The organism is Acidobacteriota bacterium (genome assembly GCA_016716715.1).
In the GTDB taxonomy this organism is placed as follows: Bacteria; Acidobacteriota; Thermoanaerobaculia; order UBA5066; family UBA5066; genus Fen-183.
This window is the reverse complement of record JADJVE010000006.1, coordinates 1-115,343: the sequence shown is the minus strand read 5'-3', so window position 1 is coordinate 115,343 and position 115,343 is coordinate 1. Positions and strand designations below refer to the sequence as shown.

The 115,343-nt window shown below is 69.6% G+C and carries 88 protein-coding genes, 3 tRNA genes, 2 pseudogenes and 1 riboswitch (1 of these 94 running past the window's edge); of the genes and pseudogenes, 53 read left to right on the top strand and 40 right to left on the bottom strand.

Features of this window, described 5'->3' with window-relative positions; translation table 11 throughout:
* Nucleotides 1–417: the 3' portion of a hypothetical protein gene (locus tag IPL89_11110; protein ID MBK9063726.1), read on the top strand. It extends 39 nt beyond the left edge of the window; 417 of the gene's 456 nt are visible here — the last part of the coding sequence; the start codon falls outside the window, past its left edge; it ends in the stop codon at nucleotides 415–417.
* A 41-nt stretch (nucleotides 418–458) separates the two neighbouring features.
* Nucleotides 459–2,339 (top strand): hypothetical protein, encoded by a 1,881-nt coding sequence (locus tag IPL89_11105; protein MBK9063725.1) that lies wholly within the window; start codon nucleotides 459–461, stop codon nucleotides 2,337–2,339.
* A 1-nt stretch (nucleotide 2,340) separates the two neighbouring features.
* Here IPL89_11105 and IPL89_11100 read toward each other — a convergent pair whose 3' ends face one another.
* From IPL89_11100 to IPL89_11080, 5 genes are read right to left on the bottom strand one after another with little or no spacing between them, the layout of a single operon-like run.
* Nucleotides 2,341–4,038: a hypothetical protein gene (locus tag IPL89_11100; protein ID MBK9063724.1), complete on the bottom strand. Its 1,698-nt coding sequence runs from the start codon at nucleotides 4,036–4,038 to the stop codon at nucleotides 2,341–2,343.
* Entirely contained in the window at nucleotides 4,035–5,636 is a 1,602-nt protein-coding gene (locus IPL89_11095; GenBank protein MBK9063723.1) for a glycosyltransferase family 39 protein, read from the bottom strand. Before IPL89_11095 ends, IPL89_11100 begins: the two co-directional genes overlap by 4 nt.
* Nucleotides 5,633–6,586: a glycosyltransferase family 2 protein gene (locus tag IPL89_11090; protein ID MBK9063722.1), complete on the bottom strand. Its 954-nt coding sequence runs from the start codon at nucleotides 6,584–6,586 to the stop codon at nucleotides 5,633–5,635. The genes IPL89_11095 and IPL89_11090 overlap by 4 nt, the downstream gene beginning before the upstream one ends.
* Nucleotides 6,583–7,320, bottom strand: a complete 738-nt coding sequence (locus IPL89_11085) for an N-acetyltransferase (protein ID MBK9063721.1) — start codon at nucleotides 7,318–7,320, stop codon at nucleotides 6,583–6,585. The genes IPL89_11090 and IPL89_11085 overlap by 4 nt, the downstream gene beginning before the upstream one ends.
* Before the next feature lie 11 nt (nucleotides 7,321–7,331).
* Nucleotides 7,332–8,324, bottom strand: a complete 993-nt coding sequence (locus tag IPL89_11080; GenBank protein ID MBK9063720.1) for an NAD-dependent epimerase/dehydratase family protein — start codon at nucleotides 8,322–8,324, stop codon at nucleotides 7,332–7,334.
* Nucleotides 8,325–8,390: 66 nt separating this feature from the next.
* Here IPL89_11080 and IPL89_11075 point away from each other — a divergent pair, with 66 nt between their 5' ends.
* On the top strand, nucleotides 8,391–9,392 hold the full coding sequence (locus tag IPL89_11075) for a methyltransferase domain-containing protein (GenBank protein ID MBK9063719.1): 1,002 nt from the start codon (nucleotides 8,391–8,393) through the stop codon (nucleotides 9,390–9,392).
* A 10-nt stretch (nucleotides 9,393–9,402) separates the two neighbouring features.
* Here the strand turns inward: IPL89_11075 and IPL89_11070 are convergent, their stop codons facing one another.
* The 5 genes from IPL89_11070 to IPL89_11050 are packed head-to-tail and all read right to left on the bottom strand — an operon-like array spanning nucleotide 9,403 to nucleotide 13,279.
* On the bottom strand, nucleotides 9,403–11,253 hold the full coding sequence (locus tag IPL89_11070) for a glycosyltransferase (protein MBK9063718.1): 1,851 nt from the start codon (nucleotides 11,251–11,253) through the stop codon (nucleotides 9,403–9,405).
* Nucleotides 11,250–11,519, bottom strand: a complete 270-nt coding sequence (locus IPL89_11065; protein MBK9063717.1) for a hypothetical protein — start codon at nucleotides 11,517–11,519, stop codon at nucleotides 11,250–11,252. Before IPL89_11065 ends, IPL89_11070 begins: the two co-directional genes overlap by 4 nt.
* Nucleotides 11,513–11,776 carry a hypothetical protein gene (locus IPL89_11060; GenBank protein MBK9063716.1) on the bottom strand — a complete coding sequence of 88 codons (264 nt, stop codon included), beginning with the start codon at nucleotides 11,774–11,776 and terminating at the stop codon, nucleotides 11,513–11,515. Before IPL89_11060 ends, IPL89_11065 begins: the two co-directional genes overlap by 7 nt.
* A gap of 34 nt (nucleotides 11,777–11,810) precedes the next feature.
* Nucleotides 11,811–12,896 (bottom strand): glycosyltransferase, encoded by a 1,086-nt coding sequence (locus IPL89_11055; GenBank protein ID MBK9063715.1) that lies wholly within the window; start codon nucleotides 12,894–12,896, stop codon nucleotides 11,811–11,813.
* Complete coding sequence (locus tag IPL89_11050; protein MBK9063714.1) at nucleotides 12,893–13,279, bottom strand: hypothetical protein; 387 nt, start codon at nucleotides 13,277–13,279, stop codon at nucleotides 12,893–12,895. The genes IPL89_11055 and IPL89_11050 overlap by 4 nt, the downstream gene beginning before the upstream one ends.
* Before the next feature lie 68 nt (nucleotides 13,280–13,347).
* Here IPL89_11050 and IPL89_11045 point away from each other — a divergent pair, with 68 nt between their 5' ends.
* From IPL89_11045 to IPL89_11035, 3 genes are read left to right on the top strand one after another with little or no spacing between them, the layout of a single operon-like run.
* Entirely contained in the window at nucleotides 13,348–14,181 is an 834-nt protein-coding gene (locus IPL89_11045) for an ABC transporter permease (GenBank protein ID MBK9063713.1), read from the top strand.
* On the top strand, nucleotides 14,171–14,920 hold the full coding sequence (locus tag IPL89_11040; protein ID MBK9063712.1) for an ABC transporter ATP-binding protein: 750 nt from the start codon (nucleotides 14,171–14,173) through the stop codon (nucleotides 14,918–14,920). Before IPL89_11045 ends, IPL89_11040 begins: the two co-directional genes overlap by 11 nt.
* 13 nt (nucleotides 14,921–14,933) lie before the next feature.
* Complete coding sequence (locus IPL89_11035) at nucleotides 14,934–15,989, top strand: methyltransferase domain-containing protein (protein MBK9063711.1); 1,056 nt, start codon at nucleotides 14,934–14,936, stop codon at nucleotides 15,987–15,989.
* A gap of 31 nt (nucleotides 15,990–16,020) precedes the next feature.
* Here the strand turns inward: IPL89_11035 and IPL89_11030 are convergent, their stop codons facing one another.
* Nucleotides 16,021–16,251 (bottom strand): hypothetical protein, encoded by a 231-nt coding sequence (locus IPL89_11030; protein MBK9063710.1) that lies wholly within the window; start codon nucleotides 16,249–16,251, stop codon nucleotides 16,021–16,023.
* A gap of 63 nt (nucleotides 16,252–16,314) precedes the next feature.
* Complete coding sequence (locus IPL89_11025) at nucleotides 16,315–17,415, bottom strand: ABC transporter permease (GenBank protein ID MBK9063709.1); 1,101 nt, start codon at nucleotides 17,413–17,415, stop codon at nucleotides 16,315–16,317.
* A gap of 31 nt (nucleotides 17,416–17,446) precedes the next feature.
* Between IPL89_11025 and IPL89_11020 the strand changes: the two genes are divergently transcribed.
* Nucleotides 17,447–18,118, top strand: a complete 672-nt coding sequence (locus IPL89_11020) for an ABC transporter ATP-binding protein (protein MBK9063708.1) — start codon at nucleotides 17,447–17,449, stop codon at nucleotides 18,116–18,118.
* Here the strand turns inward: IPL89_11020 and IPL89_11015 are convergent.
* Nucleotides 18,115–19,185, bottom strand: a complete 1,071-nt coding sequence (locus tag IPL89_11015; protein MBK9063707.1) for a hypothetical protein — start codon at nucleotides 19,183–19,185, stop codon at nucleotides 18,115–18,117. The genes IPL89_11020 and IPL89_11015 overlap by 4 nt on opposite strands.
* 177 nt (nucleotides 19,186–19,362) lie before the next feature.
* Between IPL89_11015 and IPL89_11010 the strand changes: the two genes are divergently transcribed.
* Entirely contained in the window at nucleotides 19,363–20,184 is an 822-nt protein-coding gene (locus IPL89_11010; GenBank protein ID MBK9063706.1) for a hypothetical protein, read from the top strand.
* On the opposite strand, the gene IPL89_11005 is transcribed toward IPL89_11010, so the two are convergent.
* Nucleotides 20,165–21,814, bottom strand: coding sequence for a PQQ-dependent sugar dehydrogenase (locus IPL89_11005; GenBank protein MBK9063705.1), 1,650 nt, complete (start codon nucleotides 21,812–21,814; stop codon nucleotides 20,165–20,167). The two genes, IPL89_11010 and IPL89_11005, sit on opposite strands and share 20 nt — an antisense overlap.
* A 149-nt stretch (nucleotides 21,815–21,963) precedes the next feature.
* On the opposite strand from IPL89_11005, the gene IPL89_11000 reads away from it, so the two are divergent.
* A complete protein-coding gene (locus IPL89_11000) occupies nucleotides 21,964–24,885 on the top strand; it encodes an SBBP repeat-containing protein (GenBank protein MBK9063704.1) in 2,922 nt (973 codons plus the stop codon).
* Nucleotides 24,886–24,953: 68 nt separating this feature from the next.
* Nucleotides 24,954–25,844 (top strand): class I SAM-dependent methyltransferase, encoded by an 891-nt coding sequence (locus tag IPL89_10995; protein ID MBK9063703.1) that lies wholly within the window; start codon nucleotides 24,954–24,956, stop codon nucleotides 25,842–25,844.
* Here the strand turns inward: IPL89_10995 and IPL89_10990 are convergent.
* Nucleotides 25,841–26,956, bottom strand: coding sequence for a hypothetical protein (locus IPL89_10990; protein MBK9063702.1), 1,116 nt, complete (start codon nucleotides 26,954–26,956; stop codon nucleotides 25,841–25,843). The two genes, IPL89_10995 and IPL89_10990, sit on opposite strands and share 4 nt — an antisense overlap.
* Nucleotides 26,957–27,110: 154 nt before the next feature.
* Here IPL89_10990 and IPL89_10985 point away from each other — a divergent pair, with 154 nt between their 5' ends.
* From IPL89_10985 to IPL89_10975, 3 genes are read left to right on the top strand one after another with little or no spacing between them, the layout of a single operon-like run.
* Nucleotides 27,111–29,258, top strand: a complete 2,148-nt coding sequence (locus tag IPL89_10985) for a glycosyltransferase (GenBank protein ID MBK9063701.1) — start codon at nucleotides 27,111–27,113, stop codon at nucleotides 29,256–29,258.
* Nucleotides 29,255–30,724, top strand: coding sequence for a hypothetical protein (locus IPL89_10980; GenBank protein MBK9063700.1), 1,470 nt, complete (start codon nucleotides 29,255–29,257; stop codon nucleotides 30,722–30,724). Before IPL89_10985 ends, IPL89_10980 begins: the two co-directional genes overlap by 4 nt.
* On the top strand, nucleotides 30,705–31,508 hold the full coding sequence (locus IPL89_10975) for a class I SAM-dependent methyltransferase (GenBank protein ID MBK9063699.1): 804 nt from the start codon (nucleotides 30,705–30,707) through the stop codon (nucleotides 31,506–31,508). Before IPL89_10980 ends, IPL89_10975 begins: the two co-directional genes overlap by 20 nt.
* Here IPL89_10975 and IPL89_10970 read toward each other — a convergent pair.
* The 5 genes from IPL89_10970 to IPL89_10950 all read right to left on the bottom strand — a co-directional run bounded on the left by IPL89_10970 (nucleotide 31,505) and on the right by IPL89_10950 (nucleotide 37,924).
* The gene (locus IPL89_10970; protein ID MBK9063698.1) at nucleotides 31,505–32,413 is read right to left on the bottom strand and encodes an FkbM family methyltransferase; all 909 of its coding nucleotides are present in this window, start codon (nucleotides 32,411–32,413) and stop codon (nucleotides 31,505–31,507) included. The two genes, IPL89_10975 and IPL89_10970, sit on opposite strands and share 4 nt — an antisense overlap.
* Nucleotides 32,410–33,108 (bottom strand): class I SAM-dependent methyltransferase, encoded by a 699-nt coding sequence (locus IPL89_10965; protein ID MBK9063697.1) that lies wholly within the window; start codon nucleotides 33,106–33,108, stop codon nucleotides 32,410–32,412. The genes IPL89_10970 and IPL89_10965 overlap by 4 nt, the downstream gene beginning before the upstream one ends.
* 67 nt (nucleotides 33,109–33,175) lie before the next feature.
* Nucleotides 33,176–34,711, bottom strand: coding sequence for a proprotein convertase P-domain-containing protein (locus tag IPL89_10960; protein ID MBK9063696.1), 1,536 nt, complete (start codon nucleotides 34,709–34,711; stop codon nucleotides 33,176–33,178).
* 28 nt (nucleotides 34,712–34,739) lie between these two features.
* Complete coding sequence (locus IPL89_10955) at nucleotides 34,740–36,290, bottom strand: VCBS repeat-containing protein (GenBank protein ID MBK9063695.1); 1,551 nt, start codon at nucleotides 36,288–36,290, stop codon at nucleotides 34,740–34,742.
* Between the two features lie 134 nt (nucleotides 36,291–36,424).
* Entirely contained in the window at nucleotides 36,425–37,924 is a 1,500-nt protein-coding gene (locus tag IPL89_10950) for a hypothetical protein (protein ID MBK9063694.1), read from the bottom strand.
* Between the two features lie 43 nt (nucleotides 37,925–37,967).
* Here IPL89_10950 and IPL89_10945 point away from each other — a divergent pair, with 43 nt between their 5' ends.
* Genes IPL89_10945 through asnB form a run of 8 tightly spaced genes read left to right on the top strand, consistent with a single transcriptional unit; the run spans nucleotide 37,968 to nucleotide 47,486 of the window.
* Nucleotides 37,968–39,158: a glycosyltransferase family 4 protein gene (locus tag IPL89_10945; GenBank protein ID MBK9063693.1), complete on the top strand. Its 1,191-nt coding sequence runs from the start codon at nucleotides 37,968–37,970 to the stop codon at nucleotides 39,156–39,158.
* Nucleotides 39,158–40,321: a glycosyltransferase gene (locus IPL89_10940; GenBank protein ID MBK9063692.1), complete on the top strand. Its 1,164-nt coding sequence runs from the start codon at nucleotides 39,158–39,160 to the stop codon at nucleotides 40,319–40,321. Before IPL89_10945 ends, IPL89_10940 begins: the two co-directional genes overlap by 1 nt.
* An 11-nt stretch (nucleotides 40,322–40,332) precedes the next feature.
* Nucleotides 40,333–41,247, top strand: a complete 915-nt coding sequence (locus tag IPL89_10935) for an SDR family oxidoreductase (protein MBK9063691.1) — start codon at nucleotides 40,333–40,335, stop codon at nucleotides 41,245–41,247.
* A complete protein-coding gene (locus IPL89_10930) occupies nucleotides 41,244–42,308 on the top strand; it encodes a polysaccharide biosynthesis protein (GenBank protein MBK9063690.1) in 1,065 nt (354 codons plus the stop codon). Before IPL89_10935 ends, IPL89_10930 begins: the two co-directional genes overlap by 4 nt.
* Entirely contained in the window at nucleotides 42,305–43,402 is a 1,098-nt protein-coding gene (gene wecB / locus IPL89_10925) for a UDP-N-acetylglucosamine 2-epimerase (non-hydrolyzing) (GenBank protein ID MBK9063689.1), read from the top strand. The genes IPL89_10930 and wecB overlap by 4 nt, the downstream gene beginning before the upstream one ends.
* Nucleotides 43,399–44,655: a glycosyltransferase family 4 protein gene (locus IPL89_10920; GenBank protein ID MBK9063688.1), complete on the top strand. Its 1,257-nt coding sequence runs from the start codon at nucleotides 43,399–43,401 to the stop codon at nucleotides 44,653–44,655. Before wecB ends, IPL89_10920 begins: the two co-directional genes overlap by 4 nt.
* A gap of 9 nt (nucleotides 44,656–44,664) precedes the next feature.
* Nucleotides 44,665–45,576 (top strand): lipopolysaccharide biosynthesis protein, encoded by a 912-nt coding sequence (locus IPL89_10915; GenBank protein MBK9063687.1) that lies wholly within the window; start codon nucleotides 44,665–44,667, stop codon nucleotides 45,574–45,576.
* A gap of 35 nt (nucleotides 45,577–45,611) precedes the next feature.
* Nucleotides 45,612–47,486 carry an asparagine synthase (glutamine-hydrolyzing) gene (gene asnB / locus IPL89_10910; GenBank protein ID MBK9063686.1) on the top strand — a complete coding sequence of 625 codons (1,875 nt, stop codon included), beginning with the start codon at nucleotides 45,612–45,614 and terminating at the stop codon, nucleotides 47,484–47,486.
* On the opposite strand, the gene IPL89_10905 is transcribed toward asnB, so the two are convergent.
* Entirely contained in the window at nucleotides 47,483–48,511 is a 1,029-nt protein-coding gene (locus tag IPL89_10905; GenBank protein MBK9063685.1) for a glycosyl transferase, read from the bottom strand. The genes asnB and IPL89_10905 overlap by 4 nt on opposite strands.
* A gap of 126 nt (nucleotides 48,512–48,637) precedes the next feature.
* On the opposite strand from IPL89_10905, the gene IPL89_10900 reads away from it, so the two are divergent.
* A complete protein-coding gene (locus tag IPL89_10900; GenBank protein MBK9063684.1) occupies nucleotides 48,638–50,569 on the top strand; it encodes a polysaccharide biosynthesis protein in 1,932 nt (643 codons plus the stop codon).
* Here the strand turns inward: IPL89_10900 and IPL89_10895 are convergent, their stop codons facing one another.
* Nucleotides 50,570–52,912 (bottom strand): hypothetical protein, encoded by a 2,343-nt coding sequence (locus IPL89_10895; GenBank protein ID MBK9063683.1) that lies wholly within the window; start codon nucleotides 52,910–52,912, stop codon nucleotides 50,570–50,572.
* Nucleotides 52,913–52,940: 28 nt separating this feature from the next.
* Nucleotides 52,941–54,137, bottom strand: a complete 1,197-nt coding sequence (locus IPL89_10890) for a glycosyltransferase family 4 protein (protein MBK9063682.1) — start codon at nucleotides 54,135–54,137, stop codon at nucleotides 52,941–52,943.
* Between the two features lie 28 nt (nucleotides 54,138–54,165).
* On the opposite strand from IPL89_10890, the gene IPL89_10885 reads away from it, so the two are divergent.
* The 3 genes from IPL89_10885 to IPL89_10875 are packed head-to-tail and all read left to right on the top strand — an operon-like array spanning nucleotide 54,166 to nucleotide 56,938.
* Nucleotides 54,166–55,164, top strand: coding sequence for a GDP-mannose 4,6-dehydratase (locus IPL89_10885; protein ID MBK9063681.1), 999 nt, complete (start codon nucleotides 54,166–54,168; stop codon nucleotides 55,162–55,164).
* Between the two features lie 35 nt (nucleotides 55,165–55,199).
* A complete protein-coding gene (locus tag IPL89_10880; GenBank protein MBK9063680.1) occupies nucleotides 55,200–56,054 on the top strand; it encodes a glycosyltransferase family 2 protein in 855 nt (284 codons plus the stop codon).
* The gene (locus tag IPL89_10875; protein ID MBK9063679.1) at nucleotides 56,051–56,938 is read left to right on the top strand and encodes a glycosyltransferase; all 888 of its coding nucleotides are present in this window, start codon (nucleotides 56,051–56,053) and stop codon (nucleotides 56,936–56,938) included. The genes IPL89_10880 and IPL89_10875 overlap by 4 nt, the downstream gene beginning before the upstream one ends.
* Here IPL89_10875 and IPL89_10870 read toward each other — a convergent pair.
* From IPL89_10870 to IPL89_10855, 4 genes are read right to left on the bottom strand one after another with little or no spacing between them, the layout of a single operon-like run.
* Nucleotides 56,931–58,331 carry a sulfatase-like hydrolase/transferase gene (locus tag IPL89_10870; GenBank protein ID MBK9063678.1) on the bottom strand — a complete coding sequence of 467 codons (1,401 nt, stop codon included), beginning with the start codon at nucleotides 58,329–58,331 and terminating at the stop codon, nucleotides 56,931–56,933. The two genes, IPL89_10875 and IPL89_10870, sit on opposite strands and share 8 nt — an antisense overlap.
* 8 nt (nucleotides 58,332–58,339) lie before the next feature.
* The gene (locus IPL89_10865; GenBank protein ID MBK9063677.1) at nucleotides 58,340–60,199 is read right to left on the bottom strand and encodes a sulfatase; all 1,860 of its coding nucleotides are present in this window, start codon (nucleotides 60,197–60,199) and stop codon (nucleotides 58,340–58,342) included.
* Nucleotides 60,200–60,253: 54 nt separating this feature from the next.
* The gene (locus tag IPL89_10860; protein MBK9063676.1) at nucleotides 60,254–61,840 is read right to left on the bottom strand and encodes a glycosyltransferase family 39 protein; all 1,587 of its coding nucleotides are present in this window, start codon (nucleotides 61,838–61,840) and stop codon (nucleotides 60,254–60,256) included.
* A 24-nt stretch (nucleotides 61,841–61,864) separates the two neighbouring features.
* Nucleotides 61,865–62,890, bottom strand: coding sequence for a hypothetical protein (locus IPL89_10855; GenBank protein ID MBK9063675.1), 1,026 nt, complete (start codon nucleotides 62,888–62,890; stop codon nucleotides 61,865–61,867).
* Nucleotides 62,891–63,000: 110 nt separating this feature from the next.
* On the opposite strand from IPL89_10855, the gene uvrA reads away from it, so the two are divergent.
* The 7 genes from uvrA to clpP all read left to right on the top strand — a co-directional run bounded on the left by uvrA (nucleotide 63,001) and on the right by clpP (nucleotide 71,278).
* Nucleotides 63,001–65,841: an excinuclease ABC subunit UvrA gene (uvrA, locus tag IPL89_10850; GenBank protein MBK9063674.1), complete on the top strand. Its 2,841-nt coding sequence runs from the start codon at nucleotides 63,001–63,003 to the stop codon at nucleotides 65,839–65,841.
* A gap of 29 nt (nucleotides 65,842–65,870) precedes the next feature.
* The gene (locus tag IPL89_10845) at nucleotides 65,871–66,839 is read left to right on the top strand and encodes a hypothetical protein (protein MBK9063673.1); all 969 of its coding nucleotides are present in this window, start codon (nucleotides 65,871–65,873) and stop codon (nucleotides 66,837–66,839) included.
* Between the two features lie 81 nt (nucleotides 66,840–66,920).
* Nucleotides 66,921–66,996 (top strand) — tRNA-Lys (locus tag IPL89_10840).
* An 84-nt stretch (nucleotides 66,997–67,080) separates the two neighbouring features.
* Nucleotides 67,081–69,207, top strand: a complete 2,127-nt coding sequence (locus tag IPL89_10835) for a S9 family peptidase (GenBank protein MBK9063672.1) — start codon at nucleotides 67,081–67,083, stop codon at nucleotides 69,205–69,207.
* A 24-nt stretch (nucleotides 69,208–69,231) separates the two neighbouring features.
* Nucleotides 69,232–69,316 (top strand) — tRNA-Leu (locus IPL89_10830).
* Nucleotides 69,317–69,347: 31 nt separating this feature from the next.
* Nucleotides 69,348–70,649, top strand: a complete 1,302-nt coding sequence (gene tig / locus IPL89_10825) for a trigger factor (protein ID MBK9063671.1) — start codon at nucleotides 69,348–69,350, stop codon at nucleotides 70,647–70,649.
* Between the two features lie 29 nt (nucleotides 70,650–70,678).
* Nucleotides 70,679–71,278 (top strand): ATP-dependent Clp endopeptidase proteolytic subunit ClpP, encoded by a 600-nt coding sequence (gene clpP / locus IPL89_10820; protein ID MBK9063670.1) that lies wholly within the window; start codon nucleotides 70,679–70,681, stop codon nucleotides 71,276–71,278.
* 4 nt (nucleotides 71,279–71,282) lie between these two features.
* Here clpP and IPL89_10815 read toward each other — a convergent pair whose 3' ends face one another.
* Nucleotides 71,283–72,749 (bottom strand): DUF3943 domain-containing protein, encoded by a 1,467-nt coding sequence (locus IPL89_10815; protein MBK9063669.1) that lies wholly within the window; start codon nucleotides 72,747–72,749, stop codon nucleotides 71,283–71,285.
* A gap of 118 nt (nucleotides 72,750–72,867) precedes the next feature.
* Between IPL89_10815 and clpX the strand changes: the two genes are divergently transcribed.
* The 6 genes from clpX (at nucleotide 72,868) to IPL89_10785 (ending at nucleotide 82,394) form a co-directional block, all read left to right on the top strand.
* Nucleotides 72,868–74,112, top strand: coding sequence for an ATP-dependent Clp protease ATP-binding subunit ClpX (clpX, locus tag IPL89_10810; protein ID MBK9063668.1), 1,245 nt, complete (start codon nucleotides 72,868–72,870; stop codon nucleotides 74,110–74,112).
* Nucleotides 74,113–74,131: 19 nt separating this feature from the next.
* Nucleotides 74,132–76,549, top strand: coding sequence for an endopeptidase La (gene lon / locus IPL89_10805; GenBank protein MBK9063667.1), 2,418 nt, complete (start codon nucleotides 74,132–74,134; stop codon nucleotides 76,547–76,549).
* A gap of 107 nt (nucleotides 76,550–76,656) precedes the next feature.
* On the top strand, nucleotides 76,657–77,343 hold the full coding sequence (gene ysxC / locus IPL89_10800; protein ID MBK9063666.1) for a ribosome biogenesis GTP-binding protein YsxC: 687 nt from the start codon (nucleotides 76,657–76,659) through the stop codon (nucleotides 77,341–77,343).
* A gap of 4 nt (nucleotides 77,344–77,347) precedes the next feature.
* The gene (gene rho / locus IPL89_10795; GenBank protein ID MBK9063665.1) at nucleotides 77,348–78,706 is read left to right on the top strand and encodes a transcription termination factor Rho; all 1,359 of its coding nucleotides are present in this window, start codon (nucleotides 77,348–77,350) and stop codon (nucleotides 78,704–78,706) included.
* 65 nt (nucleotides 78,707–78,771) lie between these two features.
* A complete protein-coding gene (locus IPL89_10790; protein ID MBK9063664.1) occupies nucleotides 78,772–80,658 on the top strand; it encodes a DUF3604 domain-containing protein in 1,887 nt (628 codons plus the stop codon).
* A 47-nt stretch (nucleotides 80,659–80,705) separates the two neighbouring features.
* Nucleotides 80,706–82,394 carry an amidohydrolase gene (locus tag IPL89_10785; GenBank protein MBK9063663.1) on the top strand — a complete coding sequence of 563 codons (1,689 nt, stop codon included), beginning with the start codon at nucleotides 80,706–80,708 and terminating at the stop codon, nucleotides 82,392–82,394.
* A gap of 12 nt (nucleotides 82,395–82,406) precedes the next feature.
* Here the strand turns inward: IPL89_10785 and IPL89_10780 are convergent, their stop codons facing one another.
* Nucleotides 82,407–83,396, bottom strand: coding sequence for a 50S ribosome-binding GTPase (locus IPL89_10780; protein MBK9063662.1), 990 nt, complete (start codon nucleotides 83,394–83,396; stop codon nucleotides 82,407–82,409).
* A gap of 97 nt (nucleotides 83,397–83,493) precedes the next feature.
* Here IPL89_10780 and aqpZ point away from each other — a divergent pair, with 97 nt between their 5' ends.
* From aqpZ to IPL89_10765, 3 genes are read left to right on the top strand one after another with little or no spacing between them, the layout of a single operon-like run.
* Nucleotides 83,494–84,180: an aquaporin Z gene (gene aqpZ, locus IPL89_10775; protein ID MBK9063661.1), complete on the top strand. Its 687-nt coding sequence runs from the start codon at nucleotides 83,494–83,496 to the stop codon at nucleotides 84,178–84,180.
* Between the two features lie 33 nt (nucleotides 84,181–84,213).
* Entirely contained in the window at nucleotides 84,214–87,654 is a 3,441-nt protein-coding gene (locus tag IPL89_10770) for a DUF748 domain-containing protein (GenBank protein MBK9063660.1), read from the top strand.
* Nucleotides 87,542–87,856 (top strand): hypothetical protein, encoded by a 315-nt coding sequence (locus IPL89_10765; GenBank protein MBK9063659.1) that lies wholly within the window; start codon nucleotides 87,542–87,544, stop codon nucleotides 87,854–87,856. The genes IPL89_10770 and IPL89_10765 overlap by 113 nt, the downstream gene beginning before the upstream one ends.
* Before the next feature lie 9 nt (nucleotides 87,857–87,865).
* On the opposite strand, the pseudogene ppk2 reads toward IPL89_10765, so the two are convergent.
* From ppk2 to IPL89_10745, 4 genes and pseudogenes are all read right to left on the bottom strand, one after another.
* Nucleotides 87,866–88,691, bottom strand: a pseudogene (ppk2, locus tag IPL89_10760) (polyphosphate kinase 2).
* 9 nt (nucleotides 88,692–88,700) lie between these two features.
* Nucleotides 88,701–90,113 (bottom strand): efflux transporter outer membrane subunit, encoded by a 1,413-nt coding sequence (locus IPL89_10755; protein MBK9063658.1) that lies wholly within the window; start codon nucleotides 90,111–90,113, stop codon nucleotides 88,701–88,703.
* Nucleotide 90,114: 1 nt separating this feature from the next.
* Nucleotides 90,115–93,291, bottom strand: coding sequence for a multidrug efflux RND transporter permease subunit (locus IPL89_10750; protein ID MBK9063657.1), 3,177 nt, complete (start codon nucleotides 93,289–93,291; stop codon nucleotides 90,115–90,117).
* Between the two features lie 3 nt (nucleotides 93,292–93,294).
* Nucleotides 93,295–94,338 carry an efflux RND transporter periplasmic adaptor subunit gene (locus tag IPL89_10745; GenBank protein MBK9063656.1) on the bottom strand — a complete coding sequence of 348 codons (1,044 nt, stop codon included), beginning with the start codon at nucleotides 94,336–94,338 and terminating at the stop codon, nucleotides 93,295–93,297.
* A 290-nt stretch (nucleotides 94,339–94,628) separates the two neighbouring features.
* Between IPL89_10745 and IPL89_10740 the strand changes: the two genes are divergently transcribed.
* From IPL89_10740 to IPL89_10720, 5 genes are all read left to right on the top strand, one after another.
* Nucleotides 94,629–95,510: a polyphosphate kinase 2 family protein gene (locus IPL89_10740; protein ID MBK9063655.1), complete on the top strand. Its 882-nt coding sequence runs from the start codon at nucleotides 94,629–94,631 to the stop codon at nucleotides 95,508–95,510.
* Between the two features lie 12 nt (nucleotides 95,511–95,522).
* On the top strand, nucleotides 95,523–97,562 hold the full coding sequence (locus IPL89_10735; GenBank protein MBK9063654.1) for a cation:proton antiporter: 2,040 nt from the start codon (nucleotides 95,523–95,525) through the stop codon (nucleotides 97,560–97,562).
* Nucleotides 97,530–97,623: riboswitch (TPP riboswitch) on the top strand. (Overlaps the previous gene by 33 nt.)
* Nucleotides 97,618–99,732: a TonB-dependent receptor gene (locus IPL89_10730; protein MBK9063653.1), complete on the top strand. Its 2,115-nt coding sequence runs from the start codon at nucleotides 97,618–97,620 to the stop codon at nucleotides 99,730–99,732. (Overlaps the previous riboswitch by 6 nt.)
* A 4-nt stretch (nucleotides 99,733–99,736) precedes the next feature.
* Complete coding sequence (locus tag IPL89_10725) at nucleotides 99,737–100,264, top strand: ATP-binding protein (GenBank protein ID MBK9063652.1); 528 nt, start codon at nucleotides 99,737–99,739, stop codon at nucleotides 100,262–100,264.
* 36 nt (nucleotides 100,265–100,300) lie between these two features.
* On the top strand, nucleotides 100,301–100,867 hold the full coding sequence (locus tag IPL89_10720; protein ID MBK9063651.1) for a tyrosine-protein phosphatase: 567 nt from the start codon (nucleotides 100,301–100,303) through the stop codon (nucleotides 100,865–100,867).
* Nucleotides 100,868–101,415: 548 nt separating this feature from the next.
* Here IPL89_10720 and IPL89_10715 read toward each other — a convergent pair.
* Nucleotides 101,416–102,579 (bottom strand): glycosyltransferase family 2 protein, encoded by a 1,164-nt coding sequence (locus tag IPL89_10715; protein MBK9063650.1) that lies wholly within the window; start codon nucleotides 102,577–102,579, stop codon nucleotides 101,416–101,418.
* 112 nt (nucleotides 102,580–102,691) lie between these two features.
* Between IPL89_10715 and IPL89_10710 the strand changes: the two genes are divergently transcribed.
* The 5 genes and pseudogenes from IPL89_10710 (at nucleotide 102,692) to IPL89_10690 (ending at nucleotide 109,088) form a co-directional block, all read left to right on the top strand.
* On the top strand, nucleotides 102,692–103,450 hold the full coding sequence (locus tag IPL89_10710) for a menaquinone biosynthesis protein (protein MBK9063649.1): 759 nt from the start codon (nucleotides 102,692–102,694) through the stop codon (nucleotides 103,448–103,450).
* Between the two features lie 112 nt (nucleotides 103,451–103,562).
* A complete protein-coding gene (mqnC, locus tag IPL89_10705; protein MBK9063648.1) occupies nucleotides 103,563–104,642 on the top strand; it encodes a dehypoxanthine futalosine cyclase in 1,080 nt (359 codons plus the stop codon).
* Between the two features lie 18 nt (nucleotides 104,643–104,660).
* Nucleotides 104,661–106,913, top strand: coding sequence for a protein kinase (locus IPL89_10700; protein ID MBK9063647.1), 2,253 nt, complete (start codon nucleotides 104,661–104,663; stop codon nucleotides 106,911–106,913).
* Nucleotides 106,910–107,533, top strand: a pseudogene (locus IPL89_10695) (serine/threonine protein kinase). The gene IPL89_10700 and the pseudogene IPL89_10695 overlap by 4 nt, the downstream one beginning before the upstream one ends.
* A gap of 214 nt (nucleotides 107,534–107,747) precedes the next feature.
* On the top strand, nucleotides 107,748–109,088 hold the full coding sequence (locus tag IPL89_10690; GenBank protein MBK9063646.1) for a tetratricopeptide repeat protein: 1,341 nt from the start codon (nucleotides 107,748–107,750) through the stop codon (nucleotides 109,086–109,088).
* A gap of 297 nt (nucleotides 109,089–109,385) precedes the next feature.
* On the opposite strand, the gene IPL89_10685 is transcribed toward IPL89_10690, so the two are convergent.
* Both IPL89_10685 and IPL89_10680 read right to left on the bottom strand, forming a co-directional pair.
* On the bottom strand, nucleotides 109,386–109,643 hold the full coding sequence (locus IPL89_10685; protein MBK9063645.1) for a hypothetical protein: 258 nt from the start codon (nucleotides 109,641–109,643) through the stop codon (nucleotides 109,386–109,388).
* Nucleotides 109,644–109,699: 56 nt separating this feature from the next.
* Nucleotides 109,700–111,250 (bottom strand): L-glutamate gamma-semialdehyde dehydrogenase, encoded by a 1,551-nt coding sequence (locus IPL89_10680; GenBank protein MBK9063644.1) that lies wholly within the window; start codon nucleotides 111,248–111,250, stop codon nucleotides 109,700–109,702.
* Nucleotides 111,251–111,294: 44 nt separating this feature from the next.
* Here IPL89_10680 and IPL89_10675 point away from each other — a divergent pair, with 44 nt between their 5' ends.
* Complete coding sequence (locus tag IPL89_10675; GenBank protein MBK9063643.1) at nucleotides 111,295–111,603, top strand: rhodanese-like domain-containing protein; 309 nt, start codon at nucleotides 111,295–111,297, stop codon at nucleotides 111,601–111,603.
* An 81-nt stretch (nucleotides 111,604–111,684) separates the two neighbouring features.
* On the top strand, nucleotides 111,685–112,155 hold the full coding sequence (locus tag IPL89_10670) for a hypothetical protein (protein MBK9063642.1): 471 nt from the start codon (nucleotides 111,685–111,687) through the stop codon (nucleotides 112,153–112,155).
* A gap of 16 nt (nucleotides 112,156–112,171) precedes the next feature.
* Here the strand turns inward: IPL89_10670 and IPL89_10665 are convergent.
* From IPL89_10665 to IPL89_10650, 4 genes are all read right to left on the bottom strand, one after another.
* Nucleotides 112,172–112,245 (bottom strand) — tRNA-Gln (locus IPL89_10665).
* Between the two features lie 57 nt (nucleotides 112,246–112,302).
* Nucleotides 112,303–112,695 (bottom strand): VanZ family protein, encoded by a 393-nt coding sequence (gene vanZ, locus IPL89_10660; GenBank protein ID MBK9063641.1) that lies wholly within the window; start codon nucleotides 112,693–112,695, stop codon nucleotides 112,303–112,305.
* Nucleotides 112,692–114,401: a glutamine--tRNA ligase/YqeY domain fusion protein gene (locus IPL89_10655; GenBank protein MBK9063640.1), complete on the bottom strand. Its 1,710-nt coding sequence runs from the start codon at nucleotides 114,399–114,401 to the stop codon at nucleotides 112,692–112,694. The genes vanZ and IPL89_10655 overlap by 4 nt, the downstream gene beginning before the upstream one ends.
* An 8-nt stretch (nucleotides 114,402–114,409) precedes the next feature.
* Nucleotides 114,410–115,343 (bottom strand): glutamate--tRNA ligase (locus IPL89_10650; protein ID MBK9063639.1); only part of this gene is annotated, 934 nt, incomplete at its 5' end.

Sequence of the window (115,343 nt, the reverse complement as noted above, 5' to 3'; positions counted from 1 at the left end):
TCCGCCGTTGCCGCAGGCCTCTCGGCCACGCAGGCGCAGGCCCAGGCCGGCCTGCAGTACTACGCGCTCACGCCCTGCCGCGCCTACGACTCGCGCCCCTCGAACGCCCTCCCGGCCGCCACGCAACGCAACGTGACGATCAAGGGCGTCTGCGGTGTGCCGTCGACGGCGAAGGCCGTGTCGCTCAACGCGACGATCGCCACGCCCACGGTTGACGGGTTCTTCAGCATGTGGCCCGCGGGCGGCACGTTCCCCGTCGTCTCCACGCTGAACTTCCTCGCGAACGAGCCCGCCATCGCGAATGGCGCGATCGTGCCGCTGGGGGTGGCCGCGACCCAGGATCTCGCGCTGGCGTACGGCACGGTTGGCGGGGGCACGACCCACGCCATCCTCGACGTCACCGGCTACTTCCAGTAAGCAGTCCCCGGAGGCACCTGCCTCCGGGTTAAATTCCAAAGGTGTCACGAGAGCGGCTTCGGGCGTTCCTGCCGTTCGCCGCTCTTTTCGTTCTCTCGGGCGCCCTCGCGGCCTGGTGGATCGCCTCGGCGCGCATCCCGGCCAGCGCCGATCAGGCCGTCGTCGCGCTCATGGCGCGGCACATCCTCGAGGGCCGCGGGCATCCCGTCTTCTACTGGGGCGCGACTTACGGCGGGACTCTGGAGCCACATCTCCTCGCGCCGCTCTTCGGGCTCCTCGGCGCGACCCCGGAGGCCTTTCGCGGGTTCTACGTCGCCCTGTGGGCGGTCTTCTGGGCGGGCACAGCCGCGTACGCCGCCCGGTTCTTCGGCCGCCGCGCCGGGCTCCTCGCCGCGGCTTACCTCGCGATCCCTCCGTTCTTCCTGCCGTACAAGGTCCTGACGTCGGACGGCGCCTACGCCTCTGTCGCGCTGCTCGGGCTCGCCGTGCTGTGGCTCGCGACCGAGGCCGACGCCCGGCTCGAGGCGGGGCGGCCCGCGGGCGCGCTGCTCGCGCTGCTCGGCCTCGCCGCGGGAGTCGGAGTCTGGGTGACCCCGGTGACGCTCCCGGTCGTCGCCGTGGCGGGCCTCTGGCTCCTGGCACGGCCCGGCCGCCGCCCGGATTTCGCCGCGCTCGCCGCGTGCGGGGCCGGGGCGATCCTGGGCGCCGCGCCCTCGCTCGTCTGGAACCTCAGACACGCCGGCCAGAGCGCCCGCGCTCGCGAGATGTCGCTGGCGTCGGGCGCGGGACTCCTCTCGAACCTGTCCCGGTTCTTCGGCGAGTCGCTGCCCGTTCTCCTCGGCGCCGCGCGGCCAAACTTTTCAAGTGTGACGGAGCCTTCATTTCCCGGAGCGTTCGTCGTGGTTTCCGTCGTCGCGGGCCTCCTCCTCGTGCCCGCCCTCTTAGCCGCGCGGCGCGACCGCCGGCTCCGTCTGCTTCTCGCGGTCCTCGCCGCACTCGCCGCGGCGACGATCCTCGTGGCGCGGCTCGCGCCGCGCGAGCCGCGCTACATGGTCGCGGCCTACGCGGCGTTCGTCCCCCTCCTCGCCGCGAGCGTGGCCGGCGCCGCGCGCGGCTTGCCGCGGGCCGCAGCGGCGGCGGGCTTCGCGCTCCTCCTCGCGAGCAACCTGTCCGGCACGGCGAAGGCCCGCCGGCACACGGAAGACGTGGACGACGCACAGGTCACGGGGCCCCTCGAACCGCTGCTCGGTGCGCTCAGGAACGCGGGCGCGACGCGCGTGTACGCCAACTACTGGACCGCCTATCGCGTGACGTTCGAAAGCGGCGGCTCGATCCTCGCGACCCCGATCGCCCGGGAGGACGGCACGCGCAACCTCGAGTGGGACGCGGCGGTGCGCGCCGCGGAGAGCCCGGCGGTCGTCCTCCTTCCGCCGCGCGACGCCTGTTTCCGCGACGCGTTGCTCGAGTCGGGTGCGCTGTTTCGCGAGACGCGCGCGGGAGCGTTCGCCGTGTTTCACGCACTGGCGCCCGCGGTGCGGGACGGGATCGGCGCCGCCGGCGCGCTCCCGATGCCGTCGGCGGCCTACCGGGTCGCGTGGGGCTCGGCATCTCTTCCGGAGCGCCTCGCTCCGGGAGGGGAATTCCGCGCGACGATCCAGGCGGAGAACGAGGGGCCCTGCACGTGGATGAACAACGTGCGCCTCGTCGCCACGTGGAGCGGCCCTTCGGCCGGCGAGCAGGCGTTCGCGACGCCCGGCCGGCGCGTGCCGCCCGGAGGCCGGGCCGACCTCGCATTCGCGCTGCGCGCGCCAGAAGCGCCGGGCGAGTACGTGCTGAGCCTCGACCTCGAGCAGGAGGGGATCACGCGGTTCTCGTCTAAGGGCGGCGCACCGTACGCCGCGAACGTCGTCGTCGCCCGCTGACTCAGGGCAGGAAGCGCGCGAGGCCGACGTCTCCGTGCAGATAGCGCCGGGTGCCCGGATCCGGCGGCCCCGGGAGGATCAGGTCGCGGGGCCGATAGCGGCCGAGCGGCGGCGGCTGGTCGCCGAGAAGCGCCGCGGGAAACTCCTCTTCGAGCCGGAACCGTCCCTCGACGGGGCGCCACGTGAGGAGGACGACTTCGTTCCAGAGCAGCCTCTCGCCCGGGCAAGCGCCGGAGTCGAAGCAGGACTGGTCCTCCGGCATCCGGCAGCGCAAGCCCTCGGCGTCGGCCACGCATGCGGTCCTCGCGTCTTCGGACCACAGAAACGTCCGCGGGCGCGTCGCCGTGTTCTCCCAGAGGAGCTGGCTCCAGCGCTTCGCGAGATACGGCGCCTCGGTCGCCTGGAACGCGGGATCGTGCGGCACGAAGAGGAGGAGGATCGCAACGGGCTTCGCGCGCGGCACTTCCTCGACGAGCGACGCAAGCTCGACCCTGTGCCGACGCCACGTCGCGAGATACATGTCCTGGCGCTCCATTCCCCCGGCGATCCCGAAACCCGTAAAGAGAACGACGACGGCGAGGGCGGCGGCACGCGCGGCGCGGCCGCCCGCAAGGAGCCGGCTCGCGGCGAGCCCGAGGACGATCGAGACGAGGACGCGCGAGAGGACCTGCGTGCGGTAGTAGTACTCGGAGAAGTGGACGCCGGCGTAAGCGGCGTGACCCGCCACAGCGGCGACGGCGCACCACCCGGCGAGGAGGCGCTCGCGCGCCGGGTCCCGCGACGTCTGGTCGCCGGGAAGACGTTGGAGCATTCGCATCACGAAGAACAGACCGCAAAGCGCCGCGGCGACCCAGATCCAGACCGGAATCGCGCGCGGCGGCGCGTCTCCGAACGGAACGCGCCCGAGCGGCCACGTCCATGGGAAGAGGTCGTTCGCCGTGAGAGACGCGGTGTGGCGGAAGCGGGCGGCGAGCGTCAGAGGAACGGTCGCCTGGCTCACGTACGAACCGGGCGCGCGGAAGGCCGCCGCGAGGAGGAGACCGTAAGGGGCGAGCAAGGCGGCCCAGACGGACGTCGCCGCGACGGGGCGTGTCCCGAAGCCGCGGGCGGCCACGAACAGGAGGGGCGCCAGCGCGAGCGCGACGGTCGCGCCGTCGCCGGTGAATACGCTCGCCGCAGCGCTCGCGCCGCCCGCAGCGAGCCACGGCCACGGCCCGCCGTTCACGAACCTCATGGCGAACGCGAGACCGAGGAGGCCGAGGAGCGTGCAGGTCTGGTAGCTCAGCGCCACGGGGCTCGCCGTCAGGAAGTCGCCCGTCGCGCAGACGGTGAGCGTGCCCGCGAGCCAGGCGGCGCGCGGTGCACCGGGAAAGAGCTCGCGCGCGAGGCGCCACGTCGCCCAGCCGATGGCCAGCCATGCGAGGCCATACAGAAGTTGCAGCGCGAAGACGGGCTCGGGCGTCAGCCACGCGAGAAACGTCGGCAGGCCGAGCAGGCGGCGCGTCGGGGCTCCCATCGGCGCGAACAGCCCGGAGACGCCCGCGGACTTCCACGCCTCCTGGACGACCGCCAGCACGGAGACGTCGTCCTGGTACAGCCCGCGGTCGGGAGCGAACAGGCCCCACACGAGGAGCGTCAGGAACGCCCACAGCCCCCACGGCGGCCGGGAACCTTCCGCGAGGCGCGCCGGAGATCTCACGGGACGCCTGCGAAGGCCGCCCGGTACCTCGACAGGAAGGCCGCGGCCGGCTGCACGTTGACCTCCGGGATGAAGACCCAGCGCTCGAACGCGACCTCGACGAGCAACCCGGAGTCGCCGGTCACCGAGATGAGGCGTTCGATCTGGGCGCGGGTGCTCCCGACGACGGCCCAGCGGAGCGACCGCCCGCCGAGAGAGTCCTCGACCCCGTAGAAGTCCCCCGCCGGCTGGAACGGAACGCCGGCGATCCTCCGGGTGGAAAGAAAATTCACCGGGTACGCGGCCCAGTAGTCGCCGCTGACCGCCTCGATCCCGCGCTCGCCGAGGAACGCGATCAGATCCGAGTCGGCGTCGAGCCGCTTCTCCCAGAGACGGCGCGGGGCCGATCCCGGGAGGAAGTAGACCGAGAGGTTGAAGACGACGACGGTGCAGACGGCCGCGGCTGCAAGCGCTCCCGCGAGCCGTCCCGTTCGCGCCGCCGCGGTGGCGGCGAGCCCGAGCGCCGCCGGCAGGACGAAGAACGCGGGGAGCACGTACCGGACCGTGAGTCCGCGCATTCCGCCGGCGCCCGAGAGCACGGCGAGCGCGCAGATCGTCAGCGCGACGAGGGGGAGCGCCAGTTCCCGGAGAACGTCGCCATTCCGGTCGCGGCGGTACTTCGCCAGGGCGGTCCACGCGCGCCAGGCCGCGAAGAGCGCGGCCGCGGCCCAGACGAGCAGGACAGGGCCGCGAAGGATCCGCGCAAGAGCGGAAGTCGGGTTCAGTCCGTTCTCGGGGTCGACGGATGCGACGAGCTCCGGGAGCGCGTAGGACAAGAGGTAGCGCGCGTTCTCGCCGAGGGCGCGGAGGCCCGACGCCGGCTGGACGGAGAAGTTGCCCTGGAACGACCCCAGGGGCACGGCGACGTTCCACGCGATCCAGGGAAGGGCGCCGACGAGAAAGGCCGCCGCCGTGACTCCGGCCGCTCGCCGGCGGGCGAGCTCCCGCGGCCGCGCCGCGAGAAGCCCGAGACACGCGGGAATGGTCGCGGCGAGAGTCTGGATCGAGTTCCAGAAGCCGAGGCCCGCGACGAGCCCGAGAACTGCGAGGCGCCGGAGATCCGAGGGCGCCTGCCGGACCCGCTCGGCCGCGAGAAGAACCGCGAGGCAGAGCAGCATCGTCTCCGGGTAGCCGTTCGGCATGTACGTCCAGAAGAGGTAGGCCGGCGGCGGGAGGGCAAAGAGGAGGACGGCGAGCGGGCCCGCGACGGGGCCGAGCAGAGGAAGGACGAGCGCGGCGTAAAGCGCGAGCGCGAGCGAGCTCGAGACGAGCGGCGTGATCGCGAGCGCCTCGCGCGTCGGCCCGAACGCGCGAAAAGCGGCCGCGTGCCCGTAGCACTCGAGCGCGCCGGCCCGCCGAGGCGTGAGCCAGACCGCCGGGTGGCCCTCGTTGATCCGGAGCCCGACGAATCCGCAGTTCAGGCAGTCCGCGTCGGCGGCGTACTTGTGGACGGGATACGCGGTGGCGACCCGGAGGGCGATCCCGAGCGCCACGAACGCGAGCGCGGCGGCGCGGCCACGGCGCTGGAGGGCGTCCGGGGCGGCGCGCGCCTTCTTCACGAGGGGCGAGGCCGGCCTTCCGGCTCGAGGACCGCCTCCACGATGAAGCGTGGACGGCGGCGCGTCTCGTCGAGGTTCCGCCACAGGTATTCGCCGATGACGCCCATGACGAGGAGCTGCGCGCCGGACACGATGAGGAGCACGACCATGAGCGAGGCCCAGCCCTGCACCTTGAGGTCGAAGAAGAAGTGCGCGACGACGATGAAGAGAGCGTACGCGAGGCCCGCAACAGAGACGAGGAGCCCGAGGAGCGAGGCGGCGCGGATGGGCACGTACGAGAAGGCGACGAACGAGTCGATGAAGTACTTCAGCTTGCGCCCGAAGCCCCACATCGAGCTCCCGTACCTCTTCTCGCGCGCCTGGCGCCGGAAGGGCACGCACGCCGGGTCGAAGCCCAGCCAGAGGACGAGCCCCATGAGATACGCGTTGCTCTCCTGAATCTGCAGGAGGAGGTCGCGCACGCTGCGGTCCACGACGAAGAAGTCGAAGCCCTGCTCGGGCATCGTCTTGATCGCGTAGCGGCGGAAGAGCCGGTAGAAGACGTTCGCGAGGAAGGCCGTCGCGAACGGGTCGTCGCGCCCCTCGCGCACGGCGAGGACGACCTTCTTCCCCTCGCGCCAGCGCGCGAGCATCGCGTCGAGCGTCTCGGGAGGGTCCTGCAGGTCGGCGGAGATCGTCGCGACCGCGTCCCCGTTTGCGTGCGCGAGCCCCGCGAGGAGCGCCGCGTTCGAGCCGAAGTTGCGCGAGAGCTTCACGACGCGGAGACGCGGCTCGGCGGTCTGCAGCCGCACGAGCACCGCGAGCGAGTCGTCCTTCGAGCCGTCGTCCACGCACACGAACTCGAAGTCGTCGGACGGGTGGCGCGAAGCGAGCGCCGCGAGCCGCGCGAGGAGGTCGGGCAGGCTGGGCGCGTTGTGGAAGACGGGAACAACGACGGAGACGCGACTCATGCGAACCGCCGGAGGATGGCCTCGCGGTCGGCGTCCGCGACGGGGCCTGCGGGGCGCGCCGGCACGCCGGCGACGACGGTCCAGTCGGGAACGTCGTGCGTCACGACGGCGCCGGGCGCGACGATCGCCCCGGTGCCGACGGTGATGCCCGCGATGAGGTTTGCGCCCGTTCCGATCAGCGCGAAGCGTCTGACGCGCGGTCCCGCGACCGCCCACGGCGCGAGGCCGAATCGGCGGAGGTAGACCTCGTTGTCGTTCACGGTGAGGACGCCGGGGCCGATGAAGACGTCCTCCTCGATCACCATGTTTCCGGTCAGGATCGCGCCGTCGATCACGCGCGTCCGCGCCCCGACGACCGTGTCGTACATGACGAGGACGCCGCGCCCGAGGACGACGTCGTCCGCGACGCGGCACCCTTCGCGCACCGAGGCGAGGTCGCCCACCATGACCCGCGCGCCGAGCGTCGATCCCGCATAGAGAACCGCGTTCGCGCCGATCACGCAGGCCGGGCCGAGGACGAGCGGCCCCGGGTCCGCGGGCACGGGGCGCGTCGTGTTCCCGCTCGTCCGCGGGCGGCGTCCGAGGACCGCACCGTCCTCGATGAAGACACCGTCGCCGACCGTGACGTTCGCGTGGACGGTCACGTTGTGGCCGGCCGTCACCCCGGAGCCGAGGCGGGCGCCGGGCTCGATCACGGCGTTTTGGCCGAGCACGGGGGCGGCCTGATGCGTCATCTCCCCCAACCCTACCAGTAGTGCGCCCGGTGGAGGCGGTAGAACGCGAGCGTTCGTTCGAGGCCTTCGCGCAACGGCGTTCGCGGACTCCAGCCGAGGAGGCGGCGGATCTTCGAGACGTCCGAGTAGAAGTCGCCAGGCTCCTGCGCCTTGCGCTCGGCCGAGAACGGCGCGTACTCCCAGTGCGCGCCCGTCTGCGCCCCGAGCTCCACGGCGAGGTCCTGGAACGTCGTCGGGACGTCGACGCCAACGTTCAGGACCTCGGCGCGCGGCGCGTCCGGCGCGGCCGCGAGGAGGATGGCCTCCACGCAGTCGTCCACGTAAAGGAAGTCGCGCTGGATCGTGCCGTCCCCGAACACGCGCATCGTCTCGCCGTCCAGCGCGAGGCGCACGAACCAGTTCACGACGCCGTAGCGCGAGTGCTTCATTTGCGCGCGCGGCCCGTACACGTTCGTGAGGCGCAGCAGCGACGACGGAATCCCGTGCACGCGGTCGTAGACCTCGATGATCTTCTCGGCCGTGAGGTTCGAGATCTCGTAGATCCCGCGCGGGTTCGTAGGGGCGTCTTCGGAAACGGGGAGCGACACGGCGGGGCCGTACTGCCCGCGCGTTCCCGTGAAGACGACGCGGGCCCGGGGGTTGACCTTCTTGAGAGCCTCCATCACGACCGCCGTGCCCTTCACGTTCATGTCGATGTCGGGGAACGGGTCCGTGAGGCTGAGGATGTGGTCGACCTGGCCCGCGAGGTGGAAGACGACGTCCTGGCCGTCGACGAGCCTTCTCATCGCATCCGGGTCCCGGATGTCGGCCTCGTGGAAGGCGATCCTCTCTCGCACGCTCTCGAGGTTGAAGAGGTTTCCACCGTAGCCCGGGATCATCGCGTCGGCGACGGTCACGTCCGCGCCGCGCCCCACGAGGGCGATCACGAGATTCGAGCCGATGAATCCGGCGCCGCCCGTGACGAGGACGTGCGCGCCGGAGAAGCCGGGGGCGGCGGCGTTCATGGGGCGAGCATAGCGTCAGGGCCGGGCCGTGTATCGTTTCCGGCAGGAAGCCGAACCGGAGACCGATTGAAAGAGTCGTTTGCGGAGAACCTGAGGTGTCGCGGGTGCCGGCAGTCCGCGTGGCAGCTCTCGATCCGCCAGAGCGACGAGCGAGAGGTGCGGGAGGGCGAACTGGAGTGCCGCGGCTGCGGCCGCCGCTTTCGAATCGAGCGCGGAATCGTCGACATGCTGGATCCCCAGGACGAGGCGCTCGCGCGGGAGATCGGCGGCTGGCACGAAATGGCCGGTCCGCTCGAGGAATCGCTCGTGCCGACGATGACCGCGCTGCCCTGGTATCCCCATGAGCCGTGGACACACGTCGCCCCGGACTTCTTCCAGCTCTTCGAGCACGTCAGTTTCGCGGGGCTCCGCGTCGTGGACCTGGGTGCGGGCCGCACGTGGTCGTCCCGGTTCCTGATGGCGGTCGGTCGGGCCGCCGAGCTCGTCGCGGTGGATGTTCTCAAGAAGCGGTTTCTGGGTCTCGAGACCGCGGACGTCTTCTTTGGTCAGGACGGGATCTTTTTCGAGAGGGTGTGCGGCGACCTCCACGAAGTGCCTCTGCGAGACGGATGGGCGGACGCGGTCTTCAGTTGCGCGTCGATCCACCATTCTCCCGACCCCGCGAGGGTGTTCCGGGAAGCCTGGCGAGTCCTGAAGCCCGGCGGGCGATTCGTCTTCATCTCGGAGCCCGTGAAGAAGAGGTCGATCCTGGCCCGCCGGCCGGACAACGAGGAAACGCGGCACGGGATCAACGAGCACATCTACACCTTTGACGAATACCGTGATGCGTGGCGGGCAGCGGGTTTTCGGGGGAGACAGCTCTCGCCTCGGACCGTTCGCTACCGGGCGCTCTATCCCGACGCGGACTTCCAGGAGGGCTTGCCGTCCTCCGTGGTCCGTCTCACACGCTCGCATTCCGGGAGACGGCTCCTGTGTCGGCTCCTCGGCGGGCGCTTCACGGGTCCTCTCGTGTACCGCTACGCGAGCCTCCCGCTGACGTGCGTCCTGACCAAGCCGGCCGCAGGATAGGAACGCGCCTCTATCCGATGGCGTCGAGCCGCGCCGCAATTCGGCGCGCCGCGTGGGCCCACGTCCACGAGGCCGCCATCTCGGAAGCTGCGCGGCGGCCCTTCGCGGCGGCTTCGTCGCGATGCTCGAACACGTGGCGGAACAGGTGCGCGAGGTGCTCGGGGTCGGGGTCGGCCCAGCGGAAGCCCTTGTAGTAAGGGGCGCGCGCGTCTGCCGGAACGAGGCCGCGGCTCTTCAGCGGGTACGCGATCCCGTCGTGGACGAACTCGGTGTGTGCGCCCCAGTCCGTGGCGATCGACGGCAGGCCGCACGCCATCGCCTCCATGAGCGGCATGTCCCAGCCCTCGCCCCGCCCGGCCGATACGTAGCAGTCCGCCGAGCGGTAGAGCGCGCCCAGCTGGTGGTACGGGAACTCCCGGTTGTGGAGAAACGCGATGCGCCCGCCGGTCGCCGTGAGGCCGAGGGCCTCGATCTGCGCGCGCACGCTCGTCGCCGCGTTGACGTTGATGACCTTGCAGACGAGGACGACGGGCTCCGAGCGCCGGAACGTCTGGTTGAAGACCTTGAGGATCATGTCGGCGCGCTTCCTCTCGCCCCACTCGAAGTTCGCGAGGAAGACGAAGTCGCCCGCGAGGTTTCGGACGCCGCGGATTCCCGGATGGAAGTGGTCGACGTCGACGCCGAGCGGCATCACGTGGACCGGCTTCTTCAGGCCCGAGGCGAGGAATCCGTCGCGGTTGAAACGGGAGGGCACCCAGACCTCGTCCATCGTGTTCGCCTGCTTCACCCATTCCGCGGGGAAGCCGTCGACCTCGAGCATCGTGTAGCCGATCCGGGTGCGGCCCTTGTTGCGGCGGAACACGTCGCCCTGGCCGTAGACGACGGAGACCCGCGGCCGCCACCCGCTATTCCGGGCGGAGATCACGTTCAGGACGTAGTCGCGGGCGTTCTCGTCCTCGCGCGCCGGAAAGGGCGTCCCCGGCCCGTAGACGTACTCGTAGGCGGCGCGGATCCCCTCCGCCTCGCAGGCCCGGAGGATCTCCCGGCAGCTCATCGCGTAGCCGGTGGGGAAGTTCAGGATCGACTGCCACGAGAGGTCGTGCCGGTAACGCGCCTCGAGCTTCTTTCCCCAGAGGCCGCGAAACGTCTTCCGGCTCTCCTGGAACACGGCCTCGAACGTCTTCGGCTGGTCGGCGGTCGAGCCGTGCTCGTGGTGGACGAGCGTGACGGCGCCGCAGACCACCGTGCGGAACCCCGCGTCCCGGGCGCGCAGGCAGAAGTCCGTGTCTTCGAAATACGAGCGGAAGCTCTCGGAAAGGCCGCCGAGTTTCGCGAGCACCTCGCGCTTCACGTACGCGCACGCGAAGACGATCCCCTCGACGTCGCGCGTTGCGGCGTACTGGTTCACGTCCGTCTCGAGCGCTCCGATCTGCTGGCCCCAGAACGTGTCGGGCAGGATGAACGTCCCCGCGTGGAGGAGCCGCCCGTCCGGCAGGACGAGCCGGCAGCCCACGATCCCGACGTCCGTCGACGCGTGGGCCGTTTCGCGCAGCGCGTCCAGCCAGCCGTCCTGGTGGATCTCCACGTCGTTGTTCAGGAGGACGACGTCGGCGTCCGGCGGCGCCGCGGCGATACCCGCGTTGTTCCCGCGCACGTACCCGAGATTCGACGTGTTCGTCACGACGCGCACCCACGGCAGCCCGGCGAGGCGCGCGGGCGTCTCGTCCGTCGAGCCGTTGTCCACGGCGATCACGTCGGCGTGCGCGAGGTCGGTGTGCGCCTTCAGCGTCTCGAGGCAGCGGCGCGTCAGGTCCCAGCGGTTCCAGCAGAGGACGACGATCGCCGCCCGGCGGGGCGTCACGCGCCCTCCCGGGCCGGGAGGCGCCTCCACAGGAGCGCCATCTCGGGCGCGACGTCGGCCCGTGTCATCTCGATCGTCTCGTTCCAGAGCTCGAGCGTGAACGGCGCGTCGGCTCCCGCATCGCCGCCTCTCGCGAGCGCGAGCGCGGAGGACAGGGGCAGGGTCGCCACCGCCGCGGCCTGCCGGGCCGACAGCTCACGCACGAGGGCCCGCAGCTCGGCCGCTTCCTTCCTCAGGCGCTCCAGCTCGTCGGCGTCGCTCACCATTTCCGGCCCACGAGGCCGCGCAGCCACTGGATCGCGCGCCACGGCGCCGACGTCTTGACGGCCGCGACGTACGCTTCGGCCTCTTCCGTCCGGTTCTTCAGCGCCACGCGGTCGGACTCCAGCTCCGCGACCCGGTACGACAACCGCTGGACCTCGTCCTCGAGACGCTTCGCGGCCGCAAGGGCCATCTCGCGCTCGTGCCGGGCCTTCTCGACGCGCGCCGAGATCCACTCGTCGTCGGGAACGTGAAGGGTCACGGCGGAAGTATAGGAGGCGGGCCGCTCCCCGGCGTCAGGCGCCGATCTCCCGCAGCCGCTCCTCGACGCGGGCCGCCGTGAGCGCCCACGTCCACTTCGCGGCCGCTTCCTGCGCCGCCCGGGCTCCCTTCGCGCGGGCCTCCTCGCGGTGCGTGAACACGTACCGGAACCTTGCCACGAGGTCGTCGAGATCGGGCTCGGCCCAGCGGAATCCTTCGTAGTACGGGCATTTCGCGTCCGCGGGCACGAGGCCCTTCACGGCGATGGGGTAGCCGACGTCCTCGTGCAGGAACTCCGAAGGCCCGCTCCACGGGGTCGCGATCACCGGCAGGCCGCAGGCCATCGCCTCGAGAATCGGCATTCCCCAGCCTTCGCCGCGCGACGGCAGCACGAACGCGTCCGCGCTCCGGTACAGCATGGCGAGCTGGTTCGCGCGGATGTGCGTGTTGTAGAGGAACGCGACCGGCGGGCCGTTCCGGGGGAGGCCGAGCTCCTCGATCTGCCGGGGCACGTCGACGTGCCCGTCGTGGTTGTTCGCGCGGACGACGAGGAGGACGTCGTCGGCTCCCGAGAACGCCGCCGCGTACGCGCGCAGCAGGATCTCCGGAGCCTTCCGTTCTCCCCACTCGAAGACCGAGAGGAACGTGTACCGCGGGCTCGCCCGGCGGGCTCCGGGCTCCGGCCGGAAGCGTCCGGCGTCGTAGCCGAGCGGCACGACGCGGATCGGCTTCGTGACGCCGCTCTCCCGAAAACGCTCTGCCCCCCAATGGGAGGGCGTCCACACCTCGTCCATCGCGTTGCAAGCGTCCGCCCACGCGCGTGGGATGCCGTCTACCTCGAGCATCGTGAACCCGACGCGTGTGCCGCGGTGGGCCGTGTAGAACAGGTCGGCCTGCTCGTAGCTCACCTGCGGTGCGTCCTCGTAGGGAGGGCGCCGGGAGATGGCTTCGAGAACGGGGTCCGCGATGTGGGCGCTCCGCGGCCAGGGTGTAGGTCGGAACGCGAGGTCGACGTCGCGCGCGAGGAGCGCCCGGGCGAGCTCCTCGGACGTGCTCGCGTAGCCAATCGGCAGCCCCCAGCGGGACTGCCACGTCACGCGGAGGCGCGGCCCGTCCGTCAAGGCGTCCCGCCCGTGCGCGCCTCGATCTCCGCCAGCTTCCGCTCCAGATCCGCGACGCGCGTCCTGAGGCGCCGCTGGTCGGCGAGGATGATGTCGATCACGCTCGAGATGGCGTGCTGGTACTCCGACACCTGCCCCCACTGCGGGAGGCCGTACCACCAGAACACCTTCGTGAGGCCGCGGCGGAAGGCGTTGATCGCGGGCGCGAAGAACGCCCGTTCGGTCTCGAGGACGGCGTCGTTGAAGATCTCCGAGTGGAAGCGCAGCACGCCGAGCGCGCCCGAGAGCGCCGGACTGCCGTGGTCGCCCTCGGAAACCTGGCGCGACACGGCCTCGAGCGCGTTTCCGGCGTCGTCGTCCGAGAGAATCCAGTAGACGTTCACGTTCGTCCTCGCGGGCAGGATCGAGCCCTCCGGGCGGGCGTGTCAAGCGATCCGGCTAGACTCGCCCCGTGACGTCCGCGACCCCGGCTCCGATCGTCTACGACAGCGCCCGGCAGGGCCTTCTTTTCGTCGAGGAGGCGAAAGACCTTTGGCGGTATCGCCACCTCGTTGGCGAGATCGTCGCGCGCGACATCAAGGTCCGTTACAAGCGCTCCGTCCTCGGCGTCGCGTGGACCATGCTCAGTCCGCTCCTGAACATGCTCGCGATGACGTGGGTCTTCTCCCTCGTCATGCGGATGGACGTGAAGAACTTCCCCGTCTACTTCCTGACGGGCTCCATCTTCTGGGCCTTCTTTGCGGGCGCGACGAGCCACGCGGCCTCGCTCACGATCGACGCGGCGGAGATCACGAAGCGGGTCTACATCCCGCGCTCGGTCTTCGTCGTCTCGGCGGTCGGCGTCGCCCTCGTGAACCTCTGTCTCTCGCTCGTCCCTCTCTTCCTGATCATCCTCTTCACGGGGTTCCCGATCCACGCGTCGTGGCTTTTCGTCCCGGTTTCGATCCTGATCGGCGCGCTCTTCACGACGGGCGTCGGCCTCGTGGTCTTCACGCTGGCTTCGCGCTTCGTCGACATCAAGGAGACTTACCTCGTCCTCGTCGGCGCGTGGTTCTTCGTGACGCCGATCGTCTACACGCAGGCCATGGTCCCCGAACGGTTCCGCTTCATCGTCCGTTACAACCCGATGACGTACCTCGTCGAGGTCTTCCGGGCGCCGCTCTACGACGGCTGGCTGCCGGGGCCGAAGACGCTCGCGTTCGCGGCCCTCGCGGCGGTTTCGTCACTCGCGATCGGCTGGCTCTTCTACGCGGCGCGCATCGAGGAGTACGGCCGTGGCAGCTGACGCCGCCGTCGAGCTGGCGGGCGTCTCCCTGAGCTACCGGATCCCCAAGGAGGCGGTCCAGACGTTCAAGGAGTACGCGATCCGCAAGCTCCAGGGCCGCATCGAGCACGGCGAGCTCGTCGCCCTCCGCGACGCCACCCTCGTCATCGCGCCCGGCGAGCGCGTGGGCGTCGTCGGCCCGAACGGCGCGGGCAAGAGCACGCTCTTCCGCGTCATCGCCCGCGTGCGCCGGCCTACGCGGGGCCGCGTCGTCGTCCGCGGGAGCGTCGCGCCGCTCCTCGAACTCGGCCTCGGATTCCACGGCGAGCTCACGGGCCGCGAGAACGTGGTCCTCCACGGCGCCGTCATGGGCCACTCGCGCCGGGACATGGAGCGGCGCATGGACGGGATCGCCGAGTTTGCCGAGCTCGAGGCCTTTCTCGACGCGCCCCTCCGCACATACTCCACGGGCATGGCGGCCCGCCTCGCGTTCGCGGTCGCGACGGACGTCGACCCCGACATCCTCCTCGTCGACGAAGCCCTCTCGGTAGGTGACGAGCGCTTCCAGGCCAAGTGTCACGCCCGCATGGCCGGGTTTCACGACCGCGGCAAGACCTTCCTCCTCGTGTCGCACTCGCTGGCCGAGGTCGTTGCGAACTGCACCCGGGCGCTCTGGATCTCGGGCGGCCGCATCGTTCAGGACGGTCCCGCCGCGGACGTCTGCGACGCGTACCACGCGTGGGCGCAGGGGGGAACGTGAGAGAGTCGTCCTCATGAGGGTCGAGGTCTTTTCGAAAGTGCGCTGCCCCGTTTGCCGCTCGGGAGGTCTCGTGTGGCGCGAGTTCCTGCGCGCGGGCGACGAGCTTCTGGATGGCGTGGCCTGGTGCGAGGAATGCCGCGCGTGGTTCCCGGTCGAGGACGGCTTCCTGGACCTCCTGACCGGCCCGCTCGCGTACGTGGAGGAACGGGACGCCTTCTGGAACCATCGCAAGGCGGAGCTGACGGCGCTCGGCCTCTCCCACGCACCGGCAGGCGCAGGGAAGAGCGCTCCGCCAGACGGAGCGTCCGCCCAGGCGCTGCAGCAGCAGAAGCACTTCGACTGGTACGCCGCCAACGAAACGCAGCGCTACTCGGACTACGAGGTCACGCCCTTCTGGCGGGCGGCCGACCGGATCGCCTTCGAGCCGTGGAAGGCGGAGCTTCGCGCGTCGGCGCGGCCCGACCAGTGGCTTCTCGACGTCGGCTGCGCGCAGGGGCGCAGCACGTTCCACATGATGGATCTCGACCTGAACGTCGTCGGATTCGACGTCTCGCGCAAGTGCATTCGCGAGGCCGCCCGTCGATACCGGGAAGGGACGTTCAAGGCGCGGGCGAGCTTCCTCGTGGCGGACGGTTCGGCATTTCCGTTGCGGGATGCGGCGGTCGATTTCGTCCTCGTCTATGGCGTCCTCCACCATCTCGCGGATCCCGGCGCCACGTGCCGGGAGATCGGACGCGTCCTGAAACCGGCGGGCGTCTACTTTGGGCAGGAGAACAACGAGAGCGGCTTCCGCGCCCTCTTCGACCTCGCGCAGAAGCTCTGGCCCATCTGGCACGAGGAGGCGGGGCCCGAGGCCATCATCTCTGCCGACCGGCTCAAGAGCTGGCTCGAGCCGTCCGGATTCCGGTTCTCGGCGCGCACGAGCGTTTTTCTCCCGCCGCACGTCGTGAACTGGACGACGGAGGAACGGGGCTTCCGGATCCTCGACTCTCTGGACCGCGCGATGGCGCACGTCCCCTGGCTCCGCGCGAACGGCGGCCTCGTCATCTTCGAGGCGCGGCGGCCGTAGAGGACGCCCGCCGGTGTTGCACCGGCCGGCGTTACTGCCAGTAGCCGGTGACGTCGACGACGAGGTGCACGGTCCCCGACGGGATGTTCGAGACGACGGCGAGGCTGCCCGAGGGCGTCCCGAAGAGGCCGAGCACCGAGTTGTTCGCACGCGTTTGACCCGCTCGGAACGCGACGGTGTCGAGCGACGGCGTCGTGCCGGCAGGCCCGATGCGCACGCCTCCCGGCGCGACCGAGCCCGTGACGGTCACGTTCGCGGCCACGGAGGGGAGTGTCGGGAGGCAACGGGAGAGCGGGATAGGCGCGTGCCCCCTTCGTCCCCGCGTCTACAGCTCCCGCAGCGCCCGCGCGGGCAGGATTCTGAGCGCGTGGATGAGCGGCGGAAGCGACGCAAGGAGTCCGGCGGCGAGGACGGCCGCGATGCCCTCCGCAGCCGACGCGGCGGGGAGACGCGCGGGGATCACGCCGAGGAAGCCCGCTCGCGTCAGGAACCGGAGGATCGCCGCGGCGGCCGGGAGGCCGAGCGCGGCGCCGCAGGCCGACAGGAGGAGCCCCTCCGCGATCACGAGCCGGGCGATCCGCGCCCGCCGCCATCCGATCGCGCGGAGGAGACCGATCTCGCCGGTCCGCTCGGCCACGTTCATCGAGAGGGTGTTCGAGATGCCGAGCGCCGCGATGGCAAGCGCCAGGAGCGCGAGGGTCCGCGCGAAGCGGGCGAAGCTCTTCAGCCAGTCCTGCTGCCGGGCGAAGAGGTCGGCGGGAATGGCCTCCAGCTCGGGTGCCGCGGCCGTCACCGCCGCGACGACGTCCTCCGTGATGGCACCCGGCGCAACGCCGACGAGCGCAAGGTTGACGAGATCGCCGAGCCGAAACGCCTCCTGGGCGTCGGGCCTGTCGAGGAGGACACCGCCGTCGAGAAGCTGCCGGCCCGTGCGGTAGATGCCGACAACCGTGAGCTCGCGGCGGCCGATGATGGCCACGCGGTCACCCGGCTTGAGGTCCAGCTCCCGCGCGGCGTCCGCTCCGGCAAGGATCTCGCTCTTGCCCGGCACGAAGACGCGCCCGTTCACGAGTGTGAGGCCGAGAGCGCCGAGCGCGTCCGGCGCGGCGCCGAAGACGAAGAAGCGGGGCCGTGTCTCGAGCCGCGTGACCCCGACGACGACGGGCGTCAGCTCCGCGACGCCCGGGGCGCGCCGAATGGCCGCGACCTCGTCCGGCCGGATCCGCGACTGCCACGGAATCGGCATCCCGGTCCTCTGCACGATCAAGTCGATCCGGAGGCTCCGGACGATCGACTCCGTCTCCTCGACGACTCCCGCCGACGCGGACACGAGGACGAGGTACGTCGTGACGCCGAGCGCGATGCCCAGCAGCGTCAGGGTGCTGCGTATGGGGCGGCGGAGGAGGTTGCGAAGCGCGAATGGCATGGCGGCAAGGCGTCCCCTATAGTCGCTCACGATGCCGCCCGGTGTCTCGGTCCGCCTCGAAGGCGTCGTGAAGTCGTTCGACGGCGGCCTCGTGAAAGCGCTGAGGGGCGTCTCGCTCGAGGTGGCGGCGGGCGATTCGGTCGCCATCATGGGGCCCACCGGCTGCGGAAAGTCGACGCTTCTCTCGATCGTCGGCCTCCTCGACACGCCTGACTCGGGCGCCGTCTTCCTCGACGGCCACCCGGCCGCCGACTTCGAACCCGCCGAGGACTTCCGGGCCACGCGCGTCGGCTTCGTCTTCCAGTTTCACCACCTTTTGCCGCATCTCTCCGTCGTCGAAAACGTCGAGTTGCCCCTCGCCGGGCGGGCCGGCCGCGCCGCGGCGCGCGCCCGGGCCACGGAAGCGCTCGCGCTCGTCGGACTCGAGCATCGGGCGCGGACGCTCGCGGCCCGCGTCTCCGGGGGCGAGCGTCAGCTCGCGGCGCTGGCCCGCGCGCTCGTCGTGAAGCCGGCTCTCATCCTGGCCGACGAGCCGACGGGAAGCGTGGACTCTGAGACGGGCGCGCGCATCCTCGCGCTCCTCGAAGGCTGGAGCGCCACGACGTCGGGGACGCTCCTTCTCGTCTCGCACGACACCACCGTCGCGTCGCGCTGCCGCCGCCTCGTGAAAATGCGCGATGGCGCCGTCGCCAACGCGGCTTAGTGGCTACCCACCTTCTGGAACTTCGGCGGCGGGTTGGGTTCGATGAAGCCCCGCGCCTTGAACCAGTCCGTCAGCAAATTACTCTGGTAGGCCTTGATGCTGGGGCAGTGCTGATCCGTGTAGTCGCCGACCCACTTGTTGTAGCCCTGCCAGTCGACGACTGGCGAGAGAAGGACGCCGTCGCCCGTGCCGTTGTCGGTCGTCGAGCCGTAGACGAAGAAGGTCGGCTGGCTTTTCATCGCGTACTTTGTTGGGCACTTCTGTGGGTCGCACGGGTTCGAGCAGAAGGTGTCGGCCACCGAGGCGCAGGGATCGGCGACGAGCGCGCCGGCGAGGCGGACCTCGATCCGACCGGCGCCAGCGCCGAGGTTCGGCACACCGAGGTCCGCCAAAGTCCACTGTCTGAAGGAAAGGGCCTCGACGGTCTCCGCGCGCTCCATGACGAGGAAGCCGCTCGCGGTATAGATTCGGATCTCGATCACAATGCGGGTTGTCGAGAAGTTGGCGGCCGACAGGTTGGTCCGGAAGCCGGGGGCGGTCGTTCCCGTGTGGCGAACCCCCGGAATGACCGACGGGAAGGTCGTCCAGTTCATCCCGAGGAGGTTCGGGTCGGCGGCCGTGCTGTACGTCCCTTTCGGGTCGCCCGTGTTGTAGGTCCGCGAGTTGACGGCGAGAAGGCCGGGAAAGGCCGTGGGCGGGCTCGAGACGTTGCAGTTGACCGGCGTCACATCGGCGAGGATGAGGAAACCCTTCCCCTGACCCGCCGAGGGGAACCAGCTTCCGAGCACGTCCTGCACCAGGAGAGTCTGTCCCGCGCCGATGGAGACGTTCTTCGGGAAGGTCCCGTTGAACGTGTTGGCGATATCGGAGGGGAAATACTTGGCCCCGACGGTGACGGTGGAGGCGCCGAGGTTGGAGATCGAGAGGTCGCTCTGCCAGAAGGTGCCGTTGAGCCCGCCGGCCTTGGCGACGACCGGAACGAAGTGAAACGAGTTGACGAGCTGTGCCGCGGCCGCCGAGGAGAGAAGGCAGGTGACGGTGGCGAGAACCAGGAGCGCCTTGCGCATGGAACCTCCCCTTCGAGGAGCCGGACCACTCCCGTAGCGTGGGTGACACGCCTACCCGATCGAGTTGCTCCTCAGAGGTGAATCTAGGCCGAACAACGCCCGGCCGCATGGTGCAGATGCTTCAGTCCCGGTTGCGGGCGCCCCCGGCATACTTTCGGCCAGGTTTCGCTCTCAAGAATGCTTCAGGATCTCTACCGGCTGATCCTCGCGAAGACGGACTTTCTGTACACGGTCCTCGTCCAGACGCCTTTCTGCTTCTTCGACATCTGGTCGATCGTCCACTTCTTCTTGGGTGGGATGCTGCTGCTGGTCCTTGCGGCCCGACGAATCTCGCGACCGTTTTTCGTTCTGTTCCTTCTTCTGTTCTTCTACGAGCTCGTCGAGATCGAGTTTACGTACCTCGCGATCAACGTCTTCCGGCCGGAGATCCTCCTCGATCAGAACACCGACATCCTGGTCGGCCTGCTCGGAGGCCTGGTGGCCCTGCGCCTCAAGGCGCGGTTCGAGAAATGGGGGCGCTCCGCGGCGCTCCGGACGGGGCCCGTCGTCCGCGACCTGGCGGTCGCCGTCACGGTGTCGGCGGTCTGGGTGACCTTCTACGGCTACCGCTACAACGTGGAGTTCTTCAACTCCCGCGGGATCAACTGGTGGGCCTTCCTCTGGTGGAGCGCCGGCCTCTTCGCGGTCCTTCGTTTCTTCGGCCTGCTGCAGAACGCCGTCCTTCCGTGGTGGCTCGCGACCGCGGCGACGTGGGCGGCCTACGCCGCCGTCCTCGTGGCGGTCGAGTACGTCGGGTACGCCCTTCTCGGCATTCGCGAACTGCACGGCGAGAGGCCGTTTGCGTTCGGCGTGATCCACGGGACGCCGGCTCTGAAGATCTACTACGCCGTCGCGCCGCCGCTCGCCATCGCGATCGCGACCGGCGTCCAGCGTCTTGCCGGCATCGCCACTCCGGCAATGAGACGCGGCGCAGCCGCTGCTACTGCCAGTAACCCGTGACGTCCACGATCACGTGCACGGTTCCCGACGGAACCGTCGTCGACACCGTCAGGCTGCCCGCCGGCGTCCCGAAGAGGCCGAGCGCCGCGTTGTTTGCGCGCGTCTGGCCCGCGCGGAACCTGACGGCGTCGAGTTGCGGCGTCGTTCCCGCTGGCCCCAGGCGCACGCCTCCCGCCGCAATCGAGCCCGTCACCGTCACGTTAGCGGCCACCGCTGCGGCGCCCGCGGGCACGCCGCAGCGACCCGTCATCACGAACGTCCGTGTGCCGTTCGTCTGCAGCGCGGGCGCATCGTTCCCGCGCGTGTCGATCGCCCGGCACGGCGTGAGTGTCGTGAGCGTCGCGGCCGGCGGCAGCGTCACCGCGTAGTCGACGCGGCGCACCTGTCCGCCGCCCGCGTACGTCGTGTAGTAGAGCGACGTCCCCGTCGGCGACGGCCCGAAGAGGAGGTCCACGACGGTCGACGAGCCGAGGCCGGTCGCGAAGTCGGACGCGGCGGGCGGACCGCCCGGCGTCAGGCGCGCGATCGCTCCGCAGTTGAAGTCCGCGAACATGTACGTCCCGTCGTAGGTCGCGGGCCACGCTCCCGCGGGCACCCATGCGCCGCCCGTGATCGACCCGCAGCCCGATGTGGTCGTGCCGGGAATCGTCCCGTGAGGAAACTCGAAGTACGGATCGAGAAGGCCCATGGGCGTGGGGCTGCACTTGCCCGACGTGAGCGCCGTGTGCGCGCCCTCGCGGCAGGGCCAGCCGTAGTCGCCGCCCGCCTGCACGAGGTCGATCTCCTCCCACGCGCCCTGGCCCACGTCGTTCACCGTGAGCGCGCCGTCGGAGGGCCTGAACGCGAAGCGGAACGCGTTGCGGAAGCCCCACGCGAACGTCTCCTGGCAGATCGTGCCCGCCGCCGACGGGCCCGCGTTGCAGCGCGCCGTGCCCGCGCCGAGGAACGGGTTCGTGGGCGGCACGGAGCCGTCCGTCGCGATGCGCACGATCTTCCCGTTGAGGATGTTGCGGTCGCGCGAAGCATCGTTCGCTCCCGCGCAGCCGCTGTCGCCCGCATAGTCGCAGCCGCCGTCGCCCGTGCCGGCGTAGAGATACCCGTCGGGCCCGACGCGCAGCTGCCCGCCGTTGTGGTTCCCCGCGAAGTTCGTGACGCCGTCGAGGAGGAAGAGCTCCGTCGCCGGGTTGATCACGTTCAGCGTGGGGACGTCCATCGTGAAGCGCGAGATCCGTTCGACGGGAGTCGTGGCGTTGCTTCCCGGGCAACCTGCAGCGTTCTTGTTGAACGTGTAGTACAGGTAGACGTAGTGATTCGCCGCGAACGACGGATCGATCGCCACGCCAAGAAGGCCGCGCTCCCCGTTCGAGCACACCGCCGAGCCGAGCGAGAGCGCCGGCGTCGGAAGCAATGTCCCACCGGAGACGATGCGCAGCGCACCGCCTTGTGTTGCCACGAGCAGCCGCCCGTCCGGCAAGAAGGCCAGCGCCGTCGGCGCCCCGACCGTGGCCACGAGCGCATCACCGAATCCCGGCGGGAGCGTGATGGCGGGCGCGGGGAGGGAAAGCGCCAGCGAGGTCAGGCCGACAGCCCTCCAGACGGCGGAGCGGACACCGAAACGTCGAAAGTGCATCAAATCCCTCAGGGAGTGTTCGGAGGCAACGAGCCGCGGAAAACTCGCGATTTCCTGCGAAAGAGTCTCTGTCATAGGATAGCCGCGCAGCGGGGGCAACAATGAAATGTCGGCCGGACGAACGAGTGCGGGGGAGGTGTCTCTCGGCATTGGTCATTCTCGGGGCGGCGATCGTCGCCCTCGGGGTCGATGGAAAGGGCGTTCCGGGCCCGGCGGGCTACGGCACACTGCCGCTGAGCTTCGAGGCAAATCAGGGTCAGGCCGACGATCGGGTGAAGTTCGTCGCCCGAGGCCCGGGTTACGGCCTTTTCCTCACCCGGACGGAAGCGGTCCTGACGCTGCGCGCGCCGACGCCGCGCGGGTCCGCGGCGGTGGTGCGCATGCGGCTCGCGGGCGCGACCCGGCATCCCCAGGTCATGGGACTCGATCCGCTGCCCGGCACGAGCAACTACTTCATCGGCGACGATCCCGCGCGATGGCAGCGCGACGTGCCGAGTTACGCGAGAGTGAAGTATGCCGGCGTGTATCCCGGCATCGACCTCGTCTATTACGGCAACCAGCGACAGCTGGAGTACGACATCGTGGTCGCCCCGGGCGCCGATCCCGGGCGCGTCGCACTGGCCTTCGAAGGCGTGCAGAAGCTCTCGCTCGATCCGGAAGGCAACATGGTGCTCCGGACCGCGCAGGGCGACATCGTCCAGCGGAGGCCCGTGATCTACCAGGAGGCCGACGGGAGGCGCGAGCCGGTGGGCGGGGGCTACGTGTTGCGCGCGAACGGCCGCGTCGGCTTTCGAATCTCCCGCTACGACACGACCCGGCCGCTCATCATCGACCCGGTGCTTTCGTACTCCACGTACCTCGGCGGCACCGGAAACGACATTGGCCAGGCGATCGCCGTGGACGGCAACGGCAACGCGTACGTCACGGGCGGGACCACGTCTACCCTCTTCCCCGGCACGGGCGGGAGTCCGATCCAGCCCAACCTGCTGGGGAGCGGCGACGTGTTCGTCACGAAGCTCAACGCCACGGGCACCGCCACCGTCTACAGCACGTATCTGGGCGGAAGCGGATTGGACACGGCTTACGCCATCGCGGTGGACAGCACGGGCGCCGCGTACGTGACGGGCGAGACGGATTCCCCCACCGTTGCGGGGATCGGGAACATCCCCTACCCCAAGGTAGGCGCCATTCAGGGGGTGTACGGCGGCGGCGGCGATGCCTTCATCACCAAGATCAATCCCGCGGGCAACGCCCTGGTGTACAGCACCTACCTGGGTGGTAGTGGGACCGAGCGGGGCTACGGCATCGCGGTAGACGCTTTCTTCGACGCCTACGTCACGGGCCACACGAGCTCCGTGAACGGTCCGGGCAATTTCCCGACGGTGTTTCCCTTCCAGTCGCAGAACGGTTCGATTGGAAGCTTCGACGCCTTCGTCACCAGGATCAATGCAGCGGGCAACGGCCTCGTCTACAGCACGTATCTGGGCGGGAACGGCAGCGAATACAGCCTCGACGGCGGCGCCATCGCCGTGGACGCCGACGGCAACGCGTACGTGGGCGGCACGACCGCTTCGAGCAATTTCCCCGGCGCGGGCACGAGCACGATCCAGCCGGGAAACGGCGGCGGGACGAGTGACGGCTTCGTCGTGAAGTTCAACGCGGCGGGCAGCGCGCTCTTCTACAGCACGTACCTGGGCGGCACGGCCTATGACGCCGTCAACGGGATCGCGATCGACTCGGCCCGGAATGCGTACGTCGCCGGATACACCGATTCCATCAACTTTCCAACGGCCTCGCCTCTGCAACCGGCACGGGGCGGCCCCGGAGAGGACGCGTTCGTGGCCAAGCTCAACGTGGCCGGGAACGCCCTGACATACAGCACCTATCTCGGCGGCAGCGGGGGAGAGCGTGCCTACGCCATCGCGGTGGACGGCGGTGGCAACGCCACGGTCTGCGGATTCACGAGCTCGACCGATTTTCCCACGGTGGCCCCGTTCCAGTCCGTCCGGGGGGGGACGGGCGACGCGTTCGTCAGCAGGCTCAACGCCGCGGGGAGCGCCCTCACGTACAGCACGTATCTGGGCGGGAGCACGGGGGGCGAGCACGCCTACGGGATCGCCCTGGACGGTGCCGGGAGTGCCTACGTCACCGGGGAGACCAGCTCCACAAATTTCCCGACGCTGGGTCCGCTCCAGGGGACGTTCGGTGGAGCGGGCACCGATGCGTTCGTCACGAAATTTTCCGGCTTCGCCGTGACGAACGGCGATTTCGACGGCGACGGCAAGACCGACGTCACGGTCTACCGGCCGTCGAGCGGCACGTGGTGGACCCACCAGAGCGTCAACGGGGCGGTCAGTGCACGCACATTCGGCAACTCGACCGACCTTCCCGTGCCGGGCGACTACGACGGGGACGGAAAGGCCGACGTCGCGATCTACCGCACGGGGACCTGGTGGATCCTCCGGAGCACGACCGGGACTCCCGCGGTCCAACAGTGGGGCATTTCCACGGACGTTCCCGTGCCTGGCGATTACGACGGGGATGGCAAGGCCGACATTGCGGTCTTTCGCGGCGGCACGTGGTACGTGCTGAGGAGCAGCGACGCCAGCGCCCAGATCCAAGCGTGGGGAGTGAGCGGAGACGTTCCCGTGCCGGGCGACTACGACGGCGACGGAAGGACGGACATCGCGGTCTTCCGCCCGAGCAGCGGCACGTGGTTCATCCTCAGGAGCAGTGGCGGTTCATTCATCACGACCTTTGGCGCCGGCGGGGACATTCCTGTGGCCGGAGATTTCGACGGGGACGGCAAGACGGACGTTGCGATCTACCGGCCGTCGACCGGCACGTGGTGGATCCTTCGGAGCACCGACGTCTCGTTTACCGCGCGGGCGTTCGGTCTTGCGACCGACATTCCGGCGCCCGGCGACTACGACGGGGATGGCAAGACGGACCTTGCGATCTACCGGCCCTCGACCGGCACGTGGTGGATCGTGAGGAGCAGCGCCGGAACCTCCACCGCAGAGCAGTGGGGACTGCCCACCGACAAGCCCGCCGTCGGGTCGCCTCCATGAGGCCTCGTCGGCTCCGACGCCTCTGAAACGTCCACGAAGCACCCGCCATGGTATAGGTGGCGGACGCAATGACCCGGAACCTAGCGGCCGACGTGACGAAGGAGATTGCGAAAAATCTCCTGATGGCGCTGCCGCCGGTCCGCGCGTGGCGCCTTCGACGCGCCCGGACGATGCAGGCGCTGCGGGGCGACGAGGATTTCCTGGAACGTTACGCGTTCCAGGCGACCCGACATCTCCTCGCTGAGCTGAAGAGCGTCACGGGCCTCCACATCGCGGAAATCGGACCGGGCGACTATTTGACGTCCGGCCTCGCGCTGCTGGCAGCCGGAGCCCACTCGTACACGGCGATCGATCGCTTCCCGGGGCCCTACGGCTCGGACGAGGCGAAGAAGTGGTACGGCGCGATCGAAACGGCCTGGCCGGCGGCGTTTCCGGCGATGCCGTGGCCGTCGTACCTCGAGGCCCGTCGTTTCCCGGATGCCTACCCCGACCGGGTTCAGACGATCTCACGGTCGATCGAGAGTGTCGAATCGGCCCGCTCATTCGACGTCGTCTGTTCCTATCAGGTCGCCGAGCACGTGTCGGACATCAGGGCTTTCGCCGAGACGACGGCCCGCCTTCTCTCGCCGGGAGGAATCGCGACACACCGGGTCGACTTCGGCCCTCACGACTGCTGGATCCAGTACCGCGATCCGCTGACGTTCCTCCGATTCCCGGACTGGCTCTGGTCCCTGATGGGCTCGAATCGCGGGACGCCGAACCGTCATCGCCATCATGAATTTCTGGAGGCGTTCGCGGCGGCCGGACTCACGTGCGAGACGACGAGCCTGGAGTACTTCGCCGTGGACGAGGTCGACCTCGGGCGGCTTGCGGCTCGATACCGTTCGATGGAGCGCGAGTCGATTCTCGTAAAGACGGCGGTTTATCGCTGTCGCATCCGGCGGCCGCCTCCGGACTAGCGGTCGTCGAGGATCCAGTAGTTCACGGGCGAGTCGTCTGTGGGCGAGGTGCTGCGGATTTCGAAGCTCGCGCCGTCCGCGATTCCGCCCACGAACAGGCTTCCTAGCTGGCCGGAGGCTCCGGCATAGGATAGGAAAATCCGCGACCCGGCGCTGACCGCCGTCGTCGCGACGACGGCCTTCCCGCTGCGGAGCACGGCCTGACCTACGGCCCCGGCGCGGACGGCGACGGCTGTGCGGGACGAGGAGCGGACGCTCGCCGGAAGAACCGACTCCGGCAGCGTCCCGCTCGTGATCGCCGAGGCGTTCAGACCCGTGATTCCGGAGCCGTTGCCGAAAAGCGCGTCGGCCGTCACGGCCGAAACCCTGAGGTCGCCCAGCACGTTGTTCAGGTCCTTGATGATTGCGATCTCTCCGGGACCCTGAGGCCTGAGGCCGACGTTCGTGCCGCAGCCCGCACAGTCCGGCGTGTCCGTGAAGAAGAATGGCACGTTCAGAGCGAGCGCAAAGATGTCGTAGATCTTCACGCGCTGCCGCTGGCTCGTCTCGTCGAGGAACGAGAACCAGTCCGTGCTCGTGAACCCGATCGTCTTGAGGGCGTTCGGCCCCTCGAACGGGACCTCGAATTGGATGGGCCTTCGGTAGGTGCCGTCGAGGTCCTGGAATTGAAAATACGCCTCCGCTTGGTGGAAGCCATAAGAGTTGAGGTAGCTTGCCTCGAAGGTCAACTCCATCATCCGAAACGCGGGGTCGAACTGCGCGCCCGAGCGCGTGTTGTAGCCCCATGACGTCGTCGGGTTCTGCGAGCCGTCGCCGTTCAGGCCCCAGCCAGCCGTCCAGACTGCGAGAGCCCCATCGATCGTCGGGATCTGGTAGATCTCGGCCTCGACGACGGGCGAGAACGGCGCGCGCGGGTACATCTGGAGAAAAGACGACGTGCGCGCGGCGAGCGGCCGTGCCGCGGAGGCGCGCGGCGCGAGGGCGAGGTGGAAGGAAGTACCGGGATCCGCGCCGTCGAGGCCCCCGTGCGCCAGAAGAATGGCGCCGGCCCCGAGCAGGATCCGGGTGAATCGGCCGCCGCCCGCACCGAAGAACATGTCTTGAGGACGCAATTTCCGCCTCCGGGGTTTACGCGGCGACGCGCCGCGGGCGCCTTTGAGGGTCCAGTCGTCTATCTGGAGTGTTCGGCAAAGCGTCGATCCCACCGGCATTATGGTCCCAATGAGGGATTCGTCTCGCGCCGTCGAACGCGCTAGCATCATCGACATGAGCGGGGCACGGCCCGTGCGTGTCGTGGCCGTCGCGCCCGTCCACAACCGGCGGGAAACGACACTTCGGTGGCTGCATGCACTGGCCTCCCTGGAACGCGCGGGGGTGGATCTCGCCGCCGTCATCGTCGACGACGGGTCCACCGACGGCACTGCCGACGCGATCCGAAGCGAGTTCCCGGATGTCGAGATCGTCAGCGGCGACGGAAACCTCTGGTATACGGCCGGGACGAACCGGGGCATCGCCGCGGCGCTCGCGCGCGATCCGGACTACGTCCTCGCGATGAACGACGACACCGTGCCCGACCGCGGCTTCCTCGCCAGCATGGTCCGCACCGCGGAACGGAATCCGCGCTCCGTCGTCGGGGCGCTGCTGTTTCTCGCGGGCGAAGGGCAGCGCGTCTTCCAGGTCGGCGCACGCTGGAGCGTCGGTCAGGGCGGCTGGCGGCACTGGCTCCAGCAGTCCGTCGAGACGGTGCCGCCCGAGCCCTTCGACGTGGAGATCATCGTCGGGAACTGCGTGCTCTTTCCGGCGGATTCGCTCCGCGAGTGCGGACTGATGGACGAGCGGCGCCTGCCCCACCACGGGGACGCAGAGTTGACGCCGCGCATGAAGCGCGCGGGCTGGCGCCTGCTCATCGACCCGGACGCGCGGGTGACCTGCGAGCCCGGCCGCAGATATCCGAGTCTCGGCGCGCTGCCGCTCGGAGATGTCTGGCGGCATCTGATCGGCGATCGCACGAGCCAGCACAACCTCCGGACACGGGCGTTCACGAACTGGCGCGTCGCGCCGACGCGGGTCCAGGGGATTGCCGCGACGGCCGTCTTCGTCGCGCGCCTCGCGTTGCGGGGGCTGCGCCTGTCCACGTCCTTCCCTCCGCTCGAAGACGGCGGCGCCCTGCGCGACCAGGTCGGCCCGGCGCCGTACCCCGCCGCCTCGTCGCGCCCGCTCGTCGTCTACGCATGGCCCTACCTCGACTGGGGCGGCGTCCAGATCTACTTCGTGAACCTGATGAAGCGCGTGCGCGGCCGGTTCGAGACCGTCGCGCTCGTACCCGAAGGGACCGACCCGGTGCTTCTTGCGTATCTCGAGGAGGCAGGCGCGTCCGTTGAGGAGTTCCCCGCGGCGTACGACTCGAGCCCGTCCGCAGGTCTTGCGGGCAAGCTTCACCGGCGTTTCGTGAGGTTGCGCACCGACGCGGCGCTTGCCTCGCGTCTTCTCGCGCCGCGGTTTCGCGGCGCGATCCTCCACGTTGACGTAAGCCCGTTCGTCGCCGCGGGCCTTTTCTTCGCCGTCACGCGGTTTCGCCGCGTGTTCTTCACCACGCACACGGCGGTTCGCCCGCCGTGGAGCCTCCGCACGCGCCTCTCGGCTCTCGCGGTGAACGTCCTCGCGCGCTCGCCGCGCCTGCGCCTCGTCGCGACGAACGTCGACGCGAAGCGCAGCCTCGCGCGGGCGCTCGCGCCGCGCGAGCTCGCGCGCGTGCCAGTTTCGTACGGCAACACGGACGCCGGCGAGATCGTGGCGGCCCTTGCCGCGCCCCTCGATCGGGAGGCGCTCGCGGCCAGGCTCGACCTTCCGGCTTCTCCGTGCCGCGTCTTCGCGGTCGGCCAGTTCCTCGAGCGCAAGGGGTGCTGGGACCTCCTCGAGGCGGCCCGGCTCCTCGGGGCGCGCGGCACGGATGCGAGCTTCGTGTGGCTCGCGAACAGGGCACCGGCCGCCGACGTCGCGCAGCGTGTCGAGACATTCGGGCTCGGGGCGCATTTCCGCATCCTGACGCCGGCGGATTTCGGTCCGCACCGCCTCGATGCACTCGTTCTCCTGCGGCTGGCCGACGTGTTCGCGCTTCCGAGCCACGAGGAAGGCCTCCCGCTCGCGCTCGCCGAGGCCATGTGCCTCGGGCTCGCGTGCGTCTCGACGAGCGTGAACGGCATCCCGGAGGCGATCGCGGACCAGCGTAGCGGGCGGCTCGTGCCGCCGCGCCGGCCCGAGCTTCTCGCGGATGCGCTGGAGACGCTGACCCGCGACGCGGATCTCCGCGCGGCGCTCGGCGCCGAGGCCCGGTGGTCCGCATGGAGACGCTTCGCGTCCGACTCATCCGTTCTTGCCACGCTGCGGGCGTACGACGAGGCGCTCACGCCGTGAGCGCCGAAAAGCCGCGGCTGCGGGCGTCCGTCCTCCTCGGAGCGGCCGCGTGGATCGTCCCGACGTGCCTCGCGATCGTCGTCACTCCCGTCGTCGTGCGCGGACTCGGAACGGCCGGCTTCGGGCTCTACTCCTTCCTGACCGGGTTCCTGGCGGTCACGTTCACGAGCGGCATCGGCCGCTTCTTCATTCAGCGCGCATCCGGGTGCGCGAGCCCGGAGGACGCGGCGGCGTGGTTTGGCACGGCCCTCCGGCTGACGGTTCGGGTCGGCGCGGCGGGCGGACTCCTGGCCGGGCTTCTCGTCGCGGCGGCGTGGTCGTCCGTCTCGGCCTCCGGCGCCGCCCGGGCGGGCTGGGCGTCCGCGGCGGCCGCCGTCGCGCTGGCCTTCGGCGCGGGCGCCCTGTTTCAGGTCGTCGCCGCCCTTCCGCTGGCTTCGCTCCGGTTCGGCGACTACACGTCGGCGCTTCTCCTCTTCGCCGTCCTGCAGCTCGGAGGGAACGCCGCGCTCGCGCAGCTCGGCGCAGGCCCCGTCGCTCTCGTCCTCTGGGCGGCGGCCGCGAACGTGCTCGCCGCCGGGTTCGTCCTCCTGCGCGCGCGGCGCTCGTTCCCCGTCGGCGCCGCGCTGCGCGGCGCCGAGGCGCGGCCGCTCGCGGGCTTCGCTGTCTTCGGCGGCGCCGTGTTCGTCTACCAGCTGTCCGGGTATCTCCAGCTCCTCTTCGAGCGCTGGTGGCTCGGGCGGACGCTCGGCCTCGAGGCCGTCGCGTTCTACGCCGTCTCCATGACGCTCGCGCTCCAGCTCCACGCGGGTGTCACGTACATGGCCCGCGGGATCCTTCCTGCGGCGTCCGCCGCGCGGAACGCGGGAAACGCGAACGGCCTCGCGCTCCTCTACTCGAAGGCGGTCCGGACGCTCGTCCCGCCGCTCGCCGTCGTCGTCGTGTCGCTCGTGTCGCTCCGCGTCGAAATCCTGTCGCTGTGGATGGGGCCCGTGTTCGCGGCCGCGGCGGGCGATGCGCTCGGCGTCCTCGCGGTGTCTTTCGGCCTTCTCGCGCTTCTGATCGTCCCGTGGGAGTTCTTCGAGGCAGGCGGATTCCCGGCGTGGAATGCGGCCTTCGGAATCGTGTGGCTGGTTTCCGGCGTTGCGGTCGGGCTCCTGGCGATCCCGAGCTGGGGAATCACCGGCGCCGCGTTCGGGCGATTGACACTGCTCGTACTGGCGCCGGTTTACGTCGCACTCGTCGAGCGGAAGCTGTTCGGAGGGCCGCGGACGCGGCTCTGGATCTCCGTCGGGGGACTCGCGACCGCCTTCGGGGGCGCAGCCGCCGGAGCGGCGCGCCTGCTCCCGCCCCTGTGTGGGGGCGGCGCCTGGGGGCTCGCGGCCGGACTTGCGGCCTGCGGCCTCCTGGCCGCGGCAGCCTGGCGCGCATCCGCTATCCTCGCCCCCCATGACCGCGCACGAGACTGACTTTTCCGGCGTCTTTGCCGGGCGTCTCGCGCGCCTGGATCTCTCTCTATTCGAGGGCATCCCGAGCCAGACCTCGGAGAACGACCGCCGGTCCCTGCTCGCGCTCCAGGAGGCCGTGCGGAGCCGGGGGCCGTACGCATATCTCGAGATCGGCTCGCACCTCGGCGGGACGATCCAGCCGTTCCTGCCCGACGATTTCTGCACGAACGTCTTCTCGATAGACCGGCGACCGCTCAGCCAGCCGGACGAGCGCGGGCCGGTTTACGACTATCCAGCGAACTCGACGGCTCACATGCTGTCGCTTCTTGGGGGGCTTTCGCCCCGAGGAGTGGCGAAGGTCCGGTGCTGGGACGCGGATGCGCGCGACGTCGACCCGGCGGCGGTTCTTCCGAAGCCGGCGCTCTGCTTCGTGGACGGCGAGCACACGGACCGGGCCGTGCGAAGCGACGCGGCGTTCTGCATGAGAGTCCTCGCGGGCTCAGGCGTTCTCGCGTTTCACGACGCGCCGGTCGTCTACAACGGCCTCTTCGAGGTCGTCGAGGAACTCGGTCGTGGCGGGACGCCCTTCGTCGCCTACCACCTGCCGGACACGGTCTTCGTGATCGAGCTCGGTGACGTTCCGGTGCACCGGTCACCGGCGGTCACGCGGCTTCTCGTCCAGAATCACACCGGGTACCTCGCATCGCTGCGGGCGAACGACCACTATCGCCGTTTCTACAACCGCCCGGTCTTCCGGGTCCTGAGACGCATCAAGGCGGCGCTCCGGGGCGTGTTTCCCCGCTAGACCCGCGCACCGTCTCGCAGCGCGCTGACGAGATCCGTCCGGGCGGCCGGCACGCACAGGACGTTCGCGCCGATTTCGTCCCGGGCGAAGCCCTGAATCTCGTCCAGCCGGCCCGCTGCCTCGTCGACGGCGAAGAACCTGTAGCTCGCGGACGAACGCAGGAAGTCGACGAGAGCGTCCGGGCCGTACCCGAACGTTCTGCTGGTGGCGCGCGCCATCTCGACGAGCCAGACGGGAGGGACGCTCTGCGAGAGCAGGCGGCCCGCTCCCTCGAGGACGCCGAGTTCCGCGCCCTCGACGTCCATCTTCACGAAGGAGATCGTGCCGGCGCGGACCTCGTCGAGGACGTCGCCCAACCGGCGGACCGGACAGGCGACGGTTGCGAAGTCGCTTCGACCCTGATTGGAGAGCGACGCGTGCCCGTCCGCAATTCCCGCGAAGACATGGAGATCGGCCGTTCCCGGTTCGCGCCCGAGGGCCGTCGCATGCAGATGGACGTTCGATGGAGACCCGGCGAGATCGACGTTGGCACGCAGCCGCGAAAAAATCGGCGGGTTGGGCTCGAACGCGTGGACGGCGCCGGACGGCCCGACGAGCCGCCGGAACAGCACCGTGTACCAGCCGACGTTCGCCCCGATGTCGAGGCAGGTATCCCCGCGGCGGACGACGCGCGTCACGAGACGCGTGAGCGCGGGCTCGTACTCGCCGTGAAAGTACGCGTAGCGCCACATCGTCGAACGCGGGTCGACGACGAGACGGTCGCCGGCCCGCGTGAGGATCTCGAGAGAATCCGGGAGATCGCGCCAGAGCGCGAGCGCGAGGTCCGCGATCCGGTGCCGGCCCCTGCGTATCGGCGTGTGGAACGTGTAGGCGCGCGCGGCCCGCGCGAGCAGCGGGATGCTCACGGGCCCGCCTTGCACACGGCGACCACGCCGTCGGCCGTCCAGGGCGCAAGGCGCGAGAAGAACCGGTTCGCGACGAGGATCCGCCGCGGAACGAACGGGACGTGCTCGTCGCCGAGGTCGTAGAAGCGGAACGACTCGACGACGTACCCCTCTCTCTCGAGGAGGTGCGTGAGCGTCCGGTACGAGTAGTACGCCACGTGGTCGGGATGGACGGGCTCGGCCGCGCCGCCTCGCCCGCGGAAGAAGTACTGCGCGAAGCGGACGCCGCAGTACGCGTTGACGGTCGTGAGGACGAGGCGACCGTCGGGCGCAAGGAAGCGGCGCACGCCGCGGAGAAACAGGCCGGGGTTGGAGAGATGCTCGAGGATCTCGCCGGCGAGGACGACGTCGAACGTGCGGTCGAGCGAACACGCGCCGAGCGCCTCGGCGTCGCCCCGGACGAGATTCGGAACGCCCGCCGCCTCCAGCGCGCGCAGCCCGTCCGGGTCGGAATCGAGGCCCCAGAGATCGCTGGCGGTCTTCGCGAGCCGCACGTGGAGCAGGCCGCCCGCGTCGAGCATCGTCTGCGTGTACGGCCAGTTCGTGCAGCCGAAGTGGAGGACGGACCGATCCCGGCAGATCCCGTCGAGGAACTCCAGCCGCTGAACGAGGCCGCTCTCGGGAGCGGGGGTCTCCCGGATGTTCGCGCGCGTCACGGCGCGAGAGTAACAGCCGGTAGGAAAGAAGAAGGGGGGCGGCGCGCTGGCGCCGCCCCCCGGGTCGTCAGTGCACGATCCAGGCGGCTACGGGGTAGTCGGACGACACTCCCCCCTGTCCCCACTGGCGGATGAGGACACCGCCGGTAGACAGATTTACCCAGAACGCGGTCTGGCCCGGCGTCGCGCTGGGGCGCCAGATCGCGAAGTCGGTCTTGCCGTCGCCGTCGTAGTCGCCCGGGACGCGGAGGTCACCCGTGATGCCCCAGTTCTGGAAAGTCGTCCCGAGATCCGAGCTGCGGCGAATCCAGTATTGCCTCGCGCCCGAGACGGTCCGGGAGACGGCGACGTCCGTCTTGCCGTCGCCGTCGTAGTCGCCGGGGACGGTGAAGTCCGACCCGAGGCCCCAGGCCACGCTCACGACGCCGGCCGTGCTCTGCTTGATCCAGAAGACCCCCTGCCCGACGACGTCGCGCTGGACCGCAAAGTCGGCCTTGCCGTCGCCGTCGTAGTCGCCCGGGACGGGGAAGTCGCCGTTCACGCCCCACGGCACCGCGACGACGAGTCCGGTGAGGCTGCTCTTGTAGTACCAGGTGCTCTGAGCGCCTACGGTCGCGCCGGGGCGGTAGACGGCCGGGTCGGCCTTGCCGTCGCCGTCGTAGTCGGCGACGACGGTCGCTTCGTCGTTGGTCTGTCCGAACTGCACGGAATAGGCGATGCCGGTGGAGCTCGGCAGGATCCAGAAGGCCGCGGTTCCGGCGGGGCCGGGCCGCCAGATCGCGGCGTCGACCTTGCCGTCGCCGTCGTAGTCGGCGGGAACGAAGAAGTCGGTCGCCGTAGCCCCGAAGACCAGCGTCGTGAACGAGGACGACGCGGCGTCCCCGATCCACCACGTACCCGCGCCTCCCGTGGGCCGGACGATCGCGAAGTCCGACCTGCCGTCACCCGTGAAGTCGACGTGCTTCGCGTGCCCGATGCCCGTCGTGAGCGTCAGCGACGCCGCCGTCACGGAACCTGTATCCGAAGAGGCGCCGTCGCGGAACCGGAGCGTCCACGTGCCGTTCACGTTGGAAACGCCCGCGAAGGCCGTGTTCAGGCTCGTGACGGGCGCCGGGTTCACTTGCCCGGCCCCGCCCGCCGCGGTCGTTCGGTAGTTGTCGGCCGGCATGGCGACCGCCGCAGTCGCCGTCGCAGCCGCGGTCCACCAGTTCGTGGTGGCCGTATCCACGAACACGAGCGTGTTCGCGCCGGCGAGGTCGCTGCTGTCGCCGACGCCGGTAGCCGTCGTCGCGCCGGTCCGTGCGAACAGGAGCAGGTTCGCGCCGTTCGGGGCGATGAGCGTCACCTCGAGGTCGCCGAGCCACGTGTGGGTCGCGTTGAGCGAGACGCTCAACGCTGTGGGCGAACCGATCATTCCGCTGACCGTGAACGTGACGTCTCGCGCGGCACCGTAGGCGGGCGGGGTCCCTGCAGTGCCATCCGGGATCGCGCCGAGCGACGGCGCATTCGCCGGGAACGTCGCGGAGGTCGCAGGCCGGGCGACCCCGAAGACGGCGAGGAGGACCGCCAGTGAGAGAAGCGTTCGTTTGAGGTTCTTGAACATTCGATGGCTCCTTCAGTCGCTGGTCGAATCAGTGCGCGTTGAAGTTGGCGACGGGGTAGTCGCCGTTCTGGCCCCACTGGCGGATGAGGACGCCGCCTGAGGACTTGTTCACCCAGAAAGCGGTCTGGCCCGGCGTCGCGCTCGGGCGCCAGATGCCGATGTCCGTCTTGCCGTCGCCGTCGTAGTCGCCCTGGGTCGGAAAGTCCGTGGCGGAGGCTCCGAAGGTCTGGTTCGTGATGACGAGGTCGGAGCTGCGGCGGATCCACCACACGATCCCGCCGCCGGAGCCGCGGACGACCGCGAGGTCGGTCTTGCCGTCGCCGTCGTAGTCGCCCGGGACGATGACGTCGGTCGGGGTGCCGAAGGGGACGTTCGTGATTCCGGCGGTGGTCTGCTTGATCCAGAAGACGGCCTGCCCGCCGCCGCCGTTCCTCTGGATCGCGAAGTCGAACTTGCCGTCGCCGTCGTAGTCGCCGGGGGCAGGGAAGTCGCCGTTCTGTCCCCACGGCACCGCGACGACGAGGCCCGTCAGGCTGCTCTTGTAGTACCACGTGCTCTGGGCGCCCGCGGTCGCGCCGGCGCGGTAGACGGCCGGGTCGCACTTGCCGTCGCCGTCGTAGTCGCCGATGACCTTCGGGTCGTCGCCGGTCTGGCCGAACTGGACGGAGTAGGCGATGCCTGTGGAGCTCGGCAGGATCCAGAAAGCGGCGGTCCCGGCGGGGCCGGGCCGCCAGATCGCGACGTCGATCTTGCCGTCGCCGTCGTAGTCACCCGGCACGAAAAAGTCCGTCGCGATGCCCCAGACCTGCGTCGAAAAAGCGGCGGACGCGGCGTCCCCGGTCCACCACGTGACGGCTCCGGTCGAGCCGCCGCCGGTGTTGCGGACGATCGAGAAGTCCGACTTGCCGTCACCCGTGAAGTCCACGGGCTTGGCGACGGAGATCGTGGACGTCAGCGTCAGCGACGCCGCCGTCACGGAGCCCGTGTCGCCCGATCCGCCGTCGCGGAAGGCGAGCGTCCACGTGCCGTTCGTCTGGGGTGCGGTCAGGCCGCCGAACGCCGTGTTGAGGCTGGTAGCCGCCGCCGGAATCGTCTGGGGGCCGGCCAGCGTCGTTCGATAGTTGTCGGCCGGCATCGCGAAATTCGTGTCCCCCCCCGCGGCCGTGGTCCACAAGTTCGTCGAAGCCGTGTCCACGAACACGAGCGTGTTCGCGGCGCTCAGGTTGCTGCTGTCTCCGAAACTTCCCACCGCCGTGGCGCCCGTCCTGCTGAAGATCACGAGGGATCGCACGCCCCCGGGCGACGTGAGAACGACGTCGAGGTCGCCCACGAACGTGTGGCTCGCGTTGATCGAGAGGCTCACGGCGGACAGCGTGCCGCTCATTCCACTGACGGTGAACGTCACGTTCCGCGCGGCGCCCCAGGCGGCCGGGCCGCCAGCCGCTGCGTCCGGAATCGCGCCGAGCGACGGCGCGTCCGCCGGGAACGTCGCGGCTGCAGCGGGCGGGCCCGCGATCGCCGCGACGGCGAGAAGGACGAGAAGAGGAAGGGCGGGCCAGCCGTGTCGACGTCCGACCATGGTTACTTTCTCCTGTGAGCGGGTGATCCCGCCCGATTCGTATAGAGACTCGTTCCGTGTTTGTCCGCATCCTATACCCATTCCCCGGGCGGTTTTCAAGGCTTCGGCGGGGGCGGCCGGGCCGCCGCGGGGTCTCAGAGCCGGCGGCCCCTGACGAGCCACACGAGTGCAACGGCGAGGACCGTGAAGACGAGGTTGCGGAGCGTCGCGAGGAAGGCTCCGAACGGCATCTCGAGGTTCATCGAAAGAAGGACGAAGAACGGGCACAGAGGGTGCCGGGCCGGTGAGGGACCGAGGAAGATTCCGGACAGGGCGCCCCAGAGCGCCCCGAGGCCGGCGAAGGCCAGGAGCCCCCCGATCCACCCCCAGTTCGCGGCGAACTCGACCGGCACCGTGAGGGCGATGCTGTTGAAGTACTCGGTGGCCATCGACGGCTGCCACGTGGGGAGGATCTCGCGCGAGAAGAAGTTTCCGACGTCTGAGTCGGGCTTGTCGCGCAGGATCGCGCGCGGCACGGTGGCGAGCAGTCCCCGCACGACGGTCTCGCCGTGCCACCGGCCGTCGAACGCCGAGGCGCCCCGGAGGGCCTCGCCCGCCGCCGGAAAGATCCCGCGGAACAGCCGGTCCACCTTGACCCGTTCGTCCCCGCCGTAGGCGTGAAGACCCGAGCCGAAGAGGGACTCGTTGAAGACCTCCTCGAAGATCGCGATGCGCTCCGCGGGAGTCGTGGCGCCGCGTCTCTGCACGACGTTGCGCGCGGTCATCACGAAGGGCTCGACGGCGACGAGAAACACGGCAGCCCCGACTCCCACGAGCAGCCACGGCGGGCGCTGGCGGCGGCCCGTCCAGAAAACGGCCAGTACCGCGATCGGATACAGGAGCCGCCCCTTGGACCCTGACGTGACGGCGAGCGCCGTGAGGGCGGCGAGAACGAGGATTCCAGCCGCCGGAAGAAGTCGCGAGGACCTGAGGGCAGGCGAGACGAGCGAGCCGAGCGCGACGATGGAGGCGAAGAGCCCGATGTCGGAAACGGCGAGGAGGACGCCGGCCCACCAGATCTCGGTTCGCGTCCCGCCGAGATAGTCGAGAGCCGTGATCGCCTGCACGCCGATGAGCGGCAGCACGAAGAGGACGGACCAGCAGACGGCCGCGATCGCGGCGAACCAGGCGAGGCTCCCGACGTCGAACCGGGCCTGGCCCGCGCCGAAGAAACCGGCGCGGGGCCCGCGTCGCCCCGTGACGAGGAGCGCGGTCCGGCCCGCGGCCGCGAACAGGACGAGACCGGCGGCCACGAACGGCAGCGACGGAACGCCCGGGGCCTCGGACGCCCACGACGCGTCCCGCGCGTCGATCGCGACGCCGTGAAGGAGCACGGCTACGGGACCCAGGCCGAACCACAGGTAGAAGAACGCGACGGCCGCTTGCACGGGGTCGACGAGCGGGAACCGCGCGAGAAGGGCGAGCGCGGCGACGAGGGCGAGGAGCAGGAGGGACTGCCCCGCGACGAACGCGCCGGAGTCCGGGTAGAAGTGGCTGGCGGCCGCGATCCCGCCCGCCATCGCCGCCACACATCCGGCGAGCCAGACGGACCGGAACCAGGGCGCGGACGAAGGATCCGGAATCGCGCGGTCCACGACGCAATATAAGCTGAAGAGAAGAGACGAGAGAGAAGAACGCGTGAAGGTCGTCGTTCCGGCGCTCCACTGGTTCCCCGACGTGCCGGGGGGAGCCGCTCAGCTCGCGCGCGGCCACGCCCGCTGGATGGCGGCGCGCGGCCACGACGTCTGGCTCGTCGCGCCGGCTGCAGGGCCCGGCGCCCCGGAGCGCGAGGACGTGGACGGTGTCCATGTCCTGCGCTACCGCCTTCGGCAATTCAGTGCCTTCGACCCGCGCCGCTCTCGTGTGCACCAGGAGGCCGCGAAGGACGTGCTCCTCCGGCACGTGGGCCCGGACGCCGACGCCGTGCACGGCCACGCGCTCCTGCCGCACGTCGCGGCGCTCGAGCTCTACGGCGGTCGCGCGATCACGTCGTACTCGCTGCACTCGCCGGTGCGTCACGAGTTCCGCGCGTCCGGCCGCGGACGGGGGGCGATGGAACGCCTGCGCCTCGGAATCTCAGGAACGCTCCTCCACCGGATCGAGGCTCGGGTCCTCGAGTCGAGCCAGAATCTGACGGCGGAGTCCGAGTTCACGCGCCGCCTCGTGCGGGAGGCCCACGGGGACGCGGCCGCGGACCGGATTCGGGTCGTGCCGGGATGGGTGGACGCCCGGTTCCGCCCGGCCGCCGATCGAGCCACGCTTCTCCGGCAGCTCGGCCTTCCTGCCGACCGGCCCGTTCTCTTCACGTTGCGCCGCCTCGTGCCGCGGATGGGCGTCGACCTCCTCCTCGGGGCCTGCGGGCGTCTCGTCCGCGGGGGGCGCGCGCTCCATCTCGTCGTCGCCGGCGAGGGCCCGTTGCGCGAATCGCTCGAATCGCAGGCCATGGACGAGGGCCTGGGCGGCGCCGTCACCTTCGCCGGCCGCCTCGCCGTGGACAGCCTGCCCGCCTGGTATGCCGCGGCGGACGCGTTCGTCCTGCCGACGGCGGAGCTCGAGTGCTTCGGCCTCATCGCTCTCGAGGCGATGGCGTCCGGGCGCCCGTGCCTTGCGACGCCGGCCGGTGCGATTCCCGAGGTCGTCGGACGCTTCGAGGCCCGGTGGCTCGCGCGGGACGTTACGTCCGGGGCTCTGGAGGAGATCCTCGAAGCCTTCCTTCGCGGCGAGCTGCCGGCGCGCGATCCAGCGGAGCTGCACGCGTCCGTAATGGAGGAGTACGGCGAGGAAAGAGTCCTGCCGCGGCTCGAGCGCGCAACCCTCGGGAAACGCTGATGGCGGACCGGCCCCGCATCCTCGTGCTGCTGCAGCATTTCCTTCCCGGCGAAAAGGCGGGAGGGCCGGTGCAGAGCGTCGCGGCGCTCGTGGAGGAACTCGGCGACGAGTTCGAGTTCCGGATCGCGACCTCGGATCGGGATCTCGGAGACCGCGAGGCGTATCCCGGAATCAGGCCGGGCGAGTGGACCCTCGTGAACGGGACGCCCGTCGTCTATGTTCGGCACGGCGAGTTCCGGTCGCGTCTCGCAGCGCTTCTCGCCGATCCGTGGCACGACGCCATCTACATCAACAGTCTCTTCTCGCGGCGCTTCTCGATCCGGCCGGCGGCTCTCGTGCGCCTCGGCCTCGCGCGGCGCGTACCCATCGTCCTCGCGCCGCGCGGCGAACTCGGAAGCGGCGCTCTCGCGATCCGGGGCGGCCGCAAACGCCTCTTTCTCAAGGTCGCTCGGGCCGCAGGGCTCCATGAAGAAGTGCGTTGGCACGCGTCCACGGACGCGGAGGCGGGCGAGATCCGGAGGTGGTTTCCGGGGGCGGTCGTGGGCGTCGCGCTGCCGTTCGGCCGCCGGACGGGCGCCTCCGCGCCCGCGGAAAGGCCGGCGAAGCGCGCTGGAAAGCTCTCGGCCGTTTTCCTCTCGCGCATCTCCCCGAAGAAGAATCTGGACGGCGCGCTCCGGGCTCTGGCGGGCGTCCGCGGCGAGATCGACGTCTCGGTCGTCGGCCCGGCCGAGGACGCGGGGTACCGGCGCGCGTGCGAGGAGATCGCGGCCGGCCTGCCCGGAAACGTGCGCGTTTCCTTCCGCGGACCGGTGGCGCACGAGGACGTCCGGCGCGTCTTCGAGGAGCACGACGCTTTTCTGTTCCCGACGTGGGGCGAGAACTTCGGGCAGGTGATCGCGGAAGCGCTCTCCGCCGGGTGCCCCGCGATTCTGGGAGACGACACGCCGTTCAGGGGCGCCGGCGATGCGGGCGCCGGCTGGGTCGTCGACCCCGCCGACGGACGGGCCATCACGGAGGCGCTCCAGTGCGCGGTGGACGAGGGCGCGGCGGAGTGGGCCCGTCGCTCGGCCCGGGCGCGGAAATGGGCCGAGGCCGTCGGGGACCGCACCGGTGCGATCGAGCACCACCGTTCCCTTTTCCGCGGCGCGCTCGGGCGCGTGTGAGAATCGGTCGAGTGTCTTCTGAATCGACGCGCCGTCCGGAGATTCTCGTCCTGGGCGCGACCGGGATGCTCGGTCACCGCGTCGCCCTCGAGTTCGCTCGGGCCGGCGCGGTCGTCCGGGCGGCGGCCCGGGGCGTGTGCGAAGGCCCCTCCGCCGCCCTCGGGGAGCTCCTGCCGCCCGGGTCCGTGAGCTGGGGGTTCGACGCGCGCGACCTCGCCTCCGTCGAGCGACTCCTCGCGTCCTACCGGCCGCGCGTCATCGTGAACTGCGTGGGGGTCGTGAAACAGCGCCCGGAGGCGGCCGACGCGGAAGTATCCGTCGCCGTCAACGCGCTCTTTCCGCACGCGCTCGCCCGAATGGCGCGGAGTTTCGGGGGGCGGGTCCTGCACGTGAGCACGGACTGCGTCTTCTCGGGCGCGCGCGGCGGATACCGCGAGGACGATCTCTGCGACGCGCGGGATCTCTACGGACGCTCGAAAGCCCTCGGCGAGCTCACGGACGGCGACGTCCTGACGGTCCGCACGTCGATCGTGGGCCGCCAGCTCACCGGCGCTTCCTCGCTCCTCGAGTGGTTCCTCGCGCAGCCCGGCCCCGCGGTGCCCGGGTTCACCGGCGCGTTCTTCTCGGGAGTCACGACGCTCGAGCTCGCCCGGGTCCTCGCGGCGCTCGCGGCAGCGTCGGCGTCCCTGCGCGGCCTTTACCACGTCGCGGGGCCGCGGATCTCCAAGCGGGATCTCCTGACTCACTTTCGAGACGCATACCGAAAGCCCGTCGAGATCGAGCCCGACCCGCGGCTCGCCGTCGACCGGAGCCTTGACGGGACGCGATTCGAGGAGGCGGCGGGGTGGCGGGCGCCCGGCTGGCCCGCGATGATCGCCGAGCTGGCGGCGGACGGTGTGGCGTACGATCACTGGAGAGCAACGTGAGTCTTTTCGAAGGCAAGAGGGTCCTCGTGACCGGCGGAACGGGATCCCTCGGGAAGAGTCTCGTCGCGCGCCTCCTCCGGGGCGGCGAGGGGCTGCCGGAGAAGATCATCGTCTTCTCGCGCGACGAGGCGAAGCAGCACGAGATGCGGGTTGCCGCGCAGAACCGGCGCGCGGCGACCGACGAGGTCATCTTCCGGAATTTCCAGCAGCGCCTGGAGTTCCGGATCGGCGACGTGCGCGACCCGGGCACGCTCACGGGGGCGCTCCTCTCCGCCGACGTCGTGATCAACGCCGCGGCGCTCAAGCAGGTGCCGACGTGCGAGTACTTCCCCTACGAGGCCGTCCGCACGAACGTGGGCGGGGCGGAGAACATCGTGTCGATTCTCGAGCGCGTCAAGACGCCGGTGGCGGTCGTCGTGGGCGTCTCGACGGACAAGGCGTGCAAGCCCGTGAACACGATGGGGCTCACGAAGGCACTCCAGGAACGCATCTTCATCCAGGGCAACCTGCGCGCGCCGGCGACGCGCTTCGTCTGCGTGAGGTACGGCAACGTCCTCGCCTCGCGCGGCTCGGTGATCCCTCTCTTCCACGAGCAGATTCGGGCGGGCGGCCCGGTCACGATCACGTGCGAGGAGATGACCCGGTTTCTCCTCACCCTCGACGACGCGGTCGACACCGTATTCGACGCGATCCGTGCGGCGCGCCGCGGCGAAACGTGGATCCCCCGGGCTCCCTCCGCGCGAATCGTGGACGTCGTCCGCGCCCTCGTGGGCGAGAGGAAGATCCCGCTGTCCGTCACGGGCATCCGGCCGGGGGAGAAGCTCCACGAGATCCTCGTGAGCGAGGAAGAGGCGCCGCGCACCGGAGCTCGCGGACGCTGGGTGGCGATCCGCGCGATGCTCCCGGAGCTCGAGACGGAGACCGGGGAGCCCGCCGTCTTCCGGTCGGAGTACAGCTCGGAGACGTCGCCGATGACTCTCGACGAGACGCGCGCGCTCCTCGAGAAGAACGGCCTCCTGCCCGGGCAGGTCGCCGCGGGCGACGGAGAGCTGCTGCGGTGAGGGTCCTGACGGTCCTCGGGACGCGGCCCGAAATCATCCGGCTCAGCAGGATCATTCCGGCGATCGATGCGCTCTCCGAGCACCGCCTGGTTCACACGGGCCAGAATTCGGACCCCGGCCTCAGCGATGTCTTCTTTCGCGAGCTCGGCGTGCGCGAGCCGGATCATCGTCTCGGCATCGGCTCCGCGAGCTTCGCCGAACAGGTCGGGCGCGTCGTCGCGGGCGTCGACGCTCTCCTCGCGGAATTCCAGCCGGACCGCGTCGTGATCCTCGGCGACACGAACAGCGGCCTCGCTGCGATTCCCGCGGCGCGGCGCCGGATTCCGGTACTCCACCTGGAGGCGGGGAATCGCTGCTACGACGACCGGGTTCCCGAAGAGCTGAACCGCCGGCTCATCGACCACGCGAGCACGATCCTCCTTCCGTACACGCGGCGTTCCATGGAGAACCTGGTGCGGGAAGGGATCGAGCGCGAGAGGATCTTCGTGGTCGGCAACCCGATCTTCGAAGTTCTCGAGCACTACGCTCCGCAGATCGACGGATCGGACGTCCTCGCGCGGCTCGCTCTCGCGCCCGGGGAGTTTCTCCTCGCGACCTTCCACCGCGCGGAGAACGTGGACGACACGGATCGTCTCGCTGCGCTCATCGAGGCTCTCGTTGCCGCGGGCGAGTCCCTGCGGATCCCCGTCGTCGCGAGCGTCCATCCGCGGACGCGCGACCGCCTCGCCGCGCACGGATTGTCCGGCCGCGCCGAGCGGCTCACGCTTCTCGAGCCGCTGGGCTTCTTCGATTTCGTGCGGCTCGAGAAGTCTGCGAGGGCCGTGCTCTCCGACAGCGGCACGGTGCAGGAGGAATGCGCGATCCTGGGCCGGCCGGCCGTCACCGTGCGCGACGTGACGGAGAGGCCCGAGACGCTCGAATGCGGCAGCAACGTGCTCGCGGGCGCAAGAGCGGAAGACGTCGTCCGCGCCCTCGGGGCGGCGCTTCTTTCGCCGCGCCGGTGGGATCCGCCGCCCGAGTACCTCGCGGCGGGTGTCTCGGACACGGTCGCGAAACTCGTCGTCGGCCGGCTGAGCCTGAGATCTCATCGGTGAGCGCTCCGCGGCAGGCGGAACCATTCCGCCTGCTCGTTCTCACGCAGTATTTCGACCCCGAGCCGATCCCGAAGCCCGGCGCTCTCGCCGGCGAGCTTCGTGCGCGCGGGCACCGCGTCACCGTCGTGACGGGCTTTCCGCATTACCCGGGGAGCTCCGTCTATTCCGGTTACGCGCTCGCCCCGTTCCGCCGCGAGCAACGGGGCGGCGTGGAGGTCGTCCGTGGATACCTCTGGCCGTACCATGGAAAGAGCGCTCTCGGACGAATCCTCAACTACGGGTCGTTCATGCTCTCCGCGCCGTTCGCGGCGCTTCTCGCGTCCGAGGCGGACGTCGTCTACGTCTGGCACCCGCCGCTCACGGTGGGCATCGCGGCGTGGCTGATCGCTCGCTGGCGGGGCATTCCGTTCGTCTACGACGTGCAGGACGTCTGGCCCGAGAGCGTGGAAGCCTCGGGTTTCGTTCGCCGGCGCTGGGTGTTGCGGCTCCTGGAAGCGGTGGAGCGATTCGTATACGCGCAGGCGGATCACATCCTGGTCGTCACCGATGGCGCGAAGGCGAATCTCGTTGCAAAGGGCGTGGACGAGGCGCGTCTGACTGTGACGCCGGGCTGGGTGGAGGACGCCGAGTTCGAGCCGGTCTCCGCGGTGCGACGGGAGGCGGCGCGCCACGAGCTTGGTGGAGACGGGACGTTCGTCGTTCTCTTCACCGGGAATCTCGGCGTCGTCCAGGATCTCGGGACGCTCGTCCTCGCCGCGCGCGAGCTGCGAGGCACAGGCGTGAGGATCGCGCTGGCGGGCGACGGATCGGACCGGGAGCGACTCGAAGCGCTCGCGCGGTCCGTCGAGTGCGCGGACGCGCTCGTGTTCCTCGGCCGAAGGCCGCGGGACGAGATGCCCGCGCTCATGGCCGCGGCGGACGCGCTCGTCGTGACGCTGAAGGCTTCGACTCTCGCCGAATTCGTCGTCCCGTCGAAGACGTATGCGTACCTCGCGGCGGCGCGGCCCGTTCTCTCGGCGACGGGGGGCGCGGCGGACCGCCTCGTCTCCGGCGTCGGCGCGGGCCTCGCGGTTCCGCCGGAGGATCCCAAGGCCCTCGCGGGCGCGATCCGCACGCTGAAAGGACTCGCGCCCGCGGAACGCGACGCCATGGGGGCGCGGGGACGCGCGTACGCGCGGGAGAACCTCACGCGCCGCGCCGTCGTCGACCTTCACGAGAGGGTGCTGGATGCGGCCGCGAAAGCGAGCCACTAGACTACGGTCATGAACGACCCTTTGACGCTTCGTGACGCGGTGGTGTTCGTGCGCCGATCGGCGGGCCTCGTGATCGGAGTGCCCGTCCTCTTCGGGGCCGTCGCGCTCGCGGTCTCTCTTCTGTCCCAGAAGACCTTCACGAGCGAGGCCGCCGTGAGCCTGTCGGTGTCGAGCCAGGCCGTCACCAACCAGCTCGTGACGACCCAGCTCCTCACGAACCTGCCGTCGGCGCCTGGCCTCGCGCAGGCCTTCACGCAACAGATCGGCACGCGCGCTCTTTCGGGCGCTCTCGACGCCGCGCGGCCGGACGTCTCGTATGGCGCCCGATTCGACGAGAGGAAGGGGCTGCTGACTCTCTCGGCGAGGGGCGCAAGCCCCGCCGAGGCGCGTACGCGCGCGGTCCGCCTCCTCGACGTTGCACAGGCCTATCTCCGGGACCGCGTCGCGGCGGCGGCGACGTCGAATCTGACGTCCGCACTCTCGCAGACGACGCTCGACCTGCGCGCCGCCGAGAGCAGCCTCGTGGAGGTTCAGGGCCTTCTGAAGACGATGCCGCAGGGGACGGGAGCGTCGTCTCCTGCTGTCGCCGCAGCCCTCGAGGCACAGAAAATCGACCCGCAGGCCGCGCGCTCCGCTTACCCGGCGTGGGCCTTCCTGACGATCCAGGAGTCCGGGCTCAAGGCTCAGCTCGCGCAGGCGCGCGTCCGCGCGCAGATTCTCGACGGCGTCCTGAAGGATCCGGCGCTCCTTTCCCGGCTCGTCGGGCAGGCCCTGCAGGTTCAGGTACTCGCTCCTCCGGCCGAGCCGCTCCGCCAGTCCCAGCCGAGGCCGGTCCTCTACACCGGATTCGCGACTCTCGCCGGGCTGATGGTCGGGGTTTTCGCCGCGTTCCTCCGGGACGCCGTCCGCACCGGGGCATGACCCCCCGTTCCAGCGGCAGCCCGGAGCGCCTGTAGATGTGCGGCATCGCCGGAAGCGCCCGCAGGCTGGGGCCGGTCGACCCGGGCGCCGTGCGCGCGATGCGTGATGCGATGGCGCACCGGGGGCCGGACGACAGCGGCGAGTGGTTTTCCGCGGACCGCCGCGTCGGGCTGGGGCACCGTCGTCTCGCGATCATCGACCTGGGCCCCGGCGGCCATCAGCCTATGGTCGATCCCGGGACCGGCGCCGTCATCTCCTTCAACGGGGAGATCTACAACTACCGCGAGCTGCGAGACGAGCTGCTTACCCTCGGCGACCGCTTCGTCACGAACAGCGACACGGAGGTCCTTCTCGCCGCGTACCGGCGCTGGGGCGCCGACTGCCTCTCGCGACTGAACGGGATGTTCGCCTTCGGCATCTTCGATCCGCGCGACGAGGCCCTGCTCCTGGCCCGCGACCGGGCCGGCGAGAAGCCACTGGTCTACCGGCTCGAGGGCGGCGCGCTCGCGTTCGCGTCCGAGCTCAAGGCGCTCCTCGCGGCGCCCGGAGCTCCGCGCCGGCTCGATCCCGAGTCGCTCGACTTCTTTCTCGCATACGGCTACGTGCCCGAATCGAGGAGCCTTCTCGCGGGCTACGCGAAGCTCCCTCAGGGGCACGCGCTGCGGTTCGACCTCCGCTCGGGCTCGGCCCGCGTGTGGCCGTACTGGTCGCTCCCGGAGCCGGGGATCTCGCCGGACTCGCCCGCAGAGGAGGCCGAGGCAGAGCTCGGGCGCCTTCTCCTCGACTCCGTGAAGCTCCGCATGATCGCGGACGTTCCGGTGGGGATCCTGTTGAGCGGCGGAATCGACTCCAGCCTCGTGACCGCGATGGCCGCGCGCGTGTCTCCGCGGGTGAAGACGTTCACGATCTCCTTTCCCGGGCACGGGCGCTACGACGAGGCGCCGGAGGCGCGGCGCGTCGCGGAGCATTTCGGGACGGACCACGCCGAGCTCGTCGCGGAGCCCGCGTCAACCGATTTGATCCTCTCGCTCGTCCGCCAGTTCGACGAACCGATCGCCGACTCCTCGCTCGTTCCGACGTACCTCGTATCCCGGGCGATCCGCCGGCATGCGACGGTCGCGCTCGGGGGCGACGGCGGGGACGAGTTGTTCGGCGGATATCGTCACTACGACTGGCTGCGCCGGCACGAGGCGTTGAAGCGGCGCCTTCCGCGGCCCATACGCCGCGCGCTCGCCGCGGCGGCCTCGAGGCTTCTCCCGGTCGGGACACGCGGCCGGAACTACGCGATCGGGCTCGGGGGCGACGCCCTCTCGGCGGTCGCACACGTGAACATCTACTTCGACGCCGCCACGCGGCGCGGCATCGTGGCGTCGCCCCTGCGCCGGCCATCGCCGGGCCCGCAGGGTGAGCCCGAGGCCTGGCGCGCCGGCCTTGCGCCCGCCGGGACGAGCCTGCTGCAACAGGCAACGCGCTCCGACTTCCGGAGCTACCTCGCGGACGACGTCCTCGCGAAGGTCGACCGCGCGAGCATGCTCGTCTCGCTGGAAGTGCGTGCGCCGTGGCTGGACCCGCGCATCATCGAGTTCGCCTTCGGACGGCTTCCGGATTCTCTTCGAGCGGACGCCTCCGGGATGAAGATCCTCCCGCGGCGGCTTGCGGCGAAGCTCCTTCCTCCGGGAATGCACGCGGCGAAAAAGCAGGGATTCTCCGTGCCGCTGGGCGCCTGGTTCCGCGGAGACTTCGGGCGTTTCGTCGAGTCGGTCCTCGCGGACGCGAGCGAGCATCTGCTCGACCGTGCGGCCGTCCGCCGCCTTGTCGCCCTTCGCGGGCGCGGGCTCGTCAACGAGCACCGTTTGTTCGCGCTCGCGATGCTCGAGCTCTGGCGACGCGAATACCGCGTGGACGTCTAGGCCGGGCGCCTCGCCGCGGCCCGCTCGGCGCGTCGCACGCCGGCGTGCAGGACCACGGCTGAGGCCGCGACCGCAGCCAGGATTACTGCACGTCCGTCCGCGGTCGCGTCGGCCCACGCGAGCGCCGCCGAGCCGCTCAAGAGCATGAGAACGATCTCGAGGAGCAGCGTCCGACGGTGCCCCCAGCCCGCGAGGACGAGGCGCTGGTAGCCGTGCATGCGGTGCGCTTCCCAGACGCGTGCGCCGCGTGCGACGCGCCCCGCGAGCGTGAGCGTCGCGTCGAGAACGAACGGAGCGAACACGAGCAATGGCACGGCGGGATCAAGGCGGCCGCGCGAGGCCCCCGCAAGCGTCAGGATGCCCACGACGAATCCGATCGTCACCGCTCCCACGTCGCCGAGGAAGAGACGAGCGGGCGGCCAGTTCTGCGTGAGGAACCCCGCCGCAGCGCCGGCAAGCGCGAACGAGAGGCGCGCCGGGCCGGGGGCGTCGTGCTCGAGCAGCGCGAGGCCGAGGAACGATCCGCCGATGGCGGTCATGCTCCCCGCGAACCCGTCCATCCCGTCCATGAAGTTGTAGAGGTTCGTCATCCACAGGAGGCCGAGAAAAGAGAGGACACCCGCCGCGCGGCCGGTGCCGGTGGCCCCGAAACCGGGCAGCCAGACCTCCGGAACCGAAAGACCGGCGCCCCATACGACCGCGGCGGCCGCGGCTGAGTGCAGCGCGAGCCGGATCGCGGGCGGCAGTTCCTTTCGGTCATCCGCGAAGGAGGTGATCGCGACGAGCGCCGTCGCCGCGGCCGCCCAGGCCGCGGATCCGCGCGGGAGCTCTCCCCACGAGGCGGCCGCGGCGGCGAGCCCGATGAGGACGGCCAGCCCGCCGGAGCGCGGCGTGGCGCGCGTGTGCAGGGAGCGTGCGTTCGGCGTGTCTTCGGGGAGGAACGGAGCCCGGGTCCGCGCGAGAAAGAACGCCGAGGCGGCCGCGGCGGCAAATGCGAGGAGCGGAGAAACCGCGAGCGCCGTCATCCGGGGCATTGTCGCCGGGCCGAACGCAGCAGCCAAATCCTCGTGCCGGTAGAATTTCGTGAGATGGAGCGAGGCCGGAACACTGACCTGAGAAGGGTCCGCAGTCGATCGCGCAGGAGACCGTCCTTGCCCGCTCCGCAGCGCAGCGTGTTCCAGATCTGGTCGCGGCTCAAGAGCCGCCCGGTGCAGTACCTGCTGGACGTCTCCGTTCTCTCGGGCGCCTTCCTCGTTGCATACGCGATCCGTTTCGACTTCCGCGTCCCGCCGGCTGCATTCGGGCACGCCCTCACGCAGATGCCGCTCGTCGTCTTGCTTCAGTTTGCGGCACTGTCGGCATTCGGCGCCTACTCGTTCATTTGGCGGTACGTCGGGCTTGCGGAGAGCTTCGTGTTCGCCCGCGCCGCGTTCGCGGCCACACTCCCGCTCGTCGTTCTGCGCCTCGCGCTGCCCGAGACCCTGCAGGACTACCGCGTTCCGCTGTCGATCATCGTGATGGACACGCTCCTGGGGTTCGGGGGCGTGCTCGCCCTTCGCGTCCTGCGCCGCTTCACGTGGGAGCGCTGGGAGCGCGGACTCCGCGCGTCCGATGCCGAGAAGAAGCGCGTCCTTCTCGTGGGCGCCGGCCGCGCTGGTGTTCTTGCGCTGCGCGAGATTCTGGGCCGCGGGGACGCCGAGCTGAGCGTCAGGGGATTCATCGACGACGATCCAGCCAAGCAGGACTCGATCATCCAGGGCGTGCGTGTCCTCGGAACGACCGCCGAGCTCGAAGGGCTGGTCCGCCACCTCTCAATCGACGAGGTCGTCATCACGATCGTGCAGGCTCCGCGCAGGGACATCCGGCGGCTGGTGCGGATCTGCGAGGAGATTCCCGTGCGCGTGCGGATCATGCCCGGGATCTGGGAGATCCTGCAGGGCAATGTCGAGGTGAGCGGCATCCGGGACGTTCAGATCGAGGACTTGCTGGGACGCGATCCGGTCAAGCTCGACGAGGACGAGCTCCGGCGCTTCCTCGTGGGGTCCGTCGTCATGATCACGGGCGCCGGTGGCTCGATCGGCTCGGAGCTCGCGCGGCAGGTGGCGCGGCTGGGGCCCCGCCGGCTTCTTCTCGTCGAGAGGGCCGAGTTCGCCCTCTTCGACGTGGATCGCGAGATCCGGCGCCGCTGGCCGGATGCGCAGCCGGTCGCCGTCGTCGTGGACGTCGGTGACGAGGTCGGGATGCGGCGCGTCTTCGAGGAGCACCGCCCCCAGCTCGTCATTCACGCGGCCGCCCATAAGCACGTGCCTCTCATGGAGACCAACCCGGCCGAGGCCGTCCGGAACAATGTGCTCGGGACGCAGTGCCTCGGCACCCTCGCTGGCGAGTACGGAGTCGACCGATTTGTGATGATCTCGACCGACAAGGCGGTGCGGCCCACGTCGCTGATGGGCGCGACGAAGCGCGTCGCCGAGATGGTCGTCCAGGATCTCGACGGCCGCTACCGGACGCAGTTCATCGCGGTGCGTTTCGGAAACGTCCTGGGCTCGGCGGGCTCGGTCATCCCGATCTTCCGCGAACAGATACAGGCCGGCGGCCCGGTCACGGTCACGCATCCCGAGATGGTGCGTTACTTCATGACGATTCCCGAGGCGAGCCAGTTGGTCCTGCAGGCCGCCGCGATCGGCAAGGGCGGCGAGATCTTCGTGCTCGACATGGGGGAGCCGGTTCGCATCGTGGACCTTGCGCGCGACATGATTCTGCTGTCGGGGCTCAAGCCCGGCGAGGACATCGAGATTTCGTTCACGGGCGTGCGGCCGGGTGAGAAGCTCTTCGAGGAGGTCGGGACGGAAGAAGAGAACGTCTCCCCGACGCACAAGGCGAAGATCCTCGTTGGCAAGATTTCGGCCGTCCCGTCTGACGTTCTCGAGCGAGCGGTTCAGAAGCTCGCTCGGCAGGCCGAGATCGGCTCCCAGGACGGCATCCGCCGGGCTCTCGTGGAGCTCATCCCCGACAGTCAGCTCGGGACCGGCCCCGGGTTCCCCTCGCCTGTTGTGGCTCCGAATGCGCGATCTCGCGCGTAATCACTGCCCGACTGTGTACCTCGAACCCGTCAGGGCAATCGCGGTCCACGCGTGGAGCGCCACGAAGGCTCCCATCGCCACGCCGAACGCCCGTTCCCGTTCCTCGCCGGCTATGCGGGCGAGGAGAGGAAGCGCAACGAGGGGGAGCGCCGGCAGGATGAAACGTCCAAACGGGTTCGTCGGCTGGAAGTAGCGGAGCGAGTTCGTGACGACGCACGCGGTCAGGGCGTATCCGACGGCGACGAGAAGAAGAGAAGAGCGGCCCGGGCTTCGGTGCGTGAACCGCCAGCTCAGGAGGGGAAGTGCGAGGAAGAGCGCGACGCAACCCCATCGCGCGAACGCGTAGAGAGCGTCGGGGTACGACACGTCGGCGTACCCGAAGACGCCCCAGTACATCTTCCACGAGAGCACGTCCTGGTCGAACGCGAAGTTGTTCGACCAGAAGGCGGACCAGTGCGCGGCGACCTCGTCGGGGTAGTCGAACCGTGTCGCCTCGAACGGTATCGCGGACCACGGCTTGAGGACGAACATCACGACGAAGAGCGCGATGAGACCTGCCGATCGGGCCCAGGCCGCCCGTTCGCGTCCCGTCTCCGACATGCCGTCGGCGCGCACGATGGCGAGGGCCAGCATGAGGCTCACGACCAAGGGGGCGGCGGCCGCGGCGAGCAGGAGCCACAACGAGGGATCCTCGAACCCGCCGAGTTCCTTCGGAAGCCGGGTGCCGAAGCTGGAGATCGCGTTCCGGATGCGGCCCGTCGCGAGCGCGAACACGATCGTTCCGGTGGCGAGCGTGGCGGCGACCGTCAGGGCGCCCATCGCCATCCTCCGGCCGGATCCGGCCGGCAATCGGGTGACGGCATGCGCGGCGAGGATCGTCAGGACGACGGCGGCCGGGACGGCGAAGAAGACGAAGTCGTCCCACACCCCGATCCCGAACAAGCTCACCGACAGGAACAGCGCCGACGCGAGAAGCCGCGAACGCCGCGAATGGGCCAAGACTCCGGCGACGAGGCATGCCGCAAGGAACTGTCCGATGCCGATTGCGAGCGAGTAGTTCGAGCAGCTCGCGACGACGCCCACCGAATACGGCCAGAGTGCGACGAGGCCGTAGGCTAGCAGGATCGAAGCCGATGCTCCCGATCGCGCGAGGAGCAGGGCGCCAAGGCAGAAGATGAGCAGGGATGCCGCGGCGGACAGGACGACGTACGCCTCCAGCCGGTTCAGGACGCTCATCCTTCGAAGGAGCGGCCCCGGAATCCGGAACGCGTTGTAGTAGAGCGGGGCGCGGGTGCGCGGGTTGATGATGGACGCGTCGTACAACACTCGCCCTGGCTGTATGGCCTCCGCATCCAGCCGGAGATTCGAGACATCTCGCACGAGCGCGCGGCGCGCGGGCGAGTCGACGGAAACCGGAACGTCCGGGTATCCAACCCAACTCTCGTACCCGATGGCGTCGTAGAGGCGCTCCAGCGACCTCGGATAGCGGGAAGGCTCCGCGAAGAGCCCGGGATTCCAGACGACGGCCTCGACGGTTCCCGCATGCGTAGCTTCGTCAGCTCCCTGGAACGGTGCGAGTCCGCACGCGTGAAGCAGCGTGACAGCCGGTACGACTGCCGCGACGGCCCGCGCAAACCTCCCCTCCCACAGCCACAACCAGCCGGCGAAGAGCAGGACGAGCGCGACGATTCCGGTGACCTGCAGAACGCTGCTGCACGAAATGAAGAAGAAGAAGCGTGTGAGCGTCTCGCCCGCGGGGACCGGGTCCGCGACACGGAAGCGGTAGCGGACGATCGTGCGTGACGGCCGCGCGCGCGCAGAATCGGGCCGGCGGATGAAGAAGGCATCGAAGTGCCCGGTCCCGGCGGCGTGCGGCTCGGCGAAGCCAAACGGGCCCGGCAGGAGGCCGTAAACCTGCATCTCGAACTTCGTCCCTTCGGCCGGCAGCGGGCCAAGGTCGACCCACTCGCGGTCGCCGACGATCTGGAGCCGGTGCCGGCGGCGAAGGACGTCCCACCAGGTTGGGCTCTCGGAGGGGTGCCCGGGGAGGACGACGAGAAGGCGGGTCCGCCCGCCCGAGGCGAGCTGGACCTCGAGCCGCGAGCCCTCGGGCACTTTCCATGGCTTGTCCTCGGGCCACGCCCAGGTGAAATCGTAGACGTGGCCGGGGCTCGCCGTGGGATGCCAGAGGTCGATGTCGCGCTTGCCGGTCGAGAGGGCGGGGTGCGGCAGGTTCTCGGCGACGATCTTCTTCGCGTGCCAGCCGTTCCAGATGAGGTGGGCGAAGCAGGCCACGAGGATGGCGGTGAGGGCGAGCGAGCGGAGCAGGATGCGGCGTGGCACGGTCTTCCGGAAGTGTATCGGGCGGCCGTCAGCTTCCGGCTGCGGCGAGGATCTCGTGGTACCCGCCCGCCACGTCGATCTGCGCGTAGCGTTCCACGCGCTCGGCACCCTTCGCGACGAGGCGGTCGCGGGTTTCGTCCTCGGTCCAGAGCCGGAGGATCGACTGGGCGATGCCGGCGTCGTCCGAAGGGTCGAAGAAGAGCGCGGCGTCGCCCGCCAGCTCGAGCAGCGCGGGCAGATCGGAGCAGGTGACGGGCGTCTTCAGCGCCATCGCCTCGAGGACGGGGATTCCGAATCCCTCGAAGAGCGAGGGGAAGACGAGCAGCTCGGCGCCCTCGAGAAGGGCGGTCGTATCCGTGTCGTCCAGATACGGCAGGACGCGGACGACTCCGGTGAGGCCGGCCGCTTCGGCCTTCGCCCGCAGCTCCTCGCGCGGCTCGTCGAGCGCGCCGCACAGGACGAGAACGAAGTCCGGGGTCTCGCGCGCGACGCGGGCCGCCGCCGCGAGGAGACGCTCGTGGTTCTTGTGAGGCCAGAAGTTGGCGGGGTAGACGGCGTACTCGGTGCGGAACAGGCCGAGGGCGTCGAGGCGCGCGATGGCGTCGCGCGGGTCGAGGGCCTTGCGGGGAGGGCCGGCAAGAGGGGACAGGACGGAGATGTGTTCCGCCTTCACGTGCACGCGCTCGACGGCCATGAGCTTCGTCGCCTGCGAGATCGCGACGACGCGGTCGGCGCGCCGGAGGTCGCCGCGGAATTCGATGCGGCGCCGGCGCTCGTCGGCGTCGAAGAACTCCGGATAGACGAGGTCCTGGAAGTCGTAGGCGACGACGACATGGGGCAGGCCCGTCTCGTGGAAGGCCGCGGTGCCGAGCGGGCTGAGGAGCACGTCGGCGCCAAGCCGTTTGAGCGACGCCCGGTCGGGCGCGGCGAGGTCGAGCAGCGGCTGGAAGAAGCCGTGCAGGCGCCGGCGCGTGCGGAGGATCTTGCGCGGCTCCTCGACGTCGAGGCCCGGCCCAAGGCGGTGCACGAACGCGCCCTTCGCCGCGAGGGGCGCGACGGCGGCCTCCGCGTCCGGTTTCACGAGGAGGTGGATTTCGTGGGGCTCGGGGCGGGAGAGAAGCTCCCGGAGGAGGTCGAGGACGAAGAGGCGCGCCCCGCCGTTGCCGCCGTCCGGCGAAAGGGGAGCGAGGTCGACGAAGACCCGCTGGCTCCGCCCCTTTGACATCGCGCTACTTTCGCACAAACTCGGGCCCATGGCGCGCATCCTCGTAACGGGAATCACCGGCCAGGACGGTTCGTACCTCACCGAATCGCACCTCGCGACAGGGGACGAGGTTCACGGCATCGTCCGCCAGTCCAGCCTCTTGCAGCGCACGCGCCTCGACGCGCTTCCGGCGCTCCTCGAGGCCCGTGAAGCCGGCCGCCTCATGCTGCACTACGCGGACCTTTCCGACACGAGCAGCCTCGTGTCCGTGATGCGAAAGGTGAAGCCCGACGTCGTTTATCACCTCGCGGGTCAGAGCCACATCAAGATCTCCTTCGACCTGCCCGAGTACACGGCTGACGCGACGGGCCTTGGCACCCTGCGGCTGCTCGAGGCCCTCCGCAGCGTCGCGCCCGACGCCCGGTTCTTCCTCGCGGCCACGAGCGAAATCTTCGGCGAGCCGATGGAGTCTCCCCAGACCGAGAAGACACCGATGCGGCCGATCAACCCGTACGCGGCGGCGAAGGTGTACGCCCTCAACCTCGTGCGGATCTACCGGCAGGCGTACGGGCTCTTCGCGTGCTCGGGCATTCTCTTCAACCACGAGAGCCCGCGCCGCGGCGAGAACTACGTGACGCGCAAGATCGCACGGGCGGCGGCGCGCATCGCGCGGGGCAAGCAGACGGAGCTGCACCTCGGGACGCTCGAGCCGAAGCGCGACTGGAGCTTCGCGCCGGACATTGTGGACGGGATGCGCCGCGTCGTCGCGGCCCCGAAGGCGGACGACTTCGTCCTCGCGTCGGGCGTCACGCATTCGGTGGGCGACTTCTGCAAGGCTGCGTTCGCGGTGGTCGGGCTCGACCACACGAGGTTCGTCCATCTCGACCCGAAGTACGTCCGCCCGATCGACATCAGCGAGACGCGCGGCGACGCCTCGAAGGCGCGGCGCGAGCTGGGCTGGGCCCCGAAGACGGGATTCGAGGCGCTCGTGAAGATCATGGTGGACGCCGAGATCGCGGCGCTCGACGGGCGCGGGGAAGCCGCCTGAAGCCTCCGGCCGTAATCGTCCCCGCGTTCCGGCGCGTGGACGCGTCGCGCCGGGCGATCCGCTCGCTCCTGGACGCTGGCTTCCGGCGCATCCTCTACGTGGACGACACCGGCGAGGCCGGCGGGGAAGAGATCGCGAGCGAGTTCAACGCCGTGGATATCATCCGGACGACGTCGCCGGTGTGGTGGACGGGTGCCATCGGCCTTGGGATCGCGGCCGCGCGCGCGGGAAGCGACGACGCAGTGCTTTTCTTCAACCAGGACGTCACGTGCGCGAAGGACTACTTCGTGCGCCTCGCCGAAGCCGTGGACGCGAACCCCGGCGCGCTGGTCGGCAGCGCGGTGATGTACGCACAGGAGCCCGGGCGCGTGTGGTCGGCGGGCGGCGCGGTGGAGTGGTGGGGGCGCGGCATCCGCGTGCTGCATCACGGCGCGCCGGCGGCCGAGCTGCCAGAAGAGCCGTTCCCAGCCGACTGGCTGTTCGGGATGGGGACGTACGTGCCCGTTGAGGTCTTCGACCGCATCGGCCTGCCCGATGCGGCGCGCTTCCCAATGGCGTGGGGCGACCTCGACTTCTCGCTGCGGGCGAAACAAGCCGGACTTCCCGTCCTCGTGGCGCCGAAGGCGCGGCTCTTCCACGAGGTGGGCGACTACGACGCGCGCGTGGCGGGCGCGCCGTCCTGGAAAACCTACTCGGGCTGGATGGCGGACGACAAGCACAACCTTTCGCTCTCGGCGCACGCGGAGATCTGGAGACGCCATGGACCGAGAATCCTCTGGCCCCTCTCGCTGGCCCTGCGAACCCTCGTCCTCCTCATGAATTTCCTTCGAATCCGCCTTCTCTTCCCCTCTTCACCTTCTAAGAGATCCGAAAACGGCGTCTCCCGATGAGCACCCCTCTCCCGAAGATCTCTCTCGTGACCCCATCTCTGAATCAGGGGAAATTCATCCGAGCCACGATCGAGAGCGTCCTCTCTCAGAGCTATCCGAACCTGGACTACCGCGTGCAGGACGGCGGCTCGACGGATTCGACACTCGGCGTCCTGAAGGAGTACGAGGGACGCGTGCCCTTCATCTCGGAGAAGGACGCAGGGCAGGCGGACGCCATCAACAAGGGCCTCTCGCGCGCGACGGGCGAGGTGATCGGGTACCTCAACAGCGACGACGTCCTGCGCCCGGGCGCGCTCGCCGCCGTCGGCGAGGCCTTCGCGTCCGACCCGGATCTCGTCTTCGTGTGGGGGCGGGCGAGTTATCTAGACGAGGCGGGGAACGTCGTGTCTCCCTATCTGGCACGAACGGACGCGATCGAGCGCCTCGCCGACGCCTGCTTCATCGCCCAGCCGGCCGCGTTCTTCCGGCGGAAGGTGTGGGAGGAAATCGGCCCCTTCGACACGTCGCTCCACCACACGATGGACTACGACTACTGGCTGCGCATCGCGGCCACGTACCCGGCGTCGAGCACGCGCTTTCTCGACCGCGAGCTGGCGGGCTGCCGGATGCACGCGGACGCGAAGACGGTCGCGGGCTGGAGTCGCGCGCTGGACGAGATCATGGATCTCGTGAATCGCCGCACCGGGTACGTCTCCCTATGGTGGTGCGTCGCGAAGTGGGACCACCTCACCGACGGACGCAGTCAGGCATCGGACCCTCACCCGGTGCCGTGGCGGGCTTACCCGCCGGCAATCCTGGAATTCCTGCGGCGAAATCCGGCGCGGCTGTGGGGACGCGGGCTGCGTGGCGCACGGCGCGGCATTGAGAAGCGGCTCTCTACTTGAGGTAGCCGAGCGAGCGCAGGCGTCTCGCGAGTTCCTCGTCACGTGCGCGTTCCTCTGCGGTCTCGGGCGCGCGGGGTTTCGCGGCAGTGGACTCGGGGGCGGCCACCACGGCCTTCGGCGCATCGAGCCGCTTCCGGCGTGCGGACGAGAGGACGGCAATCGGGTCCAGCTCGGGTCCGACGCCCCGCGTCAGGCCGGCCCAGGACCGGAACGAGTCCGCGAGTGAAGCCGTGCTGAATCTCTCCCTGAGGCCTTTCGTCGGCGCCAGCGTGACGCCGTAGCCGCGCAGGAGCAGGGGCACCTGGTAAAGCTCCGGGACATGGATACCGTGCTGCTCAAGTGCGTGGGCGAGGTAGCCCTGTTCCCCGAACGCCTCCCCGTGGTCGGACGTCACAACGACGATCGCGCGCTCGAGCAGGCCGGCAGCAGCGAGGATTTTCATCGTGGCCGCGAGCCGCGTATCGAGGGATCGAACCTCTCCATCGTAGAGCGACCGGAGGAACTCGAGATCCCGCGGCGCGAGGTCGGTGGCGCGACGCCAGCGCGGGACGTTCTCGCGCGAAGGGACTTCACCCGACTCTGCCGGCTGGGGCCGGACCTCCGGCCTTCCGCGCCGGAGGTCTCCGGTCAGCGGCCAGCGCGAGGCGAGATCCGAATCGGGCGGCCCCGCGGATCGAGGGGGAAAGTACGGGTCGTGCGCGTCGACGAAGTTGAGAAACAGGAATACGGGGCGCCGGAAGCCGTTTGGAGGGCGGCAGACAGAGAGCAGCTCGGTGAGTCGCTCGTTGATCGTCTCGGCCGAGGCGAGCTCCTTGGCGAGGTTGGGCTCGATACCGTGGGGCACGGGCTGCGGCACCGCGTCGTTGCGCTGCAGCGTGTCCCACCCTTCGGCGCTGAGCGCGGTCGGCCTAAAGGCGGGCGAGGTGACGAACGACTGGAACGGCTCGATCGAGTGCATCAGGGCGGGGTCGACCGAGCCGTTCGCGCTGATGCCCAGCGTGTCGTAACCGGCAACGTTCAGCTGATGGACGACCGAGGCCGTCGCCCGGTCGGCCTCCGACGTGTAGACGCCGGCCGGGTACCCGGTCAGCATGGAGAAGTGCGAGCCGGGAGTGCTGTCGGCCGGGCTCAGCGCACCGGTGAAGGCGAGGCCGTGTTTCGACCAAGCGTCGAGAAACGGCGTGTTCGACGCGCGTGCCCCGGCGCGCCGGCCCAGCGCATCCGCTCTCACCGTGTCGAGGACGATGAGGATGATGTTCGGACGATCCCTCGGAGGCGGCGGGGACGCCTGAGCCCGCGGGCCCGCGAGCCCCGCGAAGGCCGCGAGGAGGACCAGTATTGCGGCAACGCGGCGTCCTGGACCGGGCACGAGCGGGCGGACACAGGATTCCACGATTCAGTCTAGCTCCCCACCTTGATCCTGATCCTCCCCGGCGGCGGAAGCGCTTCCGCGGCGGCGGGACCGACCGGCCGCGTGGAGGCGGGCACGACACGATCCGCGCTGACGTAGCCGAGCGAGCGCAGGCGCGCCGTGAGCTCGGGAGGGTAGCTCGCGTTCTCGTGGGGGGTGCGGGGCCCGGGCGCGACGGAGAAGACGACGGTGCCCTCCGGCAGATTCCTCTCGCCGCGCCACAGCAACTCGCTCCAGCTCGACTCGCTCGCCGGAGGCAGGCTCTTTCCGGCGGCCGTCTTGACGTCTCCGCAGCCCGTCACGTGCAGCCAGAGCGCGCGGTCGTCGCCGCCCGGCTGGATCGCGATCCACACCGGCCCTTCCACGCGGCCGAGGTCGACGCTCTCGGTGCCGCCTGCCGTCGTGACGGGGACGTCCGGCGGCGCGCCGAAGAACCGGATCGCGGACTCCGTGGCGGAGCCCATGTCGAGGCGGCACGGGCCGCCACGCGGCTCGGCGCGGATCACGAAGTCGCCGGGGAACGACGACGCGACGTAGCGGGCGGCTTCGCCCAGGAGCTTGCGCGCCCACGGCTCGGTGCAGGCCGTCCCGTTGCGCTCGGCGGGGTCGCGGCCAAGGTCGAAGCACTCCTGCGCGGGCAGACGGTCCAGCCAGTCGCCGGTCTCCCAATGCCGAGCGCGGAAGCCCGGCCGGACGATGACCTTGTGGCTGCCCTCGAGGAGAGCGACGGTGCCGTAGGGCGAGGCCTCGGACACGACGACGCGCCCCGCAGGCCGCGGGCGCCCCAGCGACACGCCCGTCATGCCCGGCGGGATCGCGACGTCGAAGAGGTCGAGGATCGTCGGCGCGACGTCCAGGGTGGAGACCGGCTGCGCGATCCGGCCGCGCAGGTCCTTTCGCCACGGCGCACGCAGCGCGAGCGGGATTCGGATTTGTTCCTCGTAGAGATATGGGATCGTGTGGCCGCGCGCGGGCGCCGAATCGGCGATCCTGAGCGGCCGCTCGCCCAGCTCTTCGCCGTGGTCGGACGTGAAGACGAGCGCGGTCCTGTCCCAGAGCTTGCGGGCTTCGAGCCCCGCGATCAGCTCGCCGAGGCTCTCGTCCACCTCGCGGACGGCGGCGTCGTAACGGGCCGACAGCCAGGAAGCGATCTTCGGATCGCCGTACGTCGCGCGGGCCTCGACAAGCTCGCCGAAGGGCTCGGTCCATCGCGGACCGAGCGGATCGGTGGAGCCGAAGACGGAGCGGGCGCCGCGCTCGGTCGCCTGGAAGTTGTGGACCTGGACCGAGTGGAGGAAGAGGAAGAGAGGGCCAGGCCCCGCCTGGTCGACGTAACGGAGAGCGCCCTGGACCTTCCGGTCGACGCGGTCCGTCGTGAAGTGGTAGCGCGCGAAGCCTCGCGAGAATCCGAAGCCCGCGTCGACGTAGCCGCCCGACTGGATGCCGAGGCAGCGGATGCCGTTCTCCGAGAGAACCTCGGCCAGAAGCGGCACCGTCGCGGGCACCTTCTGCAGCGCCGTGCGCACCCCGTGCGCTGACACCGGTTGCGACGAGAACATGGACGCGTGGGCGGGCAGCGTCCAGCCGGCGCTCGTGATCGCGTGCTCGGCGACGAGGCCCTCGGCCAGGGCGCGGTCGAGATGGGGCGAGGTCGGCCGCTCGTATCCGTAAATCCCGAGGCGGTCGGCCCGCAGCATGTCGACGTCGAAGAGGATGACGATCCGGCTAGGGCCGGAGGCGGCGCCGGGCTCCGGGGCAGGCGCGGACGACCGCGTCCCGACCGCGAGCAGCGCGATCGCGGACAACAGGACCGCTGCGACCGCAAGAGCCGCGACGCGCTTCAGCCGCATACGGCGCCTTGGACGTGGGACTTCACACCCTAGTTTACCGCCGGATGGGCCCCTTCACCGCCACAGAGCGAGCGGAAATTCGTTCGTGTCCGCCGTCACGATTCGCTCCGGCAGCAGGAAGGCGAGCTGGACCCGGCGCTGGAACTCGGCGGACGTCTCCCCGGGCGGGTTCGGGTCGGGCAGGAGGACCGTGTAGCGCCCGACCTGGACCAACGTGCCGGCCGGGCCCCTTCGCGCCGACCAGCGCTCGACGACTCCCGGCAGCTCCGACACGAGCGCCCAGCGCACGCCGCGGTCGGGGAGACGGCTGCCGTAGCCGTGGTAATCCACGAGCGGGTCGGCCGAGACCGCGCGCACGCGCCCGCCCGAGAGGTAGTTGAAGGAATAGACGGACCAGTATTCGCCGACGATGGCGTCGATCCGCTCGGCGTCGAGGAATGCGAGAAGGCGCGCGTCCTCCGCGGCGGCCTCGAGCCGCGCCGCGCGCGCCTGCGACCACGGCATCTCGTAGCCCGCCAGATGCCAGACGACGAGCCCGGATGCGACGAGGACGCCGGCGGGTCGGGCGCGCCGCCAGACGGCCCACGCAAGGGTGCCGGCGGAGATCGCGACGAGCGGCCCGCACAGGACGAAGAACCGGATGGACTCCAGGTGGTACTCGCCGGCCGACGAAACGCTGAAGAAGACGAGCGACAGGAACGCGGCGAGGGCGGGCAGCGCCCACGCGCTCCCGTACTTCCCGCGCAGGCCGTTCGCGACGAACCACACGACCGCGCCGGCGTGGAACGCGACGGCGAGGGCCGCGAGCGGCGGAATCGCGCCGCCCGAGGCGGGGCCGCCGACGAGCTCGACGAAGCCGCCCGTCAGGCCGTAGAAGAAGTTCGCGAAAGCGGCCGCGATGCTGCGCGTCGGGGTGGTGCCGTAGTTGTCACGCAGCGACGCGAACGCGTGCGTCGCGTTGAAGGCGAGCCACGGCAGCGCGCCGAGGACGAACCCCGAGCCCGCCGGGAGCAGGAGGCGCCGGAGCGGGAGGCGGCGGGCTGCGAGCGCGAGCCAGAGCGCTGCCGCCGCCGTGCAGCTCAGCGTCAGGATTGAGCACCACAGGCCGAGGCCGGCGGCCAGGCCGAGCGCGGCCGCCGTGACTGCGCGCGGGCGCTCGGCCCACACGGCCGCGAGAGCGAGAATCGCGACGCCGCACGCGAGGACGGTGGCGTAGCCCGTGGGCAGGCGGGTCGCGCCGAAGAAGCGGGCCGCGGGCACGGCGAAGAAGAGCGTCGCGAGGAGCGCCGCCGGATGCGGCAGGACGCGGCGCGCTATCGCCCACAGGCAGGCGACCGCAAGGAGACCCTCGATCACCGGTGCGAACGTGACCGCGACACGCGTGGGGCCCAGCAGCGCGACGAACGGAGCGTGAAGGTAGCTCTCGACGCAACCGAAGCGCACGTAGGTGTGGAAGACGTGGAAGCGGCCCTGCAGGATGTCGAGCGTGCGCATCCCCGGCAGGAGCGCGTCCGGGTCGGCCGGAAACTTCCCGGTCGGCCAGGCGGCGAGGGCGCGGACGAGGACGGCAGCCGCGAAGACGGCGACGGTCCAGCCGCGGCCCGTCTCGTCAGGGGGATGGGCCGCGGCGGGAGCGCGCATGTCGCGCGCCAGTTTAGGTCGTTCTCAGTAGTAGTACCCGTTGACGTCGAGGATGACGTGTCCGCCGGACACGCCCAGCGCCATGGAGATCCCTCCCGTCGCGCTCAGGGGAACGACCGCGGCGTTCACGATGGTGTCGCCGCCCAGGAAGTTGAGCGTCGAGACGGGCGGGAACGTCCCGCCCTCGGGATAGAGAGCCAGGAATCCGGGCCCCGCGGGGCCCGTGACGGTCGCGTTCAGAGACACGGCCGTCACGCCGGCCGGCAGCCCGCAAACTCCGGCGATCGTGTAGGACCGCACGGTCGCGGCCGGCAGCCAGCCGCCGCCGAGCGGCGCGGGGAAGACGGGCGCGCGCGTGTCGATGAGGCGGCAGGGTGTAATCGGGGTGAACTGGCCCTGAGACGGCGCGTAGTACGCCACGCGCAGCCCGCAGGCCTGGACGGTGCTTCCCAGGCCGGACGGAGCGCCGATGAGCGTGTAGCCCCAGTTCGCGTTGTCTACCGGGTGCGTCAATTCGGAACTGACGATGGAGCCCGCGCCGGGTGAACCTGTCGAGACGACGTAGACCAGGTCCTCCCAAGTGGTTCCGTTATACCTGGTGATCCAACCCCGAGAGTTGAACGTCGCGTCCGTGTCGTTGTAGTAGAGCCGCAGGTACTTGAGAGTGGACCCTTCCGGGAGGTGCAGTTCGGTGTTCATCAGCAGGTCCGATCCTGCGGTGGCGTACACGCAACCCGTGTTCGTGGCGGAAGCCTGGGTCGTGGCGCCCTGGCGGGGCCTCAAGGCGGTTCCGGGAACGTAGAGGTACGAGAAGTAGCCCGGAGGGGTGACCACTGCCGCGGTGGGCGGCGCAACGGCGGCGAGGGTTCGAGGCTCCGACCGGACGTTTTCGTCGGGAGCGGTAGCTTCCGGAGGGGCGATCCGGGCGAGCGGCGTCGGAGCCTGCGTCCCGCCGCTGGAGGAGTCCTGGGGCGGCCCCAACCCGGCGAGCAGGCCGGCGGCGAGGACGAGCGCGGCGGTGGAGGACAGACGGACAGCAAAGGACGACATGAGTCGACCTCCTTTTCAGCCCGTGCCGGCAAGGCTCGAATGCAACGTAGGCCCGCAATCCGGGAGCGGCAAGGCCTCCCGTTTAGACCGGGTCCATAATCCCCGCCCCTATGGACGCGATCGTCATTCGCGGCGCCCGCGAGCACAACCTCAAGAACATCTCCCTCTCCATTCCCCGAAACGCGCTCGTCGTCCTGACGGGCGTGTCGGGCTCCGGGAAGTCGTCGCTCGCGTTCGACACTCTCTTCGCCGAGGGGCAGCGGCGTTACGTCGAGTCCCTTTCGGCGTACGCCCGGCAGTTCCTCGAGCAGATGGAGAAGCCGGACGTCGACTCGATCGAGGGGCTCTCGCCGGCGATCTCGATCGAGCAGAAGACGACGTCGAAGAACCCGCGCTCGACGGTCGGGACGGTCACGGAGATCTACGACTACCTCCGTCTCCTCTATGCGTCGGTCGGCAAGCCCCACTGCCCGTCCTGCGGGCGCGAGATCGCGGCCCAGACGATCCAGCAGATGGTGGACCGCGTGCTCGCGATGCCCGAGGGGACGAAGTTCCTGCTGCTCGCCCCGTTCGTGCGCGGGAAGAAGGGCGAGTACAGGAAGCAGATGGAGGAGATGGTAAAGCAGGGCTTCCTCCGCGCCCGCGTGAACGGGAAGATGGTCGACCTCGAGAGCCCGCCCGAGCTCGACAAGCAGAAGAAGCACACGATCGAGGTCGTCGTGGACCGTCTCGTCGTCAAGCGCGACGACGACACGCGCCGCCGCCTCGCGGACTCGCTGGAGACGGCGACGAAGGTGGGGAAGGGGCTCGTCACGATCGGGTCGCTCGGCGCGAGCGCCGACGCGCCGACGTCGGACGAGACGCTCTCGACGAGCTACGCCTGCCCGGACTGCGGGACGTCGCTCGCGGAGATCACGCCGCGCCTTTTCTCCTTCAACTCGCCGTTCGGCGCGTGCCCGACGTGCAGCGGCCTCGGGTCGGTCCAGAAGGTGGACCCGGACCGGCTCGTGCCCGACGCGTCGCTCTCGATCCGCGACGGCGCGATCGCGCTCTACAAGCCCGGCTCGGCGAACTGGCGCCTCCGGCAGATCGAGCACCTCGCCAAGGTGCTGAAGTTCTCGATCGACGTCCCGTGGTCGAAGCTGCCGAAGGACGTCCGCGAGATCATCTTCCACGGCTCGGGCGACCGCGAGATCAAGTGGAAGTGGAAGTCCGAGAAGGGCGAGTACAACTGGTCCTCGGCGTTCAAGGGCCTCGTCCCGATCCTCGAGGCGAAGTACAAGGAAGTCGAGAGCGAGGACGCGCGGACCGAGATGGAGAACTACATGTCGGCCTCGCCCTGCCCGGACTGCAAGGGGCGGCGGCTGAAGCCGGAGGCGCTCTCGGTGCTCGTGGACGGGCGCTCGATCGACACGCTCACGGCGCTCACGCTGGAGGACGCGCAGGCGTTCTTCACGAAGCTGAAAGCCACGGCGCGCGAGCTGGAGATCGCCGGGAAAATCCTCAAGGAGATCCGCGACCGCCTCGGCTTCCTGAACGACGTCGGGATCGGCTATCTCTCGCTCTCCCGCGCCTCCGCGACGCTCTCGGGCGGCGAGGCGCAGCGCATCCGCCTCGCGACGCAGATCGGCAGCAAGCTCATGGGCGTCCTCTACGTCCTCGACGAGCCGTCGATCGGCCTCCACGCGAAGGACAACCGCAAGCTCATCGACACGCTCGTGGCGATGCGCGACCTCGGCAACACGGTCGTCGTCGTGGAGCACGACGAGGAGACGATCCGGCTCGCGGACCGCGTCGTGGACCTCGGCCCCGGCGCCGGCATCCACGGCGGCGAGATCGTGGGCGAGGGCACCGCGGACGAGCTCGCGTCGTTCCCGCGCTCGCTCACGGGCAAGTACCTGTCGGGCGCGCTCCGGATCGAGGCGCCGAAGATTCGCCGCAAGGGGACGGGCAAGACGCTCGCCGTCGTCGGGGCGACGGAGAACAACCTCAAGGACGTGACCGTGAGGTTCCCGCTCGGCGTCTTCACGGCGGTGACGGGTGTCTCGGGCTCGGGGAAGTCCACGCTCGTGAACGACATCCTCTACCGGGCCGCCGCGCGCCTCTTCCACGAGGCGACGGCGAAGCCGGGCGCGCACCGGAAGCTCGAGGGGCTCGAGCATCTCGACAAGGTCATCGACATCGACCAGTCGCCGATCGGGCGCACGCCGCGCTCGAACCCCGCGACGTACACGAACGTCTTCAACCCGATCCGCGAGCTCATGGCGCAGGTGCCCGAGGCGCGCATGCGCGGCTACGGCCCCGGCCGCTTCTCGTTCAACGTGAAGGGCGGCCGCTGCGAGAACTGCGGCGGCGGCGGCCAGATCGCCATCGAGATGCACTTCCTCCCGGACATCTACGTGACGTGCGACGTCTGCGGCGGCAAGCGCTACAACCGCGAGACGCTCGAGGTCCGCTACAAGGGGCTCAACATCGCCGACGTCCTCGCGCTCACGGCCGAGCAGGCCGGCGAGGTCTTCGCGAACGTCCCGCCGATCAAGACGATCGCCGACACGCTGAACGACGTCGGGCTCGGCTACATCCAGCTCGGCCAGCCCGCGACGACGCTCTCGGGCGGCGAGGCGCAGCGCGTGAAGCTCGCGCGCGAGCTGGCTCGGCGCGCCACCGGGCGGACGCTCTACATCCTCGACGAGCCGACGACGGGTCTCCACTTCGACGACGTGAAGAAGCTCCTGAGCGTCCTCCACGCGCTCGTCGAGCGCGGGAACACGGTCATCGTGATCGAGCACAACCTCGACGTCGTCAAGACGGCCGACTGGGTCGTGGACCTCGGGCCCGAGGGGGGCGCCCGCGGCGGCGACCTCGTGGCCGAGGGGACGCCCGAGCAGGTTGCGAAAAGCGCCCGCTCGGTGACGGGGAAGTACCTGGCTCCGCTTCTTGCGCGGCGCTAACCGCCGTTTCCGCTAGAATTTGCGGTCACGTGATCACCGGGTTCAATACGGACGTGAAACACGCGGAGCGCGTGTACCACGTGCAGACGGAGGATCGCGGCGTCGCGAACCCCGTCGTCGAGTCGCTCGTGTACGTGGGCGGCGAGATCCTGCTGTCCAAAAAGAGCCCCTACAAGGACCTCATCACGGGCGACCGGGTGGACGAGAAGGCGCTGCGGGAGATGATGGATCTGCAGCACCGGCGGGTCATCGAGGCCATCCGCAGGGGACGCCTCGACACCGGGAAAATCGGCGAGGCGCCGTCCGACTGGGCCGACGACACGCTGCCGTCCACCGATCGGGTCTCGCCGGCGGCGCTCGCAGCCGTCCACGCCATCCTCGCGGCGCCGTCCGAACCTCTGCCCGGCAAGGCGCCCTCTCCGGCGCGCGCACCCGGTCAGCCCCCCCCGAAGGTTTCGACGGGCCAGGCCCCGGCGTTTCCTCCGCCCGCTTCTCCGGCTCCCGCTCCGGCTCCTCCCGCTCCGGCGCCTCCGCCGGCGCCGGCGGCCGCGCCACCCACGGTGGCGGCCCCACGCAAGCCCTCGTCCGGCGCGTCGCCCGCGTCCGCATCCGGCGCCGGGACGAAACGCCCGGGGTCCGGGATGCGCTCGCTGGACCAGGTGATCGTCGACTACCTGGCTTCGGAAGCGGCGTCCGAGCACCTCGAGCTCTCGCTCACGTCGGACGCCGAGCTCATGTCGGGCGGGAAGGTGACGCTGACGCTCAAGGCGACGACGTCGCTCACCGAGAAGCCCCTCCCCGGCGTCCACGTGTCGATCCGCGTCGTCTCGACGGTCCGGCCGCCGCAGATCCTGTTCCGGGGCGTGACGGCCGGGGACGGCTGCGTCTCGTCCGTGTGCGCCCTCCCGGACATCGGGACGGGCAACGCCGCCCTGATCATCGCGGCCTCGTCCCCCCTCGGGAACAACGAGATCAAGCAGCTCATAAAGAAGCGATAGAGGGGCCGGGGGAGAGGCTTGGAGCCTTTGACCCGGTTCGTGTATATTTCGCCGCCCTCCTACCGCCAGGGAGGGAAGAACGGGCCGATAGCTCAATTGGCAGAGCAAGAGACTCTTAATCTCTGGGTTGTGGGTTCAAGTCCCTCTCGGCTCACCATCTCGTGACCAGGCCGGCCGTGAAAACGGCCGGCCTTTTTCTTGTGAAAGACCGGAAAAAGAAGAGAAAGAGGGGATTCTTAGAATGGTCAAGAGAGAGATCCTGAGCCGCTGCGCTCGCCCGTCGCGCTCCGTCGCGCCCCGCCGCCCCCTTCACCTTCTAAGAAATCTTCTTCTTTTCTTCTTCTCTCTCTCCCTCCCCGCATTCGCCGCCCGGCCCATGACGATCGAGGACAACCTCACGACCGTGCGCGTCGGCGACCCGCAGCTGTCGCCCGACGGCAGGTGGGTCGCGTTCGTCCGGACGACGACCGACCTCGCCGCCGGCAAGCGCAACGCGGACATCTGGCTCGTGCCCGCCGACGGCTCGACTCCGCCGCGCGCCCTGACGCGCCACGAGAAGGCCGACAGCGCGCCGCGCTTTTCGCCGGACGGCAAGACGCTTGCCTTCGTGTCGACGCGCTTCGGGTCGCCGCAGGTGTGGCTCCTCGACCTCGCGGGCGGCGAGCCGCGCAAGGTGACGGATCTCTCGGCCGGCGCCCAAGACCCGCTCGTCTTCTCGCCGGACGGCAGAAAGCTGGCGTTCGTGTCGGACGTGTACCCGGCCTGCGCGGACGAGGCCTGCAACAAGAAGACGCGCGAGGAATTCGAGAAGGACCCGGTCAAGGTTCACCGGATCACCCGCCTGATGCACCGCCACTGGGACGAGTGGCGCGAGAACGTGCGGCACCACGTGTTCGTCCTCGACGTCGCCTCGGGCGCGCTCACGGACGTCACCCCGGGCGACTTCGACTCGCCGCCAAACCACTACGAGGACGGCGGGATCGCCTTCTCGCCGGACGGCAAGGAGATCGCGTTCGTCTCGAACCGCGACGGCGCCGACAAGGAAGCGTTCACGACGAACAAGGACGTCTGGACGGTGCCCGTGACGGGCGGCGAGGCCGTAAAGCTCACGGCCGGCAACCCGGCCGCCGACTTCGACCCCGTGTACACGCCCGACGGCGCCTCGATCGTCGTCCGCGCCCAGCGCAGGCCGACGTTCGAGGGCGACCGCTGGTACCTCGACGTCTACGACCGGAAGACGAAGACGAAGCGGACGGTGTTCGAAGCACCGGATCTCTCTGTTTCGGAATTCACACTGTCACGCGACGGCAAGACCGTGTACTTCACGGCAGAGAGCGAGGGAAGAGGGGATCTCTTCGAAGTGTCCCTCGCGGGCGGCAAGCCCCGTCTCCTCAAGAAGGGCGGGAACATCGGAAGCGTGAGGGCGAACGCGAGCGGGAAAGCGCTCATCTTCACCGAGGCCTCCCTCACCGCTCCGCCCGAAGTCTTTTCTTACTCACTCGAAGAAAAAGCTTCTTCTTCGTCTTCCTCTTCTCCGAAGGCGCTGACCGACGAGAACCGCTCCTGGCGGAAGGACGTCGCGATGTCGGCGCCCGAAAGCCTGTCGACGACGGGCGCAGGCGGCGCGCGCGTGCAGTACTGGCTCGTGAAGCCGCCGATGTTCGACGCGGCAAAGAAGTATCCGGTCGTCTTTCTCATCCACGGCGGCCCGCAGGGCGCCTGGGAGGACGGCTGGTCGGCGCGCTGGAACCCGACGCTGTGGGCCGCGCAGGGCTGGGTCGTCGTGGCGCCGAACCCGCGCGGCTCGACGGGCTTCGGCCAGAAGTTCGTGGACGAGATCTCGGGCGACTGGGGCGGCAAGGTCATGACGGACCTCGACGCGGTCTTCGACGCGGTCGTGAAGCTGCCGTTCGTCGACGCGACGAGGCAGGGCATCGCGGGCGCGAGCTACGGCGGCTACGCCGTGGACTGGATCCTCGGGCACACGAACCGGTTCAAGGCGGCCGTCACGCACGACGGCGTCTTCAATCTCGAGTCGATGTCGCTCGTGACCGAGGAGCTGTGGTTCTCGGGCTGGGAGTTCGGCGGCGCGCCGTGGAGCGAAGCGGCCCGCAAGCAGTTCGCGAAGTGGTCGCCGCACCTTTACGCCCACAACATCAAGACGCCGACGCTCATCGTCACGAACGAGCTCGACTTCCGCGTTCCCGTCGACCAGGGCCTGCAGATGTTCACGGTCCTGCGCGGCAACGGCGTCCCGGCCGAGGCTCTCGTCTTCCCGGACGAGGGCCACTGGGTCCTCAAGCCCCTGAACAGCAAGCGGTGGCACGAGGCCGTGTTCGGCTGGATGAAGAAATACCTCGAGAAATGAGCTAACGTCCGCCCCTCCGGGCCCGCGGGGGTGGCGGAATTGGCAGACGCGCGGGACTTAGGATCCCGTGGGGCGACCCGTGAGGGTTCAAGTCCCTCCTCCCGCACCAGCTTCCCCGAAAAAAGCGACAAGGACACACGATGCTCACCTCTTTCGTCGACGAATCCCCCACGAAGAAAGTCCTCACCTTCGAGGTCCCCGCCGAGGACGTGAAGGCGGCGACCGAGAAGACGATCAAGGTCTTCGCGAAGCAGGTCCGCCTCCCGGGCTTCCGCCCCGGAAAGGCCCCCGCGCACATCATCCGCCAGCGGTTCGCCGAGGAGATCAAGGGCGAGGTGCTCGAGCGCCTCATCCAGGAGTCCCTCGCGGAGGCCCTTCGCGAGAAGAACCTCATCCCGCTCGGCCAGCCGAAGATCGCGGACCTCAAGTTCGAGTTCGACGCCCCGCTGGCCTTCAAGGCCGACCTCGAGGTGCGCCCCGTGGTGGAGCCGAAGGACTACCGCGGCCTGAAGGTGCCGGAAGGCGCGACGGCCGTGACCGCCGAGGACGTCGACCGCGTGCTCGGGCGCATCCGCGAGGGACACGCGACGTACGACGCCGTCGAGGGTCGCCCCGTGAAGGACGGCGACCACGCGCTCGTCGACATCAAGGGCACGTTCCCCTCCGGCGACGGCGAGGACTTCAACCGCGAGAAAGTGCTCGTCGAGATCGGCGGCGAGGGCACGCTGCCCGAGCTGTCCGCGCACCTGCGAAACGCCGAGGCCGGCGCCACGGTGAGCTTCCAGAAGAGCTTCGCGGCGGACGTCTCCGACTCGGAGTTCGCTGGGAAAACGGTGCTCTACACGGTCCACCTCGTCGCGATCAAGACGCGCGTTCTGCCCGCGCTCGACGACGAGCTTGCCCGTCTCGCGCTCACGCCGCGCGAGGGCGAGGCGCCCGAGGGCGCGTCGCTCGCGATGCTCCGGGAAAAGGTTCAGGAGTCCGTTTCGAGGGAGAAGGAGCAGACCGTCCGCGAGCAGCGGCGCCGGGCCGCGCTGGACGGCCTCCTCGCGCTCAACGAGGTGCCCGCGCCCGAGTCCATGGTGGAGTCCGAGATCGACTCGGCGCTCAAGGAGTACGCCCGCCACATGGCGCGGCAGGGCGTGGACCTCAAGGACGCGCAGATCGACTGGAACGAGCTCCGCAAGGAAGCCCGTCCCTCGGCCGAGCGCCGCGTGAAGGAGTACCTGCTCCTCGACGCGATCGGCGAGAAGGAGAGCCTCGCCGTGACGGACACCGAGCTCGACGCCGAGCTCAAGCGCCGCGCGCAGGCGATGGGGATGTCTTTCACGGAGCTCAAGGCCGCGCTCGTGAAGGCCGACCGCGTCGAGGGCGTGCGCGAGGAGCTGCGGATCGACCGCGTCGTCGACTTCCTCGTCGCCGAGGCCGTCGTCGCGGGCTGAGTAGACTACGGGGCGTTGGAGGCCAACTCATGCTGATTCCGATGGTCATCGAGCAGACGAACCGCGGCGAGCGCGCGTACGACATCTACTCGCGCCTGCTCAAGGACAACGTCATCTTCCTGGGCTCGGCGATCAACGACGACGTCGCGAACCTCGTGATCGCGCAGATGCTTTTCCTCGAGGCGGAAAACCCCGAGAAGGACATCACGCTGTACATCAACTCGCCCGGCGGGTCGGTGTCGGCGGGCCTCGCGATCTACGACACGATGCAGTACGTGAAGTGCGACGTCGCGACCTACTGTCTCGGGCAGGCCGCCTCGATGGGCGCGCTCCTCCTCGCGGGCGGCGCCAAGGGCAAGCGCGCGGCGCTGCCGAACGCGCGCATCCTCATCCACCAGCCGCACGGCGGCGCCGAGGGCCAGGCTTCCGACATCGAGATCCAGGCCCGCGAGATGCTGCGCACGAAACAGCGCCTCAACGAGATCCTCGCCCTGCACACGGGCCAGCCCGTCGAGAAGATCTCGAAGGACACGGACCGCGACAACATCTTCGAGCCGGACGGCGCCAAGGAGTACGGGCTCATCGACCTCGTGATCCGCCGCCGCGAGGAGCTGAAGGTCCCCGCCTAGTCCTTTACCGGAAGATCCACGACGCGAAGGCGCGCCACTGCGTCGCGTCCGTGCGCGTCGTGTCGAATTCGTCGTACGTGGTGAGCCTCCTCTCCCAGCCCCAGGATCCGCCGACGGCGAACGCCCCCGCCACGGGGATCCGCGCCTCCGCGCGGAAGGACTGGAGGGTGTTGCTGCGCGAAATGCCGTTCGAGGTGTGCGTCCAGAGGACCGCATACGCGAGCGTCGCGAGGTCGAGCTCGCGGCGCCGCACGCGCAGCGCCGCCGACGCGCCGGCTCCCGGCCCGTAGTCGAAGGCACGGCCGACGATTCCGCTCGACTCCGCGAGGTAGTCGTTTTTCACCGCGGCGAGCGGCGCGACGACGGCGAGGGCTTCCGTGCGCAGCTCGGCCTTCGCTCCCAGCGGGCGTTTCGAGAGGAGTCCGAACCGGAACAGCTGCGCGCTGAAGACGCGCGTGTCGGTGTTCGTGTAGTCGAACTCCATGAGGACCGCGAGGAGGTGGCGCGCCGGGCCCGACCCGTCCAGGTCCCGTCCCGCGAGGAGGCCCTGAATGTCGAGGCGGGTGAGCCACGACGGGTTCGGCGAGGACGCCTCCAGGCGGAGCTCGAAGGCGTCGAACGGTCGGGAGACGGTGCGGTCGAACGGGTCACCGTACCTCGCGAGTATCGAGACGACGGTCTGGTCCGCGTCCGGAGCCCGGTCCGGGACGACGTGGCGCCAGCCCCCGTCGATCTCGGCGACGAAGCGCGACGGCCGGAGGTACGGGCCGCGCTCCGGCCGCACGGCCCAGAGGTCTCCCGTGAGGAGGCGCGTGAACAGCTGCACGGGGTCGACCAGGCCCGCGAGCGCTTCCCGGCCGATCCGCTCGCCCCCGCGAGCCCGGTCGTCGAGGAGTGCCTGGGCGAGGCGGTGGGAGGCCTCGCCCGTGACCATTCCGCCGAGCGTCGTGTTCACGAGGTCGTTGAGGGAAGGCCCCTGGGTCTCGGCGGCGATCTCCCAGAGGGCGCTGCCGGCGAACGTGAAGAGCGCCGACTCGTAGAACGTGAAGCCGTTCGAACGCGCCGCGTTGTAATAGAAGCTGCCGCCGAAGGAGTGGCCGAGCTGGTTCGTCGTGAACTTGTCGTTGTCGTAGGCGAATCCCACCCGGACGTTGTCCTGCACGGACTGCCAGGAGATCCGAGCGTAGGGCTGGTCGGCGACGTACCTGTTGTAGCCCCAGGTGATCGCTTCGACGGCGAGGAGTTCGCCTGCCGCCAACCAGAAGCGCTTCTCCTTTTTGTCCGCGACCGCATCCGCGGTTCCGCCCGCGGGCTTCGACTCGGCGGGGGCCGCGGACTCCGGGAACAGCCGGAACCGGGCGGGGGCGGGGGCGTCCTCGCCGTGGGCGCCGGGCGCCGCGAGCGTGGCCGCCAGGAGCGCGGCCGCCGAGGCGCGTCGGGCCGTCTGCATCATCTCGACGGAGCGGATCATAGGGTAGGCTCCGCGGCCCCGGGGGCGGCGGGAATGCCCGGACCCCGGAGTTTGTTCCGTAAGAACCCGAGGCGGTAAGATGCCTCCTCAGGACCTTCCAGGGGGGGCCGGGGTAGCGATGACGAAGAAAACGGGCACGGGCGACGTCCTGCGCTGCAGCTTCTGCAACAAGTCCCAGCGCGACGTGAAGAAGCTCATCGCGGGGCCGACGGTCTACATCTGCGACGAGTGTGTCGACATCTGTCTCGACATCATCGCGGAAGACCGGGTCCTCGACCAGGCCAAGCCCGAGACGAAGCTCCCGAAGCCGCGCGAGGTCAAGGAGTTCCTCGACGAGTACGTCGTCGGGCAGGAGACGGCCAAGCGCAAGCTCGCGGTCGCCGTCTACAACCACTACAAGCGGATCGACTACTTCGAGAAGAACCGCAAGCTCGACGTCGAGCTCCAGAAGTCGAACATCCTGCTGATCGGGCCCACCGGGACGGGAAAGACCCTTCTCGCGCAGACCCTGGCCAAGATGCTCTCGGTCCCGTTCACGATCGCGGACGCGACGACGCTCACCGAGGCCGGCTACGTCGGCGAGGACGTCGAGAACATCATCCTCAAGCTCTACCAGGCCGCGGGGCAGGACAAGGAAAAGACCGAGCGCGGGATCGTCTACATCGACGAGATCGACAAGATCGCGCGCAAGGGCGAGAACCCCTCCATCACGCGCGACGTCTCGGGCGAGGGCGTGCAGCAGGCGCTCCTGAAGATCCTCGAGGGCACGATCACGAACGTGCCCCCGCAGGGCGGCCGCAAGCACCCGCACCAGGAGTTCATCCAGATCGACACGACGAACATCCTCTTCATCTGCGGAGGCGCGTTCGTCGGGCTCGAGGACATCATCGGCCGCCGCCTGACCGAGAAGTCCATGGGGTTCGGCGCGAAGATCGTCTCCAAGAAGGAGAAGCGCGCCGGCGACACGCTCGAGAAAGTCCATCCCGAGGACATGATCAAGTTCGGGATGATTCCCGAGTTCATCGGCCGCGTGCCCGTCGTCGCGACGCTGCACGACCTCGACCGCGACGCCCTCGTCGCGATCCTCAAGGAGCCGAAGAACTCCCTCATCAAGCAGTACCAGGCGCTCCTCGACTTCGAGAACGTGGCCCTGAGGTTCACGGACGACGCGCTCGAGTCGATCTCGGACGAGGCGATCGTGCGCAACGTCGGCGCGCGCGGGCTCAAGATCATCCTCGAGGAGATCATGCTGGACGTCATGTACCGCGTCCCCTCCGAGGAGGAGATCGAGGAATGCGTCATCACGAAGGACGCCGTCCTGCGCCGCGCCGCGCCGATTCTCTCGCTCCGGAAGGCCGGCTGAAATTGGGTTCGGTGTCCCGATGACTGAGCCGACCTCCCTCGAGCCCGCCGCGACCGCCCCGCGCACGCTCCCGCTCGTGCCGCTCCGCGACATGGTGGTGTTTCCGCGGATGATGGCGCCGTTCGTCGTCGGCCGCGCCTCGTCGATCGCCGCCCTCGAGGCCGCGCTCGCGACACCCGAGAAGAAGATCTTCCTCGCGGCTCAGAAGGACCCGAAGATCGACGAGCCCGCCGCGGGCGACATCCACGAGACCGGCGTCATCGCGTCGGTCGTCCAGTCGCTCAAGCTCCCGAACGGCCACATCAAGGTCATGGTCGAGGGCGTCGTGCGCGGAACGATCCGGTCGTTCTCGCCGGGCGTCGGCCACCTCGGGGTCACGGTCGAGCCCCTCGTTCCCCGCGCGCTCGGCGCCGCGGCCGGCGACGTCGGCCCGTACCTCTCGAAGGTGCTGGCCGTGTTCGAGCAGTACGCGAAGCTCTCGCACCACCTCGCGTTCGAGGGTCTCCTCTCGTCCCTCAAGATGGACGACGCCGACGCGTTCTGCGACATGCTCGCCGGGCACCTGCCGTCGTCCATCCCGACGCCAGAGAAGCAGGCGCTCCTCGAGACGGTCAACCCGCTCGAGCGCCTCCAGAAGCTCCAGGACCTGCTCGAGATCGAGATCGAGAAGATCAACATCGATCGCCGGATCAACAACAAGGTCAAGAAGCAGATGGAGCGGGCCCAGAAGGAGTACTACCTCAACGAGAAGATCAAGGCGATCCACCTGGAGCTCGGCAAGAAGGACGACAAGTCCGACGAGATCGAGGAGCTCCGCGGCAAGATCGAGAAGGCGGGGATGCCGAAGGAGACGAAGGAGAAGGCGCTCGCCGAGCTCAAGCGTCTCGAGGCGATGCCGAACGTCTCCGCCGAGGCCACCGTCTCGCGCAACTACATCGACTGGCTCGTGACGGTGCCCTGGAAGAAGGCGACGCGCGAGGCGAAGGACATCAAGCGCGCCGAGAAGATCCTGAACGAGGACCACTACGGCCTCGAGAAGGTCAAGGAGCGCATCCTCGAGTTCCTGGCCGTCCGGCAGCTCGTCACGGAGACGAAGGGCTCGATCCTGTGCTTCGCGGGCCCTCCCGGCGTCGGCAAGACGTCGCTCGCGAAGAGCATCGCGAAGTCGCTGAACCGCAAGTTCGTCCGCCTCTCGCTCGGGGGCGTGCGCGACGAGGCCGAGATCCGCGGGCACCGGCGGACGTACATCGGCGCGTTCCCGGGCCAGATCATCCAGCTCATGAAGAAGGCGGGGACCGTGAACCCCGTGTTCCTGCTCGACGAGGTCGACAAGATGTCGATGGACTTCCGGGGCGACCCGTCGTCGGCGCTCCTCGAGGTCCTCGACCCCGAGCAGAACCACTCCTTCGTGGACCACTACCTCGACGCGGAGTACGACCTCTCTAAGGTCATGTTCATCGCGACCGCGAACGTGATCCACCCGATCCCGCCGGCCCTCAAGGACCGGATGGAGATCATCGTCCTCTCCGGCTACACGCCGAACGAGAAGGTCGCCATCGCGAAGCAGTTCCTCGTCAAGAAGCAGGTCAAGGAAAACGGCCTCACGCCCGATCAGGCGGTGTTCGAGGACGGCGCCCTCTATGGGCTCATCGAGAAGTACACGCGCGAGGCCGGCGTCCGCAGCCTCGAGCGCGAGATCGCCTCGGTCTGCCGGAAGATCGCGCGCAAGATCGTCGGCAAGGACGTCGAGACGCCCGTGACGGTCACGGCCGACAACCTCGCCGGGTTCCTCGGCAAGGCGAAGTACCGGCTGAGCAAGAAGGGCGAGAAGGCCGAGATCGGGCTCACGACGGGCCTCGCGTGGACCGAGACGGGCGGCGACGTCCTCCACATCGAGACGACGCTCATGCGCGGCAAGGGCAACCTCGTCCTGACGGGCCAGCTCGGGGACGTGATGCAGGAGTCCGCGCGCGCGGCGCTCTCCTACGTGCGCACGCGGGCCGAGCTCTACGGCGCCGAGCCCGACTTCTACGAGAAGAAGGACATCCACATCCACATTCCCGAGGGCGCGATCCCGAAGGACGGCCCCTCGGCGGGCATCACGATGGCGACGTCCATCCTCTCGGCCGTCACGCGGATCCCGGTCCGCAAGGACATCGCGATGACGGGCGAGATCACGCTCCGGGGAAAGGTTCTGCCCGTGGGCGGCATCAAGGAGAAGCTCCTCGCGGCCTACCGCGCGGGGATCACGACGATCGTCCTCCCGAAGGAGAACGACAAGGATCTCGACGACCTGCCGGAAGAGATCCGGAACGTCATGGAGTTCCACCTCGTCGAGGACGTGGACGAGGTCGTGCGGCTCACTCTCGAGGGCGCGCCCTCGCCGATGGTGCCGAAGGACCTGGCGGCCGAAGCCGGGACCACGACTCCTCAGTAAGGCCAGCCCGCCCTCTCTGATAAGCTCCGTTCCGGGACGGGCTCCCGTCCCTCTTCACCTTCTAAGAAATCTTTTCTTTCCCCTCCCCGGGGAATTCGACTCATCCAATGAAGACGACTTTGTCCTCCGCGAGGTCGCGCGCCGGCTCACGGCCCGGCGGCGCCAAGGGTGTGCTCGCCTCCGGCGCGGAAGTCCGCCTCGCCCTGGCCGGCCACCGTCCGGGCGAGTGCCCGAAAAATGCCCTTCCGGCGCTCGCGGTCCTCGGCCGCTCGAACGTGGGGAAGTCGAGCCTCCTGAACGCGCTTCTCGGCGTGAAGGTCGCGCGCGTGTCCCAGACCCCGGGCCGCACGCAGGCCCTCTACTGGTACCGCGTCGGCGACCGCTTCGACGTCGTGGACTGCCCGGGATACGGCTATGCGAAGACGGGAAAGGAAAAGAGAATTTCCTTTGAAGGGTTGATAGAGACTCTGCTCGTCGGCTCGCCCGAGGAGGCCGATGCGACGCCCGCCGGCGCCACCGCCGCGCTCCTCCTCGTCGACAGCCGCATAGAACCGCAGGAGAGGGACCTCTCCATGTCCCTCTTTCTAAGAGAATCTTCGGTCCCCACTTTCGTCGCTGCGACGAAATGGGATGCCGTGAAGCCGTCGCAGCGCGTACGCCAGTTGCGCGTGCTCTCGGCCGCCTTCGCCGCCCCGGATCGCCCCCTCCTGCCCGTCTCGGCCGAGACCGGCGAAAACCTGCCCGAGCTCGCGCGCCTCCTGCGCGCGGCGCTCGCACCCGCCCCGAAGGAGTAACCCCATGCCCCGACGCAAGGTCCCCGGCGCCGACTACGCCGTCCGCGACATCGATCCCCGCGACCTTCCCGCCGACGTGGAAGAGCAGCCGGCCCCGGCCGCCCCCGCCGAGCCGATGCTCGACATCCGCACGCTCCACAACCAGACGATGCCGCAGCTCCTCAAGATCGCGCAGGAGCTCGAGGTCGAGGGCGCGCCCGCGCTGCGCAAGCAGGAGCTGATCTTCAAGATCCTCCAGACGCAGACGGAACGCCTGGGTCTCATCTTCTCGGAGGGCGTCCTCGAGGTGCTGCCGGACGGCTTCGGCTTCCTGCGCGCCCCCGAGTACAACTACCTCGCCGGCCCGGACGACATCTACGTCTCGCCGTCGCAGATCCGCAAGTTCGGGCTGCGCACGGGCGACACGATCTCCGGCCAGATCCGCCCGCCGAAGGAAGGGGAGCGCTACTTCGCTCTCATCAAGGTCGAGGCGGTCAACTTCGAGCACCCGGACGTCGCGCGCGAAAAGATCCTCTTCGACAACCTGACGCCGCTCTACCCGCAGGAGCGGATCCGCCTCGAGACTCCGAACATGTCCTCGCGCGTCCTCGACCTCATCGCGCCCGTCGGCAAGGGTCAGCGCGGCCTCATCGTCGCGCCCCCGCGCACGGGCAAGACGATGCTCCTGCAGGCGCTCGCGAACTCCATCACGACGAACCACCCCGAGGTCACGCTCATCGTCCTCCTGATCGACGAGCGGCCCGAGGAAGTCACGGACATGCAGCGCTCGGTGAAGGGCGAGGTCATCTCCTCGACCTTCGACGAGCCCGCGACGCGCCACGTGCAGGTCGCCGAGATGGTCATCGAGAAGGCGAAGCGCCTCGTCGAGCACAAGCGCGACGTCGTGATCCTCCTCGACTCGATCACGCGCCTCGCGCGCGCCTACAACACGACGTGCCCGCCGTCGGGCAAGGTCCTGTCGGGCGGCGTGGACGCGAACGCGCTCCAGAAGCCGAAGCGGTTCTTCGGCGCGGCGCGCAACATCGAGGAGGGCGGCTCGCTGACGATCATCGCGACGGCCCTCATCGACACGGGCTCGCGCATGGACGACGTCATCTTCGAGGAGTTCAAGGGGACCGGCAACATGGAGGTCCACCTCGACCGCAAGCTCGTCGACCGCCGCGTCTTCCCGGCCATCGACCTCAACAAGTCGGGCACGCGCAAGGAAGAGCTGCTCCTCGAGAAGCAGGAGCTCAACCGCGTGTGGATCCTCCGCAAGGTCTTGAACCCGCTCTCGACGGTGGAGGCGATGGAGCTCCTCATCGAGCGTTTGGACAAGACGAAGAACAACGCGGAGTTCCTGGGTTCGATGTCCGCCGGCTGATCGCGTCCGGGCTCCTCCTGGGTTAGGCTAAGACTGGATCTCAGCCTGAACCGAGAGGAGCCCTCATGACACTCGCTTCCCCAGGGACCAGGGCCACGCTGGGCGTCGTCACTCTTGCACTGGCTCTCGCCGCTTGCTCGAAGTCGCGGCCGCCGGCCGCCACCTCGGCCGCTCCAACTGCGCCGTCCGCGCCCGCGGCCTCCCTGCCGGCGCCGAACCCCGACAACAACGCCTACTTCGGCGACGTCCATGTCCACACCGGGTGGTCGTTCGACGCGCTGACCAACGGCTCCAAGACGACACCGACGGACGCCTACGCCTGGGCGCAGGGCAGGCCGATCACCGGGAGCGGCGGGCCGGACATGCAGCTCAAGGTCCCGCTGGACTTCTACATGGTGGCCGACCATGCCGAGTACATGGGCGTCTTCAACCAGATGTCGAACCCCGACAGCCCGATCAGCAAGACGGAGATCGCCAAGGGCGTGAACTCGCCGGACGCGAACGTGCGGCTGCAAACGTTCGCCGGCATCCTGCGCGACATGAGCGAGGGTAAGCGCGACCCGCAGCTGAGCGATCCGGCGCTCGCGCGCTCCGTCTGGGCGGAGATCATCAAGGCGGCGGAAGCGAATTACGTCCCTGGCAAGTTCACGACGTTCGCCGGGTTCGAATGGACGTCGAACCCGCAGAAGCGCAACCTGCACCGCGTCGTGGTCTTCCGCGACACGAAGCACCTGCCGGACATGGTGCTCTCGGCGCTTGATTCCGACGACCCCGAGGTCCTGTGGAAGTGGATGGAGGACCAGCGCGCCAAGGGCTCGACGCTTTTCGCCATCCCGCACAACGCCAATGCGAGCGACGGCCTCATGTTCGACATGGTGAAGCGCGACGGCAAGCCGATTGACGCGGCCTACAACAAAACCCGCGCCGCCAACGAACCGCTGTACGAAATCACCCAGATCAAGGGCACGTCGGAGACCCACCCCGACCTGTCGCCGAAAGACGAATTCGCCGGCTTCGAGCAGTGGGACTACACGCTGTCGGCGGACTTCGAGCGGCCGACTCATCGCAAGGGCAGTTTCGTGCGCCAGGCGCTGCTCGACGGGATGAGCCAGGCCGCACGCGGTGCGGGCGATCCCTTCAAATACGGCTTCATCGGCGACACCGACACGCACAACGCGGCGGCCAGCCACGAGGAATACAACTTCACCGGCAAGTTCGCGTTCGAGAACAACGCGAAGGAGCGTCTGACCGGAATCCCGGGTGCGCCGGCAGGTCAGATCCAGCAGATCCAGGAGTTCAGCTCGGCCGGTCTGGCCGGGGTCTGGGCCCCGCAGAACACGCGCGAGGCGATCTGGGATGCGATGCAGCGCAAGGAGACCTTCGGGACGACGGGCCCGATGATGAAGGTGCGCTTCTTCGGCGGCTTCGACTATGCCCCCGACGACGTGAAGAAGGCGGACTTCGTCAAGCTGGCCTACGCCAAGGGCGTCCCGATGGGCGGAGACCTGAAGAAGGGCGCCGGCAAGGCGCCGACGTTCCTGGTCGTGGCGCTCAAGGACCCCAAGAGCGGCAATCTCGACCGTGTCCAGATCGTGAAGGGCTGGCTCGACGCGGCCGGCAAGCAGCGCGAGAAGGTCTACGACGTCGCGTGGTCCGGCGACCGGAAGATCGGCGCGAACGGCAAGCTGCCTCTGGTCGGCAACACGGTGGACGTGAAAACCGCGACGTACACGAACAGCATCGGCGCCCCGCAGCTTGCGACGGGCTGGACCGATCCCGATTTCAAGGCTTCCGAGCGCGCCTTCTACTACGCCCGTGTCCTCGAGATCCCGACCCCGCGCTGGAACACGTATGACGCGGCGCGCCTCAACATGCCCCCCTTGACGAAGGTGCCGGCGACCATCCAGGAACGTGCCTGGAGTTCGCCGATCTGGTACACGCCGGGCAACTGAACGCTCGAGGAGGTCACATGAAACCGACGTTTCCGGTCGGGGCGCTGATGGTCTGCGCTCTCGTGTTTTCCGTCGGCTGCGCGCCATCCGGCCCGCTTCCCGAGAAGACCGCCGACGCGATCTACACCGGCGGCGAGATCGTCACCGTCAACGACAAGATGCCCACGGCCGAGGCCGTCGCCGTCAAGGACGGAAAGATCCTCGCGGTTGGGAGCAAGGCCGACGTCGAGAAGGCTCACAAGGGCGCCGCGACGAAGGTCGTCGACCTCGGCGGCAAGACGCTGATGCCGAGCTTCATCGACGCGCACTCGCACTACATCAACTCGCTGCTCGTTGCGAACCAGTGCAAGCTCTATGCGCCGCCGGCTGGCCCCGGCAAGGACGTCCCGAGCATCGTCGCCGAGCTCAGGAAGTTCGCGGTAGACCGCAAGATCGCGAAGGGCGAAATGGTCATGGCCTACGGCTACGACGACACCGTCATGCCGGATGGCCGACTCCTGAACCGGGACGACCTCGATGCCGCGTTCCCGGATAACCCGGTGCGGATCGACCACGTGTCGATGCACGGGGCCGTGATGAACACCCTCGCGCTGAAGAAGTACGGGATCGGCGAAGCGACGAAGACGCCTCCGGGCGGTGTCATCGTGAGGAAGCCCGGCACTCAGGAGCCCTGGGGCCTGATCATGGAGACCGCGTTCCTCCCGGTCATGGAGAAGGCGGAGGCCATGACGCCGGCGCAGGAAATCGAGTGGACGAAGGCGGGGCAGATGCTCTACGCCGAGGCCGGCGTGACGACCGCCCATGAAGGGGCGAGCCATCTCCCGCAGATCCAGACGATGAAGCGTGCCACGGCGGCCGGTGCGAACGTCATCGACGTCGTCGCGTACCCTTTCATCACCGACGTCGACAACGTCCTCAAGGAATTCCCGCTCGCAAGCTGGGGAACCTACGAGAAGCGCTTCAAGATCGGCGGCGTCAAGATCACGATGGACGGCTCGCCCCAGGGGCGTACCGCCGCTTTCACGACGCCCTACCTCACCGGGGGACCCGGTGGCGAGAAGAACTGGAAGGGCGAGCTGACGTTCCCGCAGGACACGGCCAACGCGATGGTCAAGAAGGTCTACGACATGGGCGTGCCGCTGAACCTGCACTGCAACGGCGACGCGTCAATCGACGGCTTCCTGAAGGCCTACGAGTTCGCGCGGGCGGGCGACTTTTCGAAGCCCTGGAACGTCACGACGATCCACACGCAGTTCCTGCGCAAGGACCAGATCCCGAAGTTCGTCGCGTACAAGGTCCGCCCCTCGTTCTACACGCTCCACACGTACTATTTCGCCGAGGCCCACATCGCGAATCGCGGGAAGGACCAGGCGGCGTACATCAGCCCGATGCGCGACGCCATCGACGCCGGGCTGCGCCCAACGAACCACACGGATTTCGTCGTCGCTCCTCTCGACCAGATGTTCATGCTCTGGACGGCCGTGAACCGCGTCTCGCGCGCCGGCGCCGAGATCGGGCCCGATCAGCGCGTCACGCCGATGGAGGGCCTGAAGGCGATGACGATCTGGGCGGCGGAGCAGTACGGCGAGGAGAAGACGAAGGGCTCGCTCGAGGCCGGCAAGCTCGCCGACCTCGTCGTCCTCGACCGGAATCCGCTCAAGGTCGACCGGATGGCAATCAAGGACGTCAAGGTCCTCGAGACGATCAAGGAAGGGAAGACGATTTACCGGAGGTGACCCGGCCCGCCCTCAGGCGTGCAGCTCCACCACGTCCTTGTCCGCGAGGACGTGGTGGCGGTCCACCTGCTGGCCGTCGAACTTCGCGTGCCCCCAGATGCGCGCGAACTTCATCCGCTCGGCGATCTCCTTGTGGACGTGGACGGCGAGGTCGTGGATCGTCGCGCCCGCCGGGAGCACGAACGGGCTCTCGAGGTTCGGCTTCTTCCCGGGCTCCTTCGGGTAGATGCGGATCTTCCCGAGAGTCTGGAAGAGGACCGCGCGCAGCGGCTCGAGGCCGGCGCCCGTCGCCGCCGACACGGGGAAGAACGGCAGGTCCGCGCCGATCGCCTCCTTCGCGAGCCTCGCGAACGTGCCGTCGTCGTCCTCGCTCTTGTTTCCGAGGACGAGGACGGGCCTCGAGGCGAGGAACGACGGAGCGTCGGCCGGCCGCGCCCGAGTCGCGGGCCACACGCGCGCCCGGGCGAGGAGGTCGTGGAGCAGAGCGGCGGAACCGCCGTCGTCGGCCGTGACGTCCACGACGAGGAGGACGCCGTCGGCGTCGTGCGCGAGATTCGGGAGCCACGGCTCGGTGTGCCCCTCGGCCACGGCCGGGGTGTCTACGAGCTGCACCTTCACGTCCTCGAACTCCATCATCCCGGGCAGCGGCGCGCGCGTGGTGAAGGGGTACTCGCCGATCTCGGGGTGCGCGTGCGTGAGGGCCGCGAGGAGCGACGACTTGCCCGCGTTCGGCGCCCCGAGGAGCACCCACTGGCCGGCCCCCTCGCGCTTGACGTGCCCGATTTCGGCGCGGTGCCCGTGGCCGCCGTGCGCGGGCCGATCGGCCTCGTCCTCGAGCTTGGAAACCTGCTTGCGCAGGTGGGCGAGCATCTTTTCCGTGCCCTTGTGCTTCGGGAGGAGGGCGATCATCTCGCGCAGAGCCGCGAGCTTCTCCGCGTGGTCCGTCGCGCGCTTGAATCTCTCTTCGGCGTCGTGGTACTGGGGTGTGAGATTGGCCGTCATGCCCGGAATTATGTAGAGTCCGGCACACGATCACACTTCGTCCGAATCCGGGCATCCGCTCCAGCGATGCACCGATTCCAACAGGAGGCTGAGTCTCATGGTCAAGAAGGTCGCTGCGGAGTGTCTCGGTACGTTCTGGCTCGTCCTCGGAGGCTGCGGCAGCGCGGTCCTCGCCGGGGCGTTTCCCCAGTTTGGGATCGGCTTCCTGGGAATCTCGCTCGCGTTCGGCCTCACGGTCCTCACGATGGCGTATGCCGTCGGGCCGATTTCGGGCGGCCACTTCAACCCGGCGGTGTCGGTCGGGCTCTGGTCGGCGGGCCGTTTTCCAGCCGGTGACCTTCTGAAGTACGTGGTCGCGCAGGTCGCGGGCGCGATCGCAGCGGCCGCGGTGCTCTGGGTCATCGCGAGCGGCAAACCGGGCTTCGAGGCCGGCCGCTTCGGATCGAACGGCTACGGCGCACATTCGCCGGGCGGCTACGGGCTGATGGCTTGCCTCGTCGCCGAGGTCGTCTTCACGTTCATGTTCCTCCTGATCATCCTCGGCGCGACGGACAAGCGGGCGCCCGCCGGCTTCGCGCCGATCGCGATCGGCCTCGGCCTTACACTCATCCATCTCGTGTGCATTCCCGTCACGGGCACGTCCGTGAACCCGGCCCGCAGCACGGGTCCCGCGCTCTTCGTCGGTGGGTGGGCCGTCGAGCAGCTCTGGCTCTTCTGGGTCGCCCCGCTCGCCGGCGCCGTTCTCGCGGGCTACGCCTGGCGCGCTCTCGCGGACGAGGCCTGAGCGCGACCTTTCGACAGGAGTGGAGTTCTGATCGTGAACATTCCGGAAACGCTGCGGCACCCGCGCGTGCGCAAGGCTGCGATCGTCGCTGGCGTCCTGCTCGCCTTCTGGTCCCTCGTCGGATTTCTCCTTCTCCCCGCGATCCTTCGTCCCGTCGTCGAGCGGAAGATCGGCGAGGCGCTGCACCGCAAGGCGACGCTGCGCGAAATGTCGGTCAATCCCTTCGCGCTCTCCGTGACGCTGAAGGGCCTCGACGTGAGGGACCGCGACGGGACGGGCCCGTTCCTGTCCTTCGAGAGCCTCTACGTGAACGCCGAGGTCTCGTCCGTTTTCCGCGGCGGGCCGGTTCTCCGGGCGATCACGCTCGAGAAACCTGCGGTCCATCTCGCGCGTGTCACGGAATCGGCGTACAGCGTCTCCGACCTCATCGAAGAATATTCGAAGCCGAAGCCGAAGGATGACAAACCGCTGCGGTTCTCCCTGAACAACATCCGGGTCTCGGGCGGCAGCGTGGACTTCGACGACCGCCCGAAGAAGACGAAGCACGCCGTCCGCGACGTCTTGATCGGGATCCCGTTCCTCTCGAACATCCCGTCGAAGGTCGAGATCACGACGCAGCCCGCCTTCGAGGCGAAGGTGAACGGCGCCCCGTTCGTGCTGCACGGAAAGACGAAGCCGTTCAGCGCGTCCCGCGAGACGACGCTCGACCTGAACCTCTCGGACGTCGACGTCCCGTTCTACCTCGCGTACGTTCCCGCCGACATCCCGTCGAAAATCACGTCGGCGCGGCTCGACGCGAAGCTCGTCCTCGCGTTCACGCAGCCCGTGGCAGGCGACCCCGCCCTCGTCGTCTCCGGCACGGCGGCGCTCCGCAAGGTTGCCGTGTCGCAGAACGGAAAGCCCCTCGTCGCGTGGGAGCGATTCGACGCGGACGCCGACGCGATCGAGGTGTTCGGACGGTCCGCGAAGCTCCGGAGCCTGAAGCTCACGGCGCCGGAACTCTGGGTCCGCCGCAACACGATGGCCGAGCACGACATCGCGAACGCGCTCGCGGCGCCGGGAAAGACGAAGACGAGGATTCCTTCGAAGGGTGAAGAGGGGCGGGGCGCGCCGGTACCATCGACCGCGGCCGCCAAGCCGTTCCTCGTCCAGCTCGCCGAGGCGGCGATCTCCGGCGGCGTCGTCCACTACGACGATTTCGCCTTCCATCCCTCCTTCCATGCGGTCCTGTCCGACGTCGCCGCTTCCGTGAAGGGGTTCTCGACGGTTCCGGGAAGCCCAGCCGCCTTCGAGGCCTCTGCGAGGAGCGACGCCGGCGAGACGTTTCGCAACGCGGGCACTCTCTCGATGAATCCCGCCGCCGTCGCCGTCGCCGGGACCTTCTCGGTGGAGGGGGCGCCCCTCAAGCGCTATACGACGTTCGTCGACGAGTTCGTCCCCGCTTCGATCGACGCGGGCGTTCTCGGCCTGAAGACCCGGTACACGTTTTCGACCGGGAAGGATGCGAACACGACGCTCGACGACCTTGCGATCACGGTCGCGGGGCCGCGCGTGAGGAAGAAGAGCGAGAAGGAGCCGTTCTTCACGGCTGCGACGCTCGCGCTGACGGGCTCTTCGCTGGACGTCGGGAGGCACACGTTCGTCCTCGGAGATTTCACCGGCACGAACGGTTTTCTCGCCATCGTCCGCGAGAAGGACGGCAACGCGGATCTCATGGAGCTGGTGCCCAGGCCGGACCCGGCCAAGCCGCCGCCGCCGTCGGCCCCGTGGGACGTCACGCTCAGGAAGATCGACCTCCGCGGATGGACCGTGAAGATCGACGACCGCGGCTGGGACCACCCGGCGCGCTACTCGCTCACGAAGACCGACGTCCTGCTCGAGAATCTCTCGACGGCGAAGGGCTCGAAGGGGACACTTGCCACGAAGTTCGGCGTGGACGGCAAGGGCGTCGCGACCGCGAAGGGGCCCGTGGGCTTCCGTCCCATTTACGCCGACCTCAAGGTGGCCGTGAAAGACGTCGACCTCGTGCCGCTGGAGGCATACGTCCTCCCGAATCTGAGGCTCGAGCTTGCAAGGGGCCTCGTGAGCGCGGGCGGGACGCTCGCGCTGCGCGAGGACCCGGCCGGCAAGGCCAGCGTCGTCTACACGGGAAACGCCCTCGTCGCAAACGTTCTCGCGGTCGACGAGTCGACGAAGCTGGATTTCCTGAAGTGGGAGTCGTTTTCGGCGACGGGGATGAAGGCAGGCTACAACCCTCTCTTCCTCGAGGTGAAGCAGCTCGCGGCCGTCGGTCTCGCCTGCGACGTCACGATCGAGGCCGACGGGACCGTAAACCTCCGGAAGATCGTCGGGGCGCCCGCTCCGAAAGAGGACGAAGAGGTTGGGCCGCCGGCCGACGCAAGGCCGGCTTCGGCTCCAGATCCCGCACCCGCAACTGCCGCGGCGGCGGCCGCGCCGGGCGAGAAGGACGCGCGGCTCACGATGCCGATCCGGATCGACGAGATCACTCTTCAGGGCGGACGCATCGGCATCGCGGACCACTTCATCAGGCCGAACTACTCGGCGACGCTCGGGGACCTCGGCGGCCGCGTGACGGGTCTCTCGTCCGAGGAGGGCACCGTCGCCACGCTCGATCTGCGCGGCAGCCTCGCAAACCACTCCCCCCTGCAGGTCTCGGGCACGATCAACCCGCTCGCGGCGGCGACGTTCGCGGACGTCAAGGCGAGCTTTCGCGACATCGACCTTCCGTCCTTCACGCCCTACTCGGGGGCGTACGCGGGCTACACGATCGCGAGCGGCTCGCTCACGATGGAGGTTGCCTACAAGGTCGTGAACCGCAAGCTGAACGCATCGAACCGCTTTCTCGTGAACCAGTTTGAGTTCGGCGACAAGGTCGAAAGCAAGGGCGCGACGAAGCTCCCCGTGAAGTTCGCCGTCTCGCTCCTGAAGGACAAGGACGGGGTCATCGACCTCGACCTCCCGATCGAGGGCTCGCTCGACGACCCGAAGTTCCGGATCGGCAAGATCGTCTGGCAGGTCCTCGGGAACTTGATCTCGAAGGCGGTCACGGCGCCGTTCGCGCTCCTCGGAAAGCTCTTCGGCGGCAAGGGCGACGAGCTCTCCAGCGTGGACTTCCCGGACGGCCTCACGACGCTGGACGACGCGGGGAAGAAGAAGCTCGACGCACTCGCGAAAGCGCTCCACGACCGGCCCGCGCTGAAGCTCCAGGCGACCGGGCGGTTCTCGGGCGCGGATCTCGAAGGGGCTGCGGACCGCCCGCGTCGAACGGAAGATCAAGGCGCAGAAGCTGCCCGACCTCGCGAGGTCGGGAGCCGCCCCCGCGAGCGTGGATGGCGTCGTCGTGGAGGCCGCCGAGCGCGAGGTCTACCTCAAGAGGGCGTACAAGAAGGAGAAGTTCCCGAAGCCGCGGACGACGCTCGGATTCGCGAAGGACCTGCCGGCCGACGAGATTGAGAAGCTCATGCTCGTGAACGAGCAGGTCGGAGACGACGACCTCCGGCAGCTCGCCCTCGCGCGGTCGAACGCCGTGAAGGACTACCTCACGGGCCCGGCCGCGGCGGACGCGGCGCGCATCTTCGTCCTCGAGCCCGGCACGCAGGCCGCGGCGCCGAAGGACAAGGCGCGCGCGAGCCGCGTCGACTTCGGCCTGAAGTAGGTCGCCGCGTCAGTATTTCTCGGGGACAAACCGCCGGCCCTTGAGCGACGCCTGGTCGTCGTAGGCGTGCTTCGCCGAGCGCTTCGGCAGTTTGATCTTCTCGCGCGGCACCTTCTTGTACGGAATCCGGCTCCGGAAGTCCGCGATGCAGTTCCAGGCGCGCCTTCTTCTTGTCGTCGGAGCGGACGAGGGCCCAGGGCGCGTGCCGGGTGTCGGTCGCCTTGAGCATCCGGTCGCGCGCGAGGGAGTACTCGTACCATTTCGAACGCCCAGGAAGGTCCATGGGGCTCAGCTTCCACTGGCGGATCGGGTCCGTGATGCGCGCCTCGAAGCGGCGTTCCTGCTCCTTGTTGCCGACCTCCAGCCAGTACTTGATCAGGAGGATGCCGCCGTCCGTGATGTACTTCTCGACGACGGGGCAGAGCTCGAGGAAGCGGTCGTACTGCTCGTCCGTGCAGAACCCCATGACGCGTTCGACGCCGAGCCGGTTGTACCAGCTCCGGTCGAAGATCACGACCTCGCCCGCGGCGGGGAAGTGCGCCATGTAGCGCTGGATGTACATCTGGCTCTTCTCGCGGTCCGACGGCGCGGGCAGCGCGACGAGCCGGAAGACGCGCGGGCTGACGCGTTCGGTGAGGGCGCGGATCGTGCCGCCCTTGCCGGCGCCGTCGCGTCCCTCGAAGATCACGATGACCCGCAGGCCCTTGTGCTTGACCCACTCCTGGAGATGGCACAGCTCGACCTGCAGGCGCCGGAGCTGCTTCGCGTACTTCTTCGCGGAGAGCTTGCCGTTCCCGTCGGCCCTCTTCCCGTCCTTCTTTTCGGTCTTGGCCACGACAGCTCCTTACTTCGACGCGGGCGCGGGCGGCGTCTCGGGCTGGCTCCACCCGCCGCCGAGCGCCTTGTAGATGTTCACGTAGTCGGCTGCGAGGTCCAGCCGTGCGCTGATGAGCCGGATCTGGGCCGGGTAGAGAAGCTGCATGGCGTAGAGAACCTCGAAGTAGTCCGATACGCCCGCGTCGTAACGCACGTTGGCGAGCCGGACCATTTCCTGATAGTCGCGGACGGTGCGTTTCAGCTGGAAGATGGACGCGTCGATCTTCTCCCGCGCGTACAGGACCGTCGTCGTCTCGGCGAACGCGCCCGTGACCGCCTGCTCGTACTGGGCCTTCGCCTGCTCCCATCGGGCCACGGACACCTCGTACTCGGCCCGGAGCCGGCCCCCCTGGAAGAGCGGTCCGACGAGGCCCGCCGCGATCGACCAGGTCTTGCCCGTGCCGAAGAGATTCGACACGTCCCCGCTGATGCCGCCGAAGAGCCCCGTCAGGCTGATGGACGGGAAGAAGTTCGCCGTCGCGACGCCGACGTCGGCGTTCGCGGCGACGAGCTGCTGCTCGGCCTGGAGGATGTCCGGCCGCCGTTTCAGGAGGTCCGACGGGAGGCCCGCCGGGATCTTCGGGGGCGGCGCCTGCGCCCAGAGCACGCCTCCCCTCGGGATCGGCCCCGGGTTCCGGCCGAGAAGCAGGCTGAGCCGGTTCTCCGTCGCCTCGATCTGCCGTTCGATCTCCGGCAGCTGTGCGGCCACCTGGCCGAGGGCCGCGCCGGCGTAGGACGTCTGGATGGCGGAGGCCGCTCCCCCTTTGAGCTTCAGGTCGTAGAGCTTGTACTGCTCCTCGAACGAGCCGACGGTCGACTTCGAGATGGCGAGCTGCTCGTCGAGAGCGCGGAGCGTGAAGTAGGTCGTCGCGACCTCGGAGACGAGCGACAGAACGACGCCGCGCCGCGCTTCCTCTGTCGCGAGGTACTGCGCCTTCGCGGATTCGTTCAGGCGCCGGATCCGTCCCCAGAGGTCCAGCTCCCAGCCGAAGTTCACGTTGGCGGAGACGAGGTTTCGAGTCGTCGATCCCGGCGCGACCTCCGTCGAGATCAGCCGGCGCGACACGTCGCCTCCGTAGCCGATCTGAGGAAAGAACTCGGACTTTGCGATGCCCGCGCGCGCGCGCGCCTCGTCGACGCGCGACGCCGCGATCCGGACGTCGTAGCCGTGGAGGAGCGCTTCGTCGATCAGGCCCTTCAGGACCGGGTCCCCGAACGACTCCCACCACTTGAGGTCGGCGAGCGACTCGCCCGGCGTGGGCGGGCCCTGGACCTCGCGGTACTGCTCGGGAACGGCGAGGGGGGGCTGCTTGTAGTTGGGGCCGACGGCGCAACCGGCGAGGAGCGCGGCCAGCAGTGCGGGAGCGAGAAGCTTCTTCATCTCAGTGCCCTCCCTCGTGGCCGGCCGCGGGCGCCGGTGCGTCACCCGGAGGCGCTGGGTGCTTGCTGCCGCCCGTCAGCTTCTCGACCACCACGAACAGCACCGGGATCAGGCAGACGCCGAGAATGGTCGCGATCAGCATGCCGGAGAAGACGGCCATGCCGATCACCTTGCGCGATTCGGCCCCGGCGCCAGACGCCGTCAGGAGCGGCACGACGCCGAGGATGAAGGCGAAGGCCGTCATGAGGATGGGCCGGAAGCGCAGCTTGGCCGAGCTGAGCGCGGCCTCGACGAGGCCCATCCCCGCGGCCTGCTGCATCTTCGCGAACTCGACGATCAGGATCGCGTTCTTGGCGGCGAGCCCGATCAGCATGATGAGCGCGATCTGCGCGAACACGTTGTTCACGTAGCTCTCCGAGAACTGCCGGGCGAGCCAGAGGCCGAAGTAGGCGCCGAAGACCGCGAACGGCGTGCCGAGGAGGACGCTGAAGGGCAGCCCCCAGCTCTCGTACTGCGCCGCCAGGATCAGGAACACGAGCAGGATCGCGAGAGCGAAGACGACCACGACGCCGGGGGCCTTCTTCTCCTGGTACGACATGTCCGCCCACTCGTAGCCCATCTCCGGCGGCAGAACCTCCTTGGCGGTCTCCTCGAGTGCCGTGAGGGCCTGCGCCGACGAGTAGCCGGCCGCGGGCACGCCGCTGACCTCGGCGGAGCGGTACAGGTTGAAGCGGTTCGTGAACTCCGGGCCGGACGTGGGCCGCGTCGTGGTCAGCGTGTCGAGGGGGATCATCTCGCCCTTGCCGCTGCGCACGAAGAAGAGGCCCAGCTGCTTCGGGTCCTTCCGGTACTCGGGTTCGGCCTGGACGTACACCTTGTAGACGCGGCCGAACCGGTTGAAGTCGTTGATGTAGGAGCTGCCGAGCAGCGCCCCGAGCGTCGTGTTGACGTCGCCGATCGTCGCGCCGACCTTCAGCACCTTGCTGCGGTCGATGTCCGCGTAGATCTGCGGCACGCTCGCGCGGTAGAGGGTCGAGACGCGCCCGATCTCGGGCCGCTTGCGCGCGGCCTCGACGAACTTCGCGGCCTGCTGGGCCAGGAACTCGGGAGAGCCGCCGCTGCGGTCCTGCAGCTGCATCGTGAAGCCCGCCCCCGTCCCGAGGCCGGGGATCGCCGGGGGTCCGAACGCCACCGCCGTGGCCTCGGGGATCTGCTGCGCGAAGGCCTTGTTGAGCGCGGCCACGACGCCGTTCGCGTGATTCTCCTTGGTCTTGCGGTGGCCCCACTCCTTGAGCTGGATGAAGAAGAAGCCCATGTTCGAGGAGTAGGAGCCGGTGACGAGGCTGAAGCCGGTGATCGTGTTGTAGCCCTCGACGCCGTCCGTCGCCTTGATGATGGCCTCGGCCTTCTTCATCACGAGGTCGGTGCGCTCGAGCGAGGACGCGTCGGGCAGGTTGACCTGGGCGATCAGGTAGCCCTGGTCCTCCTCGGGGATGAAGCCCGCCGGGATCTTCCGCCCGAGAACGACGATCGCGCCGACGAGGATCAGGATGAAGATGAGGCTGCGCGCCGTCTTCCGGATCAGGATGCTCGCGAAGCTGACGTACGCGTCGGTGCCGCGGCCGAAGACCCGGTTGAACCACCCATAGAACGGCGTGAGTAGCGTCTTCTTCCCGGTGGGCGCCTTCAGCAGCATCGCCGCAAGGGCGGGGCTGAGCGTGAGGGCGTTGATCACCGAGAGAAGCACCGAGAGCGCGATCGTGATCGCGAACTGCTTGTAGAACGCCCCCGTGATGCCCCCCATGAAGCCCACGGGAATGAACACGGCGGAGAGGACGAGGCCGATCGCGATCACGGGGCCCGACACTTCCTCCATGGCCTTGAGCGTCGCCGCTTTCGGGTCCATCCCGTGCTCGATGTGGTGCATGACCGCCTCGACCACGACGATCGCGTCGTCGACGACGATGCCGATCGCCAGCACGAGCCCGAGGAGCGAGAGGACGTTGATCGAGAAGCCGAGGAGCGGGAAGAAGATGAAGGCGCCGATGAGCGAGACGGGCACCGTCACGAGGGGGATCAGCGTCGCGCGCCAGTTCTGCAGGAAGACGAACACGACGAGGATGACGAGCAGCACGGCCTCGAAGAGCGTGTGGACGATCTCGTTGATGCCCTCCGCGACCGGCAGCGTCGTGTCGAGCGAGATCAGGTAGTCCATGTCGCGGGGGAAGCGCTGCTTCAGCTCTTCCATCGTCTTCTTGATGCGATCGGCAACCTCGATGGCGTTCGTGCCGGGGATCTGGAAGACGGCGATGACGGCGGCGGGCTTGCTGTCGTGGCGGCCGATGGAGTTGTAGAGCATCGTGCCGAGCTCGAGGCGCGCCACGTCCTTGAGGAACACCTGCGATCCGTCCGGGTTCGAGCGGACGACGATGTTCCCGAACTCCTTCTCGTCGAGCAGCCGACCCTTGACCTTCACGGTGTAGGTGAAATCGGTGCCTTTCGCCGCGGGCGGCCCGCCGATCTGGCCGGCGGGGGAGATCTGGTTCTGCTGGTTGACGGCGTTCACGATGTCGGGGACCGTGAGCCCGAGCTTCGCGATGCGGTCGGGGCGGAGCCAGACGCGCATGGCGTAGTCGCTGCCGCCGAAGAGGTTGATCTGGCCGACGCCCGGGATGCGGGCGATCGTGTCGTTGATGTTGATGACGGAGTAGTTGGAGAGGAAGTTGTTGTCGTACGTCCCGTTCGGCGACTTGACCGAGATGATCAGGAGGGGGAACGGGAGCGCCTTCTTGACCGCGACGCCGTAGTTCTTGACGGACTGCGGCAGCATGGGCGTCGCCTCGGAGACCCGGTTCTGGGCGAGGACGTTGTCCATGTCGAGGTTCGAGCCCACCTCGAACGACACCTTCAGCGTCAGGGTGCCGTCGTTGGCGTTGGTGGACTTCATGTAGATGCCCTTCTCGACGCCGTTCACCTTCTGCTCGATCGGCGTCGCGACCGACGCCTCGACGTCGGTGGCGCTCGCGCCCACGAACGTGGTGGTGATCTGGACCATCGGGGGCACGACCTCGGGGTACTGGGCGATCGGAAGGCCCGACATGGCGACGAGGCCGACGAGAACCGTGACGATGGAGATGACCATCGCCACGATGGGGCGATTGACGAAGAAGCGGGACATGGCTTACTTTGCCTTTGCCTTCGCCTCGGCAGCCGGCTCCTTCGCTTCAGGGCTGCCGGGCATCGCGGCCGCGGGCTTCGTGGTCACCGTCATGCCCTCGCGAATGCGCTGCAGGCCCTCGACGACGACCGTTTCTCCGGCCTTCAGGCCCTCCTCGATCACCCAGAGGCCCTCCACTCGGGGACCGACCTTGACGCTCTTGAAGGCGACCTTGCCGTCCGCGCCGACGGTCGCGACGCTGTACAGGTTCTGCAGCTCCTGCACGGCGCGCTGAGGCACGAGGAGCGCTCCCGCCTTCGTCTCGACGACGAGGAGCGCGCGCCCGTACTGGCCGGGGCGCACGAGGCGGTTCGGGTTCGGGAACGTGAACTGCACCGCGAGGGTGCCGGTCGTGGCGTCCACCTCCCGCTCGATCGCCTCGACGCGGCCGGTCTCGGGAAGGACGGTGCCGTCGGCGAGGATCAGCGTGACCTCGGCCTTCTTGCCTTTCTGGTCCGTCTCCTGGACCCGCTTCGCGATCCGGAGGTACTCGGCCTCGCTGATCCCGGCGCGGAACAGGATCGGGTCGACCTTCGACACGGTCGTCAGCAGCGTGCTTTCGCCCCTGCCGACGAGGTTGCCCGCCTTGACCTTCGTGGTCCCGACGATCCCGTCGAGGGGCGCCGCGATCGAGCAATAGCCGAGGTCGAGCGTCGCCTTGTCCACGGCCGCGGTCCCGGCGTCCACCTGGGCCTTGGCCGCGTCCCGGGCGGAGAGGGCGTTGTCCAGCTCCTGCTGGCTGATCGCCTTCTGCGCGGCGAGCGGCTCGTACCGGGCCACGTCGTTGCTGGACTTCTGGTGCCGCGCCCGTGCGTTGGCGAGGTCGGCTTTCGCGGCCGCGAGGGTGGCCTCGAAGGGCTTCGGATCGATCTGGTAGAGCGGCGTCCCCTTCGTGACGAACGTTCCCTCGGTGAACTTGACCGAGTCGAGGTAGCCCTCGACGCGCGCGCGGATCTCGACGTCCTGCGATCCCTTCGTCTGGCCGACGAGCTCGATGGGGACGGGCACGTCCTGCGCGACGACCCCCGGCGACGTAGACCTCTGGGGTCGGGGCCTTGGCGGCTTCCTTCTTGCCGCAGGCCGAGAGCGCAAGGGCGGCGAGGGCGGGCACGAGAAGGGCGGCGAGGCGCGGGGCGCGCCGGTCACGGAGCATGTTCATTCCAACCTCCAAAAAAGGGGTCACGAGGCCCGAATCTACTTCAAGAAACACGAATGGGGCCAGGATTCGAATGAACTGGCGGCGGGCCGCCACCGGCCGCGGGGGGACCATAATGAGTCCAACTCCGCAGGAGAGGCGCATGTCGAAAATCGGCCGATTCGTCCACCCATACCGCGTGACGAGCGGGAAGGGCTTCCGCCTGAAGGACCACGACCCGCGCGACACGGCACACCTGAAAGAGGGCAAGAAGAAGGCCAAGGAGCTGCTTGCCCAGAGCGTGAAGATGCTCGCCGACCTGCAGGACAAGCTCTACGCGCAGGACCGGTGGGGCGTCCTCCTCGTCTTCCAGGCGATGGACGCCGCGGGGAAGGACGGGACGATCAAGCACGTGATGTCGGGCGTGAACCCGCAGGGCTGCCAGGTCTTCTCGTTCAAGGCGCCGTCCCCCGAGGAGCTCGACCACGACTTCCTCTGGCGGACGACGAAGTGCCTGCCCGAGCAGGGCCGCATCGGGATCTTCAACCGCTCGTACTACGAGGAGGTCCTCGTGGTGCGCGTCCACCCCGAGTTCCTCGCGAAGCAGAAGATCCCGCCACGCCTCGTCACGAAGAAGATCTGGAAGGAGCGGTTCGAGAGCATCGCGGACATGGAGAAGCATCTCGCGCGCAACGGGATGGTCGTCCTCAAATTCTTCCTGAACGTCTCGCGCAAGGAGCAGAAGCGACGCTTCCTCGAGCGCCTCGACCTGCCCGAAAAGAACTGGAAGTTCTCGGAGGCGGACGCGAAGGAGCGCCAGCTCTGGAAGGAGTACATGGCGTGCTACGAGGACGCGATCCGCGCGACGGCGAAGCCGTGGGCGCCCTGGTACGTCGTCCCGGCGGACAACAAGTGGTTCACGCGGCTCGTCGTGGCGGGCGCGATCATCGACGCGATGGAGGGGCTCGGCCTCCGCTATCCGGAGGTCGACGACGCGAAGAAGAAGGAGCTCGCGGCGACGCGCAAGCTCCTCCAGACTGAATAGCGCGCTCGCTCCATGTGGGAAGGGACGTTTCTACGCGACCTCGCCGTCGTCCTCGCGGCGTCGTTTCCCGTCCTCTTCCTCTGCCGGCGCCTGAAGCTCCCGCAGGTCGTCGGGTTCCTCGTCACGGGCGTCGCAATCGGCCCGCACGCGCTCGGCTGGGTGCGCGAGGCGCGCCGCGTCGAGTCCCTCGCCGAGTTCGGCGTCGCCCTGATCCTCCTCTTCGTCGGCCTCGAGTTTCCGATCCGGCGGCTGAAGGCGCTCGGCCGGACGTCCTTCGTCGGCGGCTCGCTCCAGATGGCGCTGACGGCCGCGGCGGGGTTCGCCCTCGCGCGCCTCATCGGGGCGTCCTCGAACGAGGCCGTCTTCCTCGGCCTCCTCGTCTCCGTTTCCTCGACGGCCGTCGTCCTGCCGATCCTCAAGCAGCGCGACGAGCTCGCGGCGCCCTACGGCCGGCGCTTCCTCGCGGTCGCCCTCTTCCAGGACCTCGCCGTCATCCCGATTCTTCTCTTCCTGCCCGCGCTCGTCTCGGGAAGCGGGCCGGGGGCCGCGGCCGTCGCCGGCCGCGTCGTCCTCGCGATCGCGGGCGTCGCGCTCCTCGTCGCGGTCGCGCGGCAGGCGGCCCCGCGTCTCCTCGACGCCGTCGCGCGGATGGGCAGCCGCGAGACGTTCACGGGCGCCGTCGTCGTCCTCGTCCTCGCGATGGTCGCGGCGGGCGAGAAGGCCGGCGTCTCGGCCGCGATGGGCGCGTTCGCGGCGGGAATCGTCCTCGGGGAGAGCGACCACGTGCACGAGGTCGCGGCCACGCTCGCGCCGCTCCACGACCTCCTTTCGAGTCTCTTCTTCGTCTCCGTCGGGATGCTGCTCGAGCCGGCGTTTCTCGTGTCCCACCCCTTCGAGGTCGGCGCGGGCGTCCTCGTCCTCGTCGCCGTCAAGTCGGTGGCCGCGTTCGCCGCGCTGCGGGCGGCGGGAACCGTGCCGCGCACGGCCGCGCGCGCCGCGCTCGCGCTCGCGAACGTCGGGGAGTTCTCGTTCGTCCTCGCGACGACGGGCGCCGCGCTCGGGCTCCTGACGGGCGACGCGCGCCAGACCGTCGTCGCGGCGACGGTGGGGACGCTCGTTCTCGCGCCGTTCCTCGTCGCGGCGGGCCCCGCGCTCGCCGTGCGCCTCCCGGAGGCCGTGGAAGCCGCGGGCGAGGCCGGGGGAAAGCCGCGCGCACGGCACATCGTCGTCGTGGGCGCCGGGCTCAACGGCACGAACGTCGCGCGCGTCCTCCAGGAGACCGGCATCCCGCACGTTCTCGTGGACATCGACCCCGAGCGCATCGCGGACGCGCGGCGGGAGGGGCTGGACGCCCTGCGGGCCGACGCGACGGGTCCGGAGGGGCTGGGCGCCGCCGGCGTCGCGCGGGCCCTCGGCCTCGTCGTCACGATCCCCGACCCCGACGCCTGCCGGCGGGTCGTGAGGCTCTGCCGCATGCAGGCGCCGACGGTTCGCATTCTCGTGCGGACGCGCTACGTGAAGGAGGTCGAGACGCTGCGCGCGCCTCGGCGCCGACGAGGTCATCCCGGAGGAGTTCGAGACGTCGATCGAGCTCGTCGCGCGCGTCCTCAGGCTCCTGCACGTGCCGGGAAACGTCGTCGCGACGCAGATCCGCCTCCTGCGCGACGAGGCGTACCGGCGCCTGCGCGACCCGCAGTCGAAGGCGGCGGGCGGGCGCCGCCTCGCGGCGCTCGTCGCGGCGGGGACGAGCGAGCTCTTCCTCGTGCTGCCCGACGCCGCGGCGGACGGCCGGCTCCTCCCGGAGCTGGATCTCGCCGCCGCGCACGTCGCGGTGCCGGCCGTCCTCCGCGACGGCGTCCCGCACGCGCCGCCGCCCGAGGACTTCCGCCTCGCCGCGGGCGACACGCTCGTCCTCGTCGGGGCGCACGAAGACCTCGCACGCGTCCTCGCACGCCTCGAGGCAACGGCCGCGCCGCCCCCGGATGCGGGTTGACTCCGCGCCCGAAGCGGCGCAGATTGATCCCAGCCTGGGGGTGGCCCGAGAGGGCCTGAGATCACACCCCGGAACCTGATCCGGTTCGCACCGGCGTAGGGAAAGGCGGAGACCATGGATTCCGGGACGTTTCGAACCCTTTGCTTCACGCTTCTCGTGTGGCCAGCCGCCCTGCGCGCCGCGGACCCGGCGCCGACTCCCGTCCCCACGCCGGCGCGCACGGAGAACGTGGTCGTGCAGGCGATCCGCGGCGAGGACGAGGCGCCCGTCACGAAGACGGACCTCGACCGGCCGGCGCTCGTCGAGAAAGCCTGGGGGCAGGAGCTGCCCGTCCTCCTCCAGGACACGCCCTCCGTCACGCAGTACTCCGAGACGGGCTCGGGGCAGGGCTACGCGTACTTCACGCTGCGCGGCCTCCCGCAGACGCGCGTGAACATGACGTTCGACGGCGTGCCGCTGAACGAGCCCGAGGACTCCGCCGTCTACACGGCCGACTTCGGGAACCTCTCTCTCAACCTCGCGAGCGTCCAGGTCCAGCGCGGCGTCGGGACGTCGACGTTCGGCGCGGCTGCGTTCGCGGGCTCCGTGAACCTCGAGAGCCTCGACGCGACGCGCGAGAAGGGCCTCTCCGTCTCCCTCGGCGGAGGCTCCTTCGGGACGGCGCAGGCGAACGCCGTCTGGAACACCGGGACGTTCGGCAACGGCTGGCGGCTCTCGCTGCGGCCGTCCTGGCAGACGACGGACGGCTTCCGCGAGCACTCGGGCGCGCAGCAGGACAGCCTCTTCTTCACCGCCGTCCGCGACTTCGAGACCTCGAGCCTCCGCATCTCGGGCTTCGTCGGCGAGGAGCGCATCCAGCAGGCGTTCTACGCGGTCGAGCCGGAGATTCTCGAGCGGGACCTCGCATACAACCCCATGTCGCCCGACGAGCGCGACCACTTCCACGAATACCTCGCGACGGCGCAGTGGACGCTCGCGCTCGGCGACGATGCCAGCCTTTCGCTTCAACCGTACGCCGTCGGCGCGGGCGGCTGGTACCGGCTCTACTCCGACGCCGCGCGCACGAACCTGCAGGAGTACGGGCTCTCGTGGCTCTTCGGCGGCGGGATCGCAACCTACACGCGGAAGCTCGGCGCGCTGCGCCTGACGCTCGGCGCGAACGGGAACGCCTACGAGTCCACGCACACGCAGGACGGCGAGAACGGAGTCCGCAACTACACGAACCACGGCACGAAGAGCGAGCTGAGCGGGTTCGTGAAGCTGCTGGGCGACTTCGGCGCGTGGCATCCGTTCCTCGACGCGCAGGTGCGCCACGCCGGGTTCGGCTACGAGGGGGACGTCGGCGAGACGTCGAAGAGCTGGACGTTCTTCAACCCGAAGGCGGGCGTGCGCGTCGATCTCTCGAAGACCGCGAGCGCGTACCTCTCCGTGGGCCGGACGGAGCGCGAGCCCGGCCGGAGCGACCTCCTCTACGGGGAAGACAACGCGTCCGTTCTCCCGGACCTCTCCGCCGTGAAACCCGAGAGCGTCTGGGACGTCGAGCTCGGCGCCGAGTGGAAGACGAAAAGCCTGCTCTTCAGAATGAACCTCTACGACATGGAGTTCCGCGACGAGATCGCGGCGACGGGGGAGCTGTCGGCGATCGGCCAGCCGCTCCGGCAGAACGTGGACGAGAGCTTCCGCCGCGGCATCGAGCTCGAGGCCTCCTGGCAGGCGCTCGAGGCGCTGCGGATCTCGGGTTCCGCGAGCGCGAGCTGGAACCGGATTTCGACGTGGACCCAGTTCTACGACGTGTACGACGCGAACGGCGATTACGCGGGCGCGACGAGCCGGACGTACCACGACGTCGCGCCCGTCGCGACGCCGCCGTTCGTCGCGACGCTCGGCGCCGAGACGACGGCGCTGCGCGGCTTGACGATCGGCGCGACCGGCCGTTACGTCGCGGCCTCGTGGCTGGACAACACGAACACCGCAGGGCTCGAGGCACCAAGGACGTTTCAGCTGGACGCGGCGCTCGTCGTGGACCTCGCGCGCTGGATTCCGGCGGGAAGGCCGCGGCTCAAGGTGCAGGTCAACAACGTCCTCGACAACCGGCGGCTGTGGCCGCGCGGTTACTCGTATCTCTACGCGAACCGTGACGCCGCCGGCGCCGAGACGCTCGCGGGCATCCCGTACTACTACCCGCTCGCGACGCGCAGCGCGTACGTGTCGCTGGACATGGGGTTCTGAGGCGATGCGCCGCGTCGTCCTGACCGGGGGCGAGTGCACGGGCAAGACGACGCTCGCGCGGGCGCTCGCCGCGCGGTGGCGGACGACGTGGGCGGCCGAGGCCGCGCGCGAGGTGGCGCTCGCCCGCGACGGCGTCCTCGGCCCGGAGGACGTGCCCGTGATCGCGCGGATGCACGTGCGGCTCGCGGACGCGGCGGAGCGCGCGGCGGGGGAGGCGGGCCCGCCCATCGTTTTCTTCGACCAGGACCTCTTCTCGACGGCCGTCTACGCGCGGCACTACTACGGGGATTGCCCGCACTGGATCGAGCGCCTGGCCGCCGAGCGCCGCGGCGATCTCTATCTCCTCTGCGCGCCGGACCTGCCGTGGGAGTCCGACGGCGTGCGCGACCGCCCGGCGGCGCGCGAGGAGATCCACGCGCTCTTCGCGGCCGCTCTCTCCGCGGCCGGCGCGCGTATCGCGCACGTGACGGGACTCGGGGCTGCGCGCGAGGCGGGCGCCGCCGCGGCCGTCACGGATCTCGCCCCATCCTGAAAGGCGAGGCTGCACGCCGGGTATATTGGGCATTCGATGTCTCTCCTGGCCCTCCTCTGCGCCTCCGCTCTCGCGCTCCCCGGCGGCGAACCCGCCATGCGCGAGGTGCTTCCGGGCGTGTGGAACTTCGCGGTCGTGTCGCCGGTTCTCTCGCGGGGCGCGCAGCCCACGCGCGAGGGCTTCGAGCAGCTGCGCGAGCGCGGGATCCGGACGATCGTCGACCTCAGGTGGCTGCACGGCAACGAGAAGGCGCTCGCGGGGCTCGGTCTGAATTCCTACCGGCTGCGCGCCAAGCAGTGGCACCCGGAGACCGAGGACGTCGTGCGCGCGATGAAGGTGATCCTCACGCCGGAGTACCAGCCCGTCTTCATCCACTGCCAGGCCGGGAAGGACCGCACGGGCCTCGTCGTCGCCGTCTACCGGATCCTCGTGGACGGGTGGAGCGTGGAGGACGCGATCGCCGAGCGGAAGATGTTCGGCGCCGCGGATTTCTGGGAGGACAGCAAGACGTACTTGAGGCGACTCGAGAGCCCGGAGGCGAGGCGGAAACTCATGGTGGCCATCGAGTCCGCGCCCGTGCCCCCCGTCGTCCGCGTGCCGTAGGCCGCGGCGTTTGACCCTGCCCCCCCCGGACGTACTCTTCTCCCCCCGCCCCGGGCCCCCCCCCCCCCCCCCCCCCCCCCCCCCCCCCCCCCCCCCCCCCCCCCCCCCCCCCCCCCCCCCCCCCCCCCCCCCCCCGCCCCCCCCCCCCCCCCCCCCCCCCCCCCCCCCCCCCCCCCCCGCCCCCCCCCCCCCCCCCCCCCCCCCCCCCCCCCCCGCCCCCCCCCCCCCCCCCCCCCCGGGCCGGGCCCCCCCCCCCCCCCCGGCGCCGGCGCCCGGGCCCCCCCCCCCCCCCCCCCCGCCCCCCCCCCCGCCCCGCCCGCCGCCCGCCCGCCCCCCCCCCCCCCCCCCCCGCCGGCCCCCCCCCCGCCCCCCCCCCCCCCCCCCCCCCCCCCCCCCCCCCCCCCGCGGGGGCCCCCCCGGCCGCCCCCAGCCGCGGCGCCCCCCGCGCGGGGGCAGGCCGCCCCCGCCCCCCCCCCCCCCCCCCCCCCCCCCCCCCGCGCCCCCCCCCCGCCCCGCCCCGCCGTTCCGGGGGGACCCGCCCCCCGCGCCTAGCAGCGCTTGACGCCGAGGAGCGAGAGCAGGAACGATCCGAAGACGCCCTCGGCGCCGAGCACGAGGAAGAGGACGCCCGGGATCATCCAGCGCATCGTCGTGCCGTACGCGAGGTCGTGGAAGCCCGCGGCGCTCCACGCCGACACGACGTGGCCCACGAGGCCCGCGCCGGCGAGGAGCGCGAGGACCGACACGGCGAGGCCCGTCTCGAGCGTGATCCACCGGTCGAACAGGGACTCGAGGAAGGGATCCTTCGGGAGGAGGCCCTCGGTGATGCCGAAGATCTTCGCGCAGGCGCCGAAGAACACGGCCTGCGCCCCGACGAGGATCATCGCGGCGCCCCCGAGGATCGAGTGGACGTCCCAAGTCGCGCCGAATGCGACACGCGGCCCCGGCAGCAGCCAGAGAATCAGCGCCGCGCCGCCGAGCGCGAGAAGCAGACCCGGCACGAGGAAGAGCCAGCGCGGCGAGTACAGAAGCAGGAAGCGCAGGTGGCGCCAGCCGTCCCGCCAGGTGTCGAGGTGCGGCGGGCGCGACCGGCCGTCCTTGCGGAGCGTGACGGGAATCTCGCGGATCGTGAGGCCGAAGAGAGCCGCCTTGACGACCATCTCGCTCGCGTACTCCATGCCGGTCGTCCGGAGATCGAGTGTCTCGAGCGCGGCGCGGCGGAAGCCCCGCAGGCCGCAGTGGAAGTCCGAAACCGGCGTCCGGAAGAAGAGGCGCCCGAGGCCGGAGAGGACCGGGTTGCCGAGCCAGCGGTGGAGCGGCGGCATGGCGCCGTCCTCGATGTGCCCGGCGAAGCGCGAGCCCATGACGAGGTCCGCGCCCGCCTCGAGAGCCTTCACGAAGTCCGGCACGGCGCCGAAGTCGTAGGAAAGATCGGCGTCGCCCATCACGACGTACGTTCCGCGCGCGGCCGCGAACCCGCCCGCGAGCGCCGCGCCGTAGCCTCGCCCCGGCACGTCCACGACGCGCGCGCCGGCCGCCCCGGCGAGCGCCTGCGACCCGTCCGTCGAGCCGTTGTCGGCGACGAGCACTTCGCCCTCGAGGCCGCTCTTCGCGAGCGCGGCACGCGCCTCCGCGACGCAGCGCGCGACCGTCTCGGCCTCGTTCAGGCACGGCATCACCACGGAAACGAGGAGCTCTCCGGCGGGCGGCATGGCCGATTGTCGCCGAGTCCGCCCCGGAACCGGCGGCGTAGTGTATTTTTGAGGAGGGCCATGACGACCACGTTTCCGGGTTTCCCTCGTCGACTACGTCAACGCCTGGCCGCTGACCTGGGGATTCCTGCGGGGCGCCGTCGAGGGCGCGGACCGGATCACGGACGTCCCGTCGGCCTGCGCGGACCGTCTCGCGCGCGGCGAGGTGGACGCCGGCCTCGTCCCGTCGATCGAGGCCGCGCGCATCCCGGGCGTCCGCATCGTGCGCGGCGTCGGGATCGCGTCGAAGGAGCGCGTCCGGAGCGTCATCCTCGCGAGCCGGCGCCCGCTCGAGCAGGCGAAGACGGTCGCGCTCGACCTCTCGTCGCGCTCCTCGGCGGCGATGGCGCGCGTGCTCTTCAAGGATCTCCTCGGGACGGCGCCCGAGTTCCACACGGCCGCGCCCGACCTCGCCGAGATGCTCGCGCACCACGACGCGGCGCTCCTCCTCGGCGACCCCGCGCTGAAGGCCGACCTTGCGGGTCTCCACGTCCTCGACCTCGCGGAGGGCTGGCGGCGGCTCACGGGCCTGCCGTTCGTCTTCGCGGTCTGGGCGGTGCGGCCCGCGATCCCGCCCGAGCCGTTCCTGTGGTCGCGCGAGTACGCGAAGACCCACCTCGACGAGATCGTCGCGGCTGCCGTGACGCGCACCGGGCTCCCCGCCGGGGAGCTCCGGGCCTACGTCGACGGCAACCTGCACCACGACCTCTCGGCAGACGACGAGAAGGGACTTCGCGAGTTCTACCGCCGCGCGCACGCGCACGGCCTCCTCCCTTCGCCGGACGCGCCGCCGTTCGTGGGCGTGCCGCTCGTCCCGCTGAGGGAGAGCTGAGTTGTCCGCCACCCTCGACGTTCCGGCCGTCCTTCCGAACGCCGCGGCGCCGGGCCTCGGCGGCTCTCCGCGCGTCCGCGAGGTCCTCGCGCGCGCCGGCGCGGGCGGGCGCCTGTCGCGGGAAGACGGCCTCGTGCTCTTCCGCGAGGCGACGCTGCTCGAGGCGGGCGGCGCGGCCGACGCCGTGCGCCGCCGCCTCCACCCGCCGGGCCGCGTCACGTACCAGGTGGACCGGAACATCAACTACACGAACGTCTGCATCTACCGCTGCGCGTTCTGCGCGTTCTATCGACCGGCGGGGGACGCAGAGGGTTACGTCCTCTCCTTCGAGGAGATCGGGAAGAAAGTCGAGGAGACGATCGCCCTCGGCGGCACGGGCATCCTCCTGCAGGGCGGCGTCCATGCGGAGCTGCCGTTCTCGTTCTACGAGGACCTGCTTTCGTTTCTCCGGGAGAGACATCCGCGCGTTCACCGGCACGCGTTCTCGGCGCCCGAGATCCACTTCCTCGCGAAGAAAGAGAAGACGGGGGTCGCCGACGTGCTCGCGCGCCTCCAGAAGGCGGGCATGCAGTCGCTTCCGGGCGGCGGCGCCGAGATCCTCGAGGACGAGGTGCGTAAACGCATCTGGGCGCTCACGAAGGCTCCGACGGAGAAGTGGGCGGAGGTTCACCGCGCCGCGCACCGCCTCGGGATGCCGACGACCGCGACGATGATGTTCGGGGTCGGCGAGACCCACGAGCAGCGCCTCCACCACCTCGACGTCGTGCGCAGAACGCAGGACGGGTCCCTCGCCGAGGGCGGCGAGAGCTTCACGGCGTTCATCCCCTGGACGTTCCAGGAGGAGAATACCGCCCTCGACGGCAAGGTCGAGACGGCGGGCGGCGCGGACTACCTCCGGACGCTCGCGATCGCGCGGCTCTATCTCGACAACGTTCCGCACGTGCAGGGCTCGTGGCTCACGCAGGGCGCGAAGATCGGCAGCGTCGCCGCTGCGTTCGGCGCGGACGACCTCGGCTCGATCATGATCGAGGAGAACGTCGTCGCGGCCGCCGGCTCGCACAACCGGATGGCGGGCGAAGGCGCCATGCGCGCCCTCATCGAGGGCTCGGGCTTCACGCCGGTCAAGCGCGGCTCGGTCTACGAGCGCTGCCGAGACGCCTGCTGCCGGGAGCTGCCCGATCTGCGGTCATAATCCCCCGGCACAAACTCCATGACACTGTCCCCGGGTTCCCGTCTCGGCCCGTACGAGATCCTCGCGCCGCTCGGGAAGGGCGGGATGGGGGAGGTCTGGCGGGCGCGGGACCCGAGACTCGCGAGAGACGTCGCGATCAAGGTTCTGCCGGAAGAGTTCTTTGAAGGTGAAGAGAGGAGGCAGCGGTTCGAGAGGGAGGCGCGACTGCTCGCAGCGCTCAATCATCCCGGAATCGCCGCCATCTATTCATTCGAAGAAATCCCCTCTTTCTCTTCCTCCTCTTCGCGCCACCTTCTCGTGATGGAGCTCGTCGAAGGCGACGACCTCGCGAGGAAGATCTCTTCGGGCCCTCTTCCTCTCGAGGAGATCCGTTCCTACGCGCGGCAGATCGCCGAGGCGCTCGCGGCGGCGCACGAGAAGGGGATCGTCCACCGCGACCTCAAGCCCGCGAACGTGAGGCTCACGTCCGGCGGGCGCGTGAAGCTCCTCGACTTCGGCCTCGCGAAGAGGACCGACGAGCCGAAGGTTGGAAGCGAGGACGCGACCGCGACGGCCGCGCTGTCGGAGGCGGGCGCCGTGATGGGGACGGTCCCGTACATGTCGCCCGAACAGGTCTCGGGCCGTCCGCTCGACGCGAGGACGGACCTCTTCTCGCTTGGAATCGTCCTCTACGAAATGGCGTCGGGGCGGCGGCCGTTTGCGGGAGGCTCCTCGGCCGAGCTCGCGTCGGCGATCCTGCGCGACACGCCGCCGCCCGTCGGCCGGGTCCGCGCCGACATGCCGGAGGATCTCGCCGCGCTCATCGGCCGCTGTCTCGAGAAGGACCCGCGGGACCGTGTGCCGAGCGCCCGGGACGTACTCGCGGCCCTCGACGCGCCGCGGCGCGCCGAGCCGGCGCCCGTCTCGATCGCGGTGCTGCCGTTCTCCGACATGAGCGCCTCGAAGGACCAGGAGTACCTCTGCGAGGGGATGGCCGAGGAGATCATGAACGCGCTCGTGGGGGCCGGGATCCGCGTGGCCGCGCGCACGTCATCCTTTCGTGCCGGGCGGCAGGGAGAGGACATTCCCGCGATCGTGCGCGCCCTCAACGTAGGCCACGTCCTCGAAGGCAGCGTCCGCACGGCGGGCGCGCGGATGCGCGTCACGGCACGCCTGACCGATGCCGCGTCCGGCTTCCAGGTCTGGTCGCAGACGTTCGACCGGGACGCTGCGGACATCTTCGCGGTGCAGGACGAGATCGCCGCCGGCGTCGTCGACGCGGTTCGCAGCCGGCTCACCCCTGGACAGACCGCACCGCAGCCGAGATCCCAGTTGAAGAACCTCGAGGCGTACCAGCATTACCTGATGGGCCGCCACCTTCGCTTCACGAAGAACGACCACGGCAGCGCCCTCCTCAGCCTCGAGCGGGCCGTCGCTCTCGACCCGTCGCACGGCCCCTCGTGGGTCGGGCTGGCCGACATCCACGTCCTCGCGGCGGCATACGGGCTGCGACCTTCGGTGGAGGCGAACGCGCAGGCCAAGGCCGAGCTCGCAACCGCGGAGCGTCTGCAGGGCGAGACCGGTGACGCCCGCTACGTCGAAGGGATGATCGCGTTCTGCGAAAGACGATGGGCGGATGCGGATCGCGCGATGGCCCGAGCGCTGCAGATCGAGCCCGGCAACGTCCAGGCGCATTGCTGGAGCGCGATGCTGCATTCGTTCCGGGGGCGAGTGGAGGAAGCGATCGCGGCTCTGGACCGGGCCCGGGAGATCGATCCGCTCGCGCCGTACCCCTACGCGATGACCGGATTCTGCCTTCTGAACCTCCGGCGGGCGGCCGATGCCGGGAGACTTGCCGACCAGGCGCTGGCGTTCGACGAGGACAACCTCCTGGCGCTCTGGGTCTCGGGGGCGGCGGAAGTCTCCATGGGGCAGTTCGATCGGGCCGTTTCACGTCTCGAGCGCGCGGCAGCGCGCGCCCGCGCGAATCCGTTCACTCAGGGCACGCTCGGGTGGGCGCTCGCGGCGGCCGGCCGGACTGGCGAAGCGCGCAGCGTGCTCGAAGCCCTGCGCGCCGGGGCCGTGCCGGGGGCCACGGTTCTCTCGGAGGCGTGGCTCCTCGCGGCCCTGGACGACACGGACTCTGCCTTCGAGGCGCTCCGGCGGGCGTGCGACGAGAAGCAGCTGCTCGTCCCGTTCACCGGGATGCCGGGCCTCGACCCGTTGCGCGCCGACACGCGCTTCGCGGCGTTCGTCGAGAGGCTCGGGCTCCCTGCGGCGGCGGCCCAATGACACTCGCCGCGGGCGCTCGCCTCGGCCCGTACGAGGTCCGCCCCCTCGGGAAGGGCGGGATGGGGGAGGTCTACCGGGCCGGGACCCGAGACCGCGGGACTGCGATCAAGGTCTGCCGGAAGAGTTCTTTGAAGGTGAAGAGAGGAGGCGCGGTTCGAGAGAGGCCTGCTGCAGCGCTCAATCATCCCGGAATTGCCGCCATCTACTCATTCGAAGAAATCCCCTCTTCCTCCTCCTCTCTCTCTTCGCGCCACGTTCTCGTGATGGAGCTCGTCGAAGGCGACGACCTGGCAGGAAGAATCGCATCGGGCCCTCTTCCACTCGAAGAATCTCTGTCGTATGCGAAGCAGATCGCCGAGGCGCTCGCGGCGGCGCACGGGAAGGGGATCGTCCACCGGGACCTCAAGCCCGCGAACATCCTCGTGACGCCGGACGGGCTGAAGCTCCTGGACTTCGGCCTCGCGAAGAAGCCGCCGGGCCCTGGGCGCGAGGATCCCCCGGTCGCCTCGGGGGACGGTCCCTACATGTCGCCCGAGCAGGCCCTGGCCGGTGGACGCCGACACGTGTGGGCGTTCGGCTGCGTCCTCTCGAGATGCTCACGGGGCGCCGCGCCTTCGACGGGGAGACCGCCTCCGACACTCTCGCCGCGATCCTCAGGGGAGAGGCGGACTTTTCGCGCCTGCCGGCCGGAACGCCGCCACGCGTGGTTTCTCTCCTTCGAAGGACCCTCGAGAAGGACCCGCGGCGGCTCCCGGCATTTCCGGGCGCGGGCGGACCTCGCGGCGGCGCGGCTCCCGCCCGGCGCTCTCTCGGTCGCCCCTCCCGTTCGTCAACATGAGCGCCGATCCCGAGAACGAGTTCTTTGCCGACGGCATCACGGAGGACGTGATCGCGCACCTCGCGAAGATCCGGACCCTGCGCGTCACGTCGCGCACGTCGGTCATGGCGTTCAAGAAGCACCAGCAGAGCCTGCGCGAGGTCGGCGCGGCGCTCGGCGTCGGCATGCTCGTCGAGGGAAGCGTCCGCCGCTCGAAGAACCGCGTGCGCATCGTCGCGCAGCTCGTCGACCCGCGCACGGACCAGCATCTCTGGGCCGAGACGTACGACCGCGACCTCGACGACATCTTCGCGATCCAGACCGACGTGGCGCTACACATCGCCGCGGCGCTCCGCGCCGAGCTCACCCTCGACGAGCGCGCGCGGATCGGCCAGCGGCCGACGCGCGACCTCGAGGCCTACCAGCTCTACCTGCAGGGGCGGCACCACTTCCAGGAGTTCACCAGGGCGGGGTCCGCCCGGGCCCTCGCACTCTTCGAGCAGGCGGTCGCTCGCGACCCCCTGTTCGCGCTGGCCTATGCCGGGATCGCACAGACGAACGTCGAGGGCGTCATCGGTGGAATCAGCGGCGTCGTGCCCGTGGAGGCGTTCGCCCGCGCGCAGCAGGCGGTGAACCGCGCGCTGGCGCTCGACGACGGTCTGGCCGAGGCGCACGGCATCGCGGGGGTGCTGCGTTTCACACGCGATTTCGACTGGGAAGGGGCGGAAGCGGAGTCCCGGCTGGCTCTCAAGCTCAGCCCGGGCAGCGCGGACATCTGTCTGCAGCTCGGCTGGCTCTGCTCGGCGCAGGGGCGCTTCGACGAGTCCCTCGCCCTGATGCGGCGGGCGCGGGAGATCGACCCGCTGGCGATCCGCAGCGACTACCCCAATGAGCTGATGCGGGCAGGCCGGACGGAGGAGGCGCTCGCCGAAGCTCAGCGCGCCCTGGCGCTGGATGCCTCCTATCCGCGTCTTCACACGGTGTTCGGATGGGCCTGCCTGACGCTCGGGAGGACCGCCGAGGGCCTCGCCGCGCTCGAGCGCGCCGTCGAGCTCTTGCCCGAAAGCACCATCTTCCGTGCGCAGCTGGGCCAGGCCTATGGCCAGACGGGTGACGTGGCGAAAGCGAGGGCCATCCTCTCCCAGCTCGAAGCCCTCGCAATTACGCAATACGTGGCCCCTTACTACCTGGCCCACGTCCACACGGGCCTCGGCGAGCGGGACGCCGCCATGGACTGCCTGGAGCGCGCGCTCGAGGACCGGTCCGGAGCCATCTACGGCATCAAGGGCTCGTACCTCTTCGCGAGCCTGCGCGACCACCCGCGGTTCCAGGCGCTGCTGAGGCGGATGAACCTCTGATCAGGCGAGGTCGAAGACGAGAAACTCTGCTTTGAGGCTGAACCCGCCCCTGGTAAGCAGAACTACAGCTTCTGCCCTTTCGCAGCCTGGCCGCGCAGCAGGGACTGAATCGGCCCTCGCCGCAGACCTTGAACGAACCGAAGTCCTTGAACCAGAGTCCGTCGGGGGCATCCGGCTCCGACTCTCTCCACGTCTTCAGCAGATACAGATCCTCGACGGTGATCTTCCGGTCACGGAGGCGGTCGAACAGATGATCGCGAAGCGCGGGTGGAAGGGCCGTCCACTGGATCTTCGGCACTAGGAACCGAAGGTCATCCGGGCGAGCTCGTCCTTGATACGCCCCTGTTCTTTGGGGTCATCGGTGCGGGCGAGTCGCTCGGCGAGGTCGAAGAACTCCTTCTTCTCGCGCTCCCGCGCATCGAGCCCGTCCTCGATCAGCTCCACGATGACTCGGCTCGCGCTCGTGTGCCGCCGACGGGCCATGGCTTCGACCCGCCGGGCGACACCCGGCGGGAGGCTGACGCTCTGGCGTTTGGACGTTCGTGAGGCGCTCATGGGTGCACGCTACACCAGTTTGCACCGGACTGCACCACTTCGTGGAGCGGCCGGCCTTACAGCAGCTTCTCCGAGATGCTCTTCGCCTGCAGGAAGAGGCCGAGGTAGTCGCGGCCGCCGGCCTTGCTGTCCGTGCCGGACATGTCGAAGCCGCCGAAGGGGTGGACGCCGACGAGAGCGCCCGTGCACTTCCTGTTGATGTAGAGGTTCCCGCAGTGGAGCCGCTTCTTCGCCTCGGCGATGCGGTGGCGGTCGCGGCCGAAGTACGAGCCCGTGAGGCCGTACTCGCTCGCGTTCGCGTACGCGATCCCCGTCTCGAAGTCCTTCGCCTCGGTGATGCCGAGGACGGGGCCGAAGATCTCCTCCTGGAAGATCCGGCTCGTCGACTTCACGTCGTAGAAGACCGTCGGCGCGACGAAGTTGCCGACGCGCCCGCTCCACGTGCCGCCCGTCCCGAGCTTCGACTCGCGCTTTCCGACCTTGATGTAGTCCGTCACGGTCTTGAGCTGGCGCTCGGACGCGACGGGACCCATGTAGTTCTTGTGATCCCGCGTGGGACCCTGCGTGAGCTTCGCCGTCTTCGCGACGACCGCGTCCACGAACCGCTTGTACAGGCGTTTGTGAACGATGGCGCGCGAGCAGGCCGAGCACTTCTGGCCCTGGAAGCCGAACGCCGAGGCGACGACCTGCGAGACCGCGAAGTCGAAGTCCGCGTCCTCGTCCACGAAGATGAAGTCCTTGCCGCCCATCTCGAGGACGACGCGCTTGATCCAGCGCTGGCCCTTCGCGACCGCGGCCGCCTTCTGGTTGATCGTGAGGCCGACCTGCTTGGACCCCGTGAACGAGATGAAGCGCGTCTGGGCATGCTCGACGAGAAGGTCGCCGACCTCGCTGCCGGGCCCGGGGAGGTAGTTGAGCGCGCCGGCGGGGACGCCGGCCTCCTCGAGGAGCGTGAAGACCCTCCACGCGATGAGCGGCGTGTCGGACGCGGGCTTGAGGATGACGGCGTTTCCGGCGACGAGCGCCGCGGTCGCCATCCCCGTGAGGATCGCGTTCGGGAAGTTCCACGGCGGGATCACGGCGCCCGCGCCGAGCGGGACGTAGAGCGTCTCCGGAAACTCGCCGGGGTAGGGCGTGACGGGAATCTCTCCGCCCCAGCGCAGCATCTCCCGCGCGTAGAACTCCAGGAAGTCGATCGCCTCGGCGGTCTCGACGTCGGCCTCGGGCCAGGACTTGCCGATCTCGAGGACCATCGTGGCGGAGAAGTCGTGCTTCTTCGCCCGCATGCGGGCGGCCGCGCGCAGGAGGACGGACGCGCGCTCGCGCGCCGGGAGCTCGGCCCACGACTTCTGCGCCTTGACGGCCGCCTCGACCGCCTTGAGGGCGATCCTGCGGTCGGCGAGGTGGTGGCGGGAGAGCACCTCCGAGCGGTCGGAGGGGTTCGTGTTCTCGAGGAGACGGCCGGTCTTGAGCCGCCGTCCGCCCACGACGACGGGGATCTCGGCGCCCTTCTGGCGGTCCACTCGGTTGAGGGCCGCTTCGAACGCGGAGCGCTCCTCGGCGCGGCTGAAGTCGGTGAAGGGTTCGTTACGGAATTCTTCAAGCATGGGAGGGGGATTCTATCGTTACACTCCGGGAGGAGGGAGACCGCATGACGGTGGAGGAGTTGAAGAGGAAGCTGGATGCGGGAGAAGCGGTCTGCGTTCTCGACGTGCGCGAGGCGCGCGAGCTCGCGGTCGCCCGCTATCCCTTTGCGGTGCTGCACATTCCGATGAGCCAGGTGCCGGCGCGGCTGGACGAGATTCCGAAGGACAGGACGGTCGTGTGCGCGTGCCGCAGCGGAAGCCGCAGCGCGCACATCGCGGCGTTCCTCAAGTCCCACGGCCGCGACGCCGTGAACCTCGACGGCGGCATCCTCGCGTGGTCGGCGCGCCTCGACCCTTCAATTTCGCAATACTGACGGGTCGCGCGGGGCGGCCGCCGTCACGTTTGATTTGTGTCCATCACCATGACAAAGTTGCTCATCGGGGAGGTTCACCTCATGGATAAGAACGTCGCGAAAATTCGCGGCTTCGTCACGGACTTGCTCAAGAAGAACAAGAATCTCACGGAGCGCGAAGTGAAGGCCGCAATCGGCCGCGCCTTCAAACTGAATCCGAAGACGATCAGCGCCGGCGTCATCCGCGACGTCCGCAAGAAGCTCGGCATCGACCGGCCGGGAGCGATCGCGTTCGCGAAGGCCCTGCTGGACAAGAACCCCGTCCTCGAGGCCAAGAAGGTCATCGAGGAGGTCGGCACGCGCTTTGGAGTCCGCCTGGGCGCTCCGGACGTCTCGCGTCTGCGTCCCGCTGGCTCGCGCCGGCGCCGCGGCGGTCCGAGGCCGGACCGCGTGGCGATGCGGAGGACCGCGGCGCGCGGCGGCCGGAAGGCCGGCGCGATCTCGGTGACGTATCAGGGCAACGGCCACCCGGAGGACCTCGCGGCCTTCTTCCGGGCGCTCGCAGGAGACTGAAAAGGGATTCTTAGAATGGCTGGGGGGCAGGGATTTGAACCCCGATAGCCAGATCCAGAGTCTGGAGTCCTACCGTTGGACGACCCCCCAGCGAGGCGGGCGGCGGATTATGAGGGGGCGGCGCGCCGCGGTCAAACGGTGCGCCGCTCACGCCTCGCGTTCGAGCCCCGACGTTCGGAGAATCCACCCTCCCGCCACGACCGCGAGGCCGACGCCTGCCACGTCCGCGACGACGTCGCCGATCTCGACGCTTCGCCCGGGCGTGGAGGACTGGTGGATCTCGTCCGAGCTGCCCCACAGGGCCGCTCCGAGGAGGAGAAAGACCGCGGTCTTCGCGAGTCCCCAGCCCTCGCCGAAGCGCGCCGCCCGCACCGCGAGGATGCCCGTCAGGAAGAAGTAAGCCGCGTGCACGAACTTGTCTCCGCCGGCGAAGGGCAGGAGACGCGGGAAAGACGACGGCGGCCGGTCCGAGAGCCAGTACTCGAAGGCGAGGAGGAGGACGACCGGCGCCCACAGGAGGAGCCGGCTCCGCGTTCTCATCCCGCTCCGGCGGCTTTCTTCTCGATCTTTCCCCACGAGTCGCGCAGCGACACCGATCGGTTGAAGACGAGACGGCCCGGGGCGCTGTCCGGGTCCACGACGAAATAGCCCGTGCGCTCGAGCTGGAACGCCGTGCCTGCGGGCAGCGCCGCGAGCGCGGGCTCGACGCGCGCGCCGCTCCGCACGACGAGCGAGTCCGGACTGAGGTTCGCGAGGAAGTCCTGGCCTTCCGGCGCGTCATCGGGATTCGGCACGGCAAAGAGGCGGTCGTAGAGCCGCGCCTCGGCCGGGAGGGACTCGGCGGCGGAGACCCAGTGGATCGTCCCCTTGACCTTCCGCCCCGGCGCCTCGCCGCCCTTCGTCGCGGCGTCGTACGTCGCGCGGATCTCCGTGATCGTTCCCGCGGCGTCCTTGACGACCTCCGTGCAGCGGATCACGTACGCCCAGCGCAGCCGGACTTCCGTGCCGGGCGAAAGGCGGTGGTACTTCGGCGGCGGAACCTCGCGGAAGTCGTCGCGGTCGATGTAGAGCGTCCCGGAGAACGGCACGGCGCGCGTCCCCTGCGACGCGTCCTCGGGGTTGTTCACGGCGTCGAGCGTCTCGACCTTCCCCTCGGGCCAGTTCACGAGGACGACCTTCACGGGGTCGAGGACGCCCATGAAGCGCGGGGCGCGTTTGTTGAGGTCCTCGCGCAGGCAGTGCTCGAGAAGCTCCACCTCGACGACGCTGTTGCGCTTGGCGAGGCCGATGCGGTCGCAGAACTCGCGGATGGCCTCGGGCGTGTACCCGCGGCGGCGGAACCCCGCGAGCGTGGGCATGCGCGGGTCGTCCCAGCCCGTGACGTGCTTGCCGGTCACGAGGTGCAGGAGCTTGCGCTTGGAGAGCAGCGTGTACGTGACGTTCAGCCGCGCGAACTCGATCTGGCGCGGCCGCTCGGGCAGGTCCAGGGCCTCGAGGCACCAGTCGTAAAGCGGCCGGTGGTCCTCGAACTCGAGCGTGCAGAGCGAGTGCGTGATGCGCTCGATCCAGTCCGAGATCGCGTGGGCGTAGTCGTACATCGGGTAGAGGTGCCACGCGTCGCCCGTGCGGTGGTGGACCGTCTTGCGGATCCGGTAGAGCGCCGGGTCGCGCAGGTTGATGTTCGGCGCGGCCATGTCGATCTTCGCGCGCAGCGTGCGCGCGCCGTCGGGGAACTCGCCCGCGCGCATCCGGCGGAAGAGGTCGAGGTTCTCGGCGGGCGAACGGTCGCGGTACGGGCTGTTCGTGCCGGGCTCCGTCAGCGTCCCGCGCGTCGTGCGGACCTCGTCGGCCGTGAGGTCGCACACGAACGCCTTGCCCTTGCCGATGAGCGTCTCGGCGAATTCGTAGAGCTTCTCGAAGTAGTCGGACGCGTAGAAGAGGCGGTCCTCCCAGTCGAACCCGAGCCACTTCACGTCCGCCTGGATCGAGTCGACGTACTCGACCTCTTCCTTGAGCGGGTTCGTGTCGTCGAAGCGGAGGTTGCAGGTCCCGCCGTACTCCTTCGCGATCCCGAAGTTCAGGCAGATCGACTTCGCGTGGCCGATGTGGAGGTACCCGTTCGGCTCGGGCGGGAACCGGGTGGCCACGCGCCCGCCGTGCTTGCCGGAGGCGCCGTCCGCGTCGACGATCTCGCGGATGAAGTCCTTGCCGGGAACGGGGGGCGCGGGAGTCTTCGTGTCGTCCATGGAATTCCTCAGTTCGGGGCCGCCGGCGCGGCGATGCGGTCGGCGAACGCGAGGATCCTCCGGCGGGTCGTGTCCCGGCCGAGGACCTCGATCATCTCGAAGAGCGGCGGAGACGCGAGGGAGCCCGTGATCGCGAGGCGCGCGGGCTGCGCGATCTGGCCGAGCCCGAGGCTCGTCTCGGCGGCGAGCGCGCGGGCGGCCTCCTCCATGGCGGCGTGGGTGAACGGCTCGACGGCGTCGAGGCGCGCCGCGAGCGCGCGGAGGACGGGAGCGAGCTCGGGCTTGCCGAACTTCTTCAGGCCCGCCGGGTCGAAAGTGGAGGGATCGTCGCCGTAGACGGTGAGCCCCTGAGCGAGCTCGACCAGCGTCTTCACCCGCGGCCGCAGGAGGGCGATTCCCTTCGCGAGCGTCTCGGGATCCCGCGCCGGGAGGCCGAACGGCGCGAGGAGCGCGAGGAGGCGCGCGGCGGGCGTCTCCTGGATGTATTGCCCGTTCATCCACTGGAGCTTCTCGTGGTCGAAGCGCGAGGGCGACGGGCCGATGCGCTCGAGCGCGAAGAGGGCCGTCATCTCGGCGAGCGTCATCCGCTCGCGGTCCTCGCCGGGCGACCAGCCGAGGAGCGCGAGGAAGTTCACGAGCGCCTCGGGCAGGAAGCCCTGGTCCCGGAACTCCTCGACGCCCGCCGCACCGTGGCGCTTGCTCAGCTTCTTGCCGTCGGCGCCGAGGATCATCCCGAGGTGCGCGAAGACGGGGCAGGGCGCGCCGAGCGCGCGGAAGAGCGCGACGTGCTTCGGGGCGTTCGGGAGGTGGTCGACGCCGCGCACGACGTGCGTGATGCCCATCGCGACGTCGTCGACGCAGACCGTGAAGTGGTAGAGCGGGTGGCCGTCCGAGCGCACGAGGACGAAGTCGTCGAGCGCGCCCGCGGGAAACTCCGAGCGG

Bases quoted from the DNA above. Each gene is read 5' to 3' on its own strand.
- IPL89_11090 (MBK9063722.1), bottom strand. From the start codon at position 6,586: ATGAGTCGCGTCTCCGTCGTTGTTCCCGTCTTCCACAACGCGCCCAGC.
- IPL89_11085 (MBK9063721.1), bottom strand. From the start codon at position 7,320: ATGACGCATCAGGCCGCCCCCGTGCTCGGCCAAAACGCCGTGATCGAG.
- IPL89_11080 (MBK9063720.1), bottom strand. From the start codon at position 8,324: ATGAACGCCGCCGCCCCCGGCTTCTCCGGCGCGCACGTCCTCGTCACG.
- IPL89_11065 (MBK9063717.1), bottom strand. From the start codon at position 11,519: ATGGTGAGCGACGCCGACGAGCTGGAGCGCCTGAGGAAGGAAGCGGCC.
- IPL89_11035 (MBK9063711.1), top strand. From the start codon at position 14,934: ATGAGGGTCGAGGTCTTTTCGAAAGTGCGCTGCCCCGTTTGCCGCTCG.
- IPL89_11025 (MBK9063709.1), bottom strand. From the start codon at position 17,415: ATGCCATTCGCGCTTCGCAACCTCCTCCGCCGCCCCATACGCAGCACC.
- IPL89_11020 (MBK9063708.1), top strand. From the start codon at position 17,447: ATGCCGCCCGGTGTCTCGGTCCGCCTCGAAGGCGTCGTGAAGTCGTTC.
- IPL89_11015 (MBK9063707.1), bottom strand. From the start codon at position 19,185: ATGCGCAAGGCGCTCCTGGTTCTCGCCACCGTCACCTGCCTTCTCTCC.
- IPL89_11010 (MBK9063706.1), top strand. From the start codon at position 19,363: ATGCTTCAGGATCTCTACCGGCTGATCCTCGCGAAGACGGACTTTCTG.
- IPL89_11005 (MBK9063705.1), bottom strand. From the start codon at position 21,814: ATGCACTTTCGACGTTTCGGTGTCCGCTCCGCCGTCTGGAGGGCTGTC.
- IPL89_10995 (MBK9063703.1), top strand. From the start codon at position 24,954: ATGACCCGGAACCTAGCGGCCGACGTGACGAAGGAGATTGCGAAAAAT.
- IPL89_10985 (MBK9063701.1), top strand. From the start codon at position 27,111: ATGAGCGGGGCACGGCCCGTGCGTGTCGTGGCCGTCGCGCCCGTCCAC.
- IPL89_10975 (MBK9063699.1), top strand. From the start codon at position 30,705: ATGACCGCGCACGAGACTGACTTTTCCGGCGTCTTTGCCGGGCGTCTC.
- IPL89_10960 (MBK9063696.1), bottom strand. From the start codon at position 34,711: ATGTTCAAGAACCTCAAACGAACGCTTCTCTCACTGGCGGTCCTCCTC.
- IPL89_10955 (MBK9063695.1), bottom strand. From the start codon at position 36,290: ATGGTCGGACGTCGACACGGCTGGCCCGCCCTTCCTCTTCTCGTCCTT.
- IPL89_10940 (MBK9063692.1), top strand. From the start codon at position 39,158: ATGGCGGACCGGCCCCGCATCCTCGTGCTGCTGCAGCATTTCCTTCCC.
- IPL89_10915 (MBK9063687.1), top strand. From the start codon at position 44,665: ATGAACGACCCTTTGACGCTTCGTGACGCGGTGGTGTTCGTGCGCCGA.
- asnB (MBK9063686.1), top strand. From the start codon at position 45,612: ATGTGCGGCATCGCCGGAAGCGCCCGCAGGCTGGGGCCGGTCGACCCG.
- IPL89_10905 (MBK9063685.1), bottom strand. From the start codon at position 48,511: ATGACGGCGCTCGCGGTTTCTCCGCTCCTCGCATTTGCCGCCGCGGCC.
- IPL89_10890 (MBK9063682.1), bottom strand. From the start codon at position 54,137: ATGTCAAAGGGGCGGAGCCAGCGGGTCTTCGTCGACCTCGCTCCCCTT.
- IPL89_10885 (MBK9063681.1), top strand. From the start codon at position 54,166: ATGGCGCGCATCCTCGTAACGGGAATCACCGGCCAGGACGGTTCGTAC.
- IPL89_10875 (MBK9063679.1), top strand. From the start codon at position 56,051: ATGAGCACCCCTCTCCCGAAGATCTCTCTCGTGACCCCATCTCTGAAT.
- IPL89_10865 (MBK9063677.1), bottom strand. From the start codon at position 60,199: ATGCGGCTGAAGCGCGTCGCGGCTCTTGCGGTCGCAGCGGTCCTGTTG.
- IPL89_10860 (MBK9063676.1), bottom strand. From the start codon at position 61,840: ATGCGCGCTCCCGCCGCGGCCCATCCCCCTGACGAGACGGGCCGCGGC.
- IPL89_10855 (MBK9063675.1), bottom strand. From the start codon at position 62,890: ATGTCGTCCTTTGCTGTCCGTCTGTCCTCCACCGCCGCGCTCGTCCTC.
- uvrA (MBK9063674.1), top strand. From the start codon at position 63,001: ATGGACGCGATCGTCATTCGCGGCGCCCGCGAGCACAACCTCAAGAAC.
- IPL89_10835 (MBK9063672.1), top strand. From the start codon at position 67,081: ATGGTCAAGAGAGAGATCCTGAGCCGCTGCGCTCGCCCGTCGCGCTCC.
- tig (MBK9063671.1), top strand. From the start codon at position 69,348: ATGCTCACCTCTTTCGTCGACGAATCCCCCACGAAGAAAGTCCTCACC.
- clpP (MBK9063670.1), top strand. From the start codon at position 70,679: ATGCTGATTCCGATGGTCATCGAGCAGACGAACCGCGGCGAGCGCGCG.
- IPL89_10815 (MBK9063669.1), bottom strand. From the start codon at position 72,749: ATGATCCGCTCCGTCGAGATGATGCAGACGGCCCGACGCGCCTCGGCG.
- clpX (MBK9063668.1), top strand. From the start codon at position 72,868: ATGACGAAGAAAACGGGCACGGGCGACGTCCTGCGCTGCAGCTTCTGC.
- lon (MBK9063667.1), top strand. From the start codon at position 74,132: ATGACTGAGCCGACCTCCCTCGAGCCCGCCGCGACCGCCCCGCGCACG.
- ysxC (MBK9063666.1), top strand. From the start codon at position 76,657: ATGAAGACGACTTTGTCCTCCGCGAGGTCGCGCGCCGGCTCACGGCCC.
- rho (MBK9063665.1), top strand. From the start codon at position 77,348: ATGCCCCGACGCAAGGTCCCCGGCGCCGACTACGCCGTCCGCGACATC.
- IPL89_10790 (MBK9063664.1), top strand. From the start codon at position 78,772: ATGACACTCGCTTCCCCAGGGACCAGGGCCACGCTGGGCGTCGTCACT.
- IPL89_10785 (MBK9063663.1), top strand. From the start codon at position 80,706: ATGGTCTGCGCTCTCGTGTTTTCCGTCGGCTGCGCGCCATCCGGCCCG.
- IPL89_10780 (MBK9063662.1), bottom strand. From the start codon at position 83,396: ATGACGGCCAATCTCACACCCCAGTACCACGACGCCGAAGAGAGATTC.
- aqpZ (MBK9063661.1), top strand. From the start codon at position 83,494: ATGGTCAAGAAGGTCGCTGCGGAGTGTCTCGGTACGTTCTGGCTCGTC.
- IPL89_10755 (MBK9063658.1), bottom strand. From the start codon at position 90,113: ATGAAGAAGCTTCTCGCTCCCGCACTGCTGGCCGCGCTCCTCGCCGGT.
- IPL89_10750 (MBK9063657.1), bottom strand. From the start codon at position 93,291: ATGTCCCGCTTCTTCGTCAATCGCCCCATCGTGGCGATGGTCATCTCC.
- IPL89_10740 (MBK9063655.1), top strand. From the start codon at position 94,629: ATGTCGAAAATCGGCCGATTCGTCCACCCATACCGCGTGACGAGCGGG.
- IPL89_10735 (MBK9063654.1), top strand. From the start codon at position 95,523: ATGTGGGAAGGGACGTTTCTACGCGACCTCGCCGTCGTCCTCGCGGCG.
- IPL89_10730 (MBK9063653.1), top strand. From the start codon at position 97,618: ATGGATTCCGGGACGTTTCGAACCCTTTGCTTCACGCTTCTCGTGTGG.
- IPL89_10725 (MBK9063652.1), top strand. From the start codon at position 99,737: ATGCGCCGCGTCGTCCTGACCGGGGGCGAGTGCACGGGCAAGACGACG.
- IPL89_10720 (MBK9063651.1), top strand. From the start codon at position 100,301: ATGTCTCTCCTGGCCCTCCTCTGCGCCTCCGCTCTCGCGCTCCCCGGC.
- IPL89_10715 (MBK9063650.1), bottom strand. From the start codon at position 102,579: ATGCCGCCCGCCGGAGAGCTCCTCGTTTCCGTGGTGATGCCGTGCCTG.
- IPL89_10700 (MBK9063647.1), top strand. From the start codon at position 104,661: ATGACACTGTCCCCGGGTTCCCGTCTCGGCCCGTACGAGATCCTCGCG.
- IPL89_10690 (MBK9063646.1), top strand. From the start codon at position 107,748: ATGAGCGCCGATCCCGAGAACGAGTTCTTTGCCGACGGCATCACGGAG.
- IPL89_10685 (MBK9063645.1), bottom strand. From the start codon at position 109,643: ATGAGCGCCTCACGAACGTCCAAACGCCAGAGCGTCAGCCTCCCGCCG.
- IPL89_10680 (MBK9063644.1), bottom strand. From the start codon at position 111,250: ATGCTTGAAGAATTCCGTAACGAACCCTTCACCGACTTCAGCCGCGCC.
- IPL89_10675 (MBK9063643.1), top strand. From the start codon at position 111,295: ATGACGGTGGAGGAGTTGAAGAGGAAGCTGGATGCGGGAGAAGCGGTC.
- IPL89_10670 (MBK9063642.1), top strand. From the start codon at position 111,685: ATGGATAAGAACGTCGCGAAAATTCGCGGCTTCGTCACGGACTTGCTC.
- vanZ (MBK9063641.1), bottom strand. From the start codon at position 112,695: ATGAGAACGCGGAGCCGGCTCCTCCTGTGGGCGCCGGTCGTCCTCCTC.
- IPL89_10655 (MBK9063640.1), bottom strand. From the start codon at position 114,401: ATGGACGACACGAAGACTCCCGCGCCCCCCGTTCCCGGCAAGGACTTC.